This is a genomic window from Caballeronia sp. S22 (assembly GCF_964261745.1).
GTDB lineage: Bacteria > Pseudomonadota > Gammaproteobacteria > Burkholderiales > Burkholderiaceae > Caballeronia > Caballeronia jiangsuensis.
Map to the genome: position 1 here is coordinate 228,153 of NZ_OZ180037.1, position 114,268 is coordinate 342,420.

Here is a 114,268-nt window from a genome sequence, read left to right on the forward strand (position 1 = left end):
ATCCGAAGCACGCCGCGGCGATGAAGCCGAGCGCCCAGTTGCCGCCGCCGAGCCGTATCACGGTCAGCGCGGTCAGATACTGCGCGACCGACGCCCCCACCGCGAACGAAATGTCGATGCCGCCCGCGATCAGCACGACCAGCAATCCCACCGCGAAGATGATGTTGACCGAGCTCTGGTTGAGCAGATCGAACAGGTTCGACAGCGTGAGGAACGTCGATGTCGTGAGGCTCAGCCCGATCATCATCACGGCGATCACGAGGATCAGCAGCGCCTCTATCGAACCGATCCCGAATTTGCGCAGATCAGGCATGGACGTCTCGCTCGATGTGTTCCATGGTCGTCGCGCCCGGCACGTATTCCCCGACGATGCGGCCGTCGCGCATGTGCAAAATGCGATCCGAGTTGAAGTAGACCTCGGGAATTTCGTCGGAGATGAGCAGGATCGCCATGCCGAGCGCCGCCAGCTTGTGGATGATCGCGAAGATGCCCGCGCGCGCGCCCACGTCCACGCCGACAGTCGGTGAATCCAGGATCAGCAGCTTCGGGTTCGTCGCCAGCCATTTGGCGAGCACGATGCGTTGCTGGTTGCCGCCCGATAGCGTCGAGACCGCATCGTCCGGCTCGCCGGTCTTCACCGCGAGTTGCGCGATCCAGTCCGCGATCAGGTCGTTGCGCTTGCGCGAAGAAATAAGATGCGTCGCGTCCAGAAGATGGTCGAGCACCGCGGCGACCGTGTTGTCGCTGATCGATTGCGGCTGCACCAGTCCGAGCGAAAGTCGGTCCTCGGACACATACGCGATGCCTTTGCGGATCGCATCGCGATTCGAGCGCAGCGCGATCTCTCTGCCTTCGATATGCATCGATCCGGCGCGCGGCCGCGTCATGCCGAACAACGACAATGCAAGCTCCGTGCGTCCCGCGCCCAGTCGTCCCGTCATGCCGAGAATTTCGCCTCGGCGGATTTCGAAGGAGATATCGGCGTATTCGCGGCCACGCGACAATGCCCGCACGTCCAGCACGACTGGCGCCGCGGAAAGGTCCGTCTTGCGCACTTCGTAATCGAAGGTGCGGCCCGTCATCAGTTCCGTGAGACGCGTCTGCGTCATCCCTTCGGTCGGGAACGTGCCGACGTACTGACCATCGCGCAGCACGGTCACGCGCGTGCAGACTTCGAGCACTTCCGCGAGCCGGTGACTCACGAACACCACCGCGATGCCGTCCGCCGACAGGCGGCGCACGATCGCGAGCAGCGCCTCGGTCTCGGCGTGGCTCAGGGATGCCGTCGGCTCATCCATGAACACGAGGCGCGCATCGCGCACGAGCGCCCGCGCGATGGCGACGATCTGGCGCTGCGCGATCGACAGCGAACGCACCGACCGGTTCAGATCGATGCCGACGCCGAGCCGCGCGAGAATCCTGCGCGCCGCCTCTTTCATCTTCCCGTAATTGACGAAGCGCGGACGGCCTCCGAGGTTCTGCTCGAACGCGATATTCTCCGCGACGGTCATCTCCGGAAAGAGCGCGAGATCCTGCCAGATGACCTGAATGCCGAGCTCGCGCGCCCGCGCCGGATCGAGACCTTCGATCGACTCGCCGTCCATCAGCATCACCGCGCCCGGCTCCGGCTGATACACGCCGTTGATGATCTTGATGATGGTGCTCTTGCCGCAGCCGTTCTCGCCCGCGAGACACAACACTTCGCCGGGCATGACGTCGAACTTCACGGCCTTCAGCGCCTTCACGCCGCCGAACACCTTGGAAATGTTGTCGAGCGCAAGCAAAGGCGTGCGGTCAGGTTCGGCGGCGGCGGCTTCGCGCATCATGCAACGCTCAGAGGCCCGACTTCGCGAGTTCGTCGACGGTCTTCTCGTTGAGATCGACCAGCTGATCGACGATCAGGTTGTGGCCATCGGGATGCACGACGCCGAGACCCGGAATGTTCGTGCCGTCCTTGATCGGCTGACCTTTCGCGACCATCGTGCCGAGCGTCACGAAGACTTCGCCGGCCTGCGCCGGATTCCACATGTAGCCGCCGGTCAGCACGCCGTCGTGAACGAGACGGCGGCCCTGCCCCGGCGAGAACGGACCGAGCACGAGCACCTTGCCCTTCATCTGCTTTTCCTGGACCGCGCGCGCGGCGCCGATCGGCCCCTGGCTGCCGAACGCGAGAATCGCCCTCAGATTCGGATGCGCGCGCATCAGATCGAGCGCGGTCTTGCGCGATGCATCGACATCTTCCGCGACGCCGTACCGGTCGCCGACGAGCGTCATGCCCGGATAGTTGGCCTTGATGTACGCGATGGCCGCATCGGCCCATGCGTTATGCAACGGCACCGTCAGCGAGCCGACGAACACCGCGTATTCGCCCTTGCCGCCGAGCGCTTCGCCCAGACGCTTCGCGTATGCCTCGCCGAAGCCCTTGACCGACGCGAGCTCGAAGTCCCAGTCGGCGTTCTTCTGCTTGGGCGATTCGTGCGTGATGACCTTGATGCCCGCCGCGCGGGCGCGCTGCAACACGGGTTCGAGCACTTCGGCATCGTTGGGCACGACGCCGATCACATCGACCTTCTGCGCGATGAGATCTTCGATCGCACGCACCTGCAGCGCCGGATCGGCGCTCGTCGGGCCCACCATGAACGCCTTCACGCCGAGTTGCTCGGCGCGCTTCTTGATGCCGGCGTCCATCGCGTTGAACCACGGAATGCCGCCGATCTTCACAACGACACCGATGACCGGCTTGTCGGGCGACGCCGAGGCCATGCCGATTGCCAACGCGAATGCGGCCACGCCTGCACACAACGAGCGAATCATATTCTTGGACATGTCTCCTCCGGAGGACATCCGCACACATCGAGGAGACGCCCAGTTGAGTGATCGGAATTCCAGATGCGCCGGTGTCTGGACGAATGACGCTAAATCCATTCAGCAACCCGGTTCGGCGTATGCTGAATCTATTCAGCAACAGGGTCGACTCGGACAAACCCTAGTTCGGTTCCGTCTTTCGGACAGGCTACCGTCTGGGAAAACACACGCGGTTGGAGCGAAGCCCGATGGTCAGCAATACCCCCGGAAAGAAGTCGACGATCTACGACATCGCGAAGGCGACGGGATCGTCGACGGCCACAGTGAGCATGGTGCTGAACGGCACCTGGACGCGTTATCGCATCAAGGAGGAGACGGCGAACCGGATTCTGGAGAGCGCGCGCACGCTCGGCTACAACGTCAACATGAAGGCGCGCGGGCTGCGGCTGTCGCGATCGGGGCTCGCGGGCATGGTGCTGCCGCACTACCGCAACCGCTTTTTCGCGGGCCTCGCGCAGACTTTCGAGGATCAGGCGCGCAGCCGCGGCCTGTGTCCGATCGTCGTCGGCACGCAGCGCGATCCGGCTGTCGAAGTGAGCGTCACCGAGACGCTGCTGTCACAGCGGGTCGAATTGCTGTTCATCGCCGGCGTGCGCAATCCGGCGCCGCTCAACGCGCTGTGCTCGGCGGCTGGCGTGCCGTCGATCAACGTCGATCTGCCCGGCGACGGCGCGCCGTCGGTCGTGTCGGACAATCGCAGCGGCGCGCGCGCGATCACCGATGTGCTGATCGACAAGCTCATCGCGCGCGGCGAATCTCCGGACGAACTGATTCTGCTCGGCGGCGTGGCAGGCGAATACGCGACCGAGACGCGCATCGCGGGCTTTCGCGATGCGTTCGAAGCACGGCGCATCGCGCCCGCGTCCGATACCGTGGAATGCTGCGGCTACAACGCCGCGTCCGCGAGACGCGCGCTCGCGGTCCGCCACGAGAAGCTCGGGCGGCTGCCATCGGGCTTGCTGATGAACTCGATCACCGCCTTCGAAGGTCTCGTGCAGTTCACATCGACGTTATCACCCGATGCGTGGAAATCGGCGGTCGTCGGCTGCTTCGACTGGGACCCGTTCGCCGCGCATCTGTCCTTCGACGTGACGATGCTGCGTCAGGACGTGCAGACGATCATCTCCGAAGCCTTCGCACTCGCCGATCACTACGATCCCGCCGATCGCTCCGTCGTGCTCGTGCCGACGGGCTTCGGCAAGATGTTCGAGGAAGCCGATCAGACGAAGGAATTCGATCGTTGAGCCTTTAGCCGCCCGCCGCCGCGCGCTCGATCGCGGCGATGTCGATCTTCCTCATCGTCATCATCGCGTCCATCGCGCGTCTCGCGGCTTCGCGATCCGGGCCGCTGAAAATCTCGAGCATCCGTTTCGGCGTGATCTGCCATGAAAAACCCCAGCGATCCTTGCACCAGCCGCACCGACTTTCCTCGCCGCCATTGCCGACGATCGCGTTCCAGTAGCGATCGGTCTCTTCCGCGCTGCCGGTATGCACCATGAAGCTCACCGCTTCGTTCGGCTTGAAGTTCGGGCCGCCGTTCAGTCCGAGGAAGCGCTGGCCGAGCACGGTGAACTCGACGGTCAGTTCCGGCCCCTGCCCCACGCCCGGCTTCGCGGACGCATGGCCCGCGCCGACGCGGCTATCGGGAAAGGTGGCGGCGTAAAACTCCGCCGCTTCACGGGCATTACCGTCGAACCACAGGCAATTGACGAGTTCGGCCATTGCGCGCTCCTTCGGACAGTGAACAGTGCGCCGACGATATCACGCCGGCGTATTCACCCTCACCTGCGACGATGCGCCGACGTGCACGCGCTTCGAAGGTAGGCGCTGCGACACCGTTTCCGCAACGATCTCAGCCGTCGCGGCCGACAACGTCCAGCCGAGATGCCCGTGCCCGGTGTTGTAGAACACGCCCGGACGCTTGCCCTGCCCGACCTTCGGCAGCATGCTCGGCAACATCGGGCGCAGGCCGCTCCACGGAATCACGCGCGCGGTCGATACATCGGGGAAATGACGCCGCGTCCATTCGACGAGCGGCGCGATGCGATCCGCGCGGATATCGCGATTGAAGCCGTTCAGTTCCGCCGTGCCCGCCACGCGGAAACGGTCCGCGCCGAGCCGGCTCGTGACGATTTTCGCGCGGTCGTCGAGCAGGCTGACCCACGGCGCGTGATCACGGCTGCGCGCGTCGTCGAGGCAGACGGTGATCGAATAGCCCTTGACCGGATAGACGTTGAGATGATCGCCCGCCATCGATGCGAACGCCCGGCTGCCGACGCCCGCGCAGATCACGATGCCGTCGAACTGGAGCGCCTGCGTCTCGCCCGCGTGCTCGACGTTGAGCGCGAGCCGCCCCGCCTGTTCGTCGATCGATGTCACCGACGTGTCGTAGCGGAACTCGACGCCGCGCCGCGCGCATGCATCGGCGAGTCCGCGCGTGAACTTGTGGATGTCGCCGGTGGAATCGGACGGCGTGAAGAAGCCGCCATGAAACGCACCGCGCAAGGTCGGCTCGATCGATGCGATCTCTTCCGGCGTGACCGCGTGACGGTCGAGGCCCGCGCCGGTCAGGATCTCGTTGACCTTCGATGCGGCGTCGAACTCCTTGCGGCTCGCGTAGAAATGCAGGATGCCGCGCCGTTCGAGATCGACGTCGATTTTCTCGTCGCGCGCGATGCGAAACAGATGCTCGCGCGCCGCGATCGCAAGGCGCACGGTTTCGGCCGTATTCGCACGATAGTTCGGAATCTGCCGCAGGAACTCGCCCATCCAGCTGTACTTGTGCCAGCCGGGCCGCGGATTCATGAGGAGAGGCGCGTCGCGCGTGAACATCCACTTCAGGCCTTTCAGCACGGTGGCGCGGCTGTTCCACACTTCGGCGTTGCTCGCCGACAGTTGCCCGCCATTGGCGAAGGACGTTTCCATCGCCGCATAGCGATGACGCTCGATGACGGTGACGTGAAAACCACGCTGCGCAAGGGCGTAAGCGGTCGTGACGCCGGTGATCCCGGCGCCGATGATGGCGATTCGTGACATGACATGATCCAGATTGATTGAGCATCGCCGGCCTTGGCCACATGCCGCAGCCGGCACCGATGCCCCATCTGTCCATGTACCTGAGAGTTTCGCCCGCGTGCCACCCGACGTTCACGCCGGCAGCCTGGGCTCCCCTTCGGTGGGCGCGCAAAGGCGCCGCTCTCCAGATGTTCCAGCGCGCACGGTCCTTTTGCCTGAGAGTTTCCGGGGCGGTTGCTCCGTCGGCGTCGTCGCGAGGACGAACTCTTCCGTGACGCTTTGTCGAACGCTTGCACAATACCGGTACGAAATGCGCATGGCAAGCCCCCGTCAGCACGTTGACAGATCGCCGCCCTCGCCCTCAGACTCCGGTCGTCCGTTATTCGCTGCTCAAAAGATGCCGTCTTCCCAGTTGTCCGTCTATTTTTTCGCCCAGGCCGCGGTGATCGTGCTCGCGAGCCAGCTCGTCGGCAGGCTCGCGCAGCGCGTCGGTCAGCCACAAGTCGTCGGCGAGATGATCGCGGGCGTGCTGCTCGGCCCTTCGCTCTTCGGGATGCTGCTGCCGCACTGGCAGCAGGCGCTCTTTCCCAAGGCGACCATGGGCACGCTCTACGTCGCCGCGCAGCTCGGCGTCGGGCTCTACATGTTTCTCGTCGGCACGGAGTTTCGCGCGGACCACTTCCGCGCCCGCGCTAAAAGCGCGATGAGCGTGTCGATCGCGGGCATCGTCGCGCCGTTCGCGCTCGCGTTCGCGCTGACGCCGTGGCTGCACACGATCCCCGGTCTTTTCGCGGAAAAGGTGCGGCTCTACGAGGCGTCGCTCTTTCTCGGCGCGGCGATCGCGATCACCGCGTTTCCGATGCTCGCGCGCATCATCCACGAGCGCGGGCTGACCGGCACGTCGCTCGGCACGCTCGCGCTGACGGCAGGCGCATTCGACGACGCCGCCGCGTGGTGCATCCTCGCGATCGTGCTCGCGAGCTTCGGCGGCTCGTGGATGGGCGCGTATGCAGCGATCGGCGGCGGCGCGGCTTTCGCGCTCTTCATGATCTTCGCCGGCGGCAAGTTGCTGCGCCGGCTCGCGGCCGGATTGAATCCGCACGCGCCGTTGCCCACGAGCGTGCTCGCCACCGTGCTGGCGCTGTTCTCGCTCTGCGCATTCGCAATGGACGCCATCGGCATTCATGCAGTCTTTGGCGGCTTTCTGCTCGGCGTCGCGCTGCCGCGCGGCCCGCTGACGGAAAAGTTGCGCGACATGCTGCAGCCCTTCGTCGTCGTGTTTCTGCTGCCGATGTTCTTCACCTACTCGGGCCTCAACACGCGGCTCGACATGCTGATGGACCCGGCCATCATGCTCGCGGCCGTGGCGATTCTGCTGGCGTCGTTCGGCGGCAAGGGCATCGCATGCTGGGCGGCCGCGCGCGCGAACGGCGAGCCTTCCGGCGACGCGATGGCCATCGGCGCGCTGATGAACGCGCGCGGGCTGATGGAGCTGATCATCATCAACATCGGACTTGCGGCGGGCGTGATCCTGCCCGGACTGTTTTCGATCCTCGTGCTGATGGCCGTGCTCAGCACGCTGATGGCCACGCCGCTCTTCAACTGGATCGTGCGCCGCGATGCGGCGCTGCGCTCGGCCATCGCGCGTTAGCGGATGAGAGCGCGGGCTTAGAATAGCGGGACCCACACGTATCTCGTCTAGCCCATCATGCGCTCCTGGCGACTCGACCGCGTCTCCTCGAACGGGCAGATGGATCTCAGCCGCGCGACGGAGCTCGTGTCGTCGATCGGCAGCGAGGATTCCAACGCGCTCGCCGCCGAAGTGCTGAAGCTGCTCGGCGACGTCGCCGCGATTTCGCAATGCACGATCTTCGCGTATGAATTCGGCAACCGGCCGCGCACGGTGTCGGTGGCGGATCATCGCGGCGGACGTTTCCTGCGAGATGTCGCCGACACTTACGCGCGCCATTTCTACGCGCTCGACGGCAATCAGAAGATCGTTTCGTCGGCGCGCAACGAGAAGCCCGGCTCCATGCTCGTGCTGCATCGGCAGACGAGCGAGGATATCGCCAACGAGGCGTATCGCGCGGCGTGCTATCACCAGCCGAACGTGTCGGACCGCGTGTCGCTGCTCGTGCAGCCGGGCGCGGATCTGTGGCTCTCCGTGAACCTGTATCGCGACACGCGCTTCGGCAATTACCATCCGCGCGAGATCGCGTTGATCGAAGCGATGGCGCCGCTCATCGCGCACGCGGCGAAGCATCATTACGCGATCTGTGGGCAGCGCGACATGCCGATCTCGCATCTCATGCTCGCGCGCGTGCGCGGCCTGTGCCCCGAACTTTCCAAGCGCGAACTCGACGTGCTGACCGGTGTGCTCGAAGGCCGCACCGCGCAGGAAATCGGCGATGCGATGGGCATCAAGGCGACGAGCGTCGTCACGTATCAGAAGCGCGCATACCGCAGGCTCGGCATTTCGAGCCAGCGGCAACTGTTCGCGCTGTGCATCGGGCCGGGCAAGGTCTGACAATTGTTCGAACGTATCCGTGTTTTCCCCGATCCGCTGACGGCCTCGCGCTGTACCCAAATTGAGGACAGGCGGCCCGATCCCGCGCTTCATACTCCGACGCATCAGATGTCCGACAGAGCGACACGACCGGAGACGACAGCATGGAATCCACCCGCGCAAGCGGCGCATTGAACGCGACGCCCATACCCCGCACGCACGAACAACCGGTGATCGCGAAAGTCTCGCGGCATCTGCTGTGGTTCCTCTTCGTGCTGTTCTTCTTTTCGTTTCTGGACCGCATCAACATCGGCTTCGCGGGCCTGACGATGATGAAGGACCTCGGCCTCACGAGCACGCAATTCGGGCTCGCGACGACGCTCTTCTATGTCGCCTACATCGCGTTCGGCATTCCGAGCAATATCGTGCTCGCGCGCATCGGCGCGCGCCGCTGGATCGGCACGATCATGATCGCTTGGGGCCTCGCTTCGACGGCCACGATGTTCGCGACGAGCCCCACGTCGCTCTATGTATTGCGCGTGCTGGTCGGCGTGACGGAGGCGGGCTTTCTGCCCGGCATCCTGCTCTACCTCACATACTGGTTTCCCGGCGCATACCGTGCGCGCGCCAATGCGCTGTTCATGATCGCGATGCCCGTGACCGCGGCGGTCGGCTCGGCGCTTTCCGGCTTCATTCTCGGGCTCGACGGCACGCTCGGCCTGAAGGGCTGGCAATGGCTCTTCCTGCTCGAAGGCTTGCCGTCGGCGCTGCTCGGCCTCGTCGTGTATCGCTATCTCGATGACAGTCCCGCCACCGCGCGCTGGCTCGATGCCGACGAAAAGCGCGCGCTCGCCGCCACGCTCGCATCCGAACATTCCGGCGACGCGACCACGCCAACGCAGGATGCACGAGGCGCGGGCATCGTCGCGGAACTGCTTTCGCCGACCGTGGTGAAGTTCGCGATCGCATACTTCTGTCTCGTGAACACGCTCGCGATGGTCGCCGTATGGACGCCGCTCATCGTCAAGAGCTTCAGCGCCGATGCGAGCAATCGCACGATCGGTCTGCTCGCGGCCATTCCGCAGATCTGCACGATCGTCGCGATGATCGTGTGGGGCCGCCGTTCGGATCGCAAGCAGGAGCGCAAATGGCACCTCATGCTGCCAATGCTCTTCTCCGCCGCGGGCTGGCTCTGCACCGCATGTTCGACGAACCCCGCGCTGCGCATGCTCGGCGTGTGCCTCGCGTCGGCGGGCTCGTATACAGCGATGTCGATCTTCTGGACCACGCCCGATCACGCGTTGAGCTTTAAAGCGCGCGCCATCGGCATCGCGGTCATCAATGCGACCGGCAACATCAGTTCGGCGCTCAATCCGCTGATCGTCGGCTGGCTGAAGGACGCGACGCACAGCTTCACGTCGGGGCTGATCTATTCGGCGGTATTGCTGGCGCTCGGCGCGCTCGTCGTGATGATGTTGCCGATCACGCAAAACAAAGCGCAAGCCGTCTAAGGCATCACGCAAGGAGCACTGGATGAACAAGCCATTCAAGCCGTATCCGTTCACGGCGAAAAAGTACGCGGCGCGCGTTCCGGCGCTGGAAAAAGGCATCGATGTGAAACGTCATGACGTGACGATCGTCGGCGGCGGCCCGGTCGGGCTCGCGATTGCGCTCGGCCTCGCGAATCATGGCGTGCGCTCGGTGCTGATCGAAGCGGACGATTCCGTGTGTCACGGCAGCCGCGCAATCTGCATTTCGCGGCGCAGCCTGGAGATCATCGAACGCCTGGGTGCGCTCGACGGTTTTCTGAAAACAGGCCTGCCGTGGACGGGTGGCCGAAGCTTCTATCGCGACACGGAAGTGCTGCATTTCAAGATGCCGCAGGACGAAAACCAGAAGCTGCCGCCGATGGTCAATCTCGCGCAATATCACATCGAACAGTTTCTGCTCGACGCCGCCGAGAAGCGCGTCGAGTTCATCGATATTCGCTGGCAGACACGCGTGAAATCGATCGACGCGCGCGACGATGGCGCGACGCTGCAACTCACGACACCCGATGGCGATTACGCGCTGGAAACCGGCTGGGTCGTCGCGAGCGACGGCGGTCGCAGCACGATACGCGAAGCGCTCGGTCTTCAACTCAAGGGCACGAGTTATGAAGGCCGTTATGTGATCGTCGATATCGAACTCGAAAGCGAGCGGCCGACGGAGCGGCTCGCGTACTTCGATCCATCGTCGAATCCGGGCTCGACCGTGCTCGTGCACAAACAGCCCGACAACGTGTGGCGCATCGACTATCAACTGCGCGATGGCGAAGATGCCGACGAAGCCGTGAAGCCCGATAACGTCATCCCGCGCGTGCAAAGCCTGCTCGACATGATGGGTGAAACGGGCGCATGGTCGCCGATCTGGATCACGATCTACAAGGCCAATGCGCTGACGCTGGAACGCTATCGCCATCAGCGCGTGATGTTCGCGGGCGACGCTGCGCATCTCGTGCCGATCTTCGGCGTGCGCGGCGCGAACTCGGGTATCGACGACGCCGACAACATCGCGTGGAAGCTCGCGCTCGTCGTGAAGGGACTCGCGTCCGATACGCTGCTCGACAGCTATTCGGACGAGCGCGTCGCCGCCACGCACGAGAATCTGAGCTACGGCACGAAGAGCACGGAGTTCATGGCGCCGCCTTCGTTCGCATTCGATCTGATGCGCACGGCGGTGCTGAGTCTCGCGGCCAGGCATCCCGAAGTGCGCTCGCTGATCAATCCGCGGCAGACCTCCGCGATCACGTATGCGGCCTCGCCACTGAACGTCGCCGATCGCGATGTGTTCGCATCGGGGCCCGTTCCCGGCGCGGTGCTGGCGGAGTATCCGGTGACGATCGTGGAGGCCGGGCATGGACGCGAAGCGCATCTGACCGATCTCGCCGGCCCGAGCTTCACCGCGCTGTGCTTTACCGATGATGGCGCTTTGCCCGCCGCATTCGCGACGCTCGCGCACGCGTTGCGCGCGAGCGGATTGCCGTTCAGGGCAGTGCCGTTGAGCGCGCATCTTCATCCGCGAACGCAAGGCGTGCATGCATGGGATCACACGGGCCGCATCTTCGAGCGTTACGACGCGCAGTCCGGCACCGTGTATTTGCTGCGGCCCGATGGCCACGTGCTCGGCCGCTGGCGCGATGCGCAACCGCCCGATATCGAAGCGGCGATCGCACGCGCGCTGTCCGCATCAACCGATTGAACGAGGGAGAAGATCATGAACGATGCAGAACTCGACGCCGTCTACACGCGCCTGTGCAAAACGATGACGCAACTCGGCGAAACGAAGGCATCGCTTTTTCTCGCGCGCTTTGCCTTGCTTGCAATCGGCGAGATGAACGATCCGGACGCGTCGCTCAAGTTGATCGTAGAAGCGAGCGACGGGATCGCAGATTGATTCGCGAAGAAAAAGCGTCGTGCCGACCAGCCTCGACACGACGCTCGTACGAGATGGCCGTCAACGTCGCATGAGGCCCATCACCAGCGTCACGAGGAAGATGACGAGGAATATGAAGAATAGAATCTTCGCGATGCTCGCAGCGCCCGCCGCGATGCCGCCGAACCCGAGGGCGGCGGCGATGATCGCGATAATGAAAAAGACCAACGCGTAATACAACATGATGTTATGTCCCTCCGGTTCAGATCCGCCGCGCGCCCCATGTCGCGGACAGTGGACTAGCTTAAGCAAGCAGTATTCCTTACCGGATGGAGCATAGCTTTTTCCCGTGATATCCTTGCTCCGTCCTGCATACACCATCAAACCTGCATCACGCCGCGAGCACGGAGCATCCACTTTTTACACGGTCGTCAAGAAGACTCGTCACCTGCCGTTAATTAAAAAAAGGACGTGAAAGCTGAAACGACGTGTTTGACGCTCGTTCGCGCGCTGTTCCGCGTTATCGAATGGTCATGCATTTTGGGCACCATTCCAGCGGAGCACCTCCCGATAAAAGGGCCATGCTCGCATGGTTGACGATCTGCGGTTCAAGGTCGATCGCTTCGCCATCTTGAGGATCAAGACATCGCGCGGGCATCCCACCACCGGAGCACGAACAGAGACACGTTCGGATGCCATTTCTTCCGACGATGGATTGACGGGCGCCGCCCTCGCGGTCCCACTGGGAAAGAATTGATGAAACCGGCAAGGAATTCGCTGCGGTCACGTGTTGGCCGATATATCGCGTATGGTGTGATCGCAGCCACGCTCGTGGCGGGCGTGGGCTTCCTGCATTGGCGCCATGAGTTGCGCGCTGCGCAATCGCAGTCCACGGCGCTCGCAGGTGTCGCCAGTCAGATGCGCCATGACGCATCGGCGTGGACGCATCGGGAAAAGGACGCATCGGAAATGCTGACCGATATCCGCGACAAAAATGTCGCGACGATCGGCGTCAGTCCGGATGCGATTCTCGTGTCCACGATGAAGGGCGAGAAGTACTACGTCGCCGACCATAACGGCGCGTTCTCCAATGCGCTGCTGCTCGGCGATATGAAGCCTGGCGCGAGCTCGCCTTATCAACTCGTCTGGCTGCCCGACGCCGACGTGCGAACGGGCGTGGCGCGCTGGAGCGAAATGTTCGATCGTTCGCGCGACATCCTGAGCCTTCTGCTGCCGCTCTTGATGCTCGGCGGCATTCTCTGGTTCATGCGTCGCGAGATGCGGGGCGGCGCGCAGTTGCTCGGCGAGTCGCCGACGCTGCGTTTCGACGACGTCATCGGCGCGGGCGAAGCGAAAGCCGCGCTCACGGATGTGCGCGCATGGTTGACCGAGCCCGCACAATTTACCGGCATGGGCGTGCGCGCACCGTGCGGCATTCTGATGACGGGCGGCCCAGGCGTCGGCAAGACGCGCCTCGCGCAGGCGCTAGCGGGCGAATGCGGCGCGAACTTCATCGCGATCACGGGCAGCTATTTCAGCGCGAAGTATTACGGCGTCGGCATCCAGAAGGTGAAGCATCTGTTCGAGCTCGCGCGCAAGAATGCGCCGACCGTGATCTTCATCGATGAGGCCGATGGCCTCGGCAAGCGCACCGATACCGGCGGCGGCCCCGTCGAAGCGGAGAGCAACCGCATCATCAATCAACTGCTCGCGGAGATGGACGGCTTCGCATCGAACGAAGGCGTGATCATCGTCGCTGCTACGAATCATCCGGACAATCTCGACGAAGCAATGCGGCGCCCTGGCCGTTTCGACCGCACGGTGCAAGTGCGTCTGCCGAGTCTCGACGATCGCGCCGAGATCCTGCGTTTCTATGCGGCCAATCTGAAGAAGAAAAACGAAGACATCGACTTCGATCAGCTCGCGCGTCTCACTACGGGTCTGTCGCCGGCCACGCTGTCGATGATCGTCAATCAGGCGGGCCTCGTCGCGCGCAAGGCGGGCGAACGTGAAGTGTCCGCGAAGCATTTCCTCGAAGCGATCAAGATCGCGCGTATCGGCGATGTCAACGGCGCGGAGCGCGCCCTGTCCGACGACGAACGCACGCGCATCGCGGTGCATGAAGCGGGTCACGGACTCGTCGCGGCGCTGCTCGACACGGGCGTGCTCGAAGAAGTGACGATCCTGCCGCGCGGCGGCGCGTTGGGCGTAGCGCTCATCACGAAGATGCAGGACAAGCATCTGTATCGCGAGACCGAACTGCGCAACGAGATTCAGGTGCTGCTCGGCGGGCGCAATGCGGAACTGCTGATGTTCGACGAAGCATCGAGCGGCGCGGCGTCGGATCTTCAGGAAGCTTCGCGCATCAGCCTCGACATGGTGTCGAAATTCGGCTTCAACGAGGACGGCAATCTCTTTAGTCTCGCCGCCCTGCCGCAGCAGTATGCGGGCTTGCAACTGAAGAATTCGATCGGACACGCGAACGCGTTGCTGCACGATCTGAGCGACGAATGCTTCGCGCTACTGCAGGCGAACGAGCCGGTGTTGCGTGCGATCGCCGATCAGTTGCTCGAATCTGAGACCGTGCCGGGCGAGACCGTGTATCGGCTGATTCGCGAGCACGCGGCGGCAGTGGAGAATGCGCAAGCGGCGGTCAACGAAGTGTTGGCCGCCTGAGCGCTTCTGCTATCGCGGGAAACGTATCGGGACGCGAAGGCCGCGTTCCGCTGGCTCGAAACCGCGTTCGGTTTCGAGCCGATGTTCATCTTCTTCGATGCCAATGGCAATCACAACGCATCGCCGTTTTTCCGCTTCGACCGGTATTCCGTCGGCGACATCAGAAACTGCTTTCTGAATACCTTCGAAAATCTTTCCCCATTGGTCAATCCCGTTCTGCGCGCGATCTTGTCGATCGGCAAATCGCTTTTGACAAGCAGTTCACAACTCAGATCGAGGCGCGCACGCAGAAGATATTGCGACGGCGTGAGCCCCATCTCACGTTTGAACAGACGCAGGAAGTTGCGCTCACTCATCGCGACGGTGCGAGCCGCATCGCCGACCGAGATGGGACGTCCGCAATTGCGTTCGAGCCAGCGTGCGGATTCCTGCGCCTTTTCGGCCAACGTGGTCGTGCCGATCGTGCTCAGCATGATCGGCAGATGCTGATCGTTCGACGAAGAGAGACGGTCAGCCACCGCGGTCGCGATGTCGTAGCCGAGATCGCGCTTCACGAGCGCGAGCGAATTGATCAGCGCGTCGTTGCGTTCTGTCGAGGCCGCACTCTTCGACGTCCCGGTATGCCATACGCCACGGCCTACCGATGCCCAGTCGCGCCGTGAAATACCCGCGGCCGCAAGCATCACGTCGCCATTGCCGAGCGAACTGACCACGCCGCTTTGAGAACACGCGATCCTCAATGAATCGATGAGGCTTTCATCCGCGGCCGCACGCGTCACGCCGGTTCCGCCCGCGACATACAGCGCATCGAAGCCCTGGAACCGCTGGCCGCCCAATCGTTCCGTCCATACGCATACCGACGACGAACAGGCAACCGCGCCACCGCGCGCGGAGACCAGACGGACGCTATAGGTCACGCCATTGCTGAGGCCGGACGACTGCGTTTCGTTGGCGATATGAAGTGCCTCGGCGAGCGTTCCTGCACCGAGAAGAGAGAATCCGTCGTAAAGCAAAATTCCTATGAGCTTTGTCACTCTCTCTTCAGATGAGTGATAAAGACTGCTGATCTCTGCATCGCCGAAGGCCGTAACGTGAGACATGGCGTTAGCTCCCTATGTTTCGGTTGCAGATATATGGGGTAGTTTGCGTATGATTCCGGCAGGTTAGTCTTCTATTCGGTACATCCTTTCCGCCGTGGCGGGCAAGAGCATGATCTTGGCCGAGAATGCCGCATCGATCCGACAAGCGCCCACGGCCTTCGACTTCGCCCACGTTTCTTCGCGAAATCAGCGATAGCATTCGGACTACCAATCTATTTGGAAGCTTACGAAACGCATGTCCTTCGAATGACGCAACGAGGGCAAGCGCAAACGTTTTCTTTTTATATTTCCCGGGATCGAAAGATTCAGTCCGAATGAAAGTTATCTCATTCGAATTGCAGTTCGATGTATTGGTTTGTCCACGTCGAAAACGGCGCTTTCCAAAAGCTATCGGCCACCCGGCCAACACCTTGCCGAATTCCGTCACGCGTACAGCCGTGAACCGCGCGGTGGCTACCCTCTGTCGTGAATGAGTACATCTCGAGGACTTGTTTTCGTTTCGGAGCCGCCTCTCATGAGCTTCAGTCAGCGCTACTCGCAATACTATGATCTTTTCTATCATGAGAAAAACTACAAGGCAGAAGCCGAGTTCGTAGCCAACCTTCTAGGACGATATGGAATAGTCGGCGGCAATCTGATGGACCTCGGTTGTCGAACCGGCCGCCATGCGGCGGAACTGGCAACCACAGGATTCAGCGTGGCCGGCATCGACACCAGTGCGGACATGCTCGCCCGCGCGGATGCAAGGCGCATCACACTGCCGGGCTCGGTCGCCAGGCGGCTGAAGTTCCAGCAAGGTGATGCACGCACCGTCCGAACTGACGAGCTCTATGACGCCGTAGTCTCGCTGTTTCATGTCGCGAGCTATCAGACGACCAACGCCGACTTCATGGCCATGTGCCACACGGCGGCGACGCATCTGCCGCGCTCCGGGCTGTTCCTGTTCGATTGCTGGTACGGCCCGGCGGTGCTTGCCGATCCGCCAAAAGTGCGCATCAAGCGCGCATGCAGCGAAGATACCGGGCTGATACGAATCGCCGAGCCGATGATGCGTCCGCACGATAATACGGTAGCCGTCAAATACACGATCCTCATGACGGATTGGAAAACGCAAAGCGTCGAGACAGTTCTCGAGACTCACGTCATGCGCTATATGTTCAGGCCCGAAGTCGAGCTCATGCTGGATCTCAGTGGCTTCGAGATACTCGATAGCGTGAGATGGATGGGCGGCGAACTCGGCGCCGCGGATCTGTCAGCGACGTTCGTCGCGAGAAAAAGATGATGCGCGCGTGTCGCACGCCTGCCCGCGCAATGCGGCCGGATCAATAAGCGTTGATGCTGCGCAGCCCCTTGAACACCGTCGCGGCGATGATGCGCATATCCAGTGAGAAAGACCAGTTCCCCAGATAGTACAAATCATGCGCCACGCGCGCTTCCATTTTCTCTATCCGGTCCGTCTCCCCACGAAAGCCATTGACCTGCGCCCAGCCGGTGATTCCCGGCTTGATCCGATATCGATGGATATAACCTTGCACGACTTTCTGATACAGATCGTCATGTTCGAGCGCATGCGGACGCGGTCCCACAACGGACATGTCCCCGCGCAATACATTGAAGAATTGCGGCAGTTCGTCGAGGCTCGTGCGACGCAGAAACGCGCCGACGCGCGTCACTCGTGGATCGTTACGCGTAGCTTGCCGGAGGACGCCGGCCTTCTCGGCATGCAGGCGCATCGAGCGGAACTTGTAGATGGTGAACTCCCGTCCATCCGCGCCCTTGCGGCGCTGCCTGAAAAATACGGGTCCTGGCGAACTCACCTTGACCGCAATGGCGATGACGATCAAAAGCGGTGCAATTGCGATAAGCGCCGCGAGCGCGAATAGCCGATCGAAAACGTCTTTCTGCAGCAAAGCTCTCTGTGAAATCGGAGAAGCCATGAGATTGATCGCGGCCACACCCAGCAAGTCCGTCACGCCGCTTTCGAAGAGCGCGAGACTGCGCACGTCGGGAATGAACCGCACATTGACGAGATCGTCGCGGAATTCATTTACGAAGCGCAGGATGGTTCGATCTTGCGATAGCGGCAGCGCAAGCCACACTTCGTCCACCCGCTCCTCGCGGACATGCCTGACGAATGCATCGAAATCATCGAATACGGGCACGCTCGAAGTTATCGGCAATTCGGCGGAAGCGTTGAATACGGCGATCGTGCGAAATCCCGAATGACTCGCGCGCTCGATTCTTCTCATGATCGATTCGCAATGCCGCCCACAGCCGACGACAGCCACCCGATGAAAGTTCATCCCAGCATGACGCATGCGCGCAAGCACCGCATGCGTGGCAAGACGTCCCATGATCATCAGCGCACCCGACATCGCGGTCCAGTATGCAAACCAGAGCCGGGAGACATCGTCGATTCGATGCAACGAGAACATCAGAACGAGTACGCATGCCTGCACGACGAGCCACGCGAGCGAAACATGACTCGCCAGCACGAGCTTGCTGCGCCCGCGCCACGACTCGTACACGCCGAAACCCGGGAACAGCACGAGCGAAAACGCCGCTGCAAAGGCGACGAAAGGCATGTAGTAGCCCGGCTCGGCAATACTGTCGAACCGGATTCGCGATGCTACGGTGGCGCCGCCCACCACCATGACGACATCGAAAAGCCGCGCCAGCAATCCCTGAAAATCGCGCATGTCATACCTCGGTTTCGAGAGCGCTGTCGATAAGATCAGATGCGGCCGTAGCAATCGTCCAGACGCACGATGTCGTCTTCGCCGAGATAAGAGCCCGATTGAACTTCGATGATTTCGAGCTGCACCTTGCCCGGGTTTTCCAGACGATGCCGCACGCCAAGCGGAATATACGTCGATTCGTTTTCCGAGAGCAGAAACTGGTCATCGCCTCGCGTGACGAGCGCCGTGCCGCGCACGACGACCCAATGCTCTGCACGATGATGATGCATCTGCAGCGACAGCCGAGCGCCCGGCGCCACCACGATATGCTTGACCTGAAAACGCTCGCCGCGTTCAATCGAATCGTAAAAGCCCCAGGGACGACGCACCTTGCGGTGCATTTCCGCCTCGGGCGCATGCTGCTCGCGGATGCGCGCGACGAGGCGCTTGATATCCTGCGCATGCGATCGGTCGGCGACGAGCACGGCATCATCGGTATCGATTACGACGACGTTGGCGGTCCCGACGCACGCGACCAGACGGCCACCCTCGGATCGCGCATAGCTCGAAGTCGCGCCTTCGAAGACCACACGTCCGCTCGAAACGTTACCGAGTCCGTCCTTCTCCATCGCTTCCCACACCGCGTCCCACGAGCCGAGATCCGACCAGCCCGCCGTCAGCGGCACGACCACGCCCTTGCAAGGTGAGATGGCTTCGCCGATATGCTCCATCACCGCGTAATCGATCGAGTCGGAAGGAACGCGCCCGAACTGATCCGGACACGGACGAATGAAGCGGCCGTCGACCTTGCCGTCCTTGAGCGCGGCGATGCATGTCGCGTGCATCTCGCCGTTGAGGTGATGAAGCGCATCGAGCCACACGCTCGCCCGAACGACGAAGATACCACTGTTCCACCAATAACTTTGCGCGGCCACGTATTGCGCGGCGAGTTCGGCCGCCGGCTTTTCGACGAAGCGGTCGATAAGATGCGCACCGTTATCGAGCGGTTCACCCAGGCGTATATAACCGAAGCCGGTATCGGGCCGTGTCGGCGGAATGCCCAAGGTCACGATCATGCCGCGTTCCGCATGGTCCGCGGCGATGGCGATTGCGCCATGCAACGCAGGGATGTCCGAAATGGAATGATCCGACGGCATCGCCACGAGAATCGCGTCCTCGCCGCGATCGATGGCTGCAAGCGCCGCGAGCGTAAGCGCGGGCGCCGTATCGCGGCGTGCGGGTTCGACGATGATCTTCGCATCCACACCGCAGAGCCGCACCTGCTCTTCCGTGGTGAAGCGATGCTCTTCGCCGCATACGATGATCGGTTGCGCATCGACGTCGAAATCGCCCGCGAACCCGTCCATTCTTATGACGGTCGCCTGCAGCAGCGAGTCCCGTCCGACCACGCCGATCAGCTGCTTCGGAAACTGCTCGCGCGACATCGGCCACAGACGTGTGCCCGATCCGCCCGCAAGTATGACCGGGACGATGCGACGGCAGGAACGGATGCCCGGCGTCTGCTCGCGCGCCATTGTCACCACGCCTTCAGAACTCGTTGCGCTTTCCATGGCTGCACTCCGTGAGTGGTCACGATGAACCTTTGAGGGGAACGCTGCGCCCGACTGTCTCGCCTAAAGAAATGTAGCCAGCATATTTCGAACCGCGGCCACCGACTGATCCTGCTGCGCTTCGGTAAGCGCAAGGCCGCTCGGCAGATAGAATCCGCGCCGGCTCATGCGTTCGGCGACCGGATAACGCTCTCCCTCGAAGAGACCCTGTTTGAGGAAGACCGGTTGCTCGTGCATGGGCCAGAAAAAAGGCCTCGCGCTCACGCCTGCTTCGGCCAACATGGCGCGCGCTTCGTCCGCGTCGATGGGCACACTTTCATCCAGCACCAGACCGAATACCCAATAGATGTTATCGGCATATGCGCACGCCACCGGTGCAAGTTCGATTCCCCGGACACCGCGCAAAAGCGATTCATAGCGACGCCCCAGCTCCCGCTTTCTCGCGATGTGCGCATCGAGCTTTTCGAACTGCGCAAGCCCTACCGCCGCCTGAAGGTTACTCATTCGATAATTCCAGCCGAGCTCTTCATGCACGAAACGCCTTTCGGGCTTGAAGCACAGATTTCGCAGGCTTCGTGCCCGCGCGGCCAGCGCGTCGTCGTCGCAGAGAATCATGCCGCCTTCGCCCGTCGCGATATGCTTGTTCGCATAGAAGCTAAAGCAGGAAATCTCACCGAAGCTACCGCACTGCCGCCCTTCGTAGGTCTGACCAATGGCCTGCGCCGCATCTTCGATGACCGTGAGACCGTGCTTCCGCGCGAGATCCAGCACAGGCGTCATGTCCACGGGCAAACCGAAAGTGTGCACGGGCATGATCGCACGCGTGCGGCTCGTGATGGCCTCTTCGATCTTCGCGACGTCCATGTTCCATGTATCCGCGCGCGAATCGACCAGTCGCAACTTCGCGCCCGTACGAACGATCGCGGATGCGCAGGAAATGATCGTATGTGTCGGGATGATTACTTCGTCGTCGGGACCAAGCCCGAGCGCCGCAGCGGCGACGTCCAGCGCCGCGCTTCCGTTTGCCACTGCGATCGCATGCTTGCGGCCCACATATTGCGCCATTGCCTGTTCGAAGCGCTCGACGAATGCGCCATCCGACGATATCCAGCCAGTCTCGATGCACTGGTTCAGGTAGATCTTTTCATTTCCATCGAGCAGGGGTTCATTGACGGGAATCATCGGGGTCCTCTTTCGGTTTCGAGTTCCTTGAAGCGCACTTTCTCCTGCTCACCAATATACGGTCCTTGCTTCACTTCGATGAAAGATGCGTCATCGAGTACTTCGAAGCCGTGTCCGCCCGCCGCCAGCAGGATGACATCGCCGGGCAGCAACACGCGGCTCGTCACGGGTTCCCGATCCGCGGTATAGAGCCTGACCAGCATACGGCCACGCTTCATAAAGAGGACTTCTTGCGTCCACTCGATCCGACGCGGAACACATGTATGCACATGCGCGTCGATCAATTTTCCTGCTGGATGTTCCATGTAGGCGAGCTGCTGAGGAAACTCTCTTGGCGTCAGAAAGTTGACCCCTTCTTTCGAGTACGAGTCGCGGACGATGATGGCCAGCGTGACGCCCGCAACCGAGATGACTTCGAGATTCGGATTCTGAACGACCGCAGTGTTTCCTTCTGCCGATAAAGATTCCATGTTTATCCCCGACGAGAGCCTGCCGCATCCTTCCGGCACTGCAAACGTTCCGGAAGCCCGCTCGAGGCAAATCACGAGCCCGTGAACGGCCTCCGCACGCCCACGAAGCTTAGGACCGGCACACGGATGAGCGGACCTGAATGGCCGAATTAACCATGACGTTGGCCGAAGCGGATCTCGCGATACGCGATCGTTCGCGCATGCTCTTATCGGCCATGTTGTCGACCGAGAGAAAGCGCAGCTAGCGACAATATCTTGGCACCGTCCGCCACAACCCAAACCTTGTTTATATGCATGGCTAACCTGACAATCGCACGTCAAGCTCGCACGTCAAGCCTCTCGGAATCCAGTGTCTGCGGGAAATCACGTTCCGATCAACGCACCTCAATGGACGATTGAGCATCAACATGAACAAAGGTTCTCGGATCTATGTCGCCGGACATCAAGGCATGGTCGGCTCAGCCCTTCTACGGTGTCTCGCCAGTCGCGGGTATCGCGATGTGATCACGCGATCACGACAGCAACTGGACTTGCTGGATCAGCGTGCCGTGACGGAATTCTTCGCCAGGGAGAACATCGACGTCGTGCTCCTCGCCGCGGCCAAGGTGGGCGGAATACATGCGAACTCGTCCCAGCCCGCCTCGTTTCTCTACGAGAATCTCGTCATTGAAACCAATGTTATCCATGCAGCATTTGCGCATGGCACGCCCGAGCTGGTCTTCTTCGGTTCGTCCTGCATCTATCCGAAGTACTGCCCACAGCCTATCCGCGAAGACTATCTGCTCACGAGCGGCTTCGAGCAGACCAATGAGGCCTACGCCATCGCCAAAATCGCCGGGCTCAAGCTCTGTGAAGCCTATAGCCGGCAGCACGGAATGCGCTACATATCGGTTATGCCCACGAATCTCTATGGCCCGAACGATAACTACGATCTGCAGAACGGGCATGTTCTGGCAGCGCTCATACGCAAGACACATGAGGCGAAGCTCAACGAGATGGACTCGCTCTCCGTGTGGGGCTCCGGATCGCCCAGACGGGAATTCCTGCACGTCGACGATCTCGCCTCCGCCGTGCTCGCCCTGCTGGACAGCGCGCACGCCGAGGGTGTGTTCAATATCGGGTATGGCAGAGACATCGCGATTGCGGACCTCGCGCGCCTGATTTGCGATGTCGTCGGCTTTTCCGGATCGCTGAAGTTCGACTTGTCGAAGCCGGATGGAACGCCGAGAAAACTGCTCGACGTGTCGAAGCTGGTCGCACTGGGCTGGTCGCCCACGATAACGCTGAGGGACGGCATTGCGGCGACGTACGCCGACTTTACCGCGAACGTGCAGAGAAACGGATACGCCAACGCCTAGCCCGCACGCGCCACTCACAACGATTCGGAGAACCCCATGGCAAGCTTGCCGCTGAACGCAGATTCGACCTTCGACGACGGGCAAATCCAGGACGCCGCGCACAATGCGCCGGCTCATGCCGACCTGTCCGCCCGTGAGACAGAACAAGCGCTCTTTACCCCCGAGTTCCTCTCCGTCGATGTCGGGCACGTGGTCGACGAGCTGAATCAGAAAGGATACTTCGCGTTTCCTTCGGCGCTATCGCCCGAGGCCATAGAGACCATAGAACGCGATGCGACCGAAACGAAGCATAAATTGAACGTCAATAAGGTCAGCGGCGTGTTCTCGGAACGGCAATACTATCTGACGAACCTGCTCGCGATTTCCAGGACTTTCTACGAGTTCTCGACCTCACCGTTCGTCTTCGGGGTGTGCGAAGGATATCTCGGCGATCAGTTTCGCCTCAAGGCGTTGCGATACTACGAAACCTATGGCGGCCACCATATGCAGTGGCATACCGACAACAAGACCGACCGGGAGTTCGCCCATATCCCCGGCATCATCTTTATCTTCTATGTTTCGGATGTCGAAGACGGCGAGTTTCAGTATGTCGAAGGCTCGCATTTGTGGTCCGGAGAAAAAGCGTACAGCGACTATACGGACGAGTTCATTGCCGATAACTTTTCGTCCTCCGTCAAATCCTTCAAGATGCCGCGTGGATCGCTCGTCATTTACAACACATATGGCATTCACCGGGCGAGACCGGTAGTGGACAGAAACTTCGTCAGGAAGAGCGTCTTCTTTCAGGTTGACAGTGAAATCAATAAATCCGAGCCCATCATCGTCAATACCGAATTCATTTCGAGACTCGATGATCGAATCTCGACATTCCTCGGTTTCGGTCGTCCCTCGAACTATGAGGTCTTTCCCAATACGTCGCTCAATTCGCTTCCGCTCGACGGGACCATGATGTCCGTCATGGGAAAGTACATGTTGTACCGGATGGCGCGCACGGCGTTCGCGAGCATTCCCCAGGCTCTCAAGCCCACGCTAAGGAAGATGATCGGGCGATGACTTTCGGCAATCGACGATGCACCGATAGCGCCTACCGCGTTGCGCGTTCGGCCAGGATCGAAGACAGCGTGCGTCTGAAGGCGCCTTGTGTCAGCAGGCCCGAAGTCGCGGCTATTGCCTGCTCGATCTTCGTTCGCTTGCGCAGATAGATCTCCTCGGCGCTTCCGAGCGCATCGACGATCGACGCCGCTTCCGGCTTCGCAAAGCATATGGCTTCGTGAATCTCCTTCACGCTGATAGCCGGAAGGTCGGTGGATATGACCAGTCTTCCAGACGCGACATACTCGATAACCTTGAACGGAAAGACGCCATTGCTCATCTTTTCGATCGAAGCGTGCAGATTGACCAGCACATCACAGTCCGAAATCAGTGAGAGCAAAGTCGTTTCATCGACACGGCCGTGAAAGTGCACCGAATGATTCTCGGCCGAAAGCGCCGCGAACTCCGATGCAAGCGGACCCGATCCGCACACATGGAAGGTGAAGCGCCCGTTCGATAAACGGATCAGATCGAGAACGACATCGGCGCCTTTCTCGGCACTCAACCCGCCAAAATATCCGATGACGGTCCGCTCACCCTTCGCGCGCGAGAACGGCAGTCGCCGCCCGCATGTTTCGAGCAGGCCGTCGGACACCACGCCCGGACACAACACGACGGGGCAGCCGCTACGTCGATGCTCACGTATCGATAGATATTCATTCACCGCGAGGCATAGCGTCGGGGCCGGCAGAAGGAAACGCCATGCAATGAAGTCGAGCATGGGCTTGGGATGCCAGCGTCGTCGCGAGAAGAGCCAGTCTTCGAACTCGAGAACGAGACGCGCTCCTGAGCGTCTCGTCAGCACGCGAGCCAGCATCGATTCGAATGCGTACGGGTTATAGATCCATACGACATCCGGATTTCCAAACTTCAAGATTTCACGACTCACGGCCGCCACTTCGAATAGATTCAACATCTTCCCGACCGGTCTTGCGGGATATCGGCGCAGCGTAATCTCACGGATATGCGCGTCGCCGACGCGCGCATCGCGAACTTCTCTGGGCAAATACGCTTCTTCTTCGTGCGCAGTATTCACCAACACGACATCGCGCGTCAGTTGTGTGGCCAGAGTGAGAAAGAACTCCAGTTTGCGAGCGGCCCCGAGGTCTCTGTTCGACTCGCGATTGGCTGCGCTATAGGGCGCGATAAACACCAGCATGTCCACTCCGCAGCACGTGTTCGAATAGGTGATTCCGGGCTACGTCGCCCGATGGCAGGCGCTCGCCAAAGTTCACGCGAGGCGCCCGACTCGGGCTAAGCCCTTCCTCACTCGTGATGCTCCAGCGCCCGGTATCCGGCGAGCGTGATCAGCGCGTCGCGTTTCGCTATCTGATAGTCGGAGAGCACCATCTCCTTCACGAGCGCATCGAACGTCACTGTCGGCGACCATCCCAGTTTTGCATGGGCTTTCGACGGGTCTCCCAGCAACGTTTCAACTTCTGTTGGCCTGAAATAGCGAGGATCGACCCGAACGATAACCGTGCCCGGCGGAACGCGGCATTCCTTGCTGGTGACGGCTTCGACGATGCCGACTTCATCGACACCGCTTCCCTCGAAGCGCAGCTTGACGCCGAGTTCCGACGCCGCCTTCTGAACGAATTCCCTCACGCTGTACTGCACGCCCGATGCGATTACGAAGTCCTCCGGCTCCGGTTGCTGAAGCATGAGCCACTGCATCTGAACGTAGTCGCGTGCATGTCCCCAGTCGCGCAACGCGCCGAGATTACCGAGATACAGACAGTCCTGCGATCCGATCGCGATGCGGGCAATGGCTCGCGTGATCTTGCGCGTCACGAAGGTCTCTCCACGAACCGGCGACTCGTGATTGAACAGAATCCCGTTGCACGCGTAAATGCCATAAGCCTCGCGATAGTTCACCGTGATCCAGTACGCATATAACTTTGCCACGGCATAAGGGCTTCGCGGATAAAACGGCGTGGACTCCCGCTGAGGCACTTCCCTGACTAACCCGTATAACTCCGATGTCGACGCCTGATAGAAACGCGTGCGCTTCTCCAAACCCAATATGCGAATTGCTTCCAGTATCCGAAGTGCGCCCAGTCCATCCGCGTTGGCTGTGTATTCGGGCTCCTCGAAGGACACGGCGACGTGGCTCTGCGCGGCCAGATTGTAGATCTCGTCCGGCTGAACACGTTGAATGATGCGCAGAATGCTGGTCGAATCGGTCAGATCGCCGTGGTGCAAATGGAAGCGGCGCTGCGCCACATGATCGTCCTCATACAGATGGTCGATCCGGTCGGTGTTGAAGAGCGATGAACGGCGTTTTACGCCATGCACCTCATAGCCCTTGTCCAGCAGGAATTGTGCGAGATAGGAACCGTCCTGACCGGTGATCCCGGTAACCAGCGCGACCTTGTTCGGCATCGTTTCTTCTCCTCATGTGCGTACGCCACGTTCAAAATTCATTCAGGCGGTCTTGATGCTGGTCTCGCCTCGTCCGCTGCCATATCCGTACGAGGCACCGTATCCCGAGCCGTATGTGGATCTGTCGGCGGGAACATCGGTGAAAAGCACGCCGCTCACGCTGACGCCGCCCTTTTGCAAACGGCTCAACGCCTCGTGAACTTCGGCGACGGAATGTCTCCCGTGCCGCACCACGAAGAGGGTTGTCCCTGCCTGGCGTCCGATCAGCGTGGCGTCGGTGACAGCCAGCACGGGCGGCGTATCGATGACGACGCAGTCGTAACGCATGGATACCGCGTGGATCAATTCGCTTAAGCGTCCGCTCATGAGAATGTCCGCGGGATTGAGCGAGTCGCCGCCGCGCGAGATCAGATCGACGCCGTCCATGACGTCGCGCCGCACCACATCGTCGAATGCGTCTCCGTTCAGCAGCTCGCGCAATCCAGGACCGGCAGACGGCGCGAAAGACGCGTGCATGTTGCCCATGCGCATGTCGGCGTCGATAAGAAGGACTCGCTTTCCGCCGGCCGCCTGAACAGCCGCAAGATTGGCCGATAGAAACGACTTGCCGGCGCCGGGCGTCGAGCTCGTAATCATGATCACGTTGTTGCGCGGCGTCGCGCTGATCGACTGCAACGCCGTACGGAGACTTCGCACGCCTTCCACCGCGACGTCGCATGGTGAGCGCGCCGCCAGCACGTGAACGCCGGGATGTCTGCGGCGTATGTCGTCCTGCAATCTCACCTGCCGCTCGCTATGCGGCACGACCGCGCAGACAGGAATGCCAAGGGCCCGCTCGATCTCGACACTCCGCTCCACGCCGCCGATCATCGCTCTGCGCAGGAAAGCCGCAGCGATTCCGAGGACGATGCCCAGCCCCGCGGACAGCGACAGAAGCACGCGCCAATTTGGTTTTACCGCCTTTTCCGGCGTCATGGCGCGATCGACGATACGCACATTGCCGACGTTACCCGCCTTGATGACGCGAAGCTGTTGCGCGCTATTCAGGAGACTCGTATATAGCTCGGTGTCGACACGCACGTCGCGCATGAGACGAAGCGCCGTCTGCTCGGTGTCCGGCAAGGTCGCGACGCGCCTGCTCAGAGCTTCGCGGTCCTGTTGCAAGCGGGAAATCTTGGCATTGATCCCCGTGAGCGTCGGATAGCCCGGCTGATAGTGCTGGGCGACATCGTCGCGCTGCTGCGTGAGTGAGCGCATAGCCGTATCGAGATCGACCACTTGTTGCAGCAACAGCCGGCTTTCGGTGCTGAGATCGATCGTTCCTTTGCTGTTTCGAAAAGCGTTGTATTGCTCTTCCGCGTGCTGGAGTTCCTCCCGGAGTTTCGGTAACTGACTCTCCAGGAAAAGAAGCGAATGCTCGGCTTCTGAAGACCTTCTCGCGAGGTCCTGCGCGAGGTATTCCTGAGCGACCGTATTGACGATATCGGCCACGCGCAATGGATCTGCGCCCTCGAGCGCAATGCCGATCATGCCCGACTGAGCCTTGCGTTCCGATATCGACAAGGCATTCTGGAGTGCAAGAATAGCCGCCTGTGCCGAGTTCGCCGTCAGGGTGAATTCACATCCGGCGGGCGCGTCGAGGTCGGCGACGAGCACGCGGACTTCTCCATTGCCATAAGGCGTCGTCAATTGCTTTCCCACCGTTCCCTGTCCGAGAACGATTCCATCCGGCGCGATCAGTTCGAACGACTTGTCCTTTCCAGCCTTGACGAGAAACTGCTGGCCGATTGCCGAGCGCGACACGTCGAACGCCGAGACTTCGATTGCCTCGTCACCCCATGCGAAACGCCGCAAACCGAAAGGCAGTTCCGAGCCACTCCATCCTCCACCGCCTAGCCTCGCGATCCAGCGACCGATAAGCGGAAAATAGCGCGGATGCGCAGCAACTTCGAGGTGCAATTGGCGCACCGTCTCGCCTACCACGAGCCGCGAACGAATCAGCTCCATCTCGGTATCAGCGTCCGCCTTCACCTTTGAATCGAATATTGCGGAAAGCCGACCCAGCGCTTCGGTGTCCGAGGAACTCGACGTCTGCGTGCCGATTTGCACGAGCGCATCCGCTCGATACATCGGCTGATTCAACGCTCCGTAGAACGCTCCCAGCGCGAAAGTGCCGAGCGCGACCGCGCATACGAGACGCCGGCTGTCGAAGACGACCCGGAAGTAATCCGATATCGACACGTTGTCCCCGTGCATCGAATCTCCCCGCGTGCTCTGCTTCATCGAGACCATATTTATGCCGATCGGGTTCGTTGCGTCCCGAAAGCAAGGCACGCCCGGGAGACGCGATTGTGTGAAGAACGACGCGTGGATTGTGCGTTCGTCCGGACAGTTACCCTGGTTCTCGTCAACGAAGAAACGAAGCAGCACGGAATCATGGGACGATAGGTCCACGAGGTTCCCCGTCTCCGCCACGATGAGAACTCTACATATATCTCCGCCGCACGTTTCGCTTGCCGACTGAAATCGCCAAGATGTTGTCGGCAACGGCAATAGTGCCGGTAATAACCGGACCGTCGTATGGATGGGTGGCGTGCTTCGGCAAGGCTTTGTCGGCTGGCGCGAACAAGCGTCTTGTACCATCCGACGGATAACTGATATCAGGCTTCACATATTCGCCGCGCGAAACCCATTGAAGAATGTTCATTCAATTCCAAATTCTAATTAGGTACCCGAATGAAAATCCTGATGATTTCGCTGAACTATGCCCCCGAGGTCTCTGGCATCGGGAAGTATTCGTCAGAGCTTGCAGAATGGTTCGCAAAACGGGGCCATACAGTACGCGTGATCACGGCGTCACCATACTATCCAGGCTGGCGGGTACAGGAAGGGTATAGCGCACGCAGGTACTCGACAGAAGCGCTCAACGACGTGTCGGTAATGCGCGTGCCGTTCTGGTGTCCCCGGCGGCCCTCCGGAATAAAACGCCTGATTCACCTGATGAGTTTCGCCATTGCCGCCATACCCCGGGCGCTTGCTCAGATACGCTGGCGTCCCGATCTCGTGTGGTTCGTCGAGCCGCCCTTGTTCGCGAGCCCGCTCGCATTGCTGACCGCGCGCGCAAGCGGCGCGCTTTGCTGGCTTCACATTCAGGACTATGAGATTGATGCGGCATTCAACCTCGGCATGCTCAAAGGTGACGGCTTGCAAAGGCTCTGCCTGAAGGTCGAGCGAGCGCTTCTTACGCGCGTGGACGGCGTTTCAACCCCTTCGGCGGCGATGACGCAACGCGCCGCCTCGAAAGGCGTAGCCGATGACAAGCTGTGTCTCGTGCCAAACTGGGTCGACACCGCGAATATTCGGCCATTGGGGCGAACGAGTGCTTACCGTGGCCGGCTCGGGATCGACGAAGGCGCGATCGTGGTGCTGTATGCCGGGAATCTGGGCGCCAAGCAAGGCCTCGAACTGCTTCCTGACGCCGCGCAATTGCTGCTGCATCGGCGTGACATCGTCTTCGTCATATGCGGCAATGGTCCGGCGCGAGAGCATCTGAAGGCGCAAGCGGCGGGGCTTCCGAATATCAAGCTTATCGGCTTGCAATCGAACAAGCGTTTCAATGAATTGATGGGCCTTGCGGATATCCACGTTCTCCCTCAACGTGCCGACGCGGCCGATCTCGTGATGCCCTCCAAGCTTGGCGCGATGCTCTCGAGCGAACGGCCGGTTGTCGCAACTGCCGCCGAACATACGGAGTTATGGAACATCGTTCATGCGGTGGGCATCGTAACCGAGCCCGGCTCCGCGGCCGCAATGTCGCAGGCGATTGCCCGCCTCGCCGACGATCCTGCATTGCGAGAACGCCTCGGCGCGCTCGGGCGAGGTTATGCGACGACCCATCTTTCGCGAGAAAAGATCCTCACTGCGTTCGAGAGCCGAGTGGTGATCGACCTCCGGAAGAAGCGCGGAATCCCGGATCGCGTCATTACTTGAGTCGGTGCCGCGTGTACGCGGCAATCCGGCATTTCGACTCACACAACGTGCGCAAGAATGCGCCTTCTGAATAGCCCGATGTACACGACATAGTCTGCCACTACGCTGGCAATGATGGTTGCCCAGATCGCCCAATCGACCGTGCCGAACTTCTTGAGCAGGTATATCTTGAGCGGAATGGAGATCAGGCAAAAGACCAATACGGTAAGCAACTGCGGTCGCAGTTCATTCACGCCGTTGAGAAAGATCGCGAAGGAATTGCCCGTTGCTTCGACCACGGCGGACACGGCCACGGCGCACCGGAGTTCAAACGGCACATCGAGTTGATCGCCGGTCCAGACCTTCATAAGCCATGACGACAACGCGAGGATCGTCATGCTCATCAGCAACGCAGTTCCCGTGGTCACGCACATGGACAGCTTCAGCGTATTTCTGATGAATACCTTTTCGCCTCGTGATCGCGCGTCCGCATAGAGACCCCACAGCGGGACCGACAGCATCCCGATCGTCACGGCAATCGCCTGGAATAGCCGTTGGGCGACCGCGAGTCTCGCCACTTCCTTGACACCGAGAACGTTCGATACGATCAACGGGTCGCAGGCGCTGCCGCATATCATTCCGATCTGGAGGATGAAGAATATGCTCCCCGTCTTCATCAGCGCCGTGCTGTCGCGCCAGCCAGGACCGGCCCAGATGCGGCGGCAGAGTGAAAATATCCGCTCGCGATAAAGGCGCACCAGAAGGATCAAGGCGCTCGCGACTTGCACGCCGTACGTGCACAGGACGAGATATGGCATGGGCGCATGCGAGCGCGCACAGAGATAGAGCAGCGGCAACGAGCAAAAATATCCGATCGCCGCAACCGTATGAGGCTCCCACGCCCGCTGCAGACCGAAGAACACCTTTCTCACGCCACCCAGCGGAATGTTCACGCAAAACAGCGTGATGAAGGTAAGCGTGGACAATACAGCTTCCCGCGCGACCTCCGCCGACCCGATCTTGAGCACCCGCTGAAAGTCGATCAACATCACGGCGCCGGTCAATACACCTCCAGCCCCCAGACCGATTATGGTGAGCAGTAATACCCCGCGCGTTACGATCGTCTGCACGGCGTCGTCATCGTCGGCCGCTTTGGCATCGGCAACGAGATTGACAAGTCCGTTCGCGACGCCCAGATCCAGAACCTGCAGCATGACCGCGAGACTCGATATCGTCATCCAGATGCCGAAGCGCTCTTGTCCGAGATAGGGGAGCGTAAAGGATACCGACAGCACCACCACCGCAAAGCCCAGCGCCGCACTTACCGCGTTGCAGCCGACCGAGCGCGCGGCGCGGACATAGCGCTCCCTGTCGCGCCCTTCGGAAGCGCCGACACCAAAAGGCAAACGACGGAAACATAACCGTAGGATGGAAGCCGGTGCGCGCGCGAAAGAACGATCTGAAAGCGCCATGAGGTCGTCTCATCTATGACGCTTCTCTTCCGCTCGACGATAACCCAGGGAAAGAACAGCGACGGTTAAACGGAACATCGGCATCGACAACTTCGGACGGGCGCGCAAGCACGCCAAAGTTCACGCAATCCGGCCGCTCATCAAAGCGATATAGTTTTGGGCGACGCGGGAAACGTGGAAGCGATCTTCGAAGCATTGCTTCGCCGCGACTCTCATCGCAGTCTTGGTGTCTTCCGGCAAACGCGTCCATTGCATAAGGAGGCGGGTGATGCCCTGCTGCGTGTCTTCGTCCGCGAGTCCGGCGCCATCGCCGACGACCTCCTGCCAGATTCCGACCTTATCGGTCAAAAGCACCGGCACTCCGCATGCGAGTGCTTCGACCACTACCACGCCGAAGTTCTCCTGATGCGATGGCAGGATCATGACGTCCGCCGCTTGCAACAGGGACCATTTATCGGTTCCCTTCACCATGTCGAGCCAGGTGATGCGCCCGGAAAGTCCGAGTTGCTCCGCTTCGCGACGCAGTTTCACTGCGAGTCCGTCGTTGTCCGGCCCTGCGATGACGAGCCGATAATCGGCGGCGGCGTCCTTTATTTCGTGAAACGATCGGATCAGCAAGTCGCAACCCTTCTTTTCATGAATCCGCCCGAGAAAAAGAATGAGTTTCTTGTTTCCCGATTCGCCGGGAGAACGCCATCTTTCGATCTCTGTCATCCCGATCGAAGGTGGTGGCGCGGTGCCGATCGTCATCGTCGTTTCCCTGGCTCTGTACAACGGAAAGGCCTTGCGTGCCAGTTCGCGCTCGCTTTCCGTCGTGAATAGAACGCCTTTTGCGCCATTGACCACGTGCCGTTCCACGAACAGCCAATAGATCAGCTTCTTTGCGTACTTGAGCGGCTTACCGACGTTGAACCACGGATCGAGCATGCCATGCGGCATGACGAAATAGGGGATGTTTCCAGGACGCAGCGAAAACACCGCCGCGGCACTATGAAATTGCCAGATTCCGTCTACGACAATCCCATCGTATTGCCTGCCGTGTTGTTTGAGCCATCGAATCAGACGCAGACTCAAGGCGTATTTGCCAGCATAGTGCCCAAGGCGGACCACGCGATCGAATGCGCCATCGTCCGTCTTGTCGGCATGCGCCGAAGAGTCGAGACAAACGATGTCGACCGTGTGTCCGCTAAGGCGCAGTTCTGTCGCGAGCCTCTTGAGGGCCTCGGCTGGGCCGCCATAGCGCGCTTCCAGGGACGGAATGATGTGAAGCGTTTTCAAAGACGTCCTCCGATGATTCGTGATCTGCGCGAGCCACCATAAGAAGAATGGACTGTCATGCTGTCGCATCCGCTTGCCGAGGCCACCAAGAACCGCGTTCGCTCCGGATAGCCATCGTAGTGGCTGGTCCGCCTGAAAAACGCCATTGGCGGAAATCATCAAGCTTTTGGCCGCTGTCCTCGCGCGCGGATCATGGTCGGAGCGCGCACGACTGCCTCAATCGGTCAGCCAACGTCTTGTTGAGATCAGTCAGAACACGGTCCGCCCATACACGACCGGCTACCGTTGAGAGTGCATGAATCAGCGATCCGATCAACGAGCGCCCTACTGCGCCGCACGCATCCTATTCCGAGGGATTGAAGATATGCTGTCCAAGAGAGCTGCATCGAATGCGCTATACGATGGTGATCTGGCAGTTCCCCGCATTACCCTTGCACACGCCGATTATCTCGAACACCCAGACGCCGCAGATCTGCCACCCAGGAAATTTCATGTCCGCCCCATCCGATTGGTTGTTATCTTCGAGCAGGACAATTCGATGGGTGGAGGATTTCAACAGGCGATCAACGCCGCGCTTCTGACCAAACGTCTGCCGCCCGAACTCTGCACCGTGACGCTAGTCACGACACGTCAGTCGACGATCGAAGAATTACATGGTATTGGTATCGACGCTATTTACCTTCCCAGTGGGCGTTTGCAGCGGTTGCTCGCGCGCTTTCATGTGATGTGGCGTCAGTTGAATCCATCCCCATTGCTTAAGCAGAAGAATCACTTTAATTGGCTGGATAGAGCTCTGCGAGACATCGGCACGGACTTGGTCTATTTCACATGTCCGTCTTTCCTGGCACTGGTTACCACGCAGTTCAGTTATCTCTTTACTGTCTGGGATCTGTCGCACAGGGACGAAGTCGACTTCCCCGAGGTGCGGTCAGGTGGCGAGTTCGAGCGTCGCGAGCAGATCTATCAACAGGCGTTGAAGAAGGCGACCGGCATCATCGTGGACTCGGACGCGGGTCACGACAACGTGGTCCGACGATACGGCGTCGATACAGATAGAGTGCATGTGATCCCGTTCTCTCCCGCCGTTGCAACCCAGCTACCCGACCACGAACTCGATCATCCGGATCGCTTCGTCGATATCAAGGCCAAATATGGCCTGAATTGCGACTACATCTACTATCCCGCGCAATTCTGGCCGCATAAGAACCATGTCTATTTGCTAAGGGGATTACGCAGTCTGGAAGATCGTTTCGGCATCAAGATGGGTGCTGTTTTCTCGGGGCGGGACTTCGGAAATCTTGCTTACGTACGCTCCGTCGCGGCCGAGCTCAGGCTGACCGATCGAGTCCGCTTCGCCGGATACGTGCCCGATCACGAGCTGCCCTGCCTCTACCGACAGGCGACCGCGTTGGTGATGCCCACGTATTTCGGACCCACGAACCTGCCGCCGTACGAAGCATTTCAACTAGGGGTTCCGGTGCTGTATTCGGATCTAAAGGATTTGCGCGATCAGGTCGGTGACGCGGGTCTTCTTATCGATCTCTGCAATCCGGACAGTATGGCCGACTCGCTTCGAAAGCTCATGATCGATCCCGGCCTGCGGCAGACTCTCGTCGAACGGGGAAGGCAACGGATAGCTTCGCTCACGGATGACCGGCGCCTTTCAGTGCTTCAGCGCGCGCTGGAGGCTTTCCAGGCTCGACGTATGTGTTGGGAGCCTTGCCCGCCGACTCCTCATAATGAAGACGGGTACTCGCTCCAGGCCAACAGAACCCGCAAAGTCTGAGAACCCGTGTCTTGTGCAATGACTGCAGCAAGGGGAATCCAAATGGCATCAGAACTCGGCTACGAACAAACGTCAGCCCCGGAGGTTCCTTTGGAGGAAGCGAACGATGACTATCCAATGGGCGGCGTGATCGACCTTAGCCGTGCCGGAAAGGGCAACTTCGTGAAGATGCGCTCGCCGCTCGTCGAGGCGCTCTGGTTCATCGTCGAAGCGAGCATCATCAATAACAAGCTCGTTCCTTTCTCCGGCCTGCGCGTTGCGCTGTTACGGCTATTTGGCGCCAGGATCGGCGTGGGCTGCCGCTTCCTGCATCCCGTTCGCGTGAAAGCGCCCTGGAATCTCGTGGTCGGCGATCATTGCTGGTTCGGCTTCGATACGTGGATCTACAATCAGGCGCCTATTCGTATCGGCTCGCACGTTTGCATTTCGCAGAGCACGTTCCTCACGACCGGATCGCATGCCATGGGCACGACGATGAACCTGCGCGTTGCGCCGATCGTCATCGAAGACGGTGTGTGGATCACGGCAAACTGCGTTGTGCAAATGGGCGTGACGATCGGCCGTTCAGCGGTGGTCACGCCGATGTCCGTCGTACATCGTTCACTTGCGCCCGAGGGTGTGTACGGCGGTAACCCGTGCCGCTTCATTCGCAAGCGTTTCGATTGATTGTCGATGGCCGATGCATATCCTGCGCGAAGCATAGCATCGGTTATCTGCAGACAACATCAAAGCCGTTTCCGCGACCGCCCACGGAATTCCGTCGGAGACATCGAGAATTCCTTGCGGAACAGCTTCGAAAGCCTTTCTCCATTGCTGAGCCCTGTTCGACGAGCGATCTTGTCGACCGGAAGATCGCTACTCTCCAGCAATTTGCAGGTGAGTTCGAGCCGTGCGCGCAGCAGGTACTTCGAAGGCGTGAGCCCTATCTCGCGCTTGAACAAGCGCAGGAAGTTTCGCTCGCTCATCGAGAACATTCGCGCGGCATCGACGACGGATATCGGCTTCGAGCAGTTCTGCGCAAGCCAACGCGCCGATGCGCGCGCTTTTTCCGCAAGCGTCTGGTCACACATCTCCTCGAACGAACCCGCTAAAGATATTTCCCCGGCAGAGCCGAGGCGGTCCGCTACGCGCACAGCCAGTTCAGCACCCAGATCCCTTCTGAGTAACGCGAGCGAGGTCATCAGCGCCTGGTCGCGCTCATGCTCCGGAACGCTCGGCGGTGATTCGGGATGTATGCCCGGCTTGATCGATGGCCAGTCGCGCTTCCCCAAACCGGCGGCCGACAAGAGCATCTGGGCGTTGCCGATCGCGGTGATGGTGACACTCTTTGCACTGACCCGTCGCAATAGATCGATGAGGCCGTCATCGGCAGACGCGCGTGCGACACCGCTTCCGCCGGTGACGAAGAGGTTATCGAGGTTATCGAATTCCCTGCCTGCCAACTGTTCTGTCCAGACCGACATCGAAGAAGAGCACGAAACCGTGCCACCACGAACCGATAAGAGGTTGACGCGATAGGTCAATGACCGGCTCTGACCTTCGAATTGCAACTCGTTTGCCACGTGAAGCGCCTCGGCAAGCGTACCGGCGGCAAGCAAAGAGAACCCGTCGTATATGACAATGCCGACATGCTTGACCGCCGCAGAATCCTTTACGGAACGAGTGCGATTGTTATTGCAAGCTATCGCGTCGAACACGTGGGATGAGGTTGACATGACGGAGCCCCTTGGTCGTTGCGTTAGTGTTCTTCGTACTAAATGAGCAGATCGACTACCGGGCTTCATCGAAACGTGCGATTCGACGAGCTCACGAGAGCAGGTTACAGGCAAGAAAAAATTACGTCGAGACTTCGACAAAAATAGCTTTCCATATGAAAAAAATTCAACATCGATCATACGGATGAATGGTTACGGACGTTCGTATAGACATGATGCATGAATCACGTCATATCAATGTTATCGAGCTTCCTTTAATTCATACTTTATGAAGAGATTTTTACGTGCTTTTAAAGGAGCGCGAACTTTGGCAGATGGATTGGGTAGGTCCCGACAAGGTGTTGGCGATTTCCGTCTGACCTTCATCCGCTCTTTCGTAACGGCGTACATTTCCACAACGCGACGTCTGACAGTCCACTTCTCGATTTAGCTCGCGCTCACTGAGTGACATTGCCGACCTATGCGTACTTCGAGCACACATTTCGATGATGTGACGCCACTGCCGACTACCCTACCGGCGGAAGCAAGCTGGATCGTGGTCGCAGCGGGAATGGCGTGCGTGATTTCGATCCAGTTCGGCTACACCGTTCACCTGTCGATAGGAAGCGCTTGCTTCGCCCTCGCCTGCATCTACACGATCAAAAGGCTGACGCCTCTTTGGCTCGGCGTGGGGCTTCTCGGTGTCGTGCTCGTCGTCATTCCACATCTTTTTTCACCGGACGATTTCGCTGTCGATGCGTTGTATCGGTCTCTCCGCGAAGCGGCCTGCTTCTTTGTTCTCGTCGTCCTCAAGACAGTAACGTTGAACTTCAGCTTCGAGAGCCAGGCGAGAATCGCAAGAGCAATCTGGATACTCATGATCGCGCTGCTGGTTATGAGTGCGCTGCAGGCCATCGATCTCAAATACAGTCGAAGCGAACTATTCTTTGTCCCCTACGCTTTTTTTGCTCCGCCAAGCACGCCGGGCGGGTGCTGGACGATCGCGGCCTGCTGGCTTCAATTCGAGCAAGCGCACGGCATCCTTACCGTGATACGGCCATCCGCTACGTATTCGGAGCCTTCGTACCTCGGGTTTATCGTGCTATGCCTCGTTTTCGTGAGCCAGAATGTTCTCAAGGGACGCCACGGCGGCGGGAAGATGGCCTTCATCGCTGCCGCGATGGCGACTGTCTTGCTTGCTCAGACGACGAGCGGAATCATCTCCATCGTCATCATGCTTCTCTTCGCGACCAGACCGTCCCCCGCGAAGACGGCGGGGATCATACTCGCCGCTCTTTTCTTCGCGACTGGCGCCGGCGTCGTGATGAGCGACCGAGTCTCCGACATCATGCGGGGAACGGACATGTCGTTCCTCGCACGATTCACCTACCCCTTCCAGGCGGTGAGTCAGGTTCTGGAAAAAGGTTACGTGCTCGGCGTCCCGTCCGAATCCCTGGCGAAACTGGTATCGAATGAGGTTTTAGCCGCAACGGATTTGAGCGCCGGTGCAAGTGACAATGGGCTCATCAACATGTTTCTCCTATACGGGATATGCGGAGGCATTGCCTTATTGGCGATCCTCTTTCTGCGCTGCAGCTTTCCCGAGATTGTCTTTCTCGTTCTTTCGATGCAATTCAATGGCAGTATCTTTACTTACGATAAGGCGACCCTGATTTCCTTATCCCTGATACTCTTCAAGGCGCGCTTCGACGCAAATAGCGGACGGCGCAGCTTGTCGTTAGAGGATGAGCCTGTGGATCGCCTTCCTTATCTCAGAGCCTTACCGTCCCGGCCCGCGAAGCCGATCAAAGATGTCGCTGCCACACCATGAAACCGACATTCCGGTCATGCGTGAGATGGCTGATTCTTGCACTTTTTCTGTTGAGTGTAAGACACGGCTACGGTACGACGTTGTATGTCGCGGAGCACGGGAACAATAAGTCTTCTGGCCTAAGCACCGCACTTGGTACTTCAAGCGGCCCGCTCGCGGATATCGGAGAAGCGATAAAAAGAGCAAGTCAGTATTACAACTCCAAAGCGCCATCGACTGTGTCCATTGCGGTCATGGACGGCGTATATCGGATTGCAGCGCCCATCCGGATCTCGCAGAACGCCTCGGGACCGCCGCTTCCTCCGTTGCGAATCTATGCCATCAATGCTGGTGCGGTACGAATCAACGGTGGCAAAGAGATCACTCAATCACGCTCTCTGAAGTCGGGCGAGGTAACGGAAGTTCCGGCTGCTGCAAGGTCAACTATTCGTGTCTTCGATTTCTCGGCAAGCCCTTCCGGACTTCACGATCTGGAGGCGCATGGCTGGAACAATCCAGCCACCGTGACGAACACGGACCTCTACTTCAAGGGCACGCGAATGCGCCTGGCGCGCTGGCCGCGGACTGACTATGCCACCATCACTTCCGCGAATGCCGGTGAGCCTGACACGGTCTATGTCACGCCCACACCTCCCGGTCGATTCACGAGTGAGATAACCCTCTTTGCGGCAGGCTACCTTTCCTATGATTGGGCCATGGAGACACTGCCGGTGGTTGCGGCAAACAGCAGCGGGAGCCGTATCGTGCTCGGCGCGGCTCCGTCTCTTCCAGTCCAGATCGGCGGACGATTTTTCCTGGAAAATGTTCCTTCCCAACTGACGGCTCCGGGTGATTGGGTCCTGGATGTCAAGGGCCGGCGTATTCTTTTCTGGCCGCCCTCCAACGATATGTCGGGCACTGAGATATCGAATGCCGAATCATTGATGACACTGGACGGCGCAAGCGACGTTGAACTGAACGGCCTTGATTTCGAATTGTCTCGTGGCCCGGCGATCTTGATCACGAACTCGGATAACATCCGCGTGATCAACTCGACGATTCACAACATCGGTGGACGCGCCATCGACGCCTCAGGAAACCGGATCCAGGTTAAGAATTGCAGCATCCACGATGTGGGCGACGGCGGGGTGTACATAACAGCGGGAGATCGGACGAGTCTCGCACCAGGCGAATCAACCGTCTCCGGTAACGACATCTACAACTACAGCCTTTGGAATTTTACGTATCGCCCCGGAATTCAATTGTCGGGCGTTGGAAACATAGCGACCGGAAACCGCATTCACGATGCACCGCATATGGCCGTCAAACTAGAGGGCAACGACCATACGCTCGCATCCAATGAAATATACAACGTGGTTCAGGACTCGAGCGACGCCGGTGCAGTCTACATGGGCCAAGACTGGACTCAGCGCGGCAATGTTATACGCGATAACCATCTCCATGACATCGGAACACCTTCCCGGGATGTGCGGGGCGTCTATCTCGACGATCAAATCAGCGGAACGTATGTCTTGGCGAACGAGTTCGTTCGCGTTACCCACGCAGTCTTTGTGGGCGGTGGCAGAGACAACGTAGTTTCCGACAATGTATTCATCGACAGCAATCCGGCAATCGAGATAGATGACCGGGGTCTCACCTGGCAGGCAGCTGCGGTCCGTGATCCCGACGGGCCCTTTATGCGCGGGTTGGAGGCCGTCCCGTATACCGGAAGTGTTTATAGCAAGTATCTGCATCTCAAAGACATTCTGATCGACAACGTGGGAGCGCCGAAATACAACGTTTTTCAAAATAACACGATGGTGCGCAGCGGCTGCCCTGAATTCGCCAGCGGCAACACATGCACCAATTGAAGTAACACCGACAAACCAGGGAAAGACGATGAACCGTGCGCAGTCAATCATGGCAGCGATCGCCGCCGGTCTTTTGCTGAACGCTTGCGGCGGCGGATCTTCTTCATCAGACGTTGCACAGGCCGTGAAGGCGCCCACGACGTCTTCACCAAATCTGGTTGCTATCGGCGATAGCCTGACGGAGGGAGTCGGATCGAGTAATGGTGGATATCCTGCTGTGCTTTCTGGAATGTTGAATGACAAGCCCTATGCGAATCTCGGCATTGGAGGTCAGACATCGACACAAATAGCGTCACGGATCGGTGCGCTATCGTCGGCAGTGACGCTGGACGGAAACGCTGTCCCGGCGAGCACCACTGCGGTCAGTGTCTTGAGCTTGTCTATCGATCTGTTATCGACACCCGCCGACGACACCGCGCGCAGCAAGTCCGGAAGCCTCTGTTCGGTTCACGGGGTGCTGCAACGTACGGCCGTCGGTGGTCCACCTTCCACGAGCGAGATCTACACATTCACTCGTGACGCACCCGGCCAGGCAGTCTCGTGTTCTCCCGCTTCCGCGTTCCTCGCCGATTCGGAAGGCTACGACGCATGGACTGCCATCATATGGGTCGGTCGAAACAACTACGACGACGTTGCCACCGTCGTCGCCGATGTCAAAGCTATCGTGCAGTGGCTCAAGCCTTCCAGCGCGCATTTTGCCGTACTGTCGGTCATAAAAGGCGAGTTCAGCTACGAGTATGCCGGCGCCCTTGGCGCGCAACACATCGACCAGATCAATGCCGAGTTGGAAGCGGCATATCCCGACAATTTCGTCGACATCGAGACTGTTCTGGTCAATTCGTACGATCCGAACCTTCCTCAGGATGTCATGGACCATATGAACAATATCCCGCCGACTTCCTTGCGCTCGGATACAGTCCATCTCAACGATGCCGGATACGGCATCGTCGCCGCGCAGTTGAAGTCTTTCATTTCGGCCAGGAACTGGTAGTACCCGGACTATCGCATACACTTCTTGCGGCCGTCATTCATCCGCCAGCGGCGCATTCGAAGTCTCGCGGCTTGCGAGCATCGCAACGAGCGCGACACCCGCTGCCGCCACGAGATACCACGCCGGAGCAAGCCGGTTGCCCGTGACGCCGATGAGCCATGTCGCGACGAGCGGAGCTGTGCCGCCGAAGAGCGCATTCGCCGCATTGAAGCAAAATGCGAAGCCGCTATAGCGCACGCGAGTCGGGAAGATCTCCGACAAAAAGCACGGCAGCGTGCCGTCGTTCATCGTGAGCAGCGCGCCGAACGCAATCTGGATCGCGACAATCATCGCGAAGCTCGCGCCCGCCAAGCCCTTGAAAAGCGGCACCGTCAATACGGCGAACAGAATCGATGCGCCGATAAGCATCGACTTGCGTCCCACGCGATCGGATATCGCGCCCATCACGAAGATCAGGCCGATATACGTCGCAAGAGAAATGGTCGCCGCCATGAACGAGGCCGTCTCGCTCATCCCCATTTCTGTAGAGAGATACGTCGGCATATAGCTCAGCACAAGATAAAACGCCACTGCATTGAGACAGGTCACGCCAAAGGCAATCAGCATCCGTCCACGATGTTTCGACAGCAATTCTGCTATCGGCGTCTGCGCGCCATGATGATTCCGTTCCATAGCCTTGAAGCGCGGCGTGTCTTCCAGCTTGACGCGGATATACCGCCCGATCAGGCCAAATGGCGCGGCCAGCAGAAACGGCAGACGCCAGCCGAAAGAGTGCAATTGTTCGCTCGTGAGGGCGGCATGCATGAGCGCGACGAGAATCGAACCGAACAAAAGACCCGCAGCCGTGCTCGCTGGAACAATGCTCGTATAGAAGCCGCGCCGCTTGTCCGGCGCGTACTCGGCGAGGAATGCGGCCGCGCCCGCATATTCACCCGAAGCAGAGAAGCCCTGCACCACGCGCACCAGAAGCAGCAGGACCGGCGCGAGCATGCCGACCTGCGCATAGGTCGGCAACAGCGCGATCACGAAAGTCGAACACGACATGATGAGAATCGACAAGGACAATGAAGTGCGCCTGCCTATCCTGTCGCCGACGTGGCCCCACACGATGCCGCCGATCGGCCGCACGATGAACGAGATCGCGAACACGCCGTAGGCGGCGAGCAAACCCGTCGCGCCGTCGGTCTTCGGGAAGAACACGACGGCGATGATCGTCGCCAGATAGCCATAAGATGCATAGTCGAACCACTCGACGAAATTGCCGATGAAGCTCGCGCAGGCGGCACGCTTCAATAGCTTCGGATCGACTTGCGTGCTTTCCTTGTCCAACACCCCGGGCAACGCAACCTGCGCGGTTACCGCTCTTTCCGTGTTCATCGAATGTCTCCGGACGTGATGATGCGATTGCTTCGTGCGCTCCGGCGACGACACCGTCGCCGGTTCGTGCAGTGCCCGCTCAGGCAGCGATGATGTTGTGCTCGGGTCCGTAAGGAAAGCCCGTGATGTTGGTCGCGCCCTTCTCGCCGACGACGAGGATGTCGTGTTCGCGATAACCGCCCGCACCGGGCAGGCCTTGCGGCAGCATGATCATGGGCTCCATCGAGACGACCATGTTCGGTTCGAGCACAGTGTCGATGTCCTCGCGCAGTTCGAGCCCCGCTTCGCGCCCGTAGTAATGCGAAAGCACGCCAAACGAGTGACCGTATCCGAACGTGCGGTATTGCAGCACGCCGTATTCGGCGTAAATCTTGTTGAGCTCGTTTGCGATATCGCAGCATCGCGCGCCCGGCTTGATGAGTTCGAGCCCCGCCTCATGGACCTCGACGTTGATCTTCCACAGGCGCAGGTGAGCGTCGGAGCAGTGATCGAAGAACATCGTGCGTTCGAGCGCCGTGTAGTATCCCGCGATCATCGAAAAGCAATTGAGGCTGAGAATGTCGCCTTTTTCGACCTTGCGCGTGGTGACGGGATTGTGCGCGCCGTCGGTGTTGATACCGGATTGAAACCACGTCCAGGTATCCATGAGTTCCGAATCGGGAAAGCGGCAGGCGATCTCGCGCACCATTGCCTGCGTCGATGCGAGCGCCACTTCGTGCTCGGGCACGCCTTCGCGAACGGCCTGTGCGAGCGCCGCGCCGCCGGCATCGCACACATTCGCACCATGCTTGATGACATCGATTTCTTCCGCCGACTTGATCATGCGCATGCGCATCGTCTGCACGCCGATATCGACGAATTCGACCGATGGCAGCGCGGCCTTGAGCTTCGATAACATCTCTACCGGAACCTGATCGAATTCGACACCCACGCGTCCCTTGTTTTCGATTTCTCCTTGCACGGCGCGGAAAAAGTTATCGCGTTGCCAGTCGGTATAGACGACGTTGTAGTCGCCCACGGTGCGGCGCCACGGCTGGCCACCGTCGATGTTCGCTGAAATCGACACGGCCTTCTTCGGCGTCACGACAAGACCGTATTTGCGCCCGAACGAGCAATACAGGAAGTCAGCGTAGTAGTTGATGTTGTGATACGACGTGAACAGGACAGCGTCGATGTGTTCGCGGGCCATCAGTTCGCGCAGCCTGCCGTAGCGATTCGCGTATTCGGCGTCGGAGAACGTGTGCTTCGCTTTATCGCCGTTCTCGATGCGGATGAGGTTCTCCATTTTCATGCACTCAGCTCCTGGGTGAAAAGTCCGTCGGTGTGAGTGAATGGTAGGAGCGTCGTGGTTTCGAATATTTCCCGATTCGACGTCAAAATTCTAATTTTCGACATCGAGGGTTAACCACGAACGGCGCGTGCGCACGCCGCTTTTAGAGGGACTTTTGATACCGTCGGCGATCGGCTATCGGCGAGATGCCGAACTGAGCCTTGTAGCGCGTAGAGAAATGAGTGAGCGACGTGAAGCCGGTGCGCGCGCAAACTTCTTCGAGCGTGCGCGCGGTTCTATAAAGCAATTGACGCGCGCGCAGAAGGCGTATTTCGAGGTAACCCTGTGCCGGTGTCTTGTCGAAGCGCTCCTGGAACCATCGCTCGAGTTGACGTTGGGAGACCTTCACGAATGCCGCGATTTCCGCGATGCTGAGCGTCTCCTCGATATTGCTTTCCATGACCTGCAATGCTTCGTCGAGTTTCGCGTGTGCATCGCCGATGTATTGCCTGAGTGACGTCACCTGCCGTTCTTCATGACCGCGCCTCTCTGCGACGAGCAATTCGAGCACGCGCGCCGCGAGCGCGGGACTGCCCGGTGGCAGCGCGAGCAAATGCACCATCAGATCGAGCGGCGCGACGCCGCCGCTGCACGTGTATCGATCACGATCCACCTCATAGAGCCGATTCGACACGGTGAGCTTCGGAAACTGCTCCAGCAGCGTGTCCTGGTCCTCCCAGTGAATAGTGCAGCGATATCCATTGAGCAGGCCCGCGCGCGCGAGAAAATAGCTGCCCGTATCGAGACCCCCGAGCGCGCTGCCGCGACGCGCCTGCAGGCGTAGCCAGTCCATGATCGCGCCCACGCCCTTGCGTGGAATCGGATTCGGTCCGACGACGAACACCGCGTCGAAGTCGCCCGCCTCCGGCATCGAGACATCGGGGATCACGCGGATGCCGTCGCTCGAACGCACGACGTCACCGTTCGCGCCGATCAGCGTGTACTCGTAGACCACGCGCTCGACGAGCATATTGGCAATGCGCAACGGATCGACAGCCGTGCCGAGCGCAATCAGCGAGAAGTTTTCCAGAAGTAGAAAGCCGATTCGCATGACACGCATGTCGTGCATGCCAGGATGCGCTTGCCTTGTCGTTCTAGCGAAATTGGTCGTGGATGGCATCAGAGGCATTACTTATCGCGTGACTCACTATCGCTCCATTTTATAGAAGGCTATTCGCATGGGATAAGATCAGAGTCTCAAACGCTACCACTCATAGCGGGAAACGAAGCGCAACTTGAAAATGATCTGGCTTGCCAACGCGATTCTCGTGCTGCACGCGCTGATCGTGCTTTTCATCGTCGGCGGATTGATCGCTATCTGGGTGGGCGCTGCGACGAATTGCAAGTGGGTTCGAAACCGCGCGTTTCGAAGGGCGCACATCGCGGCTATCGGTATCGTCTCAACGCTCGCCGTTGTCGGACTTCCCTGCCCGCTCACCGTTCTGGAAGATCAGTTGCGCGCCGGGGAGACGGGCGCGCAAGGCTTCGTGCAGCGCTGGGTCGGCGCCTGCCTGTATTTCGATTTGCCGGTCTGGGTGTTCACGCTCGCCTACGTCGTGTTCTTCCTCGCCGTGGCGATGACGTGGCGCCGCATTCCGCCACGCTCGTGACGAATCGCGATTCAGACCGTCGTGCGCGGAAGATAGCCGTCCGGTTTGCCCTGGAGCTTGCGGCTCACCTTGAGAGCGAGCAATACCGGCTTCGTGATATGCGGACGCAGGATCGCATGCTTGCGCACATACCTGGGAACGTGCCACTCGGAGCGCGTACCCGCGTAGAACAACGCTGCGTGTCCCGCGCGCAATGTACGCGGTTCCTGGCCTTCAGCGGTGATGATGACTTCGCCTTCGATCACATAGATCGTCTCGTCTTCTTCGAAGTACCAGTTGAAGCGGCCGGCGGTGCAGTCCCAGACCCACGAAGTTGTCGTGGTGTCGAGACTTTGAGACCACCTGCCGCTGCGCGCGACTGGACTTCCTTCGAGGATCCATGCCGGGTCGATCGGATCTGGTTCGAGCAATACGTCATCCAGACGCACGGACTCGAAAACGGGCGTTGTCATGAAGGCTCCTTTACGGTTGCTGATGATCGGTCATGAACCAAGCGAGAAGCTGCTGTGCCTTGCGTGTTCACCAGTGCTTTGCATCGCCTGATGTGTCGTCTATGTGCAGACAAATTCGCAAGAAATTCGTTCAGCGATCACATTACATTCTGTAATGTTTATTGATCATACCGCGTCTCGGGCAATCGCAAACGGAAAAGGTGTTCCTTGTATGACAAAAGCGCGCGCGCGTTCTCAGTGATGATCGAAGAGCGCGATCTGATTTGCCTTGACCATCGAACGGACCTTCGACATGAACTTCGTCTTGGGATCCAGCTTGCACGCTTCGGCGACGGTCGCGCCCACCGGCTGAGCCGTATCGATCACTGTGGTCTCCGTTTCCTTCACGCCGAGCTTGTCGACACCGGCTACCCAGTAGACGAGCGCGGGTTGATACGCTTCATCGACCTGCACGAAATCCGCACACGTCATTTTCGCGGGGGCGACTTTTATTTCCTTCGCGCTCGCGGCACCGGCGGCGCAAACACAGATCAGGGCAAGCAGAATTTTGGCAGGCTTCATAAGACATTCCTTGTATGGATGATTGGGGTTTCTTCAAACTGCAAGCACATCTTAGTAATGCAGAGTTAGCCGAGAATTATTCAAGCGGGCTGTGCTGCGCGTACATGGCCAGAGCCCAGCAGCGTCCAGCCGATACCGCGCACATTGCGAATCAGTGCTCGCCCGAAGCGCTTGCGCATCGAGTGGATCAGCACGTCGAGCGCATTGCTTTCCACTTCGTTGCCCCAGCCATAGATGCGTTCTTCGAGTTGCGCGCGGGAAAGAATCGCTTCGGGCCGTTCGAGAAGCGCATGCATCAACGCGAATTCCCGCGCGGACAAGGGCGACGCGACGCCCTCGCGCCATAGCGTGCGGCGGTCGAGATCGAGGCTCAGTTCTTCATCGCCGATGCACGACGTTGCATAACCCGCCTGACGACGCAGAACCGCGCGAATTCGTGCGAGCACCTCGCGCACATCGAAGGGTTTGAGCACGCAATCGTCCGCGCCGACATCCAAACTGCGCACGCGCGTTTCCGGGTCGTTGCACGCGGTGAATGTCAGCATCGGCACCTTGTTGCCCGATTCCCGCGATGCCCTCAGCAACTCGAGACCGCCGCCGCACAACAGGCCGAGGTCGAGCAAGACCACCGCGTAATAGGCTGCGTCGATGGCAAGACGGCCCGCTCGCGCCTCGCGGACCCAGTCGACCCGGTAGCCATCGTCCTTCAAAGCCCGGAACAGGGCCTGCCCCATTTGCAGATCGTCTTCAACCAGTAACACGCGCATGATGTCCCTTCTTGTGGAAATTGTTCGTCGCAGTTCGTTGAAAAATGCAGGCACACCGTCACTGACTTTTATTACGGATTCCGAATCGATATGGATGGTGTTCCGGCGGTTCATTCCGACTGATTCCGGTCAACGATGATCAGTCGAGCAAGTGCAGTTTAGAGTCCAGGCGATCGCATGTCTGTCCTCACGAAACAGGACAACAATCATTCGCCCGCTAGCCGAGCAAGGCAGTCAGTGCAACGAGTTCGCGCTGCGTGCCGATGCCGAGCTTCGCCAGCGCTCGCTGCTTGTAGGTAATGACGCTCGCCGGAGAAAGCGCGAGCATCGCGCCCACGGTTTTCGCTGTCTCGCCCTGCCCCAGAAGTTTCGCGACGGATCGCTCGCGCTCCGACAGCGCCGTGTGCCATTTGATCGAGACTTCGCGCGGCACGTTCGGCGTCGCGCTCAGTCTCGCGTGTGTGGTGGCGAGCGCGGCGAGAAAATCCGCGAAGGCAGCAATGCAGGCTTTGTCGCGGTCGGTGAAACATCCCATCGCCGTAGACCGGTAGACGCTGAGAAACGCCGTGTAACCGGGTCCGGGCGCGATCACCGAGAGCTTGTCCGCGATGCCGGGTTCGATAAAGAACCGCTCGTAGTATTCGGCATTCGATTCGCGATTCAACATCATCGAACGCACCGCGGGAATGACCGGATGTGTCGCGGCCATCGCTTCGGCGCAAGCGAACTCACGCACCAGTGGATCCTCACGATAGCGGCCGCCTACATAAGCTTCGGTCAGGCGCGTGGCGACACCACGGGAGCGCCGGCTGGCAAGCGCCGATATCTCCGCGTGACGCGGCTTGACGTTGACGATCACGCAATGCTCGATCTCGACGATTCCGGCCAGCGCGTTGATCAGGCTATCGCCGAAATCGTCGGTGCCTGCCGCGCGCACACAGTTGGAGAAAGGAAGGACATCTGCAAAGTCTCGCGGATTCATACGGATGCTCATGCCTTGAAAACGATGCTCGGATCGCGCTCAAGAAGCCAGGAGCAAGGTTGCCTTCTGAGCGCTGGAAGGCACCAGGCGCGAACATTTTTGGGCGATGATTCACCGCTGATTTACGTCGTGTCGTTCGCGCGATCGAATGAATATTCAGGTGCAAGCTTCTAAGCCCACTTGAATACCAGTGATTCGAGTGGCGCTATGTTAGGAAGCTCGACGTAGGTCGTCTTGTCGTTTTGGCCCGTGATTCACGACGATTTCGGCACAATTTCTTGATCCGCAACCAAACAATCATGCGTGTCGTGACGCACTGCGAAAAATTCGAACGAACGTTCATTATGGCATGTCGCTTTTGATCGAATACGCGTCGCGCAATATAAAGCAGCGAGCTCTCCGATGCATTGCACATCGCGTCGCGCTGCGTTAGCGAACGACTGCTCTTCAGCGGTGACCATGCCCCTTCACGAAATTCATCAAGGCAGCGAAGGCGGGAGGAATGGATGGATCCGCTGCCTGGAGCCGCAGTGCATCGCCGCCCTCGATGTTGATTCGATACGTGCGGCCGTCCGGCACCGGCTTCGCGGCGCGCGGACCGGGCGCGCTTGCCTCGTCACGCGCGGCGGCGACGAGGCGAGCGAACTCGGCGCTGTCTTCCGGCGACAGATCGTGTTCGTCCAGAACGACCGGCCGTGCAAGTCCCGGAATCGCTGCGAATCCGCCATCGGTCGTCAGTTCCGCATGCATCGAAGGCTCCCGTGACGATTGATGCAAGGCGCAGCCCATGCAGAGCAGCATTGCGCAGATATAGAGTCCCGCAAGCAGACGGACCCGTGCACACGTCACAATACACCGACTTCGGTCCATCCTTTCTTCACCGCCGCCGACTCCGCGCTGCTCGCGCCATAAAGCCTGCTCGCGGTCGACAGCGTCAGCTTAGCGAACGTCTTGAAGGTCGCCGTCGGCTTGAGATGCGAGTCGGTCAGGGTCTCATACCAGATTCGTCCCGCCTTCTCCCACGCATGTCCGCCGATTTCGAGCGCAGCCACACAGAACGCCTTGTTTGGAATGCCCGAATTGATATGCACGCCGCCGTTGTCCTGCGTCGTGCGAACGTAGTGGCTCATGTTATCCGGTTGCGGATCCTTGCCGAGGCGCGGATCGTCGTAGGCAGTGCCGGGATCTTTCATCGAGCGCAGCGCGACGCCTTTTACGCCCTTGGCGAGCAATCCTGCTCCGATGAGCCAGTCTGCCTTGTCGGCCGTCTGTTTGAGCGCATATTGCTTGATAAGCGAACCGAATACATCCGACACCGACTCGTTCAACGCACCCGCCTGCGTCATGTAGTTAAGGCTGGCCGTGTGCTCCGTCACGCCATGCGTCAACTCATGACCGATGACATCCAGCGCAATCGTAAAGCGGTTAAAGAGTTCACCGTCGCCATCGCCGAAGACCATCTGCTGTGAATTCCAGAACGCATTGTCGTAGTCAGTTCCGAAATGAACCGTGCCGATGAGCGGTAAGCCGGCATCGTCGATCGAATTGCGATGGAACACTTCGAGATAAAACTCGAAGGTCGCGCCGAGCCCGTCGTAGGCCTCGTCGACGGCCTCGTCTTTCACGGGCTTGCCGCCTTCGGCGCGAACAACCGTGCCTGGCAGCGTCTCCGTATGGTTCGCCGTGTAGATGGTCCTGTTTGCCGATGGTGCCGCTGCCGTGGGCATCGGCGCGGCGCGGCGCGGTGCGAGCGCCGCCTGTACCGCACGGAAATGCCGCATCGTGTGGTCCTTCGACAAGGTGTCGATGGCAATCTCGCGCTGTTTCGCATCACCATGTTTTGCAATGTTCTCCAGCATATGCGGCGGCAGAATGCAGTAGATCGAATGAGGACGTCCCGGCTTCAGTTGATTGCACATGATCCTGTCCTTGTTAAAAACGAGTTGGATTGGTGACGCGGCTACGACGAAAAATCTAGACGATGACACCGAATAGTCAATGCGGGCGCTTTTACCGAACGCGTTCTCGTGAACCGCTTCATGCGTGTTATTCGAATCTAATATAGGCGTACTAAGGTTTCGATCGAAAGCGATTGAAGTGTCCATCCTCCCGTTCGGGCCATCGAGAACGGCACCTGGCGGCCGAACGCGCTGTGCCCACTAAAGGTTTACCCAAATCATCAATTTGTTGCCCACCGCACCGAACTGAAGAATGGAAAGGATGTTAAATCCTTGCAAAACGTGCAATGAGAAACTCAAGAAAATGCGCGACCTTACTAAAGAGTTAAGCGGTCCAGGGATGCGTGACGTTGCCAGCGTCGCGTTTTACCGAAAGATGCATGCGTGCGTCGGTAATTTCGAAAGCGGAGGCGACGCATGACGCCGATCGTTTTCGGAGGCCGTTTCGGGTGGCTTCATGTCGGTCAGGGAAGCCACGGCGTCGTGCTGTGCAATCCCTTCGGGCACGAAGAGGCTTGGGGACACAAGGCCATGCGCTATCTCGCCGAGGAGCTTTCCCGGCGTGATGTTCCGGTCCTGCGTTTCGACTATCTCGCAACGGGCGATTCAGTCGGCATCGATCACGAAAGCGATCGGCTCGACGACTTTGTCGCGGATATCGGCGCGGCGATCGAACGTTTGCGGCACGACGCCGGCGTGACCAAGATCACGTTATGCGGTTTGCGTCTTGGCGGGACATTGGCGGCGCTGGCTTCGCAACATCCGCTGGTGGATTCGCTCGCGCTGCTCGCACCCGTGATAAACGGGCGTCACTATCTGCGCGAATTGACGGCTTTGCGAAAGACGTGGGTCGAGAATCTTCCCATGGACGTGCGAGCCGGACAGATCGATTCGCCCTTTCATGTGCTCGGGCAGGTCTATAGCGAAGCGTTCCGCAGCCGCCTTGGCGCGCTCGATCTCGGCAAGTCCATAAACCGGCATCGCGCGATGCCCAAGCGCGTGTTCGTGGCCGATCTACGGCCCGGCGCAAGCCAGTCGCTATGCACTGCATTGCGCGATCGAGGCGTCGAAGTGCAAGCGGAAAGCTTCGACGACTACTTCGAATTCATGCAGGAGACAGCATCGTCTACCTTGCCGGAAAAGACGCTCAAGCGGACCGCGCAATGGATAGCGCGAAGCATGGCCGAAGACGAACTCGGCGATGCCATGCCGGACCGCATGAGAAAGGCGTCGCGGCCGAGCATGAGCGACGATGCGATCATCGAAACGCCGGAAGCCATCGAGCGCCCGGTGATCTTCGGCGCGGCCGGACTCTTCGGCATCTTGTGCGAGCCGCGCGACAGGCTCGCGGGTGGACCCGTGATCGTCATCACCAATACGGCAGGGAGCGTGCATCAAGGCGACAGCCGTTTGTCCGTGCGCATCGCGCGGGAAATGGCGCAACGCGGCATTGCATCGTTGCGCTTCGACGCACGCGGCATCGGCGATAGCCCCGCGCGCTCGCCGGATGGAACGCTGGACACGACCGCGTCGATCCATGCGGAAAGCACGATCGAAGATGTCGCGACGGCGGGCGCATGGCTCAAGCGCAAGGGCTACGATAACGTCGTCGCGTTCGGAATCTGCTCGGGCGCGTATAGCGCGTTGCGCGCTTCGCTCGTCGAGCCTGCCATCGCGGCTGTGATCGCCGTGAATCTGCAGCGCTTCTACATCCCCGAGCGGCTGACGCTGCAAGAACTCAGGAACCAGCGGCGCAACACGATGGCGCGTCTCGGGCCGGCCATTCTGAAGCCGAAGAAATGGTGGCTCGTGCTGAGCGGTCAACGCAGGCTCAAGCCGATCGTCAAGGCGTTCGCCTCGAATGCCGCGGCGCGGCTGCAGTCGCAGATGCTCGGTGTGACCCGCAAGAAAGAGGCGCATACCGGCGGCAATCACTCGCTGACCGATCCGCACAGCGTCGTTCACGCGCTCGAACGCAAGGGCGTGCGCACGCTGCTCGTGTACGGCGCGGGTGACGAAGGGCTCGACCAACTCAACGCCCATTTCGGCAGGCACGGGAAAAAGCTCTCGCGAACAACGAGAGTGAAGGCCGCTGTTTGCAGGGATGTCGATCACGCGCTCTATGACACGCGCGCGCTGGCCAGCGTGATTGCATTGTCCGAGACCTTCATTCGCGATCTGCAGCCGGCCAGCGCGCCGGTCATGGAAGCCATTGCGCCGCTCGGCGTATCTCAGCAACTTTGAGTTGATCCCTACGTCGTCTTCGATACGGAACGTGGCCCGCTTTCGCCGGGCGCGGTTCCGTATCGAAGACAAGACGCCTCGGTTCGTGACGATGTTCGTCCGACACCAACATATATCCCCGATCTGTCTTTAGGCCGCCGACACGTTCACACCGAATCTCCGGTGTCGAATCGATGCAAAGTTGCGTCGGTGTCGAAATTTCCCTCGCTTTATCAGCCGGTTAGATTAACCGAACAGATCTTCTAGCCCCTCCTGGCACAGCCCTCGCATATGTAGCTGCGAGCGCAACGATTAATGCTCAACCAACCCACCCAGTCCAGGAGAACCATCATGTTGAAGATCGACAACCTCGCAGTCAGCAAAGAACTCGGCCGCGCTGAAATGGGCGCTATCGTCGGCGGCGCAAGCATCTTCCAGAACAACGGCATCAACGCCAACTCCATCAGCGGCTTCGCTTTCGCCAGCCCGCAAACCAACGTCGCTCCCGTGACGCAAGTCGATGCCTCGCAACACACCGACGTCGACGTGAAGAACATCACCAAGTCGCTTTCCTCAATCGGCAGCCTGCTCGGCGGCGTCGCGGTCTGATAACTCTCTCATCCCAAACCACACACTCATTCGGAGAACCATCATGTTGAAACTCGACAACCTCGCAGTCAGCAAAGAACTCGACCGTGCCGAAATGGGCGCTATCGTCGGCGGCGCAAGCATCTTCCAGAACAACGGCATCAACGCCAACTCGATCAGCGGCTTCGCCTTCGCCAGCCCGCAGACCAACGTCGCTCCCGTGACGCAAGTCGATGCATCGACGCACACGAACGTCGATCTGACCAACGTCACGAAGTCGCTCGACGCGGTCGGCAGCCTGCTCGGCGGCGTGAAGGTCTAAAGCCACTCAATCATTCATTCAAGTTATCAGGAGAGACATCATGTTGAAGATCGACAACCTCGCAGTGAGCAAAGAACTCGGCCGCGCTGAAATGGGCGCTATCGTGGGCGGCGCAAGCATCTTCCAGAACAACGGCGTCAACTACAACTCGGTGAGCGGCTTCGCTTTCGCCAGCCCGCAAACCAACGTCGCTCCGGTGACGCAAGTGGATGCTTCGACGCACACGAACGTCGATCTGACCAACGTCACGAAGTCGCTCGACGCGGTCGGCAGCCTGCTCGGCGGCGTGAAGGTGTAAGCATCGACCCTCGAAGGGAGAAGGAACCACGACGTTTCCTTCTCCCTCTCTTCGCATTTCCGCTTCGTTATCGATTTACAGGCCCTCGCGCGCAACGCGCGGATTCACGCGGCCGTCCTCGCTCCAAATTCTCGTCTCACGGGCAATCGCCTGGAAGCTCGTGCGCGCGCACAGGGTGCTGCGTTTCTGCGTCTACTTGCGCCGGAACATGACCGAATCGATTCTGTATCCGTCGATCGAGTTGTCAGTCCCCCGCCGACACGTTCCGGCCGTGTGTCTTCCGCTATCCGACGATTCGATCATGCCGACACTTCGCCAATCGCTCGCGCATTGCTCATCGAGCATTTATTTGCCTTCATCTTCAACGAGTTGGATTAACCGAACAGATCTTCCATATCTCGCTGGCACGGCCCTCGCATATAGAGATGCGAGCGCAACGATTGGTGCTCTCATCCAACCACACAGTCCCAGGAGACACATCATGCTGAAGATCGACAACCTCGCAGTTAGCAAAGAACTCGGCCGCGCTGAAATGGGCGCCATCGTCGGCGGCGCGAGCATCTTCCAGAACAACGGCGTCAACTACAACTCGGTGAGCGGCTTCGCGTTCGCCAGCCCGCAAACCAATGTCGCCCCGGTGACGCAAGTGGATGCTTCGACGCACACGAACGTCGATCTGACCAACGTCACGAAGTCGCTGTCGTCGGTCGGCAGCCTGCTCGAAGGCGTGAAGGTGTAAGACAGACAGCTTCATTCAAGGGAGAAGGAACGATTTCCTTCTCCCTTTTCTCGTTTCTGCTCCCCTGCGACGCTCTACGCGAGTGTCCGCATCACGTTATAAATAATTCGGGTTCCGAATTATTATCCCGCGCTGTCGATTCCGACGAAAACATCTCTCGCAGCTTGCGCGCTCATCCGGTCGCTCTATGCATCGCGGTTCGGCTTTATAGCGCCTGTTCGCTACACACCGACTGACCGTGCCTAACTGTTTTTCTGCGACAGACAGCTAGTCCCGAACCGTCGAGTCTAAATCACCTCGCAAATCGGATCAGAAATTATTTTTCTATTAAAAATCAACGGATTATCGCGATGTGGCCGACCTTCCAACTCCGCCTGGCACAGCCCTCGCATATGTAGCTGCGAGCGCAACGATTAATGCTCAACCAACCCACCCAGTCCAGGAGAACCATCATGTTGAAGATCGAAAACCTCGCAGTCAGCAAAGAACTCGGCCGTGCTGAAATGGGCGCCATCGTCGGCGGTGCAAGCATCTTCCAAAACAACGGCATCAACGCCAACTCGATCAGCGGCTTCGCCTTCGCCAGCCCGCAAACCAACGTCGCTCCCGTGACGCAAGTCGATGCCTCGCAACACACCGACGTCGACGTGAAGAACATCACCAAGTCGCTTTCCTCGATCGGCAGCCTGCTCGGCGGCGTCGCGGTCTGATAACTCTCGCATCCCAAACCACACACTCATTCGGAGAACCATCATGTTGAAGATCGACAACCTCGCAGTCAGCAAAGAACTCGGCCGCGCTGAAATGGGCGCCATCGTCGGCGGTGCAAGCATCTTCCAGAACAACGGCATCAACGCCAACTCCATCAGCGGCTTCGCTTTCGCCAGCCCGCAAACCAACGTCGCTCCCGTGACGCAAGTCGATGCCTCGCAACACACCGACGTCGACGTGAAGAACATCACCAAGTCGCTCTCGTCGGTCGGCAGCCTGCTCGGCGGCGTCGCGGTCTGATAACTCGTCTCATCCCAAACCACACACTCATCCGGAGAACCATCATGTTGAAACTCGACAACCTCGCAGTCAGCAAAGAACTCGACCGTGCCGAAATGGGCGCTATCGTTGGCGGCGCGAGCATCTTCCAGAACAACGGCATCAACGCCAACTCCATCAGCGGCTTCGCTTTCGCCAGCCCGCAGACCAACGTCGCGCCGGTGACGCAGGTGGATGCTTCGACGCACACGAACGTCGATCTGACCAACGTCACGAAGTCGCTGTCGTCGGTCGGCAGCCTGCTCGAAGGCGTGAAGGTGTAAGACGGACCGCTTCATCCAAGGGAGAAGGAACGATTTCCTTCTCCCTTTTTCTCGTTTCTTCCCCACTGCGACGCTCTACTCGAGTGTCCGCATCGCATTGCAAATAATTCGGATTCCGAATTATCATCCCGCTCCGTCGATTCTTAAGAAAGCGAATTCACGCTTTCATCGGGTCCCTCTACGCGCCGCGGTTTTGCCTTTCCTCCGTGCCTGTTCGCCTAACACCGACAGATCATGTCCTTATGTTTTTCTTCGACCAACATCTGATCCGGCGTCTTCGGCGCGAAGTCGCCTCATAAAGCGAAGATCAAATTATTTTTCTATTAAAAATCAACGCATTAGCGAGATGCGATCGAGCTTCCAACTCTGCCTGGCACAGCCCTCGCATATGTAGCTGCGAGCGCAACGATTAATGCTCAACCAACCCACCCAGTCCAGGAGAACCATCATGTTGAAGATCGAAAACCTCGCAGTCAGCAAAGAACTCGGCCGTGCTGAAATGGTCGCCATCGTCGGCGGCGCAAGCATCTTCCAGAACAACGGCATCAACGCCAACTCGATCAGCGGCTTCGCCTTCGCCAGCCCGCAAACCAACGTCGCTCCCGTGACGCAAGTCGATGCCTCGCAACATACCGACGTCGACGTGAAGAACATCACCAAGTCGCTTTCCTCGGTCGGCAGCCTGCTCGGCGGCGTCGCGGTCTGATAACTCGTCTCATCCCAAACCACACACTCATTCGGAGAACCATCATGTTGAAGATCGACAACCTCGCAGTCAGCAAAGAACTCGGCCGCGCTGAAATGGGCGCCATCGTTGGCGGCGCGAGCATCTTCCAGAACAACGGCATCAACGCCAACTCCATCAGCGGCTTCGCCTTCGCCAGCCCGCAGATCAACGTGGCGCCGGTGACGCAGGTCGACGCGTCGCAATACACCAACGTCGATCTGAAGAACATCACGAAGTCGCTGGACTCGATCGGCAGCCTTCTGCACGGCGTGAAGGTCTGAAGCAGCACCGTCGACAGGAGAAGGAACAAACGTGCTTCCTTCTCCTCTCTTCACGCTTCGGTGCCGGCGCGAAGAGATCATCGGCAAGCAAATGGCCTGAAAGACACCTCCCGCGCAAATCACCTCGGCGCAGAGACCACTTCCAGCGCCACCAGATTCGACACGTAGCGCCCCGCCTTGCTGTCAGTCGGAATCACGAGCCGGGCAAAGCCGGTTCCGGGCAACGCCGCCCCGTTCATCGCATAGGCGACGATATCCGGCTGATTGCCGAAATCCGGCGATAACTCCGCAAGCGAAATCACCACGCGATAACCATCGCTGCCAGTCGCGATGACATAGAAGCCCAGCAGGTCGTTCTTGGCCGTCGCACTGGTCTGAACGCCCGCCGCGTCGATCAGGTTCCACAAACTCACACCCGTATAGGTATTCGCGCCGATGGTCCGCGTGACGGCAGGCAGCGCCTGCAGCGCGGCCATGTCTAAGGTTGCCGGATGCGCCACCGCTCCGCTCAACTGGAATTGCGTGGTGGCTCCGCCGCCGCTCGCCGTGACCTGAGAGACCGCCGTGCCGACTTGCAGCTTCACCAGATTGGAAACGTAGCGTCCGCCCTTGACGTCGCCCGGCGCGGTCACACGCAGCGGACCATCCGTCGATGTGAGCGCGGCGCTGACGCCGTTCACCGTCTCGGCGTAGACCACCTGATTGCCGCGATTGCCGAAGTCCGGGCTCAACTCGCCCATCGCGAACAAAGCGCGGTAGTTGTCGCTGCCGGTCGCCACCACGTATTTCGCGAGCACGTCGTTGTGCACGGCCGGGTTGGTCACGATGCCGACCTGGTTCAGCAAGGTCCACAGACTCGCGCCGGTATAGACGTGGGTTTGCTGACCGGTGCCACTGCCGAACGAAACCGTCTGCACGCTGGCCGGCAGCGCCTGGACCTGTGCAAGCGTGAAATTCGTCGATGCCGTCACGTCGCCCGACACCGACAAAACCGTCTGCGACGACGTGCCGTTGTCGTCGCCGCCACCACACGAGGTCGCCGCAATCGGCAGCAATGCCAGCGAACACAGCAGCGCGGCCAGACGCTTTACGTCACGTGAAAATCCCATCGGTCAGCTCCCTGAAATATCGGACACGTTATATCGGAACGGATACAGCGAGCGACGTTCGCAGAATTTCAGGCAATTGGCAATGCGTGGTAGCGACTAGGGGGCACGTTGCGCCCTGTCATGCGGCCTCCCCCGGTCGCGCGCCGATTTCAGCGCACGGTTATCATCGGCTTCGTCATCCTTCCGAGCGTGAAGCCATGAGTACTCTTCCTTACCGCAGCGCCCTCATCATCGGTGCCGGAAGCGGCATCAGCGGTTCTCTCACCCGGCGTCTGCGCGCCGAGAATATTCCCGTCGTCATCGCGGCGCGCAACGTCGACAAGCTGTCGGCGCTCGTCGATGAAACCGGCGCAATCGCGCTGCTCGTCGATGCATCCGATGCCGACCAGACGGCCGCGCTCTTCGCCGAAACCGATGCGCGCATCGGCGCGCCGGAAATCGTGATCTACAACGCGAGCGGGCGCGTTCGCGGGCCCATCGCGGAACTCGACGCCGCGGCGGTCGAACAGGCTGTCGCCGTCTCGGCGTTCGGCGCGTTCCACGCGGTGCAGCAGGCGGCGCGGCGCATGATCCCGGCGGCCAAAGGCGCGATCCTGCTGACGGGCGCGACCGCGGGCGTCAAGGGATTCGCGCTGTCCGCGCCGTTCGCGATGGGCAAGTTCGCTCTGCGCGGCCTCGCGCAGAGCGCCGCGCGGGAACTGGCGCCGAAGGGGATTCACGTCGCGCACTTCGTCATCGATGGCGGCGTGCGCTCCGATCAACGCGCCGATCCGCCCGACGCGCCGGACAGCACGCTCGACCCCGACGCCATCGCGCAGACCTATATCGATGTGCTGCGCCAGCAACGCAGCGCGTGGGCCTGGGAAATCGAGCTGCGGCCGTGGGTGGAAAAGTTCTGAGCGCCTCAGGTCTCGTCAGCGCCACCCGCCCGTATCTGCTTCACCCCGCGCCCGAGCCGCCGCCGCAACAGCGTGCGCAACGTCGCGCCGTCGACATAGCCGACCTCGGCGGCGATGGCCTCGATATCGAGCCGGCTCGAACGCAGCAGATGCACCGCCCGCTCCACGCGAAGATCCTGGAAATACGACAGCGGCGACTTGCCGAGCACCGCCTCGATGCGCCGCTGCAAGGTGCGCGTGCTCGTCGCGAGCGCGTGGGCGGCGGCGTCGAGCGAAAAGCCCTGCGCGAGCCGCCCGCGCGCCCAGCGCTCGAAGCGCTCGACCAGCGGGTCCGCGCGCGCCAGATGATCCGGAATCATGTAAGGCGCCTGCGACGGACGCGCGTCCACGATCAGGTAACGCGCCACCGTAGCGGCCAGCGCGGGACTCGCCTGATTCATCAGCCAGAGCGCGAGATCGAGATGGCCCATCGCGGCGCCCGCCGTCGCGAATTCGCCCGATGGCACGACCATGCGCCCGCTGTCGAGGCGCACGTCGGGATAGCGCTGTCGGAACAACGGCGCGAGCCACCAGCTCGTGGTGGCCTCGTGACCGTCGAGCAAGCCGGATTCCGCCAGCACGAACGTGCCGATACACGCCGCCGCGATCTTCACGCCGTCCGCGTGATTTTCCGCGAGCAACTGCATGGCATCTTTCACGTCGCGGCGGGCGAGCGCCGGCAGCAATTGGGCGGGCATCTTGGTGGCGGGCGCGGGCACGATCAGCCAGTCGGGGCGCGCCATTGCGCTCGCGGATTTGACCGGCACGCGCATGCCGAGCGCGGTGCGCACGTCGCGCCGCATGCCGATCAGCTCGATCTCGAAGCGCGGGCCGACGCCCGGCTCCAGCATGTCCGCCAGCTCGTTCGCGGTGGTGAAGGCGTCGAGCACGGCGGACAGCGCCGTATCGAATACGCCGTCGAGGGCGAGAACTGTCGTGCGCATGGCGTAAATGATTCTAAAAGTGTCATTTCCGACAATAGCCGTGACGCACCGATCTGTCTAGAGTGACGGTTATCCGATTCATTACACGGAGCAGACATGAGCCTTCCGACGCAAACAGCACTCGACCGCCCGATCTGGACCGCGCTGACGACGAGACAGACGCATCTCGGCCTGGGCGACACGCTCGCGCGGCGTTTTCATCCGGACGTCGCGCCTTTCGCGGCGGTCGCGTCGGAAACGCCGGACGCGTGGCGCGCGCTGCACGCGCTGTTGCAGCCCGGCGAGCAGGTCGCCATTCTGTCGGCGGATACGGTCGCGGCAATCGATACCTTGCAGGCGAAGCGCGTCGGCACGATTCATCAGATGGTCGCGACACAGCGCTTCACGCAAAGCCTCGACGACAGCGACGTGATCGACCTCGGCCCCGCCGATGTCGACGACATGCTCGCGCTCGTACAACGCACCAAACCGGGTCCGTTCGGCAAGCGCACGCGTGAGATGGGTCACTACATCGGGATTCGCGAGCAGGGAGAACTCATCGCGATGGCGGGCGAACGCATGGCCATCGAAGGTCATGTCGAGATCAGCGCGGTTTGTGTCGACGAACGCTGTCGCGGACGCGGTCTCGCCGGCCGGCTGATGAACATCCTGCGCAGGGAAATCGGGCTACGCGGCGAAACGCCGTTCCTCCACGTGTTCAGTCACAACGAGAGCGCCATCGCCCTGTATGAACGGCTCGGCTTCGAATTGCGCCATGCGTTCGCGCTCACGCAGATCAGTCACGCCGAATCCGGAAACAAGTGTTGATGCAGGAAGTCGACGAACACGCGCACCTTCGGCGGCGTCATGCGGCCTGACGGCCAGAGCGCGCGAAAGGGGATGCGGTCCGCCGTGAAATCGCGCAGGACGGCGACGAGCGAGCCATCGGCGAGTTGCGCGCGCACGGCATAGTCGGGCACGCTCGTAAGACCCAGGCCCTGCTCCGCCAGCGCGATAAGCGGCTCGACCGCGCTCGCGATTGCTGTCGACGGAAGTTCCACGTCGAAGGGCGCGCCATCGCGCACGAAGGTCCAGCGCCTGAGACGTCCCGTGCGCGAGAAGCGATGCTGAAGGCACGCGTGCGCGCCGAGCATCTCGGGCGTCGCGGGCACGCCGCGCGCTTCGAGATAATCCGGCGAGCCGACGATCAGATGCGTGTAGTGCCCGAGCGTGCGCATCGTGAGTTGCGAATCGATTGCGTCGCCTGTGCGCAGCACGACATCGAAACCATCGTCGATGACATCGACGAGACGGTCGCTGAAATCGATATCGAGCTGCACTTCGGGATACGCGTGCATGAACGCCGACAGCACCGGCATCAGCAGCGTGCCGACGAGCGGAATGCTCACGCGCAGGCGGCCCATCGGCTTCGCGCGCGATATCGCCAGTTCGGACTCGGCCTCTTCGATCTCGCCGAGAATGCGCTGGCAACGCGCGAGAAATAGTTCGCCCTCGGGCGTGAGACGCACGCTGCGCGTGCTGCGATGAAAGAGCCGCACGCCGACGCGCGTTTCCAGCCGCGCGACAGCCTTGCCGATCGCCGATGCCGAAAGCCCGAGTTGCCGCCCCGCTTCCGCGAAGCTCAGCGTTTCCGCCGCGCGCGTGAAGACGACCATGCCGCTCATGTGGTCCAGCGCGCCGGGCGCGCGCGCGGCGGCCGCGCTGGTCGCGCTTGCGGTCGGCGTCTCGTTCATCGCAAGGCTCTCCGTCATTCTGACGATCCGATCCCCATGAATCGACGCGACGCATACGATGCCTGCGCGCGATCGATCAGTTCGTGCATCCGCACGGCATCGGCGAAAGTGGGGGCGTCATGCGTGCCGTTCGCCACGTCGTGCGCAAAGGCCCAGTACAGCTCGGCCAGTTCCAGCACGGCGGAAGGCAGGCCCGATTCCGGCAACCGATGATAACGCTCCGGCACATCGAGCGGCACGAGCGGCGCCTTGTCGCCATGCGCGCCGACGATGCGGTAATCGTCGCCGACATCGCCGAACGCGGACGTATTCGTGATGCGCAGGTCGCCTTCCGTTCCGGTGATGTCGATCTGCACGCCCGACCCGTTGCGCTTGCCGCCCTCGATATGCACCGACAACACCGCGTTGCCGTTCAGCATGCCCGCGAGCACGAGTTGATCGGGCGCGCTCGTTTGCATCGACTCGCCGCTCTCCTTGATCGTGACGAGCGGAAACTGATTCGGCGTGAGCGCCGCGATCGACACGGGCCAATCCGTCGCGTGGAGCAGCATGTCGAGAAAATGGCCGCCGTAAATCGACACGATCGACGAAAAGTTCTCCGGCGGCACGGTCCATTCGAGCGTGCGCGAGCGCATCGCCTGGAAGTAATTCACGCTCACATGCATGCGCACGGAGCGCAGTTCGCCGACATAGCCTTGCCCGATCAGATCGCGCACGTAACGATTGTGCGACGCGAGCCGCCGCTGCAAGCCGACGACATGCCGCACGCCGCGCGCTTCGGCCAGCGCGAGCAGTTCCTGCGATTGCGCGAGCGTGGTCGTCAGCGGCCATTCGCAGTAGACGTCCTTGCCGGCGGCAATCACGCGCTTCACCGTGTCCGCATGCTGCGGCGCCGTGTTGAGCACGACTACGAGATCGATATCGTCGCTTTCGACGAGTTCATCGATCGATGCCGCCACGCGCCCTATCCGGTATTCGCGCGCCGCCTCTTCCGCAGCCTCGCGCCGATGGCTGTACACGGCCTGCAGCGTGTATTGCGGCAGCAGATCGAGCACCCGCAGATGCCCATGCCGCGCCCAGTTGCCGACGCCGATCACGCCTACGCGCAACGGAGCGATGTGTGTTGTTTCCATGATGTTTCCAATGTCCGAAAGGTGGCGTGGATTATCGGAACGGCAGTCGGGCGGATAAATGCCGCAACAGCGACATGACTGTTCTGCTCACCCAAACAATCGCCGCTTCGCCGCCACGGCTGGGCGAGGCGCGATTGCGGACACACGTGTCCGGGGTGCCTGAACTCGCGGGCGGTTTTTCTCGGGGCGCGCCGCGTCTACAGTCCGGGTCAAGCGTCGCCGGTCGTCGGCGTCACGCAACAGCTACCCGGAATTGTGGAGAAACGAAATGTCCAGACTGTTTTCGCACGTCAAAGTCGGCTCGTATGAATTCGGCCATCGCGTCGTCCTCGCCCCGCTCACCCGCATGCGTGCCGAATCGGGCGCGCGTCCCGGCCCGCTGATGGCCGAATACTACGCACAGCGCACTTCGCCCGGCGCGCTCCTGATTGGCGAAGCGACCATCGCCGCGCCGGAAGGCAACGGCTATCTCGGCGCGCCCGGCCTGTACGACGACAGCCAGATCGCCGGATGGAAAGCCGTCACCGATGCCGTGCACGCAAAGGGCGGCCGCATCTTTCTTCAGCTTTATCACGCAGGGCGTCAGTCGAACGCGCAGTTGCAGCCCGATGGCGGCCGCCCGGTCGGGCCGTCGGAAGTGCCGCACGGCGGCGTCGCGTACACCGAGGCCGGCTGGGTGCCGAACACGCCGAATCGCGCGCTCGAAACTTCGGAGATCGCGGGCATCGTCGAAAGTTTTCGCGCGGCGGCGGCACGCGGCGTCGCAGCGGGCTTCGATGGCGTCGAACTGCATGCGGCCAACGGCTATCTCTTCGACCAGTTCCTTCAGGACGGCAGCAACCGTCGCACCGACGCATACGGCGGCACGATCGAAAATCGCGCGCGCCTGCTGCTCGATACGGCGCGCGCCGTGATCGGCGTCTGGGGCGCGGACAAGGTCGCGGTGCGACTCGGGCCGAGCGGCTCGTGGGGCGATATGTCCGACAGCGATCCGCAGGCGCTCTTCGCCTACGTCGCGACGGAGCTCGACAAGCTCGGCATCGCGTATCTGCATCTGATCGAGCCGCGCATCGCGGGCAATGTCGAGGATGAGACGCGCGATCAGACGCCGCTCGCGGCGAAGTCGCTGCGCGCGCATTTCCGTGGCCCGATCATCGTGGCGGGCGGCTTCGACGGCGTCAGCGCCGAATCGATCCTCCAGTCCGGCGACGCCGATCTGGTCGCGTTCGGCCGCCACTTCATCGCCAATCCCGATCTGCCGGAGCGCCTGCGCAAGCACCTGCCGCTCAATCCCTACGATCGCGCGACCTTCTTCGGCGGCACGGATGTGGGCTACACCGACTATCCGTTCCTCGACGAGCAAGCCATCGCCGCGTGATATCGCCGGAGTTCCCAACATGACTACGTCTTCGTCCAGCGCCAGCCGGCGCTGGCTCGCGGTGCTTTCCATCGCGCTCGGCTCGTTCGCTTTCGTGACGACCGAATACATGCCCGTCGGCGTGCTGCCGGCGATCGCTTCGGACCTCGGCGTCACGCCCGGCACGGCTGGCCTGATGACCACGACGCCGGGCATCATCGCCGCGATCTCGGCGCCCGTTCTGCTGCTCGTCGCGGGACGCCTGAACCGGCGGCTGATCCTGCTTCTGCTGTCGATCGCGCTCGTCGCATCGAACGTCGTCTCGGCGTTCGCGACCGACTTCACGACGATGCTCGCCGGCCGCGCCCTGCTCGGCATCAGTCTCGGCGGATTCTGGACCGTCGCGCTCGGCGTCTCGGGACAGATCGTCGCGGAAGAAGACAGCGCCCGCGCGAGCGCGACCATCTTCATGGGCATCACGCTCGCGACGGTCATCGGCGTGCCGCTCGGGACGTTTATCGCGGGGTTGTTTTCGTGGCGCGTGTCGTTCTTCGCGACGGCCGCGCTCGCGCTCGCCGCGCTGCTCCTTCAGGCGATGCTGCTGCCCGACCTGCCGCCGCGCGCCGCCGCACGCATCGGCGATTTCGGCCGCATGCTCGCGCGCACGACCGTGTTGCGCAGCCTGCTGCTCGTTGCGTTGCTGTTCGGCGCGCACTTTTGCGCCTACACGTATATCGCGCCGTTTCTCGAAGTCGACGCCGTGCTCGGCGCGGCCTGGGTCACCGCGCTGCTGCTCGGTTTCGGCATCGTCGGTTTCCTGTCGAACTTCGTCGCGTCGGCGTTCGTGAAGTCGCATCCGCGTCTCGCGCTCGCCGCGACGACCGCGCTCGTCATCGCTTCGCTGCTCGCGCTGCCGGCCTTCGCGCACGTTGCGGGCGCGGTCGTGGCGGGCGTGCTCGCGTGGGGCATCGCGTATGGCGCGATTCCGCTGTGCCTGAGCGTGTGGATGCAACTGACAGCGCCGAAGCAGCCGGAAGCGGCATCAGCGCTCTTCGTCAGCGCGGTGCAGACCGCGATCGCGGCGGGCTCGCTCGCGGGCGGCATCGCGGTCGATCACGCGGGCGCGACCGGCGCGATGCATCTCGGCGTGCTGCTCTCGGCGCTCGGGCTGGCCGTGCTCGCATCGTTCGGCACGAAGCGGCACACGCTCGCCGCCGTGCTCGGCCGATGATCGCTCACACGGCGCGCTCGAGCCAGGCGCGCCAGCCGCCGTATCGCGTGATGTCGACGGCGCCTTCGAGCGCATGCGCCTCGCACACGAAGCCGGTTTCCCAGCGGCCGTCCGCGAGTTCGACCTTGCCGAGCGCGAGCGGCGCGGGAATGCCCGCGAGGAAGGAGCCGACCTCCGCGCTCGGCAACGTCCACACTTCGACCGCGATCGCCGCGCCGTTCGCTTCGTCGCGTGTCATGCCGGGCCGCTGAACCGCACCGCCCGCGAGCGCGTACAGACGGTAACGCGGCGCGCTCGACGTCGCTTCGACGAGGCGCGCGCCGCGTGCGGTCAGTTGCCCGTTCAGCGGCAAGCCCGCGAGATGCGCGCCGCACACGACGAGCTTCATCGTGTCGTCACGCGCGGCCTGTGCGGGCGCATCGGTGTCCTGGCGCGCGCCGCCGACGAGCGGCACGTCGAGCTTGCGATGCAATGCATCGGCGACACTCAGCAGATATTGATCGGTGAAGGCGCGGCCAAAAAGCGTCACGCCCCACGGCAGGCCATTGCGCATGAAACCCGCGGGCGTCGCGATGGCGGCGTAATCGAGCAGATTCATGAAGTTCGTGTAATGCCCGAGCAGCGAGTTCGCACCGATCGGATCGCGCTCCAGTTCGGCGAGCGTGACCGCGCGCGGAATCGATGGCGTCAGCACGCAATCGAGATCCGCGAGCACGGCGTCGCAACGCTGCTTCAGTGCCTGAAGCTTGTATTGCGCGCGAAACGCATCGACGGCGGTGGCGCCCGGCGCCTTCGCGAGCACGTCGCGAATCACGGGCAGCACGGCATCCGGCTGCGACTCCATCAGCGCGCCGGCGACGCTATAGCGCTCCGCGACCCACGGCCCTTCGTAGAGCAGGCGCGCGGCTTCGAGGAAAGGCGCGAAGTCGATGTCGATCGCCTCGCCGCCGAGCGCTTCGAGCGCCGCGCGCGCGTTGGCGAAGAGCGCGGGACTTTCATCGCAACCCGCGAATTCAATCTGACGCGGCACGCCGAAGCGAAAGCGCGCGACCTTGCCGAACGCCGCCGCATCGTTCCATTGCGGATTCGCGCGGCTGTACGCATCGGCGGGATCGTGGGCGGCCGTGAGCGCGAGCAGCGTGCTCGCCTCGCTCGCGGTCGCGGTGAAATACGTCACGCAGTCGAGCGTGCGACACGCGGGCACGACGCCCGCCGTCGACAGCAGGCCCTTCGTCCCCTTCGTGCCGACGAGATTGTTCAGCGCGGCGGGCACGCGGCCCGATCCGGCGGTATCGGTGCCGAGCGCGAAGCTCGCGACGCCCAGCGCGACAGCCAGCGACGACCCCGCGCTCGATCCGCCCGACGGATAGTCCGCCAGCACGCTGTTGCGGCACTTGCCGTAGGGCGAGCGCGTGCCGTTCAGGCCGGTCGCGAACTGGTCGAGATTGGTCTTGCCGATGGGCACCGCGCCGAGCGCGATCAGCTGCGCGACGAGCGTCGCCGACTGCTCCGGCGTGTACGCGAACGCGGGGCACGCGGCCGTCGTCGGCACGAGCGCGAGATCGATGTTGTCCTTGATCGCGAACGGCACGCCGTAGAGCGGCAGCGAATCGATATCGCGTGCATCGAGCGCCGCGAGATACGGCTCGATTTCGTCATCGTTCAGCAGATGAATGAAGAGCCGATAGTCGGGGTTCAACTGAGCCGCACGCGCGCGCAACGCGCCGATCAGCGCGCGCGGCGTCGTGCGGCCTTCGCGATATGCGGCGCGCAGTGCGGGAAGACGCAGGTCGAATGAATCCATGTGCGATGTTTCCTTTGATATGAAGTGCCTCAAGCGTCAAGCGCGCTGTTCGATCACGGCGACGCGCTGCCCCGCGCGAACGGACGAACCCGGCGCGACATGAATCTCGCCGATGATGCCCGCGCACGGCGCGATCACCGATATCTCCATCTTCATCGATTCGATGACGACGAGCACGTCGCCCGCTTCGACGCTCGCGCCGGCCTCGACGCGCACCTGCCACAGATTGCCCGCGATCTCGCTATCGACGGCGATCTGGCCATCGGCGAGCGGCGCGATCTCCGCGTCGACGGCGACGGGTGCATCGAGCGCCGTTTCGTCGCTGCCCGCTTCGTGCCAGCGTTGCCGCTCCGCCTGAAACGCCGCTTGCTGATGCGCGCGAAACTGCGCGATGCCGTCTGCTTCGCGATCGAGAAAGGCCTGATAGTCGGCGAGAGACAGCTCTGTCTCCTCGATCTTCAACGGATAGCGTCCGAGCGGAAACGTCTCGCGTATGCGCAGCAGTTCGTCGCTGGAGACTTCGTAGAAGCGGATCTGATCGAAGAAGCGCAACAGATACGGACGTCCCGCGAAATCCGCGACTTCGCGATAGCGGTTCCACATCTGCAACGTGCGTCCGACGAACTGATACCCGCCCGGCCCTTCCATGCCGTACACGCACAGATACGCGCCGCCGATGCCGACCGAGTTTTCCGCCGTCCACGTGCGCGCCGGGTTGTATTTCGTCGTCACGAGCCGGTGACGCGGATCGAGCGGCGTCGCGACCGGCGCGCCGAGATAGACATCGCCCAGGCCCATCACGAGATAGCGCGCATCGAAGACGACGCGCTTCACGTCATCGATCGAATCCAGCCCGTTGATGCGGCGGATGAACTCCAGGTTGCTCGGGCACCACGGCGCGTCCTTGCGCACGGTGGTCATGTACTTGTCGATGGCGAGCTGGCACGCGGGATCGTCCCACGACAGCGGCAGATGCACGACGCGCGACGGCACGCGCAGGTCCTTTTGCAGCAGCACGCTGCGCCATGCCGACGCGACGTGTTCCAGCAGCGTGTCGAGCGGCAATCGTTCCGGCTGATAGTGAACTTGCAGCGAGCGGATACCCGGCGTCAGATCGACGACGCCCGGCAACCGCGATGCTTCGAGCGATTGCATCAACGCATGGCCGCGAAAGCGCAGCACGAGATCGAGCTCGGGCGGCCCGAGTTCGAGCAGCAGATGCGTGTCGCCGGATAGGCGCGCGACGAGCCGTTCATCGTCTTCACCGATGTCGAGCACGATCGGCGATTGCAATGTCGCTTGCGGCACAGGGTCCGTGCGTGCGGTCGCGATATCCACGGGAACGAAGCGCACCTTGTCGCCCGCCTTCAACTGGCCGATCTGCCACAGGTCCGCCTCGATCACCGTGACCGGACAGACGAAACCACCGAGGCTCGGGCCATCGGGGCCGAGAATCACGGGCATGTCGCCGGTGAAATCGATCGCGCCGACGGCATACGGATTGTCGTGAATGTTCGACGGATGCAGCCCCGCTTCGCCGCCATCGGCACGCGCCCATTCGGGCTTCGGACCGATGAGACGCACACCTGTGCGGCTCGAATTGAAATGGACTTCCCAGTCGGTGTCGAGGAAGCGGTCGATATAGGACGCCGTGAAGTACTCCGGCGCGCCGTGCGGACCGTAGATCACGCGCAGCACGCGCACATCGTCGAGACGATGCACGAGTGAATCGGACAACGTCGCGCCTGCTTCGCGGTTCGTGAGCCCATGAACATGCAGCACGTCGCCCGCACGCAATGCACGCCCGCCATGCCCGCCGAACTGGCCGAGCGTGAACGTGCTGCGGCTGCCGAGATAGCGCGCGACATCGAGCCCGCCGCGCACGCACAGATACGCACGCGCGCCCGCGCCGCGGATCGTGCCGAGCGCGAGCGTCGAGCCGGCCGTGACGAGAAATGTCGTGTTCATCGGCTGCGCGGTGTCGTCGAGCATGACGGGCAAAGTTGCGCCCGTCACCGCCACGATCGCATCCGTGTTGAAGCGCAGCGTCGGACCGCTCATCGTGATTTCGAGCGCGGCGGCATCGTCGTCGTTGGCGAGCAGGCGATTACCGAGGCACAGCGCGCGATCGTCCATCGGACCGGAAGGCGGCACGCCCACCGCCCAATAACCCGGCCTTCCCGGATAGTCCTGTACGGTCGTTTGCGTGCCGCCGCTCAGCACTTCGAATGTCGATGCGCGATAGCGCAAGCCTTCGAGACAACGCGTCCACGGATGGCCGCTTGCGAACGGCGTATCCGCGAGAATCTGCCGCAGATAGCCGCGATTCGTTTCGACGCCGTAGATGCGCGTCGCGTCGAGCGCGGCATCGAGCGCGTGACGCGCGGCATCGCGCGTAGGTTGCCATGCGATCAGCTTCGCGAGCATCGGATCGAACCACGGCGGCACCTCGCAACCCGCTTCGATCCATGTGTCGATGCGAAGCGCGCTGCCATCGGATGATGGAAACAACACATCGGTGAGCAGCCCCGGACAGGGCTTGAAATCGCGGCCCGGATCTTCGGCATAGAGACGCGCCTGGATCGCATGGCCGCGCGGTTCGAGATCGCGAGCGAGCGTGTCGAGCGAGGGCAACGTGCCCGCTGCAAGCTCGATCATCCAGCGCACCAGATCGACGCCCCACACCTGCTCCGTCACGCCATGCTCCACCTGCAGGCGCGTGTTCACTTCGAGGAAATAGAAGCGCGCCGCCTCGCTGTCGTAGACGAATTCGACCGTGCCCGCCGATCGATACGACACTGCACGCGCAAGCCGGATCGCGGCGTCGCAGAGCGCGGCTGCCATGCCTTCGGGGAGATTCGGCGCGGGCGTTTCTTCGAGCACTTTCTGGTTGCGCCGCTGCACCGAGCAGTCGCGCACGCCGAGCGCGATGGCGTCGCCCTTGCCGTCGCCGAACACTTGCACTTCGAGATGCCGCGCGCGTTCGATGTACTTCTCCAGGAACACGCCCGCATCGCTGAAATTGTTCTGACCCAGTCGCTTGACGATATCGAATTGCGCGGCGAGCTCGTCGGCGCTACGGCACACGCGCATGCCGATGCCGCCGCCGCCCGCCGTGCTCTTCAGCATCACCGGATAACCGATGCGTTGCGCCGCTTCGAGCGCGGCGTCGATATCGTCGAGGAGGCCGGTGCCTTCGAGCATCGGAACGCCTTCTTCAGCGGCGATCGCGCGCGCGGTGTGCTTGAGGCCGAAGGCGCGCAACTGCGCGGGCGTCGGTCCGATGAACGCGACACCGGCAGCTTCGCACGCTTCTGCAAACGACGCGTTCTCCGACAGAAAGCCGTAGCCCGGATGGATCGCCTGCACGCCTTCTTCGCGCGCGATAGCGAGAATCTTCGCGATGTCGAGATAGGTGATGCTCGCGGCGCCATCGCCGAGACTATGTGCGGTATCGGCAAGACTGACATGACGGCTCGCGCGATCCGCTTCGCTATAGACGGCGACACCAGTTACATTCAGCTCGCGCAGCGTGCGCAAAATGCGGCACGCGATCGCGCCGCGATTCGCGATGAGGACTTTGTCGAACATGAGTGGATGTTCAATGCGTGGGCGGGCCGTCCCGCCACGTGAGCATGCATGCCGGGGTCGTCCCCGGCAGGTTGGCGTTCATCAGTGCCTGGCGCGGCCTTCGAACTGAAGCAGACGCTGCGCGCGCGCTTTCATCACCGTGTAGAGCCAGCGACGCAAGGTGCTCAGTTCCATATCGTCAGCTCCGCCGGCGTCGGGTTATACGCGTTGCACGGGTTGTTCAGTTGCGGACAGTTCGAGATCAGCACGATCACGTCCATCTCGGCGCGCAACTCGACGTACTTGCCCGCGCCCGAAATGCCATCCTCGAACGTGAGGCCGCCTTCGGCCGTCACCGGCACGTTCATGAAGAAGTTGATGTTCGCGGCGATGTCGCGCTTCGAGAGCCTGCCATCGTGCGCGCAGGCCCGCAGATAGTTATCTCTGCAACTGTGCATGTAGCGCTTCTCCAGCGCATAGCGCACCGTGTTGCTTTCCTGCGCGCACGCGCCGCCGAGCGTGTCGTGCCGGCCGCATGTGTCCGCGATGATCGTCAGCATCGGATTGCCGAGATTCGAATAGAGCACGGTTCCCGTCGTCAGATAGAGGCTTTGCTGACGGCGTAATGTGCGTTGCGCGTCGTAGCGCTCGCGCGGATCGGCGGCGCTGTAGAAGAGCGTGTCGATCGCCTGATTGCCTTCGACGTCGCGGATGCGCAGCGTCTGCCCCGCCTTCAGTTCCTTGAGCCACGGCTCGCCCGCGGGCAGGGTCTCGCGAAAGATCGCGTTGACTGGATCGAGCGTGCTGGCCGTGAGATTGGATGTCGTCATGCGCGTCTCTCGCTCAGAGAAAGAATCGTTCGGTGTTGATGAAGCCGCGCGCGTTTTCATCGCACGATGCGCGGCAGATTTCCGCGACTTGTGCATCCGCATTGCTCAGCGCAAGCTTCACGGGCTTCGGCGCGTATTCGGGATTCGGGTCGAGCGGATGCTGGATCGCCGTCAGCACGACGAGCGTGTTCATCGGCGCATACAGTTCGATATAGTCGCCCGCCTGCGAATTGCCCTGCACGAAGTGCAACGCGCCCGCATCGGTCACGTCGACGCGGCTGAAAAGATTCAGCGTCATCAACAAGTCCGCGATGCCGAGGCCCCATTTGCCCAGTTCGACGAGCAGGTTATCCGTGCCGTTGCGATAGAACGCGTTGCGCAGTTCCTGATAGCGGCCTTCGCCGTATTTCTCGAACACTTCCGCCGCATTCGATACGCCGGCCAGGCTGTCGTGCCATCCGCACGTATCCGCGACAATCGCGGCGAGCACGCGCCCCATGTCCGAATAGAGGCAATGCCCTTTGGTCAGCTTCGCGGTGTGCTGGCATTTGAGCGTATCGGGAAGATTCAGACGCTCGCTCTTTTCGGCGGCATTGAAAAGCAGCATCGCGACGTTCGCGCCGCCGCGCACATCGGTGATGCGCAGCAACTGGCCGCGCTTCACGATCAGCGACGCGTGGCCGCCACCGGGAATCGTTTCTTCGAGCAGGATTTCGTTCATGTGTTATGTCCTTTCGATCATGCGGGCACGGCGAGCAGCGGCGGAACTTCCATCGCCGGATGCGCTTCGCGCACGCCGTTGCGTTCGAGCGGAATGTCGTAAGTGATGCGCGCGCCGTATGCCTGCGGCGCCTGCGGGTCGATGCGCACCTTGTCGAACACCAGCACGCGACTGCCGAGCGTGAAGCCTTCCTTCAGGTCGTGCGTGACCATGAAGACGGTCAGCTTCGCTTCGCGCCAGAGGCCCGTCAGCAGTTCGTGCATGTCGCGGCGGATGCCCGGATCGAGCGCGCCGAAGGGTTCGTCGAGCAGCAGCACGCGCGGCTTCATCACGAGCGCCTGCGCAAGCGCGAGGCGTTGCTGCATGCCGCCCGAGAGTTGATGCGGATATTTGTCGAGCGAATCGGCAAGACCGACGCGCGCGAGCATCGCGACGGCTTCGTCGCGTGCGAGACGGCGGCGCGCGCCGAACAGACGTCCCGTGAAACGCGCATGCGGCAGTTCGAGCCCGAGCATCACGTTGCGCAACACGGTCAGATGCGGGAACACCGAATAGCGTTGATACACGACGCCGCGATGCGGGTCCGGCTCGCTCGGCAAGGGCTCGCCATCGAGCAGAATCTCGCCGCGCGTCGGACGTTCCTGGCCTAGCAGCATGCGCAGAAACGTCGACTTGCCGCAGCCCGACGCACCGACCATCGAGCAGAACTCACCTTCCGCGATGCGCAGATTGAGCCGCTCCAGCACGACCTGATCGTCGTATTGCTTCCACAGGTTGCGGATCTCGATCATGCGCGGCCTCCGCGACCTTCCTGATACCAGGGGAACGCCCATTGCGTGAGACGGCGCAGCGCTTCGTCGATGAGCCATGCGAGCAGCGTGATCCACGCGACATACGGCAGGATCACGTCCATCGCGAGATAGCGGCGCACGAGGAAGATGCGATAGCCGAGGCCATCCGTCGATGCAATCGCTTCCGCCGCGATCAGGAAGAGCCACGCGGAACACAGCGCGAGCCGCAGCGCGATCAACAGGCGCGGCAGTAGTTGCGGCACGATCACGCGCAAGATCAACGTCCAGCTCGATGCGCCGAGCGTCTGCGCCTTGATCCACAACTCCTCGGGAATATCGCGCGTGCGCTGTTGCAGATCGCGGATCATCATCGGCGTGATGCCGATCACGATCAGCACGACCTTCGACAGCTCATCGAGGCCGAACACGATGAACAAAATCGGCAGGACGGCGAGCGGCGGGATCATCGATATCACCGTGATGAACGGCGAAAGCGTCGCGCCAACAAGCGGAATGCTGCCCGTCACGATGCCGAACACGAGCGCGATGGCCGCACTCGCGACGAGCCCGATGCCGAGCCGCTTCATGCTCGATACCGTGTCGCTCAGCATCAGATGCTCGCCCGTGCGCTTGTCCTCCGTGAACGCGTACTCGTTGAGCGCGGCCTTCATCTGCGTCGCGGACGGCAACAGCTTGTCGTCGGGGTTCGCTTGCAGGCGAAGCGACGAGCCGGTGAAGTACACCGCGACGAGCACGATGAACGGCAGCAGCAACAGCATCAGACTGCCGGTGCGGCCGGGGTGTCGGTTGATGAGCCGCATGGGCCTCTCCTCTTCAGAACGCCGCGCCGCTCACAGCTTGCCTTGCGCGGCCATGCGCACGTAGGTCGGATCGAAACGCAGCTTCAGATTGCTCTTGCTGCCGACGACCACGTTGTTCTCGAACGCCATGCCGACCGCGCCCGCGTTCGGCGCGCCCTTGCCGAGCAGACCGTGATCGAACGAGAACTGCGCGACGCGCGTCATGATCTTCGGCATGTTCGGGCTCGTCGCGAAGTCGAGCGCCTGTTGCGGCGTGTAGAACAGCGCGGTGGTCGAGAGCTGCGACTTGTAGCCGGCGAGATCGGTGCCCGATGCCTTGGCCATCGATGTAAGCGCGGCTTCGCTATCCGGCGACGTTCCGTGCATCGTCTGCATGATCTCGAACCATGCGCCCGTGAGCGCCTTGCCGAGCGCGGGGTTGTCGTGCAGCGTCTTCGTGTTGACGACCATCATGTCCATGATCTCGCCGGGAATACGGCTCGAATCGAACACTTCGGTGACGTTGGGCTTCGCCTTGAGATCGGCGAGCATCGGGTTCCATGTGACCGCGTTGTGCACGTCGGCGGTTGCGAATGCGCCGGAGATATCGGCATCGGACGTGTTGACGGTCTTGATGTCGCGCTCGCTCATCCCTGCCGATTCGAGCGCGCGCGCGAGCAGATAGTGCGACACCGAAAGCTCGACGAGATTGACCGGCTGGCCTTTGAGATCGGCGACCTTCTTGCCCGCACCCTTGATGAGCACGCCGTCGTTGCCATTGGAGTAATCGCTGACGATCAGCGCGGTGCTGTCCACGCCGCCCGTCGCCGGGATGGTCAGCGCGTCCATGTTGGTCATCGCGCAGCCGTCGAACTTGCCGGCGGTGTATTGATTGATCGATTCGATGTAGTCGTTGAGCTGCACGACATCGACATTGATGCCGTACTTCTTCGCCCACTTGGACATGATGCCCTGAGTCTTCGCGTAGCCCCACGGCATCCAGCCGGCGTAGATGGTCCAGCAGACCTTGAAGTCCTTGCGGGCCTGAGCGAATGAGGGCGTGGAGAAACAGACGGAGAGAGCGACGGCGGCAGCGGCGAGAAAACGGACGCGCATGAGGTTGACCTCGCATTGAACGGTTATCGACGGCAGGAGCGGCGCGACGCATCGCGTTCTCTCCCGGGCTTTTGTCCCGCCGTGTAACCTCGTTCGAGGTCGACAACTCTCGGACCAGCATCGCGCATCGACATCGATGCGGACCGGAACCCTAGTCATCCATTGCCAGATTGTGACTGCCACTCCTGAAGCTCGTTATGCGATAAGCGTGCCAGAACTGAAAGTACGTGGCTTCCGCGTATATGGCGCGGATTCGTGCACAGATACGAAGCGCATCCGCGATGTGCCCGACGCACGGGCGCACCAAACGGGTGCCCGCATTCCAGCGTAATGTCGGAATTCTTCTATCCGGATGCGCCGGCTTTCGATGGAATACGGGACAGTCGGAGTTCCCGCAGCAACCCGTTCTCTTCTCACATGGGTAACCATCATGTTCAGTCGCGCAGCCAGCACCGTTGAAAACGTCGATCCGGAACTCTGGGCCGCCATTAACGATGAAAACCGTCGCCAGGAAGATCACATCGAACTGATCGCGTCGGAAAACTACACGAGCCCGGCTGTGATGGCCGCACAGGGCTCGCAACTCACGAACAAATACGCCGAGGGTTATCCGGGCAAGCGCTATTACGGCGGCTGCGAATATGTCGATGTGGTCGAGCAGCTCGCGATCGATCGCGTGAAGCAGCTCTTCGGCGCCGAAGCGGCGAACGTGCAGCCGAACTCCGGCTCGCAAGCCAATCAGGGCGTGTTCTTCGCGATGCTCAAACCCGGCGACACGATCATGGGCCTGAGTCTCGCGCACGGCGGCCACCTCACGCACGGCTCGCCGGTCAATATGTCGGGCAAGTGGTTCAACGTGGTGAGCTACGGACTGAACGAAGCCGAGGACATCGATTACGAAGCGGCCGAGCAGCTCGCGAACGAGCACAAGCCGAAGCTGATCGTCGCGGGGGCGTCGGCGTTTGCGTTGAAGATCGACTTCGAGCGTCTGTCGAAGATCGCGAAGAACGTCGGCGCGTATCTGATGGTCGATATGGCGCACTATGCCGGCCTGATCGCGGCGGGTGTGTATCCGAATCCGGTGCCGCACGCGGACTTCGTTACCACGACCACGCACAAGAGCCTGCGCGGACCGCGCGGTGGTGTGATCCTGATGAAGGCCGAGTATGAGAAGCAGATCAATTCTGCGATTTTCCCGGGCATTCAGGGCGGGCCGCTGATGCACGTGATTGCCGCGAAGGCCGTCGCGTTCAAGGAAGCGCTGTCGCCGGAGTTCAAGGAGTATCAGCAACGCGTCGTCGATAATGCGCGGGTGCTGGCCGAGACGCTCGTGAAGCGCGGTCTGCGCATCGTGTCGGGTCGCACCGAGAGCCACGTGATGCTCGTCGATTTGCGCGCCAAGAAGATCACTGGGAAGGCTGCTGAAGCTGCGCTCGGCGCCGCGCATATCACGGTCAATAAGAACGCCATTCCGAACGATCCGGAAAAGCCGTTCGTCACGAGCGGCGTGCGACTCGGCTCGCCGGCGATGACCACGCGTGGATTTGGTACGAAGGAAGCGGAGATCGTTGGGAATCTCATCGCCGATGTGCTGGAAAGCCCGGAAGATGCGGGTAATCTCGAACGCGTGCGCGCGCAGGTCGCTGAGTTGACGAAGCGGTTTCCTGTGTACGGGTGAGGTTGGGGGTCGGGGTCTTGGCGGGAGCTTGTGGCTCGCTGCAGGCTTTTGCCGGATCCCGTTTTCGCGGTGGTCTATTAGCACTGCCCCTCCCCGGGGCGGGGGTCACTTTCTTTGCTGCTGCAAAGAAAGTGACTGCCGCCCCGCACAGGGGCAGTGCTAATAGACCACTAAGAAACCGGGATCCGGCAACAACGAACCTTGACAACGACATCTAGTTTACTGGACACTACATCCACTATGCTAGACACGACGCCTGAAGAAACCACCGCCAGCAGCGACATCAACCAACGCATCGCCGATCGCATCCGCGAGCTGCGCGCCGCCCGCGCCTACACCCTCGACGCACTCGCGGCCCGCTGCCGCGTAAGCCGCTCGATGATTTCGATGATCGAACGCGGCGCCGCCAGCCCGACGGCGGTGGTACTCGACAAGCTCGCCTCCGGCCTCGGCGTATCCCTCGCCAGCTTCTTCGGCGGCGAACAGGAAGGCACGCCAGCGGAACCACTCGCCCGCCGCCGCCAGCAACTGAAATGGCGCGATCCCGAATCCGGCTACACGCGCCGAAACCTTTCTCCACCCGGCTGGCCGTCCCCATTCCAACTCGTCGAAGTGGATTTCCCACCTGGCGCGCGCGTCGCCTACGAACGGAGCGGACGCGAATCGACGATGCATCAGCAAGTCTGGGTGATGAGCGGACGCATCGACATCGTGATCGGCGACGAGCTTCACGCGCTCCAGCAAGGCGACTGCCTCGCGATGCGGCTGGACCGGCCGCTGATCTTCAGCAACCCCGCTTCGAAAGCAGCGCGCTACATCCTCGCCATCGGCGACGCGCCCGCGACCTGATTCATCCTCAGCCTGAACGGATACCGAATGAACACCACCGCCCCGCACGACGACGTGCGCCTGATCGACTGCAACGAAGCCGAGCACGCGCTCGCCATTCTCGAGATCCTGAACGAAGCCATCGTCAATTCGACCGCGCTGTACGACTACAAGCCGCGCCCCGTCGAGGCCATGACGACGTGGTTCGCGGCGAAACGCGCGGGCGGCTTCCCCGTCGTGGGCGCATTCGATGCATCGGGCAAGCTGATGGGCTTCGCGAGTTGGGGCACGTTCCGCGCGTTTCCCGCGTTCAAATACACGGTGGAGCACAGCGTCTACGTGCATCGCGATTGCCGTGGACTCGGGCTCGGCGAGCGGCTGTTGCGCGAACTGATCCATCGCGCGAGGCAAGCTCAGGTGCACGTGCTCGTCGGTTGCGTGGACGCGTCGAATGAAGGGAGTATCCGCCTCCATACGCGCCTGGGCTTCACGCATTCCGGAACCGTCAGGGAAGCTGGATTCAAGTTCGGCCGCTGGCTGGATGCGGCGTTCTATCAGCTCAATCTGGAGACGCCCGCGCAACCCGTGGACGGCTGAACGGACCAGCCAGCGTCCCGGAACTACGCATAATTTGAAGTAATGGAAAACGGAAAATAAAGCGCGTTGACGGTGTTTTTGCGCGCTCCAATACTGCGCTCATTGCAAACGCACTTTGAGCGCCATGAACTCCGTAGACAGAAACTTCGCCCCTGCTCTCGACCTCACCGACCGCCTCGCCGATGCCATCACCTGGGAACACGGCGGCCGGCTCTGGCCGAGCGGCGAGCAGCAGACGCTGATATGCTGCCGCGTCATCGATGAAACGCACGACGTCAGAAGCTTCGAATTCCGCACGGAAGACGGATTGCCCGTGCGGTTCGAGCCGGGTCAGTTCATGACGATATCGGCGAACGTGCGGGGACGACCGGTCGAGCGTTGCTACACGATTTCATCCGCGCCGACGCGTCCGTTTCTGCTGTCCATCACGGTCAAGCGCGTTCCGGGCGGGACCGTGTCGAACTGGCTGCACGACAACATGAAGCCCGGCAGCACCTTACGCGCGTACGGTCCTTCCGGCGCCTTCACGCCGACGGCCGCGCCCGCGACGAAATCCCTCTACCTGTCCGCGGGCTCCGGCGTCACGCCGCTGATGTCGATGACGCGTGCGAGCATCGATCTCGGTCTGGACCGCGACATCGTCTTCATCCATAGCGCGCGCACGCCCGCCGATATCGTGTTCCGCGATGAACTCGCGCGGCTCGCGAAGCTTTCGCCACGACTGCGCGTGTTTTTCGTGTGCGAAGGCATCGGCGACGAAGCGGACTGGAATGGTCCGACAGGCCGCCTCAGTCTTCAGTTGCTGTCGCAGTGGGCGCCGGACTATCTGGAACGCGAAGTCTTCACCTGCGGCCCGGCCGGATATATGAACGCGGTGCGCGCGCTGCTTCGGGAAGGCGGCCACAACCCGGCGCGCTATCACCAGGAAAGCTTCGATATCGGCGCGGGTGTCGCGGCGGAGCCTGAAGCCGCGCCCGCCGCGACGGACACGTTCACGGTCAGGCTCTCGCGCTCGTCGAAGTCGTTCACGATGAACGCGTCGCAGACGGTGCTGTCGGCGGCGAAGAAGGCGGGCATCGCCGTCGCGTCGTCGTGCAGTCAGGGCGTGTGCGGTACGTGCAAGACCCGCGTGCTGGAAGGCACCGTCGACATGAAACACAACGGCGGCATCCGCGACAGGGAAGTCCAGAAGGGCTTCCGTCTGTTGTGCTGCAGCCGTCCGACTTCGGACCTCGTGCTGGAACTGTGAGGAGACAGGCAGCGTGATCGAATCCGAAGACAAGGCGCAAACCCTGCGCGACGTGCGGACATACCGTCTCGCGCGCGTGCTGGAGCAGTTGAAGCAGCATCGATGCCCCGCGATCCTGCTGTACGACCCCGTCAACATCCGCTACGCGACGGACACGTCGAACATGCAGATATGGACGGCGCGCAATCCGTCGCGCTACATCATGGTGTTCGCCGATGGCCGTATCGTCGCGTGGGAGTTCCATAGTTGCGAACACGTGTGGGACGCGCTGGACCTGAGCGTCGAACTGCGCGGCGCGGTGAGCTGGATCTACTTCAACGCGGGCCACGAAGCCGAAAGCCGCGCCGAACGCTGGGCGAACGAAATCATCGACGTGTTCCGCGCCCACGCGCGCGGCGAATGCCGGCTCGCGGTCGATCGGCTCGATCCCATCGGCACTGCGCTTCTCGTCAAAGGCGGCCTCACGTTGCTGGACGGACAAGCGATGATGGAAGACGCCCGCGCGATCAAGTCGGCGGGCGAGCTCGTGCTGATCGGCGAATCGCTGCGTGCCTGCGAGAAGGGTATCGAGCGCATGCGTCGCGAGCTGCGGCCCGGCATGACCGAGCAGGAGCTATGGGCGCATCTTCACTTCGAGAACATCCGTCACGGCGGCGAGTGGATCGAGACGCGGCTGCTCGCTTCCGGCGATCGCACCAACCCGTGGATGCACGAATGCTCGTCGCGCGTGCTGCAAAACGGCGAGCTGCTCGCGTTCGACACCGACATGGTCGGTCCGCACGGCTACTGCTCGGATGTTTCGCGCACGTGGATCGTGGGCGACGCGCGGCCATCGGACGAGCAGCGCAGGTTGTACGAACTCGCCTGGTCGCAAGTCCACTTCAACATGGATCTCTTGCGTCCCGGCATGACGTTTCGCGAATTCAGCGAGAAAGCGTGGAAGATTCCCGAGTTGTATCTGAAGAACCGGTATAGCTGCGTGGCGCATGGCATCGGCATGGTCGATGAATATCCGTCGATCGCGCATCGGGTGGACTGGGACAGCGCAGGTTATGACGGCCGTTTCGAAACCGGAATGACGCTCTGCGTGGAGAGTTACATCGGCGCGGAAGGCGGCACTCAGGACGTCAAGCTGGAACAGCAAGTCGTGCTCACGCAGCACGGCTGTGTGCCGCTCACGACATGCAGCTTTGAAACGGACTGGTTGTGACGGAGAATCGAAGCACTTGGTTACGAGGGATCCTCTTATGAATCGTCGTCCGGATAACGTGACGGCTTTCATCGCCATTGCGGAGAAGCTGTTCCAGTCGGAGACACTGCCGGAAGGCGGACGCCACGTCGCCGCGCGCGTGTTCGAGCGGCTGCAGACGCCATCCGACGACGGCGTGCGGCACCACACGCGCTATCCCGCGTGCGAGTGGCTCGACGCCACGCTTGCGCCTTTCATCGACGACGACACCGCCTTTGGCGCCGCCGCCCGCGCGATCAAATCGCTCGAACCCGATCTCGGATGGTCGCGCCGCTCATCGGGCGTGAATGGCAGCGACGATTACATCGACGCGCACGTGCACGGCATGATCTGCGGGCCCGGTGGCGCGGAAAGCCGCTATGACGTGCAACTGGGCTTCTCGCTGATGTTGCCGCACACGCGCTATCCCGACCACAGCCATCCGCCCGAGGAAGCCTATGTGCTTTTCACGCCCGGTGAATTCCGGCAGGACGGTGGCGAATGGATGAATCCGGGTATCGGCGGGGGCATTCACAACGTTCGCAACAATCCGCATGCGATGCGATCGGGTTCCGTGCCGTTTCTCGCCGTTTGGTCGCTGCTGACGAGGGAAGAAGACTAGGCGTCTCGACTTAGGCGGCGTGACGTCCAACGAAGACACGTCCGAAGTGTGCCCCTTCCTCAAACTTAAGCCTCGCTGGCGATCCGCTTTAAGACCTATCGTATTTTCAGTTCACAACATATCCACGAGCATGACCCGGTGCGGCGAAATGCGGCGCGCCGGGTTGTCCCTTCTACTGAACGGATCGTTGATATGTCGATAAAGCGGCAAATAGATACCACGCCCGCGGATGAACCCTCATTCTCATGGGACCCGCGCCAAACACCGAAGACGGCAGGCTTATTCGATGCACGTCCGCCCGGCCTGTCGATGAATGCAAGGCCCATCTACGACGGGGACCTCAATTGCATCATCGGCTACCAAGAAGAACTCTCTGGCATATCGCGGCTCTATTCAATCGACGGAGCGGTGACGTTGAGCGAGAAGCCTTTGGAAAGCCCGTTAATCGATCCGTTCGATCTATTGTTGATCGTCGGTAGTTTTTGGCGAGCGGGACTTCGAAGCTTCACGAGTTCCGGAATAAGAGGCGTAGGCGTCTCTATCACTCAAACCACACTTTTCGGTCTGCGTTCGCGATATCACGCATTGATGCAGCGAGAATTAAGATTTGCTGCCAGGCCCCTGATGCATATGCAGAATCCGGACCGATACGTACCGGTCCACATCCTTCGTCTTGCTATAAGATACGGAAAGCGTGCCCCGGACCCCAGAGCTGGAGAGGGTTTGTACATGTACACATATCCTATTCTACGCAACGGGAGAAGTTATATGCTCGAGATCCTTGTCCGAGAAAAAGACCAGACGATATTGCATTTCGTCTATGAGTCCATCAAGCAATGAAGCCCTCGATTGTTATCGACGTGGCGCACGCGGACCTTCCCTGCGTCACTACGCATTGGGACGACGAAGGATCGACCCTATCTTGCGAAGTTGACTATTCCGTCGCGCATGGTGCGAAAGCCGAACCAGACACATTGAGCGACAGATTGAATCGCGATTTAAATATCGTCGCGCGAAACTACGTCTTGACGGGCGGGACGTTCTCCTTGGTGCTCGACTCGCAAAAGCGAATCAAGGATTGGGACATTTTCACCATGCCCGCGCAATGGATCGATTGCGCATTCCCGTTCATCGAAGCGGCACCAGGCATACCGCATCTGCACGCTTCATTCGATGAGAACAGGCACGCTGAAACATTGGGCGTGCCTGAAATCTTCTACGAACCTAATCGCGGTACGCTCTATCTTTCGTGGGCAGAAGCCATAACCTGGCATGCGATCGGCGCAGCGCTTGCACTCGGCGTATCGAGCGATAGCCGCATGGCACAGCTTCGTCTGGATGGCGTGTTCATCTCGAAACGCGATCAGAAGAAGTCCGGGTCCTGAATCGCCTGCCGTATCGACCTCTCAATACGAATCCCATGCCGCTTCATCTTCGCGTACAGCGCGGGCTTCGACACCTGCAACAGCTTCGCGCAGTTCGTCACATTGAAGCCGCACGCTTCGAGCGCGGCCTGTATCGCGATGCGCTCCGCTTCCTTCAGCGAGACCGGCGCGCCAAGATGCGCCGCCGACGCGCCGCCCGTCTGCGCGACAGACGCACCGCCAAGCAACGACGACACATCCGCGATACGCTCGCCCTCGTTGAAATTGACGATCTTCTCGACGAGATTCTCGATCTCGCGCACATTGCCCGGCCAGTCGTGGGCTTCGAGTTGCAGCAACGCCGCTTCCGCGATCTCGGGCGTCGGCTTGTGCATGCGCGTGCAGTATCGATCGAGAAAAAATGCCGCCATCGCTCGGATATCCTCGCGACGCTCGCGAAGCGGCGGGATCGTGATTTCGATCACATTGCAGCGGTAGTACAAGTCTTCGCGGAAGGTCTTCGCGAGCACCATCGACGCGAGATCGCGATTGCTCGCGCAGATGATGCGCACATCGACGGGAATGCCGCGCGTATCGCCGATGCGCGTGACTTCGCGCTCCTGCAGCACGCGCAGCAGCTTCGCCTGCACGTCGATGGGCAGCTCCGATATCTCGTCGAGAAACACCGTGCCGCCATCGGCGGATTCGAACTTGCCGGGACGGCCATCGCGCGCCGCGCCGGTGAAGCTGCCGGGCGCATGGCCGAACAGCTCGCTTTCGATCAGCGCATGGGGTAACGCCGCGCAGTTGATCGCGATGAACGGCTGCGCGGCGCGCGCGCTCGCGTTGTGGATCGCCTGCGCGAAGACTTCCTTGCCGACGCCGCTCTCGCCCGACAACAACACGTTCGATGCGCCGCGCGCCGCCTTCTTCGCGGCATCGACGGCGCGCTTCAGACCCGCGCTCGATCCGATCACGCTGCCGAACGTGAAGCGCGCGTGATTGCCCGCGTAGCGCCCCGCCATCTTGCGCACGCGCCGCATCTCGCGAAACGTGTTGACGACCGACACCACTTCGCCGCAACGGTTCTTGATCGGAATGGCGGTGTCGAGCAGATGCAGATGCCGCGCCGGCGAATCGATGATCAGCTCGCGATCGACATAGCCCACGCCCGTGCGATAAATCGGTCCGACGATCGGCTCGAAGTCGATCACCTCGTTGAGCGTCTTGCCGATGCTCGTCTTCGGATCGATGCCGAGGATGCGGCCCGCGACCGAATTGACGTGCCTCAGCACCTGGCCCCGTCCGATGACCATCAGACCATCGCCGATATGATCGATGATCGCGCGCTGTTCTTCGACGAGCGTGTCGTAGGCGGCGAGATCGAAGGCGCTGTGCAAAAGGACGTCGAGCGTCGCGCCGAGCAATGCGATCCACGGCGCGGGCGTGGGATCGTCGGATGAAGGCGAACGCAGCGCGACGAGAAAGACACGCCGCCCGTGCGCATCAACGCGCAGCGCGAACGCCTGCGCCACCGATGCGGCCGCGCCTTGCAGCGACAGCGTCACGCAGCGTCCATCCGATGTCGCCGTCGCCGCTTCCGCGAGCGCTGCCAGCCGGTCGGACGGACACTGCGCGAAGAACGCATCGAGTGTGGCATCGGCGATATGCGCCGCGCCTTCGAGCACATGGCCGCCGCGATCCAGCGTGCAGATGCATGCTTTCGCTTCACGCGCCGCGAGACGGCGGGCTTCACGCCAACGGGGAGACGCGAGCGCACTCTCCAGCGTGGCGATGTCGGGATCGAGCGCGACGGTGGCCATGTCTCCCTGCGAACGGTCGGGCAACGGGTTCGAATATATCAGGACAAAATGCCGCCGCCCGGCGTCGCGTGGCGCATCAGTCCTTCTGCGCGATCGCGGTCAGCGCGCCGCCGTTCAGCCGGTACACCGTGACCGGCGCATCGATCCAGTCGCCGTTCGCATCGAACTTCACGGGGCCGAGGATGCTCGCGAACGACTGATCGCGCAAGGTCTTCACGAACACCTCAGGTTTCGCCGATCCCGCCTTCTGCATCGCGTCGGCGACCACGAGCGTCGCTGCATAGAACGCGGGCGCGTAAGTATCGACATCGGCGCTGAACGCGCTCTTGAACTTCGCGCGGAAGGTCTTGCCGTCGGGCAGCGTGTCGAGCGGCGCACCGCCTTGCGCGCAGAACATGCGCTTGTCCGCGACGCCCGCCGAGAGCTTGTCGAACTCGGGCGAACAGATGCCGTCGCCGCCGACGAGCGTCGCGTTCACGCCGAGTTCGCCCATCTGCCGCGCGAGCGTCGCGGCCTGCGCGTAGTAGCCGCCGTAGAACACGACCTGCGGATTGCGCGACTTGATCTGCGTGAGGATCGCCTTGAAGTCGGTCGACTTGTCGGTGCTGTATTCGCGCGCGACGATCTGCAAGCCCTCCTTCTGCGCGGTCTTGATGAACACATCGGCGACGCCCGTGCCGTATGCGGTCCGGTCATCGATCACGGCGGCGCGCTGCGCGCCCAGCACTTTCGATGCATAGACCGCCATGCGCCCGCCCATCACGTTGTCGTTGGTGGCGAGGCGAAACACGTAGGGATAGCCGAGATGCGTGAGATCCGGATTCGACGATGCGCCCGTCATCATCACGACGTGCGCATCGTTGTAGATGCGCGCCGCCGGAATGCTCACGCCCGAGTTGTAATGGCCGATCACCGCCGACACGCCATCGTCGACGAGCTTCTGCGCGACGTTCACGCCGACTTTCGGATCGCCCTGATCGTCCATCGAGATCAGCTCGAATTTCACGGGCTTGCCGGCGATCGTGAAGCCTTTCGCGTTCAGCTCGTCGATGGCGAGGCGCACGCCGCGCTCGTCGTCCTTGCCGCTTTGCGCCGCGCTGCCCGTGAGCGGCCCCGCCACGCCGATCTTGACCACCTGCTGCGCCTGTGCAACGTTGCATAGCATCGCAGCGGACGCGACGCACGCCATCGTCATCTTCATCGGTTTCATATCGTTTCCCCAGTCGCTGTGAATGACAGACTATCCAGAACGTCCCGTACCGGCGACAACGTGTCGAACTCGAAATCCGGGCGCGGCTGCCACGTGCCGAGCGTATCGCCGCCGCGATTGATCCATGCGACCGCCATGCCGAGCGGCTTCGCGCCATCGATATCGGCCCAGCTCGCGAGCGAGCAATGCAGCACGTCCTGCGCGGGCAGCGCGAGGCGGTCGAGCGCGAGCGAGAAGATCGCCTGCGACGGCTTGTACGCCTGCGCCATCTCCGCCGTCGTCACGTGCTCGAAGTAGCGCGTGAGTTGCGTGCGTCGCCACAGGTCGCTGTCCATGTTGGTGATCGGCATGAGCGGATAGCGCGACGCGGCCCAGTCGAGAAACGGCGCCGCGTCCTCGTGCGCGGGCGATGCCTCGACAAGATGCGTGAGGAACACGTCGGTCAGCGCATCCATCGTGTGGCCGCGGCGCGCACCGGGCCAGCGCGCATCGAGCACGGCCGCGAGCGCCTGCTGCGCGACATCGCGATAACGCGCGTACGCCTGGCCGCGATAGAGCCGCACATTGCGGATGTCCCAGTCGAGATAGATGTCGAACGGCGCGTCACCGGTTTCGACGGACAGCCGCCGCAGCACTTCCGCCATGCCGAGCGTGCCGCCGCGATCGACATCGACGAGCGTGCCGAAGTAATCGAAAGTCAGGGCTTTCGGGTTCATCGTGCATTCTCCTTGCGCGTCGCGAAGGCCTTCACGCGCTCGGCGGCGTCGGGGTCCGCGAAGGCGTCGATGGTCGCCGCGAATTCGAGTTCGAGACTGCGCGAAAGCGTGTCCGACAGTTCCGCGGTGACGAGCCGCTTGAGGCGCGCGATCGACGTGTGCGATTTTCCCGCGATGCGCGCCGCGAGCGCCATCGCCGTGTCGAGCATCGCGCCGCGCGGCACGACACGATTGACGAGGCCCATCGACAGCAACGACTGCGCGCTTTGCCGTTCGCCGAGCAGCCACAGCTCCATCGCGCGTTGATGACCGATCGCCTGCGGCAGCAGATGCGTGACGCCGCCGGTGACGAACTGCCCCCACTCCATCTCCGGAAAGAACGCGACGAGATCGTCGGACGCTACGACCATGTCGCAATTGAGCATCCATTCGAAACCGCCGCCGACGGCGAAGCCATGCACCGCGCCGACGACCGGTTTCGCGTTGAACATCAGATCGCGCGTGATGCGCTGAATCCGTTCGATGTGGCTGCGGATGCTTTCGTCGCTCGCGCTCTGCTCGCCGAATTCCTTCAGGTCGTCGCCCGCGCAGAACGCGCGGCCTTCGCCCGTCAGCACGATCACGCGGCAGGCGGCGTCATCGTTCGCGCGTTGCAGTGCGTCGTGCAGGTCGTCGAGCAGCGGCCCGCCGATCGCGTTCATGCGCTCGGGACGATCGAGCGTCACGATGCAAACGGGTCCATCCATGCGTGTCTTCACGTAGCTCATGCGGGCTCCTTGTCGATCCAGCGTGTCTTGCCTTCGGTGCGCGGAAAATGTTCGAACGGGACCATGGTGACGCTTGCACTCGCGCCGATGCGTTCGCGCACGGCCGCTTCGATGCGCGTCGCGGCATCGTCCCAGCGTTGCACGGGCAAGCCGTTCGCGGCCTCGACCGTCATCGCGATGCGGTCATACGGGCCCGGCCCTTTCAGCACGATGCGGAACATGCCCGACGCCCATTGCGGCAGCGACTCGACCGCGAGCCGCACCGCGCCCGGAAACACGTTCACGCCGCGCACGTTGAACATGTCGTCGGTGCGGCCCGTCACGCGGAAACGCCACGCGCTGCGGCCGTCCGGGCCGGGATCGGTGGCGGTCACCGTGACGACATCGCGGGTGCGATAGCGCACGAGCGGCTGACATTGCTTGCGCACGTGCGTGCAGACGAGTTCGCCCGTCGTGCCCGCTTCGATCGGCAAACGGGCAAGCGTCTGCGGATCGATGATCTCGGCGAACACGACATCGCTCGCGTGATAGAGCAGATCGTTGGTCCAGCCGGTCTGTCCGCCGAGAATGCTCAGCACTTCCGAGAGACCGAAGTTCGCGTTGCGCACCTTGAAGCCCCACTTCTCTTCCATCGCCGCGCGCAGCTCGGGATTGTCGAGGCCCGCTTCGCCGCCGAACAGGCCGAGCTTCAGCCCGAGGTCGCGCGGCGCGGGGCCGCCGGTCTCGCGCAACACCTGTTCGATCAGCGCGGGATAGGACGGCGTGCAGGAGATCGCGTTGATGCCGAGATTGAGGATCGAATCGATCAAAAGCCGCGTATTGCCGACGCCGAACGGCACGACCGTCGCGCCGGTGGCTTCGAGAATCGTGTGATCGGTGAAGCCGCCGGTCCACATGCAGTAGTTGAGGCAATGGACGACGCGATCGTCCGGGCGCAGGCCCGCGGCCCACATCGAGCGCGCGCCGACGCGGGCGATATCCGCGGCATCGCGCGCGCTGTTCGCGAGAATCAGCGGCCGGCCGGTCGTGCCCGACGTGCGATGCAGCCGCGCGATGCCGCCTTCCGCGCAGGCGGCGTAATCGCCGTAGGGCGACGCGCTTTCCTGGCTCACGCGCAGTTCGTCCTTCTCGGTGAAGGGCATCTCCTGAAGCGTGTCGAGCGTGACGTCGTCGCGGCCGATCCAGTGCGCGAGCCGCGTCCGGTAGAACGCCGACATCGCGCGCAGATACGGCCAGTGCGACGCCCAGAGCGCGTCCTGATGACGGCGCACGTCGGCGGGCGGAAGCGTTTCGAACGCTTCGTCGAAGTAGACGCCGTGCGTCGGGGAATGATCAGCCATGTGTTTTTCTCTCGTCATGTGGATGCGTCATTCGGTGCGGCGTTTCGCGGCGCGCGCTTCGATCGCGGATCGCTCGACGATGGCGCGCGCGTGGCTCGCCGTGCCGACCGGGCCGCCGGCATCGGAAGCGACGATGTCGAACCAGTACAGCGCGCCTTCGAGGTCGCGGAAAGTCGCGGTCGCGGAGACTTCGGCGCCCAGCGGCGTCGGCGCGAGATGATTGAGATGCGTCGTCACGCCGACAGACAGTTGCCCATCGCCGACGGCATCGCGCAGCGTTTCGGCGCATGCGCGCTCGATCAGCGACAGCAGCGCGGGCGTGGACAGCACGTCGGGATAGCGCTCGCCCGCGCCTTGCGCGTGGGCCGATGCGAGATCGGCGGATGTGACCGTGTGGGTAAGCGTGGCGGCTCGGCCTCGTTCGATCATGTGCGGCTCCGGGTTGTCTGGAGCGCAATCAATGCAAGGCGCGGGCCATATGCGTCAAAGCCCCGGCTGGCGGGGCTTTGCGGGTTTTGCGGATGCCGTGGACCGGCGTAGTGGAAAGATTCTTAACGTTGCGATTCGAAACGGTCGTCGGGTTGTTTTACGGTGATGCGCTTCACTTCCCCGGCGTCAACACCACCCTGAACCGCGCCTTGCCGCTCATCATCCGCGCGTACGCTTCGGCCGCGCGAGAGAGCGGAAATTTTTCGATCATCGGCTTCACGCCCGACAGCGCGCTGAACGCGAGCGTTTCCTGCGAATCCGCCGCCGTGCCGGACGGCCAGCCCTGCACCGAGTTGCGGCCCATGATGAACTGGGTGATCGGCACCTCGACCGGCTCCTCCGATATCCCGACCATGATCAGCTTGCCGTTGAGCCCCAGACCGCCGATGGCCGCGTTCATCGCCTTGCCGCTCGTGGCCGTCGCCAGAATGACGCGCGCGCCGCCGAGCGCCTTGAGCGCGTCGGCTACGTTCTGCGATTCGCTGTCGATGTAGTGATGCGCGCCGAGCTGCTTCGCGAGCGGCTCCTTGTCCTTGCCTCGCGCGATCGCCGCCGTCACGAAGCCCATCTTGCGCGCGAACTGCACGCCCAGATGACCGAGCCCGCCGATGCCGAGAATCGCGACGACATCGCCCGCGCGCGCCCCGCTGTTGCGCAGCGCATTGAAGGTGGTGATGCCCGCGCAGAGGAGCGGCGCGGCATCGACATCGGAGAGATCGTCGGGCATGCGCGCGAGCGCTTCCTGCGGCGCGACCATGTAGTCCGCGTAGCCGCCGTCGTAGCTGATGCCCGGCACCAGCGCGCGCTGGCAAAGCACGAAGTCGCCGTGACGGCAATGCTCGCAATGTCCGCAATGCCCGCCGTGCCAGCCCACGCCGATGCGCTGCCCCTTCTCCCATCCTTCGACGCCCGCGCCGAGCTTCTCGATCACGCCCGCGATCTCATGGCCCGGCACGCGCGGAAACTGAAGGCCGGGCCACAGACCCTCGACGGTGAGGGAATCGCTGTGGCAGATCCCGCAGGCCTGCACCTTGATCAACACGTGTCCGTCGGGCGGCTCCGGCACGTCGCGCTCGACGACTTCCAGCGGACCGTTCGCTTTCGCTACCTGCACTGCCTGCATCGTTGGCATCGCTTGCTCCTTGTCATGGGAGAAACACGCGCGGCGCGGCTGGCACGCCGCAATCGGATGACACGGCCCGGCAAAATCGCAATCCCGACCGCATCGTCGAGGAACGTCGGAGATTGCGATTGTGACAGGTCTCGCGCCGATGCATGCGCCGCGCGGCCAGACCAACGAACGCACGCGATGCCGCGAAGGCATCGCGCATTGCCTTACGCCGAACGCAGCGAACGGAAGCTCGCTCGAACCTCGTCCGAGAATGCCTGTGGCTGTTCCCACGCCGCGAAGTGCCCGCCTTTCGGCAGACGGTTGTAGTGAATCAGCTTCGGATAGGCCTTCTCGATCCAGCTTTTCGGCGCGGCATAGATCTCGTCCGGGAACACGCTCACCGCGACCGGAATCGCGATGTGCTTCGGCGCGAAGAAATTGAGCTTGTTCTCCCAGTAGAGCCGCGCCGAGGAAATTCCCGTGTTCGTGAACCAGTAGAGCGAGATGTTATCGATGATGTCGTCGCGCGAGAGTCCTTCGGTCTGCCCATCGAACACGCGTGCAATAAGCGCCTGGCTCGCCGCGTCGTGATCGATCATCCATGCGGCGAGGCCGATCGGCGAATCCTCGATGGCGTACAGCGTCTGCGGCCGATTCGCCATTTCCTGCGCGTAACCGAGGCCGTGCTTGTAGAAGAAGTCGAGTTGCTCGAATGCATGGGCCTCGTCCGCCGAAAGACCCGCGGGCGCCGGATCGCCGAACTTGAGCGCATGCGCGATATCGTCGGGAACCGTGGCCGGCATGTTGGTATGAATGCCGACGAGTTCCGGCGGCGCGATGAGCGCCATCTGCTCGGTCACCGCATTGCCCCAGTCGCCGCCCTGCGCGACATAGCGCGTATAGCCGAGACGCTTCATCAACGCGATCCACGCGCGTGCGATGCGCTGCGGGTCCCAGCCGGTCGTCGCCGGCTTGCCGGAGAAACCGTAGCCGGGCAGCGACGGGATCACCACATCGAACGCGTCGGATGCCTGGCCGCCGTGTGCCGTCGGATTGGTCAGCGGATCGATGATCTTCAGTTGCTCGATGATCGATCCGGGCCAGCCATGCGTGACGATAACCGGCAACGCGTTCGCATGTTTCGAGCGAACGTGGATGAAGTGGATGTCGAGACCGTCGATCTCGGTGACGAAATTCGGCACCGCGTTCAGCCGCGCTTCGACCTTGCGCCAGTCGTAATCCGTCGCCCAGTGGCGCGCGAGCTTTTGCATCGTCGCGAGTTGCACGCCTTGCGATGCATCGGTGACGGTTTCGCGCTCGGGCCAGCGCGTGGACTTGACGCGCCGCTTCAGATCGGCGATTTGCGCATCCGGAACATGCACGCGAAGCGGGCGAATGGCGGTCTTGTCGCCGCCCTTCACCTGCACGATTTCCGCGCTGCCCGGAGCCGGTTCGGCGAAGGCGAGGCTACTCAATGCGCCCGCGGCGAGCGTCGCCGCCGCAATGCCGATGAAGTGACGGCGCGACGGCGTTTCGAGAGAAATATCGTTCGACATACAAACCTCCTGGATACTTGAGCGAGGAGGGGCGATGCATGCCGACAAGCCTTATCGTCACCGCCTCGATGCGCCGCGAAGGGTTTTCGCAGCAGGTGACGCGATTATGTGCATATGCACATGACGCGTAAACGCAGGCGGACGTACAACACTTTTGTCAGGCGGGAAAAAGTCCCGCCCGGCATGGCTTCATTTGTTACCGCGACGCACCGGATGCCACCTGCGCGCCGTTCTGCCGACGCCGATAAACCGTATCGCGCGACGCAAGCCAGTAATAAACCGGCGACGTCAGCAGCAATCCGACGACCCATGACAGATCCGCGCCGTCAAGATACTTCGGCACCGGGCCCGCGTACATCGGCGTATTCATGAACGGAATCTGCACGGCGATGCCGATCGCGTAAGCAATCAGCGCCTGCGGATTGAAGCGTCCATAGATGCCGCCGTCCACCTGAAAGATCGACTGGATATCGTACTTGCCTTTGTGGATCACATAGAAGTCGATGAGATTGATCGCGGTCCACGGCACCAGCACGACGAGCAGCGCGAGCACGAGATCGACGAGATTCGCGACGAAGTTCGTCGATGCGCCAATCGCGAAGTAGCAGCACGCGACCAGAATCACGACCGACAACACCGCGCGCGCCTTCGCCGTCGGAATCCAGCGATACGCGAAGGTTTGCAGCGACGTGATCGACGCGAGCACCGCGCCGTAGAGATTCAGCGCGTTGTGACTGATCACGCTCAACAGGAACAACACGAGCATCGGCAGGCCGAGCGGTCCGGTGGCGAGCTTCACGGCGTCCATCGCATCGGCGCCGGGCGGCACCGCCAGCACCGCGACCGCGCCGAACACGAACGCGAGCGTCGAGCCGATCGTGCAGCCGAGATACGTCGCCCAGAACGTCGATGCGACGCGCACGTTCGCCGGGAGGTAGCGCGAATAATCGGAGACGTAGGGCGCGAACGCGATCTGCCACAGCGCCGAGAGGGAAACGGTCGCGAGCCAGCCGGCGAAGTCGAAGCCGCCGCGCGTGAGGAAATCGTTCGTCGAGATATGCGTGAGGATGTAGCCGAATCCGACGCAAATACCGATGCCGAGCACCCATGTCCCGATGCGGTTCAGGATATGAATGAACTTGTATCCGATGATGCCGATCAATCCCGATCCCACCGCGCCGATCACGATGCCGACAGGCACCGACACCGACGACTCGATCCCATGCAGCGATTTTCCCGCCAGCACGATATTCGACGCGAAGAAACCCACGTACATCACACCTGCTATGACGGTCACGAGCAGCGCGCCCCACGAGCCGAACTGCGCGCGGCTCTGGATCATCTGCGGGATGCCCATCTGCGGCCCCTGCGCCGAATGCAGCGCCATCAGCACGCCGCCGACCGCCTGACCGACAATGATCGCGACGATGCCCCACAACAGGTTCAGATGAAAGATCTGCACGCCGAGCGCGCCGGTCACGATCGGCAGGGGCGCGATGTTTCCGCCGAACCATAGCGTGAAGAGATCGCGCACCTTGCCGTGACGATCCTCGGGCGGCACGTAGCCGATGGTGTGCTTCTCGATCAGCGGAGCAGCATTGCGTTGCGCGTTAGTCAAAGTCGTCTCCTTAATGCGCGCGGCAAAGCGATGCCCTGACGCTCAGGGCGTCGGGGTCGCTTCAGGCGCTTGAGTAATCAGGCTATGGTCGAGAGATGGTCCGCGAGCCGTATCAGCATCGCGTCGCAATCGCGGAGTTGTTCGACGGTCACGAACTCGTCGGGCTTGTGTCCCTGATCCATGCTGCCGGGACCGCATACGACCGTCGGAATGCCGGCATGATCGAAGAGTCCGCCTTCCGTGCCGAACGCCACCGTGCCGAAATCCGATGAACCGCTGAGCAGCGCGAGCAGACGCGCGGCTTCGCTGTCGGGCGGCGTCGCGAGTCCGGGATAGGCGGACAGCGCTTCGAGGGTGATGTCGGTGTCGGACTTCACGGTGCGCATCTTCGGCAGCAGTTCGGCTCGCGCGTATGTCTGCAAATCGTCGGCAACCGTGCTGGCGTCGAAGCCCGGCAGCGCGCGCACTTCGAAGTCGAATTCGCATTCCGCCGGCACGATATTGAGCGCGCGGCCGCCCTTGATCGTTCCGGTCTGCACGGTGGAATACGGAGGATCGAAACGCGCGTCGTGATGCTCGGGTTGCGCGAGCTTCTCGCCGATCTCTTCCAGACGATTGATGAGGCGTGCCGCGTATTGAATGGCATTGACGCCATACGGAGCGTATGCGGAATGACACGGCGCGCCCTTCACCTGACAGCGCATCGCGAGCTTGCCCTTGTGCCCGAGCACCGGTTTCAACGACGTCGGCTCGCCGATCAGACACAGCACGGGCTTGTGCGCGCGTTGCGCCAGTTGCGCGAGCATCGGCCGCACGCCGAGGCATCCGACTTCCTCGTCGTAGGAAAAGGCGAGATGCACCGGCAACCTGAGTTCGCGCTTCAGCAGCATGGGCACCGCGGCCAGCACCGACGCGAGAAAGCCCTTCATATCCGCTGCGCCGCGGCCATACAGGCGACCGTCCTTCTCGGTGAGGCGGAATGCATCGACGGTCCACGGCTGGCCATCGACCGGCACGACATCCGTATGTCCCGACAGCACGATGCCGCCGCGATCGCGCGGTCCGATCGTCGCGAACAGATTCGCCTTGGTGCGCTCCGCGTTGTAGAACAGCTCGCTCTCGACGTCATGCTGCGCGAGGTAGTCACGAATAAATTCGATCAACTCAAGATTCGAATCGCGGCTGACGGTCGCGAAGCCGATCAGCCGTTCGAGCAGATCGCGGCTCGTCATCTCATTCATCGCCCGGCACTCCGTAGCTCGGCGCGGCGGTCGGATTCAATGCACGGGTCACGTAGTCCTGCATCTGCGGCTTGTATGCCTGCCAGAGACCATCGAGCTTGCCGATGGGATCTTCATCCGCCCAGTCCACGCGCAGATCGACGAGCGGCCAGCTTTGCTCGCCCGCGATCTTCAGCGCCGCCGAATGCACGGGGCCCGCTTCTCCGCCCGCTGCGATCGCCGCATGCATCGCGGCGAGAAGCCGGTCCGCGAGATGGCCGGATGCGTTCTCGAACGCGGGAATCATCGCTTCGATCACGTGAACGCCCGCGAGCATGTTGCCCGCCGCGACGCATTGCCTGCCCGCGACCGCGTGAAACGTGCCGAGCGCCTGCTTGCCGCTGAAGAACGCGGTGCGGCCCTGCGCATCGACCACGGTCACTTGCCGATACTCGCTCCATTCGTTCGCGGCCAGCGCGCGATCCAGCGCCGCCGAGGGATCGAGCTTCGCGCTTTCCATGTGGTCGAGAATCTGCGAACCGAGCGCGGGCAGTGTGATGTTCTGCGTCGCGACCGCACCGACGCCCGCGCGCACCCACGGACAACGCGCGCCCACCGCGATGCTCGATGAACTGATCGCGATGCCGAGCTGCCCTGTCTCTTCACATCGTCCGACGATAGAAAAAGTCATGTGCCCTCCTTTTACGTCGCTCAGACCTGAGGCGTCCATCCATCGGGAATGACGGCGATCACGTCGATCTCCATCAGCCATTCGGGCTGACCGAGCGCCACGACGGTGAGGCCCGTCGAAATCGGAAACACGCCTTTCAGCCACTTGCCGACTTCGCGATACACCGGCTCGCGATAACGCACATCGGTGAGATAGGTCGTCGTCTTGACGATGTGCGAGAGATCGCTGCCCGCCTCTTCGAGCAATTGCTTGACGTTTTTCATCGCCTGTTCGGCCTGCGCGCGCGGGTCGCCGAGACCGATCAGATTGCCGTCGAAATCCGTGCCGATCTGACCGCGCACATAAACGGTATTGCCCGCGCGCACGGCCTGGCAAAGATCGTTATCGAGCGTCTGATTCGGATACGTATCCTTGGTGTTGAACATGCGGATACGGGTATGCGTGGGTTGGCTCATCGAATGCACCTTGATACGGGATTGTTTGAAATCAGTTGACGCCCATCTCGCTGACCTTGTGCACGCGCGATTCGCCCGGTGCGGCCTCGACGCTTTCGACACGCGTCTCGTCTTCGTGACGTTGCGGCGCGTCGTAATACGCGAGGTATTTGCGCTGCGTGACGATGTGATCGGCGATATGTTTCGCGTCGTGCCACACGCCCCAGATGAACGCGGAGCCACGGCGCGACAGCCACGGCAAGCCGAGGAAATAGATGCCCGGCTCTTTCGCGACGCCGCGCTGATGTTTCGGCTTGCCTTTGTCGTCGAATGCATCGACTTGCAGCCAGGTGAAATCGACGGCATAACCTGTCGCCCAGATGATGGACGTCACGCCCTCTTTCGCAAGATCGAGTTCGAAGAGCGGATGCGTCATGCATTCCGGATCGGAGGGAATGTTGCGGGCTTCGGGCTCTTCGGGAAGATCGAGTCCGTTGCGTCGTGCATAGGCGTCGGCGGCATCGAGCAGCGACAGATAGTTCTCGTCGCCACGGCGGATGTTGTCAGCGAGATCGGCTTCGAACGTGACGCGGGTATCGTCGAATGATTTCGTCAGGCCGACGAGCGTGATGCCCTGATGCGCGAGACGCCTGAAGTCCACCGTATGACCGCCGCGCGCGCCGCTCACCGCGATCGTCACGTGCTCGCGGCCGGGCTTCATCACTTCCGCGTCCCACTCGCCGAGCACGCCGAGCCACCAGCAGAAGTCGCGTCCGCGATAGCCGCGCGGCGGACGATCGTGCGCGCCGACCGACAGATACACGCGGCGGCCCGCGCGCTGCAGTTCATCGGCGATCTGAACGCCCGACGATCCCGCGCCCACGACCAGCACGCCGCCTTCGGGCAATTGCTGCGGATTGCGATAGTCGGCGGAATGGATCTGCGTGAGCGCTGCACTCGTCGGCGCGATCGGCGGAATCACGGGGCGCTGAAACGGCCCTGTCGCCACGACGACGCGATTCGCTTCGATCGTTCCTTCAGAGGTATCGACGGTAAAGCCCGGCCGCCCTGCATTGCGCACGACCTTTTTCACTTCGACGCCCGTGCGAATGGGCGCATCGAACTTCTTCGCATAGTCGACAAAGTATTCCGCGACCTGCTCTTTCGATGCGAACGCGTTGGGATCGAAATTCGCGAATTCAAGATTAGGGAAACGATCGTGCCATGCGGGACCATTGGCGACGAGCGAATCCCATCGGCCCGTGCGCCAGCGCTCCGCGATGCGATCGCGTTCCAGCACGAGATGCGGCACGCCGAGCTTGCTCAGATGTTCGCTCATCGCGACGCCCGCTTGTCCTGCGCCGACCACGAGCGTGTCGATTGATTTCCTTTCCACTGTCATGGCTATGTCCTTCCGAAAGGCCGTTGTATCCGTGATGTCTTGGTGAAAATCTACGCGCCCCGTCCAAATCTGAAAAATATATTTAAAAAATGCATAGCATCGGATTTGGCTATGCAGTGAATTTTGAGCGCTTCACAATGCGGCACATCGAAGCATGATCTCTGGAGCATCGTCGATGGAAATCCATCCCCTGCGCTACTCGCTGCGGCAGTTGCGCTATTTCGTCGTCACGGCGGAAGCGTTGTCGTTCACCGCGGCGGCGAAACGACTGCATATCTCGCAGCCGTCGATATCGACCGCGCTCGCCGATCTCGAAGAATCGTTCGGCGTGCAACTATTCATCCGACGTCACGCAAGCGGCCTGTCGCTTACGCAGGCGGGCCGCGATCTGCTCGGCCAAGCGCGCAATCTGCTGAAGATCGCGGAAGAACTGCAAATGGCCGCGAAGGAAATGGATGGCGGCATGACCGGCTCCATCGCGCTCGGCTGCCTCGTTTCGCTCGCGCCGCCGTTGATGCCGGGTCTCATCAGCCACTTCACGGCCGGGCATGCGGGCATTTCGTTTCGCACGGTCGAAGCACATCAGGATGGTTTGCTGCGCGGCCTGCATGACGGTTCGCTCGATATCGCGCTGACCTATAGCCTGGACCTGACCGAAGACATCGCCTTCACGCCGCTGATTTCCTTGCCGCCATATGCGATCCTGCCGAAGACGCATCGCCTGGCCCGGGCGCGCAAGGTATCGCTCGCCGACTTGCTGCCGGAGCCATACGTGATGCTGGATCTGCCGCATAGCCGCGAGTATTTCGCCGCGCTCTTCGATGCGGTCGGCAGCCGCCCTGTGCCCGCCTTTCGTTCATCGCAGCCGGAGGTCGTGCGCGGCATGGTGGCGAACGGTCTCGGCTACAGCATCCTCAATTTTCCGCTCAAATCGAATCGCACGGTGGACGGCGAAGACTTCGTGATTAAGCGCTTCAAGGACAACGTCAACGCGACCACGCTGGGCATCGCGCAATCGCGCACGATGCGCCCGAGGCAGGTCGTGCATCGCTTCTCGTCCTTTTGCGAGACTTATATCCGGCGGCTGCATATCGATACATGATGCGCGCATCGAATGGAGAAGTTATCCGCGCTGCATAGGCAAAAGCTTTGTTTTGTATCCGAAAACAATATTTTGGCTGGCAATTTGGCTTGATAGATTGATGTCCATGCCGAGCGCAACGCCTTCAAACCTCGCGTTGGCGCGCTTCCACGGGAAGGCACATGGAGAGCCTCATGACAAGGACGATCGCGGTGCAAACGCTCATCGACCAGTTGCGGTCGAATTGCGAACGACCATTCAGCGATGCGCGCGCCATGCCGCCCGGTGTCTATACATCGCCTGAGTTTCTGTCGCTCGAAGAGAGTGAAATCTTCGCGCACGAATGGCAGTGTGTCGGCCGCGCCAGCGCGTTGAAAGAGCCCGGCGACTATTTGACGGCGCAGATCGGCGAACAACCGATCGCCGTGTTGCGCGACGAGCAGATGCAACTCAAGGCGATGTCGAACGTGTGCCTGCATCGCATGTCGGTGCTGCTCGAAGGGCGCGGCAACAAGCGCCGTATCGTGTGTCCGTATCACGCATGGAGCTATGGGCTCGACGGCGAATTGAAGGGCGCGCCGCTCATGGACAGGCAAGAAGGCTTCTGCAAGGAAAGCTATACATTGCCCGCTATTCGCTGCGAAGAATGGCAAGGCTGGATCTATGTGACGCTCGATGAAAACGCGCCGCCCGTTCAAAAGCAACTGGCCGAATTGAGCGAACTCGTCGGTGCTTACGGCATGACGGACTACATCGAAACTTTCTATGAAGAGCACGTGTGGGACACGAACTGGAAAATCCTCGCGGAAAATTTCATGGAAAGCTATCACTTGCCGATGCTGCATCGCGCAACCGTAGGGCCGCATTCCAGGCTCGAAGAAATGGAATGTCCGCCAGGCTATCCCGCGTTCAACTATCACTGGATCACGAAAGAAGCGAGCTTACCGATCGGCAATGCGCATCCGGACAACACGCGCTTATCGGGTCACTGGCGCAAGACGACCGCGCTGCTCGCGATCTATCCGACGCATCTCGTGACGCTCACGCCCGGCTACTTCTGGTATCTCGTGCTGCAACCGCGCGGCGTCGGGCAGGTGCATATCCGCTTCGGCGGCGGGCTTGCGCCTGAATTCATCGCCGATCCGGAAGCGAACGCGCACATGACGACATTGAAGAAGCTGCTCGACGAAGTGAACGCGGAAGACAGGCGCGGCGTGCAGGCAGTGTTTCGCGGCGTACATGCGCCGCTCGCAAAGCCCGGCAACCTGAGTCATCTCGAACGGCCCAATTACGACTTCGCGCGCTATATCGCGTCGAAGCTCGCACAGCACTGAAAGACAGGACGCGATCACGATGTCAGACCCTTCCTTCATCTCCTTCTCGGGCGTGAGCAAATCGTACGACGGCGCGCACTATGTCGTGGAGGACCTGAACCTCGACGTGCGCAAGGGAGAGTTTCTTTCGCTGCTCGGACCGTCGGGATCGGGCAAGACGACCACGCTCATGATGCTCGCGGGCTTCGAAACGCCGACGCAAGGCGAGATTCGCCTCGATGGCCGGCGTCTCGACGACAAGCCGCCGCATCAGCGCGACATCGGCATGGTGTTTCAGAACTACGCGCTCTTTCCGCATCTGACGATTGCGGAGAACGTCGCGTTTCCGCTTTCCGTGCGGCACGTGAGCCGCGCGGAGCAGAAGACGCGCGTCAAACGCGCGCTGGAGATGATCGAGTTGCCGCATCTCGCGAACCGGCGTCCCTCGCAGCTTTCCGGCGGCCAGCAACAGCGCGTCGCGCTTGCGCGCGCACTCGTGTTCGAGCCGAGCGTCGTGCTGATGGACGAGCCGCTCGGCGCGCTGGATAAACGCCTGCGCGAAACGATGCAATACGAAATCATGCGGCTGCATCGCGAACTCTCGCTGACGATCGTCTACGTGACGCACGATCAGGCCGAAGCGCTGACGATGTCCGACCGCGTCGCCGTCTTTTCCGATGGCCGCATCCAGCAGGCCGCCACGCCGAGCGAGCTTTACGAGAACGCGCAGAACGCATTCGTCGCGAACTTCGTCGGCGAGAACAACGGGCTCACGGGGCGGGTCACGAGTGTGAACGACGAATGGGCGACGCTCGCGCTGTCGGACGGCAGCGTCATTCGCGGACGCTGCGAACACGGCCTGCGCGCCGGCGACGAAGCGATGCTCGCGCTGCGTCCCGAGCGCGCGCATATTCCGGGCGCGGAAGGCGTGCAGCCCGACGAGCACAGCAACGTCGTGCGCGCCTGCGTCGAGGAACTCGTGTATTGCGGCGATCATCATCGCGTGCATCTGAAGCTGGGCTCGCGCGATTCTCTCGTCGTGAAAGTGCCCAACACTCAGCGTCATGCGTTGCCCGCAGCCGGCAGCACGATCGAAATTGCATGGCGTCACGACGACTGCAAGATTCTCGCGATGATGGCGCCAAAGAGCGCCCCCGCGATTGCCCCAACCACACCGCCGTCACCTTCCCTCATCTCGACCGCACCCGCAGGAGCCAACTGACATGCGCACTCACATCAAAGCACAATGCGCCGCACTCGCAGTATTTGCGTTTGCAACCATCCCGACACACGCGGCGGAGACGCTTTCCGTCGTGACTTTCGGCGGCGCGTACGAAGCCGCTGCGAAGAAGGCCTGGTTCGAACCGTTCACACAGGCTACGGGCGTGAACTTTTCGACCGAATCGTACGACGGCGGCCTGGCCAAGCTCTCCGCGATGGAGCAGGCGAAGAACACGACGTGGGATCTGATCGATCTCGAAACCAACGACGCGATCACCGCATGCGATGAAGGCCTGCTGCAGAAGTTCGACAAGAAGTCGATCGGCAAGACGAGCGATTTCATCCCCGGCTCGATCAGCGATTGCGCGGTCGCGAGCATGGTGTGGTCCACCGTCTATGCCTACGACGCGAGCAAGCTGAAGACCGCGCCGAGCACCGTCAACGACTTCTTCGACCTGCAGAAATACCCTGGCAAGCGCGGCTTGCGCAAGTCGCCGAAGGTGTCGATGGAATGGGCGTTGATCGCCGATGGCGTCGATCCGAAAGACGTGTACAAGGTGCTCGGCACGCCCGCGGGCGTCGATCGCGCCTTCAAGAAGCTCGACACGATCAAGAAGAACATCGTGTGGTGGGAGTCGGGCGCGCAGGCGCCGCAACTGCTCGCCGATGGCGCGGTCGTGATGGTGCAAGCCTATAACGGTCGCATCGACGATGCCGCGAAGAAGGACAACAAGCCGTTCAAGGCGGTCTGGGACGCGCAGGTCTACGACTTCGAATGGTGGGCGATTCCGACGGGCGCGAAGCACGCCGATACGGCCGCGAAGTTCATCGTGTCGCAAGCGCAGCCGAAAGCATCGGCTGATCTGTCGAAGTACATCGCTTATGCGCCGCCGCGCAAGGATGCGGTTGCGCTCGTCGACAAGCAGCGTCTCGCCGACATGCCGACCGCGCCGGATAACTTCAAGCGCGCCGTGCAGATCAACGCGAACTTTTGGGCCGATAACGCCGACCAGATCAACAAGCGCTTTCAGGTGTGGCTGACGCAGTAACGCCGTTCAAGGACCAGAGGGACCTCATGCCTGCATCGATCCACGCGCCCGCCTCCGGTTCTCCGACGAGAGCCGACGGCCGCGCCTCGTTTCAAAGAGCGCGCCGTCGCGCATCGGTGCAGGCGTTGTTGCTTGCATTGCCGCTGATCGTTTTTCTGCTGTCGACGTTCATCGCACCGATCGCGCTCTTGCTCGCGCGCAGTGTCGAGAACAGGGAAGTGCCGGGCAGCATGCCCGCGCTCGCTCGCGCGCTCGATGCGTGGGACGGGCGCGGCGTGCCCGATGAACATGTGTTCGCACTGCTCGCCGCCGGGCTCAAGGATGCGCAGCAGAGCGGACAGCTCGGCACCGTTGCGCGCAGGCTCAACTTCGCGCAGCCCGAATTTCGCAGCCTGTTGATGCGCACCGCGCGCAGCGTCCGCGACGACACGCCGCCCGCGTGGAAGCCGGCGTTGATCGAGATGGACGAACGCTGGAATTCCCCTGAAATATGGCGTCTTTTGAAGCGTGCGGCCACATCGCCGACGCCCGACTATCTGCTCGCCGCCGTCGATGCGCAAGTGACGCCGCAAGGCAACCTCGCCTTCGTGCCGGATAACTCGTCGGTGTATCGGCAGGCGTTTCTTCGCACGATATCCATCAGCGCGTCCGTCACGCTCCTGTGCCTCGTGCTCGGCTATCCGGTCGCGTGGCTGCTCGCCAATCTTCCGGCGCAAAGCAGCAACCGCCTGATGCTCTTCGTGATCGTGCCGTTCTGGACGTCGCTGCTCGTGCGCACGACGGCGTGGTATGTGCTGCTGCAACCGGGCGGCGTCATCAACGGTCTGTTGGCGGGTCTCGGCCTCGCGACGCATCCGGTGCCGCTCATCTTCAATCGCACGGGCGTGTTGATCGGCATGACGCATGTGCTTCTGCCGTACATGATTCTCGCGATCTATTCGGTGATGAAAGGCGTATCGCCCGTGTACGTGCGCGCGGCGCAATCGCTCGGCGCGCATCCGTTCACCGCGTTCGTGCGCGTCTATATTCCGCAAACGCTGCCGGGCGTCGGCGCGGGCTGCTTCCTTGTCTTCGTGCTCGCGCTCGGTTACTACATCACGCCCGCGCTGCTCGGCGGCGCTGGCGATGAAATGATCAGTCAGCTCATCGCGCTGCAAACGAACACGCAGCTCAACTGGGGACTCGCGGGCGCGCTTTCCGCGTATCTCGTGATCTTCACGGCGATCTTCTATTTTCTGTTCAACCGCATCGTCGGCATCGACCGGTTGCGCTTCGGTTGAGGAGTCTTTCTTCCATGACAGAGCAACGCAACAAGGTACTGACGGAACGCATCGCATCGCGCTGGGTGCGCGTGCATACCGCGATCGTGCTGTTCTTTCTCGTCGCGCCGATTCTCGCGATCATCCCGCTTTCGTTCAACTCGGGATCGTATTTTTCGTATCCGTTGCAGGGCTTTTCGCTGCGCTGGTATGAGCAGGCTTTGACTAGTTCGGACTGGCAACGCTCGTTATTGAACAGCATCGGCATCGGCGCGGCATCGACGTTGATCGCCACGTGTCTGGGCACGCTCGCGGCGCTCGGTCTTTCGCGTACGCAGTTTCCGCTGCGCTCGGTGATCATGCCGATCATCATCTCGCCGATGATCGTGCCGATCGTCGTCGTCGCGGCGGGCTTCTATCTGATCTTCGCGCCGCTCGGGCTCGTGAATTCGTATCCCGGCGTGATTTTCGCGCACGCGGCGCTGGGTACGCCGTTTGTCGTGATTACCGTGACGGCTTCGTTGTTGTCGTTCGATCAGAGTCTGTTGCGCGCGGCTTCCGGGCTCGGTGCGAAGCCTTGGACTGCGTTTCGGCGCGTGACTTTGCCGCTCATTACGCCAGCGGTCGCCACGGGCAGTGTGTTCGCTTTCGCGACTTCGTTCGATGAAGTGATCGTGATTCTGTTTATCGGCGGGCCGGATCAGCGGACCGTGCCGCGGCAGATGTGGAGCGGTATCCGCGATTCGATCGATCCGTCGATTCTCGCGGTCGCGACGATGTTGATCGTGTTTGCTGTGGTGCTTTTTGCTAGCATCAATTGGTTGCGAGGGAGGGCGGCTGCGGCCAGTCGTGGGGTTGTTTGATGGGCTTTTTTGCCGCCGGATCCCGGTTTGTTATTGGTCTATTAGCTCTGCCCCTGTGCGGGGCGGCAGTCACTTTCTTTGCTGCTGCAAAGAAAGTAACCAAAGAAACAGCTATCCCCAGCCTAAGCACTTCACACCGGCCGCGGCACAGGCGATTGGCCTAATGGCCCGGCAGTAGCGAGTGCCCCCACAAGCAGATAACAGCTTGGACCGCGCACGGTCTGCCGCACCAAATGTTTAAGCGCGCTGGTTCAGCACCAAATAGCTCCAGCCCGCTTCGCGGCCGATGGGTCAATCGGGTTCGTGCGCGCTTCTACTTCGGTTTCCCTTGCATACCCAACGGCAGCGCGTAGCGCTGTGCCGAAGCTATTTCGTGCTGAACCAGCGCCCTAAGCCTTCTAGCTTGTCAGACCGTGCGCGAGCCAAGCCCGATTGGGCCTTTGAGGGTGACACTTAGGCGAGTGCCACGGGCGGCTGGCAAGCATGGCCAAACTGCGTGTGACCGCGGGCTTAAACGAGCTGCTTTCTTTGGTTACTTTCTTTGCAGCAGCAAAGAAAGTGACTGCCGCCCCGCACAGGGGCAGCGCTAATAGACCGACACGAATACGGGACCCGCGGCGAAAGAGACATCCTTAAACCACCGCTTCAGCCCGCCGCGGCAACATCCGATCAAACTCCCGCTTGACGATGCCATAACACTCGCAAGCACGCTCCTCGAGCCCCGCACGATCCAGAATCTTGATGCAACCACGGCTGTGATGAATAAGCCCTGCATCATGCAGCTTGCCAGCTGCCTCAGTCACGCCTTCACGGCGCACGCCCAACATATCGGCGATCATCTGCTGCGTAACACGCAATTGATCCGACGGCGTGCGATCCGTCTGGATCAGCAGCCAGCGGCACAGTTGCTTCGACAGCGAGTGATGACGATTGCACGCCGCCGTCTGCGCCACTTGCGTGAGCAGGGCTTGCATGTACAGCAACATCACGCGACGCAGGAAGTCCGAGCGGCCGAAGTGCTCACGCAACGCCCCAGCGCTCATGCGATATGCGAAGCCCGCGCATTGCACTTGTACGCGCGTCGGCATGGTGTCGCCGCCCGTCAGCACCGGAACACCCGACATCCCTTCGCGTCCGACCGCCGCGACTTCGACGGAGCCGCCGTCTTCCATCGTATGCAGAAGCGAGATGATCGCCGTGGTCGGGAAATACACGTGGTGAATGCGCTGGCCCGAATCGCACAGCAACTGTTCCGTGCGCAATTGAACGAGTTCGAGATGAGGCGCGATGGCTTGCCATTCCTGTGCCGGAAGCGCGCCCAACAGATGATTGCCGTGCAGGTCTGATTGAAGAGTCAACATTTTATTAGTCTCGTGCGTGTGCGCTTCGCGCTTTTGATTTCTTCTGGCTCGCAACAGGATTCGTGTATGCATCTGTCGGCGTACATCGAACCCTGTTGCGACCAGCCCCGTAGCACGAATTCACCGCTCTTATCTGTTGTTGAAGGATCGCGGTGACCTTCGTGCGTGGTCATACATTAGCGAGAGGTGTGCCAGCGCACGCCAATCCTTATACCAACTGGGGTTTGCGCGAGTCCGCACGTAGCGCGCGGCAACGTGCGCTCAAGTACGAACAAAATTGATTCAATCGTGAAAGGCGTCCTTCATACGGATCGCACAGGAAGCTCAACTGACGCCAAACGTTTTCGTCTGGCTAATACCTTGTCGCACCGGGCTTCAGGTGAAGCGGCTGTCCTCAAAACGCTGCTGATTGCACGCCTCAAAGCCTTGTCGCGGTGGAAACGCGCTCCGCTCGCAAAATGTTGCAAACGTGGTTAACGGCTTTGTGCGCAGCTTTTGAAGGCCTTACGTTGCGTTGGCGCCGAGCCTTATGTGGCGGGCCTCTGCGGGATTCGCCCAAGTATTGGTCCCGGGGCTCGCGTGATCGGGGGCGGATTTGCGGCGACGCGAAAAACGTTGCATTGCTTATACCTAAGGGCATTGGCAACTCCGCAGAGGCTTCAAAAAGCCCAAGCATGAATGTGGCTCATGTTTCCTTGAACAACCTTCGTTTGTGCGCAAGCATCGCTCGCGGCACCATGCGTGGCATACCCACTTTGATCCGCATGGAGCGAAAAAGATGAGCGACGTCATGGAGACTCCCGCAAAGAGCGATTCGGCAATCGACCTCAAAGGCCGCGTGTCGATTTATCAGCCGGAACAGGAAGGCCTGATCTTCCCCGAGGTGCCGACGTTTTCGAGCCACGCCGAACATCGCAAATATCTGAAGGAGCGCCTCGTCGCTGCGTGCCGCGCGTTCGCGTTGCACGGCTTCGATTACGGTTTCGCGGGTCATCTCACCGTGCGCGATCCGGAAAATCCGTCGCTTTACTGGACCAACCCGATGGCCGTTCACTTCGCGCAAGTGAAAGTCTCGAACCTGATCTGCGCCGATCATCAGGGCAACGTGGTCGAGGGCAACTACGCGCTCAATCGCGCGGGCTTCGTGCTGCACGCCGCCGTGCATGAGCAGCATCAGGACATCGTCGCGATGTGCCACGCGCATACCGTCTACGGCACCGCGTTCGCGGCGCTCGGCAAGCCGCTCATCCCGATGTCGCAGGACGCCTGCGCGTTCTTCGAGGACCACGTCGTGATCGGCGACGAAGCGGGCAAGGTCGCGGTCGAAGTGAAGGGCGGCAACAAGGTCGCGAATGCGTTCAAGGGCGTGAAGGCCGCGATTCACCAGAACCACGGGCTGCTGACCGCGAGCCGTCATAGCATCGATTCGGCGGCGTTCTGGTTCATCGCGCTCGAGCGCTGCTGCCAGCAGCAACTGATGGTCGAAGCGACCGGCATCACGCCGAAGCTCGTGCCCGAAGACCGCGCGCGTTACAGCCGCGAGCACGTGGGGAGCGACTACATCGGCTGGCTGCACTTTCAGACCATCTGGAATGATCTGGTTGCGACGCAGCCCGATATGTTCGACTGATCGATCGTTTTTGCCGCAATACCTCGCCTTCGGAGAAAGGCGAGGAGATTCCCTTACAAGATTCGGAGACATCCCCATGACTACGTCGAGACAAGCGTTCCCGGCGTCGCCCGAGTTCGAGCGCGTGGACACTTCGGTGTCCGCGCTCTACGCGAAAGTGACGTGGCGCCTCATCCCGCTGTTGTTCCTCTGTTACGTCGCGGCTTATCTGGACCGCGTGAACGTCGGCTTCGCCAAACTGCAGATGCTGAAGGATCTCGGCTTCAGCGAAACCGTCTACGGTCTGGGCGCGGGCATCTTCTTCATCGGCTACTTCATCTTCGAAGTGCCGAGCAACATCATCCTGCACAAGGTCGGCGCGCGGCTCTGGATCGCACGCGTGATGATCACCTGGGCCATCATCTCCGCCGCGATGATGTTCGTGCAGACGCCCACGACGTTCTATGTGCTGCGCTTCCTGCTCGGTCTCGCCGAAGCGGGCCTGTTTCCGGGCGTGATCCTGTATCTGACGTACTGGTATCCGTCGGCGCGACGCGGCAGGATCATCGCACTCTTCATGACGGGCATTCCGATTTCGGGCGTCATCGGCGGTCCGCTGTCGGGCTGGATTCTTCACGCGATGAGCGGTACGCACGGACTCGCGGGCTGGCAATGGCTCTTCCTGCTCGAAGCGATTCCGTCGCTCGTGCTGGGCTTCGCCATCATCTTCACGCTCGACAAGGGCATCGAGCAGGCGAAGTGGCTCACCGACGACGAGAAGAAGATTCTCGCCGCCAACGTCGCAGCCGATGCGCAGGGCGTCGAATCGCATTCGTTCAAGGACGGCTTTACGAATCCGATGGTCTGGGCGCTGTCCGTGATCTATCTGTTCTTCATCATGGGCCTGTACGGCGTGGGCTTCTGGCTGCCGACGCTCATCAAGGGATCGGGCGTGAAAGACCCGCTGACGATCGGCTTCCTGACGACGCTGCCGTATGCCGCCGCCGCGATTTCGATGATCGTCGTCGGGCGCAGCTCGGATGCGCGGCGCGAGCGGCGCTGGCACGTCGCGGTGCCGGGTCTCATCGGCACGCTGGGCTGGATCGTCGCGGTCATGGCGGGCAGCGGCAACGTCACGCTCGCGATGATCGGCCTCACCATCGCGACGATGGGCGTCATGACCACGCTGTGCCAGTTCTGGTGCCTGCCGACGGCGATGCTCGCCGGCGCGGCCGCGGCGACCGGCGTGGCGGTCGTGAACTCGTTCGGCAATCTCGCGGGCTTCATCAGTCCCTACGTGATCGGCTGGATCATCGACAAGACGCATTCGACGGATCTCGGCGTGTACACGCTCGCGGCCTGTCTCGCGATCGGTGGCTTGCTGGTGTTGTTCATGCCCAGGCGTCTCGTGAACCGCTGATCCGACGACGCTTCGTTCGCAACCGGCGATGCGCTGGAAACCGCATCGCCCTTTTTTGTATGATGGCGGACCAACCATTCCCGACAACCGAAGGACCACCGCCATGACCGCCGCAACGCAATTCGATCAGGTTTCCGTCATCAAACGCGCCAACGTCTACTTCGACGGCAAGTGCGTGTCGCACACCGTGCTCTTCGCCGACGGCACCAGAAAGACGCTCGGCGTGATCCTCCCCGGCACGCTCAACTTCGGCACCGACGCGCCCGAGCTCATGGAAGTGCAGGCCGGCCAATGCCGCATCCGCCTCGACGGCAGCGACGAGTGGAAGACGTATGGCGCGGGCGAATCGTTCTCGGTGCCGGGCAAGAGCCGCTTCGATATCGACGTGGTCGAAACGCTCGACTACATCTGCAGTTATCTCTGAGCGAATTCGCATCGATTGTCCAATTTTTATCGATGTCCACGTTTCGTGTACACTCCATAAAACTGGACAACGAGCCGCACTCATGCCGCCGAACGCCGAGCAACTCGTCGAAGCCGCCGCCGCCGCCTTCAGCGACGCGACCGGCCTCGCCGCGCGCCGCGTCAAACCGCCCGCGCGCGGCGAATACGACGCCGCCATCGAATTCCGCATCGGCGGCGCGCGCGTCAAGCGTCCCGTCGTCGTGCGGGAAAACATCGACCGCTTCAGCGCGCTGTCGGCGTTCGGCGCATCGGCCACGCGCGACGGCGGCGCGAATCCCACACTCGTCACCCTGTACCTGTCGCCGGACATGATCCGCGCGTGCCGCGAACTGGGCATCGATGCGCTCGATCTCGCCGGCAACGCGAGCCTCATCGAAGGCAATAGCGTCGTGATCGTTTCGGGCCGTCCGCGCGCAGCGAAAGGCAAGGCGCATCGTTCCAGAACCTGGACCAAATCGACACTGCGCGTCACGCTGGCGCTGCTCATCACGCCTTCGCTGCTGGAGCGCGGCTATCGCGACATCGCGCAGAACGCGGGCGTCAGTCACGGCACGGTGCAGAACGCCGTGCGCGCGCTCATCGATCATCGCGATGTATTCGAACGGCCCGATGGCCGTGGCCTGCAATTCGCCGACAAGGAACGGCTCATCGACGAATGGGTCACGCTGTATCCGCGGCAATTGCGCGAATCGCTCGTCATCGGGCGATATCGCGCGGAGTCGAACGACTGGTGGCGGGATGCGCCCGACCTGCCCGGTCAGTGCCAGTTCGGCGGCGAGCCGGCCGCAGCGATACTCACGGAGTATCTGAAACCGGCGACGGTCACCGCCTATTGCGCCGAAGCCGCCGTGCCGCGCGAGTGGATCATGCAGGCGCGCTTGCGGCCCGATCCCGCCGGCAACGTCGAATTCCTGCGCGCGCCCGTCGCGCTCGCGCCCATCGACGGATTGCCGCCGAACGTCGTCGCGCCGCTGATCGTGTACGCCGATCTCGTCGCGAGCGGCGACCCGCGCAATCTCGAAACCGCCAGGATGCTGCGTGAACGCTACCTCGCCGCTTGAATTGCTGCCGCATCGCCCGCTCGTCGGCGTCATGTCGACCATGCTGCGCGAAGTCGTCGCCGCATCGGAGGCGACCGGCATCGCGTGGTTCGTCGGCGGCGCGAGCGCGCGCGACATCCTGCTCACGCACGTCCACGATATCGAGGCGACGCGCGCAACCGCCGACATCGACATCGGCATTTCGATTCAAGGCTGGACCGGTCACGACGCGTTGCGGCGCGCGCTGCTCGCGTCGGGCAATTTCACCGCGCCTAAGGGCTCGGCGCATCGCCTGAATTACAGCGCGCCGCAGACCGGCGAGCGCACGTGGCTCGATATCGTGCCGTTCGGCGGCGTGCAGGACGAGCACGGCGAAATCGCGTGGCCGCCGGACGGGTCGGTGCGGATGAACGTCGCGGGTTTCAGGCAGGCGCTCGATACGGCGATCGCCGTGCGCATCGACCGTGATCTCGTCGTGCCGGTCGCATCGCTGCCCGCGCAGGCGATGCTCAAGATCGTCGCGTGGCAGGACCGGCACGCGGCGGATCGCAAGGACGCGATCGATCTGCTCTTTCTGATGGCGCATTACGCGCAGGCCGGCAATCTCGACCGGCTCTATTCCGACGCCTTCGATCTCGTCGAGCGCCACGGCCACGATCCGGATATTGCGGGCGCGGCGCTGCTCGGGCGCGACGCCGCGGCCATCGCGAATGACGGCGACATCCGCGCGCAGATTCTCGCGATCCTGCGCGTGGACGATCCCGCGCCGCCGATCCTCACGCACATGCTCGGCTCACGCATGGCGGTCTTCGAAGCCGATACGTCGGAACGCGTCGCCGCGTTGTTTTACGCATTCCGCGAGGCGTTTTAGCGCTCAGCCGTTGCGGAACAGATAACTGTACGCATTGAGCGCGGGCACGCCGCCGAGATGCGCGTACAGCACCTTCGAGCCTTCGGGGAATTCGCCGTTGCGCACCATCTGGATCATGCCGTCCATCGATTTGCCTTCGTAGACGGGATCGGTCAGCACGCCTTCGAGCCGCGCGCACAGACGAATCGCCTCCAGCGTGCCTTCGTTCGGCAGGCCGTATTCGGGGCCGCCGAAGCGCGTGTCGAGAATCACGTCCTCGCGCGTGATGTCCTGGCCGAGATCGACGAGTTCCGCCGTGTGCTTCGCGATACGCAGAATCTGATCGTGCGTCTGCTGCGGTTTCGCCGATGCATCGATACCGATCACGCGCCGCGCGCGCCCGTCCGCCGCGAAGCCTACGACCATGCCTGCCTGCGTGCTGCCCGTCACCGAGCACACGACGATGTAATCGAAGCTGAAGCCCAGTTCCGCTTCCTGCGCGCGCACTTCCTCCGCGAAACCGACGAAGCCGAGACCGCCCAACGGATGCTCCGAGCAACCCGCCGGCACCGGAAACGGCTTGCCGCCCGCCGCGCGCACGCTGTCCATCGCGTCCTGCCAGCTTTTGCGGATGCCGATATCGAAGCCATCCGCGACGAGCCGCACGTCCGCGCCCATCATCCGCGACATCTGGATATTGCCGACGCGGTCATAGACGGCATCGGAGTAATTGACCCAGTTCTCCTGCACGAGCACGCATTTCATGCCGAGGTGCGCCGCGACCGCCGCGACCTGGCGCGTCTGGTTCGACTGCACGCCGCCGATCGACACGAGCGTGTCGCAGCCTTCGGCGATCGCTTCGGGAATCAGGTATTCGAGCTTGCGCGTCTTGTTGCCGCCGAACGCGAGGCCGCTGTTGCAGTCCTCACGCTTCGCATACAACTCGACCTTGCCGCCGAGATGCGCGGACAGGCGCTTGAGCGGCTGGATGGGCGTCGGTCCGAAGGTCAGCGGATAACGGGGGAAACGTTGCAGGTTCATGATCGGCGTCCTCGTGAGGGTGGAACACCATCGTAGAGATTGTCGCGATCAGCCGGGTTGCGAAAAAAATGTTCTCGGCCTAACGTTTCTGGTGATACTGATGCCGATGCAAATTTTTATTTCGTCCGACACCGAAGACAAGCAATGAAAAAAACCTCATCCGCGCCGAACCCGCATCCGGCGGGCGTGCAGACCGATCGCGTCGATCGCGCGATTTTGCGTCAGTTGCAGCGCGACGCGTCGATCTCGAACGTCGCGCTCGCGGAGAAGGTCAATCTCAGCCCGCCCGCGTGTCTGCGGCGCGTCGAGCGGCTGCGCGAAACGGGACTGATCCGCGCGACCGTCGCGCTGCTCGATCCGAAAGCGCTCGACGCGGGCATGCTCGTGCTGATCGGCGTGATCCTCGACCGCTCGACGCCGGATTCCTTCGCGGATTTCGAAAAGGCCGCGCAGAAAGTGCCCGGCTGCATGGAGTGCCATGTCGTGACGGGCGAGTTCGATTTCTTCATGCTGATCCGCACGCGCGACAGCGAAAGCTTCAACCGGCTCCATGCCGAGAAGCTGCTTTATCTTCCCGGCGTGCGCCAGATCCGCACGTTCGTCGTGCTGCGCGAGGTTCTTTCGACGACCGCGTTTCCGATCGGCGACTCGGCCGGCGCGCGCACGCAGGACATCACCCGAACATAGGGCGACCGCTCGATGCAAAAGGACTCTGTAAAATGCAGCCACATCATGATCTCTGTCTGAGGGCACGCTGCGAAAGCCGAGGTTCATAAGTGACACTACACCGTATTACCGACGTAGCCCGCCTGACAGGAACCAACGTATCCACGCTTCGGTTATGGGAACAGCACGGACTGGTATCGCCGAAACGCTCGGCAGTCGGGCAGCGTGTTTTCGATCAGGCCGATATCGAAAAGATTCGGGCTATACAGCACATGCGGAAAGTCGAAGGACTGAACATGTCCGCGATCCGCAAGGCGCTTGCGGAAAAAGACCTCGACAATGCGCCTGAGTCCCTTGAGCGCGAGCCCGAAACGGAAGGGCTCAACGAAAGCGGACAAAACGGACTGGGCAGCCGCTTCCGGCTGGCCAGACGAAAAGCCGGGTTGTCTTTGCGCGAAGCGGCAGAATCGACCGGGCTCGCCATTTCTTTTATCTCGACCTTCGAACGCACTTCGCAAGGCGCCACCGTCGCGAGCATGCAGGCGCTGGCGCTGTGCTACGGGACGACGGTAACGGATCTGTCTCAACCGTCACGCAGCGAGCCTCACCGCGAGGTCGTCCGAAGCGGGAAAGAGCGCAGTATTGCGGGCTTCGGCAAGAACATCCGCATCCTTCAACTAGCCGAATCGCTCAGCTTGCTCGACTGCCAGAAGTGGGTGCTTCAGCCTGGCGCGGAAAGCAGCGGTTTCTACTCCCACGAAGGCGAAGAGTTTATCCACGTTCTATCCGGTGCATTTCATATCGCAGTGGACGATGTGCAACACGTCCTCGGGCCTGGCGATAGCATCGCTTTTCCGAGCCAGCATCCGCATAGCTGGAAGGCAACGGGTGACGAGCCAACGGTGCTTATCTGGGTCAACACACCCAAGAGTTTTTAGTGGTGTGCGCTTTGCCCTTGCCAATTCCGTAACGCTGCGCGATCAGTCCCATGATCACGATGACGGCCGCGAGACACGACGTGGACAGCACCTCTGCGCGGTAGGTTCCTTCCACTGTCATGGTGACCAGCGCGCCAATCACGAAGGCGATAACAGCCCACGTCAGCCACGGAAACAACCACATCTTCAACTTCAGTTCGACACCTTGCGCCTCCAGTTGCCGACGCATACGCAACTGGCAACAGGCTATCGTCAGATAGACCAGCAACGCGACACAGCCTGTGGTCTGCATCAGGACGTCGTAAAGATCCATCTTGGAACTTGCCATCATATAAACCGCGGTGAAGGCAAAAACGCTCGATATCACGACGGCCACATAAGGCGTACCGGTCCCGTTCGCGGTCCTGGCCATGATCCGGTGTGCATCGCCACGGCCGGCGAGCGAAAAGAGCATGCGCGACGCCGTATAGAGCGACGAATTGAAGCAACTGCAAACCGAAGTCAGCACCACGCAGTTGACGATCAACCGGGCATGGGGAATACCGAGCGCATCCAGTGCGACGGTGTAGCTTCCGCGCGTAGGATCCACCAGCGCAGGATCGTTGTATGGCACGAGGCAGACAACCAGAAAGATCGATCCGACATAGAACAGGATGATGCGCCACACAACCGAGCGAATCGCCTTGAAGATCTCTTTCCCGGGATTGACGGACTCGCTCGCCGCCACCGTCACGACCTCGGCCCCGATCATGGCGAACATCACGCCGAGCAATGCGGTGATGACCGATTTGGGTCCGTTCGGCATGAAACCCGAATCGCTCAGATGGGAGAAGCCGCGCGCATGTCCGAAAGGCCAGAGATGCACGACGGCGAGACTGCCGATCACCAGAAACAAAATGATCGCCGTCACCTTGATCATGCCGAACCAGAATTCGAACTCGCCATAGTTCTTCACGTTCATGAGATTCGTGCCGATAAACGCGAGGGTGAGCATCAGCGCGAAAGCCCAGTCGGGTATCGAAGCGAACCAGGCATGCAGAATCTGGCCAGCGACGTAGGCTTCCCAGCCCATTAACATCGCCCAGAAATACCAGTACAGCCAGCCGATCGTGAACCCCGCCCAACGGCCGATGGCGCGGTCCGCGTAGGTCGAGAACGAACCGGTATCGGGCTGGGCGATCGCCATCTCACCCAACATCCGCATGACGAGAAAGACGAGAATGCCGCCTGCCACGTAAGCGAGAATGACCGATGGTCCCGCGAGCGCGATTTGTTTGCCCGACCCTATGAACAGAGCGGCGCCAATGACTCCCGCGATGGAAATCATGGTCATATGACGTGACTGAAGGCCGCCCTTGAGC

Annotated in this window: 105 protein-coding genes and 3 riboswitches (2 of these 108 only partly in view); of the genes, 51 read left to right on the forward strand and 54 right to left on the reverse strand. The window is 61.5% G+C overall.

The window, feature by feature from the left end; translation table 11 throughout:
• The 3 genes in view from ACEN42_RS24760 to ACEN42_RS24770 are tightly spaced (at most 10 nt apart) and all read right to left on the reverse strand, a layout consistent with a single transcriptional unit that may run on beyond the window.
• Nucleotides 1-313 carry the 5' portion of an ABC transporter permease gene (locus tag ACEN42_RS24760; protein WP_187606843.1) on the reverse strand. The gene continues 701 nt to the left of window position 1, outside the view, so the window shows 313 of its 1,014 coding nt (coding positions 1-313); it begins with the start codon at nt 311-313; the stop codon falls past the left edge of the window.
• Complete coding sequence (locus tag ACEN42_RS24765; protein ID WP_374191217.1) at nt 306-1,823, reverse strand: sugar ABC transporter ATP-binding protein; 1,518 nt, start codon at nt 1,821-1,823, stop codon at nt 306-308. Before ACEN42_RS24765 ends, ACEN42_RS24760 begins: the two co-directional genes overlap by 8 nt.
• Before the next feature lie 10 nt (nt 1,824-1,833).
• On the reverse strand, nt 1,834-2,826 hold the full coding sequence (locus tag ACEN42_RS24770) for a substrate-binding domain-containing protein (protein WP_187606845.1): 993 nt from the start codon (nt 2,824-2,826) through the stop codon (nt 1,834-1,836).
• 227 nt (nt 2,827-3,053) lie between these two features.
• On the opposite strand from ACEN42_RS24770, the gene ACEN42_RS24775 reads away from it, so the two are divergent.
• The gene (locus ACEN42_RS24775) at nt 3,054-4,109 is read left to right on the forward strand and encodes a substrate-binding domain-containing protein (protein WP_371885020.1); all 1,056 of its coding nucleotides are present in this window, start codon (nt 3,054-3,056) and stop codon (nt 4,107-4,109) included.
• A 4-nt stretch (nt 4,110-4,113) separates the two neighbouring features.
• Here the strand turns inward: ACEN42_RS24775 and ACEN42_RS24780 are convergent, their stop codons facing one another.
• Both ACEN42_RS24780 and ACEN42_RS24785 read right to left on the reverse strand, forming a co-directional pair.
• On the reverse strand, nt 4,114-4,587 hold the full coding sequence (locus ACEN42_RS24780) for a VOC family protein (RefSeq protein WP_371885021.1): 474 nt from the start codon (nt 4,585-4,587) through the stop codon (nt 4,114-4,116).
• A gap of 39 nt (nt 4,588-4,626) precedes the next feature.
• The gene (locus ACEN42_RS24785) at nt 4,627-5,901 is read right to left on the reverse strand and encodes a D-amino acid dehydrogenase (protein ID WP_371885022.1); all 1,275 of its coding nucleotides are present in this window, start codon (nt 5,899-5,901) and stop codon (nt 4,627-4,629) included.
• Nucleotides 5,902-5,966: 65 nt separating this feature from the next.
• Nucleotides 5,967-6,071, reverse strand: a riboswitch (glycine riboswitch).
• 2 nt (nt 6,072-6,073) lie between these two features.
• A riboswitch (glycine riboswitch) is annotated at nt 6,074-6,162 on the reverse strand.
• A gap of 115 nt (nt 6,163-6,277) precedes the next feature.
• On the opposite strand from ACEN42_RS24785, the gene ACEN42_RS24790 reads away from it, so the two are divergent.
• The 5 genes from ACEN42_RS24790 to ACEN42_RS24810 all read left to right on the forward strand — a co-directional run bounded on the left by ACEN42_RS24790 (nt 6,278) and on the right by ACEN42_RS24810 (nt 11,821).
• Entirely contained in the window at nt 6,278-7,531 is a 1,254-nt protein-coding gene (locus ACEN42_RS24790) for a cation:proton antiporter (protein ID WP_371885023.1), read from the forward strand.
• Nucleotides 7,532-7,588: 57 nt separating this feature from the next.
• Nucleotides 7,589-8,407 (forward strand): helix-turn-helix transcriptional regulator, encoded by an 819-nt coding sequence (locus tag ACEN42_RS24795; protein ID WP_371885024.1) that lies wholly within the window; start codon nt 7,589-7,591, stop codon nt 8,405-8,407.
• Nucleotides 8,408-8,550: 143 nt separating this feature from the next.
• Entirely contained in the window at nt 8,551-9,897 is a 1,347-nt protein-coding gene (locus ACEN42_RS24800; RefSeq protein WP_371885025.1) for an MFS transporter, read from the forward strand.
• A gap of 22 nt (nt 9,898-9,919) precedes the next feature.
• Nucleotides 9,920-11,626, forward strand: a complete 1,707-nt coding sequence (locus ACEN42_RS24805) for an FAD-dependent oxidoreductase (protein WP_371885026.1) — start codon at nt 9,920-9,922, stop codon at nt 11,624-11,626.
• Between the two features lie 15 nt (nt 11,627-11,641).
• Nucleotides 11,642-11,821: a hypothetical protein gene (locus tag ACEN42_RS24810; protein ID WP_371885027.1), complete on the forward strand. Its 180-nt coding sequence runs from the start codon at nt 11,642-11,644 to the stop codon at nt 11,819-11,821.
• A gap of 60 nt (nt 11,822-11,881) precedes the next feature.
• Here ACEN42_RS24810 and ACEN42_RS24815 read toward each other — a convergent pair whose 3' ends face one another.
• Nucleotides 11,882-12,043 (reverse strand): DUF1328 family protein, encoded by a 162-nt coding sequence (locus tag ACEN42_RS24815; protein WP_035508907.1) that lies wholly within the window; start codon nt 12,041-12,043, stop codon nt 11,882-11,884.
• A 513-nt stretch (nt 12,044-12,556) separates the two neighbouring features.
• Between ACEN42_RS24815 and ACEN42_RS24820 the strand changes: the two genes are divergently transcribed.
• Nucleotides 12,557-14,476, forward strand: coding sequence for an AAA family ATPase (locus ACEN42_RS24820; RefSeq protein ID WP_371885028.1), 1,920 nt, complete (start codon nt 12,557-12,559; stop codon nt 14,474-14,476).
• Nucleotides 14,477-14,586: 110 nt separating this feature from the next.
• Here the strand turns inward: ACEN42_RS24820 and ACEN42_RS24825 are convergent, their stop codons facing one another.
• Entirely contained in the window at nt 14,587-15,510 is a 924-nt protein-coding gene (locus tag ACEN42_RS24825) for a GlxA family transcriptional regulator (protein WP_309243957.1), read from the reverse strand.
• A 580-nt stretch (nt 15,511-16,090) separates the two neighbouring features.
• On the opposite strand from ACEN42_RS24825, the gene ACEN42_RS24830 reads away from it, so the two are divergent.
• Nucleotides 16,091-16,858, forward strand: a complete 768-nt coding sequence (locus ACEN42_RS24830; protein WP_187606856.1) for a class I SAM-dependent methyltransferase — start codon at nt 16,091-16,093, stop codon at nt 16,856-16,858.
• A 40-nt stretch (nt 16,859-16,898) separates the two neighbouring features.
• On the opposite strand, the gene ACEN42_RS24835 is transcribed toward ACEN42_RS24830, so the two are convergent.
• From ACEN42_RS24835 to ACEN42_RS24850, 4 genes are all read right to left on the reverse strand, one after another.
• A complete protein-coding gene (locus ACEN42_RS24835) occupies nt 16,899-18,275 on the reverse strand; it encodes an undecaprenyl-phosphate glucose phosphotransferase (RefSeq protein WP_371885029.1) in 1,377 nt (458 codons plus the stop codon).
• Between the two features lie 35 nt (nt 18,276-18,310).
• Nucleotides 18,311-19,789 (reverse strand): mannose-1-phosphate guanylyltransferase/mannose-6-phosphate isomerase, encoded by a 1,479-nt coding sequence (locus ACEN42_RS24840; protein ID WP_371885066.1) that lies wholly within the window; start codon nt 19,787-19,789, stop codon nt 18,311-18,313.
• A gap of 99 nt (nt 19,790-19,888) precedes the next feature.
• Nucleotides 19,889-21,007: a DegT/DnrJ/EryC1/StrS aminotransferase family protein gene (locus ACEN42_RS24845; protein WP_250486516.1), complete on the reverse strand. Its 1,119-nt coding sequence runs from the start codon at nt 21,005-21,007 to the stop codon at nt 19,889-19,891.
• Entirely contained in the window at nt 21,004-21,477 is a 474-nt protein-coding gene (locus ACEN42_RS24850) for a hypothetical protein (RefSeq protein ID WP_371885030.1), read from the reverse strand. The genes ACEN42_RS24845 and ACEN42_RS24850 overlap by 4 nt, the downstream gene beginning before the upstream one ends.
• Nucleotides 21,478-21,884: 407 nt before the next feature.
• Between ACEN42_RS24850 and ACEN42_RS24855 the strand changes: the two genes are divergently transcribed.
• Nucleotides 21,885-22,835 carry a GDP-L-fucose synthase gene (locus tag ACEN42_RS24855; RefSeq protein WP_187606860.1) on the forward strand — a complete coding sequence of 317 codons (951 nt, stop codon included), beginning with the start codon at nt 21,885-21,887 and terminating at the stop codon, nt 22,833-22,835.
• Nucleotides 22,836-22,871: 36 nt separating this feature from the next.
• Entirely contained in the window at nt 22,872-23,888 is a 1,017-nt protein-coding gene (locus ACEN42_RS24860; RefSeq protein WP_371885031.1) for a phytanoyl-CoA dioxygenase family protein, read from the forward strand.
• A 31-nt stretch (nt 23,889-23,919) separates the two neighbouring features.
• On the opposite strand, the gene ACEN42_RS24865 is transcribed toward ACEN42_RS24860, so the two are convergent.
• The 4 genes from ACEN42_RS24865 to ACEN42_RS24880 all read right to left on the reverse strand — a co-directional run bounded on the left by ACEN42_RS24865 (nt 23,920) and on the right by ACEN42_RS24880 (nt 29,019).
• Complete coding sequence (locus tag ACEN42_RS24865; RefSeq protein ID WP_371885032.1) at nt 23,920-25,086, reverse strand: glycosyltransferase; 1,167 nt, start codon at nt 25,084-25,086, stop codon at nt 23,920-23,922.
• A 107-nt stretch (nt 25,087-25,193) separates the two neighbouring features.
• A complete protein-coding gene (gene gmd, locus ACEN42_RS24870) occupies nt 25,194-26,312 on the reverse strand; it encodes a GDP-mannose 4,6-dehydratase (protein WP_187606862.1) in 1,119 nt (372 codons plus the stop codon).
• 42 nt (nt 26,313-26,354) lie between these two features.
• The gene (locus ACEN42_RS24875; protein WP_371885033.1) at nt 26,355-28,568 is read right to left on the reverse strand and encodes a polysaccharide biosynthesis tyrosine autokinase; all 2,214 of its coding nucleotides are present in this window, start codon (nt 28,566-28,568) and stop codon (nt 26,355-26,357) included.
• A 229-nt stretch (nt 28,569-28,797) separates the two neighbouring features.
• Nucleotides 28,798-29,019: a hypothetical protein gene (locus tag ACEN42_RS24880; protein ID WP_238212324.1), complete on the reverse strand. Its 222-nt coding sequence runs from the start codon at nt 29,017-29,019 to the stop codon at nt 28,798-28,800.
• A gap of 29 nt (nt 29,020-29,048) precedes the next feature.
• On the opposite strand from ACEN42_RS24880, the gene ACEN42_RS24885 reads away from it, so the two are divergent.
• A complete protein-coding gene (locus ACEN42_RS24885) occupies nt 29,049-30,302 on the forward strand; it encodes a glycosyltransferase WbuB (RefSeq protein WP_371885034.1) in 1,254 nt (417 codons plus the stop codon).
• Between the two features lie 38 nt (nt 30,303-30,340).
• Here the strand turns inward: ACEN42_RS24885 and ACEN42_RS24890 are convergent, their stop codons facing one another.
• Both ACEN42_RS24890 and ACEN42_RS24895 read right to left on the reverse strand, forming a co-directional pair.
• A complete protein-coding gene (locus tag ACEN42_RS24890; RefSeq protein ID WP_371885035.1) occupies nt 30,341-31,753 on the reverse strand; it encodes a lipopolysaccharide biosynthesis protein in 1,413 nt (470 codons plus the stop codon).
• A 120-nt stretch (nt 31,754-31,873) separates the two neighbouring features.
• Nucleotides 31,874-33,190 carry a glycosyltransferase gene (locus ACEN42_RS24895; protein ID WP_371885067.1) on the reverse strand — a complete coding sequence of 439 codons (1,317 nt, stop codon included), beginning with the start codon at nt 33,188-33,190 and terminating at the stop codon, nt 31,874-31,876.
• Nucleotides 33,191-33,326: 136 nt separating this feature from the next.
• Here ACEN42_RS24895 and ACEN42_RS24900 point away from each other — a divergent pair, with 136 nt between their 5' ends.
• A complete protein-coding gene (locus ACEN42_RS24900; protein ID WP_371885036.1) occupies nt 33,327-34,817 on the forward strand; it encodes a glycosyltransferase family 4 protein in 1,491 nt (496 codons plus the stop codon).
• A gap of 117 nt (nt 34,818-34,934) precedes the next feature.
• Complete coding sequence (locus ACEN42_RS24905) at nt 34,935-35,483, forward strand: putative colanic acid biosynthesis acetyltransferase (protein ID WP_250486529.1); 549 nt, start codon at nt 34,935-34,937, stop codon at nt 35,481-35,483.
• A 59-nt stretch (nt 35,484-35,542) separates the two neighbouring features.
• On the opposite strand, the gene ACEN42_RS24910 is transcribed toward ACEN42_RS24905, so the two are convergent.
• Nucleotides 35,543-36,532, reverse strand: coding sequence for a GlxA family transcriptional regulator (locus ACEN42_RS24910; protein ID WP_371885037.1), 990 nt, complete (start codon nt 36,530-36,532; stop codon nt 35,543-35,545).
• A gap of 559 nt (nt 36,533-37,091) precedes the next feature.
• Between ACEN42_RS24910 and ACEN42_RS24915 the strand changes: the two genes are divergently transcribed.
• Genes ACEN42_RS24915 through ACEN42_RS24925 form a run of 3 tightly spaced genes read left to right on the forward strand, consistent with a single transcriptional unit; the run spans nt 37,092 to nt 41,183 of the window.
• Complete coding sequence (locus ACEN42_RS24915; RefSeq protein ID WP_371885038.1) at nt 37,092-38,342, forward strand: hypothetical protein; 1,251 nt, start codon at nt 37,092-37,094, stop codon at nt 38,340-38,342.
• Complete coding sequence (locus tag ACEN42_RS24920) at nt 38,339-40,192, forward strand: right-handed parallel beta-helix repeat-containing protein (RefSeq protein WP_371885039.1); 1,854 nt, start codon at nt 38,339-38,341, stop codon at nt 40,190-40,192. Before ACEN42_RS24915 ends, ACEN42_RS24920 begins: the two co-directional genes overlap by 4 nt.
• Nucleotides 40,193-40,241: 49 nt before the next feature.
• Complete coding sequence (locus ACEN42_RS24925) at nt 40,242-41,183, forward strand: hypothetical protein (RefSeq protein ID WP_371885040.1); 942 nt, start codon at nt 40,242-40,244, stop codon at nt 41,181-41,183.
• 33 nt (nt 41,184-41,216) lie between these two features.
• Here the strand turns inward: ACEN42_RS24925 and ACEN42_RS24930 are convergent, their stop codons facing one another.
• The 3 genes from ACEN42_RS24930 to ACEN42_RS24940 all read right to left on the reverse strand — a co-directional run bounded on the left by ACEN42_RS24930 (nt 41,217) and on the right by ACEN42_RS24940 (nt 44,959).
• Nucleotides 41,217-42,560, reverse strand: coding sequence for an MFS transporter (locus tag ACEN42_RS24930; RefSeq protein ID WP_371885041.1), 1,344 nt, complete (start codon nt 42,558-42,560; stop codon nt 41,217-41,219).
• Nucleotides 42,561-42,639: 79 nt separating this feature from the next.
• The gene (locus tag ACEN42_RS24935; protein ID WP_371885042.1) at nt 42,640-43,851 is read right to left on the reverse strand and encodes a M24 family metallopeptidase; all 1,212 of its coding nucleotides are present in this window, start codon (nt 43,849-43,851) and stop codon (nt 42,640-42,642) included.
• 142 nt (nt 43,852-43,993) lie between these two features.
• Complete coding sequence (locus tag ACEN42_RS24940) at nt 43,994-44,959, reverse strand: GlxA family transcriptional regulator (protein WP_371885043.1); 966 nt, start codon at nt 44,957-44,959, stop codon at nt 43,994-43,996.
• Nucleotides 44,960-45,131: 172 nt separating this feature from the next.
• Between ACEN42_RS24940 and ACEN42_RS24945 the strand changes: the two genes are divergently transcribed.
• Nucleotides 45,132-45,500 (forward strand): DUF2784 domain-containing protein, encoded by a 369-nt coding sequence (locus tag ACEN42_RS24945; RefSeq protein WP_371885068.1) that lies wholly within the window; start codon nt 45,132-45,134, stop codon nt 45,498-45,500.
• 11 nt (nt 45,501-45,511) lie between these two features.
• Here ACEN42_RS24945 and ACEN42_RS24950 read toward each other — a convergent pair whose 3' ends face one another.
• The 6 genes from ACEN42_RS24950 to ACEN42_RS24975 all read right to left on the reverse strand — a co-directional run bounded on the left by ACEN42_RS24950 (nt 45,512) and on the right by ACEN42_RS24975 (nt 50,181).
• The gene (locus ACEN42_RS24950; protein WP_238294923.1) at nt 45,512-45,952 is read right to left on the reverse strand and encodes a cupin domain-containing protein; all 441 of its coding nucleotides are present in this window, start codon (nt 45,950-45,952) and stop codon (nt 45,512-45,514) included.
• A 234-nt stretch (nt 45,953-46,186) separates the two neighbouring features.
• Nucleotides 46,187-46,513: an HdeA/HdeB family chaperone gene (locus ACEN42_RS24955; protein ID WP_187606875.1), complete on the reverse strand. Its 327-nt coding sequence runs from the start codon at nt 46,511-46,513 to the stop codon at nt 46,187-46,189.
• An 80-nt stretch (nt 46,514-46,593) separates the two neighbouring features.
• Nucleotides 46,594-47,280: a response regulator gene (locus ACEN42_RS24960; RefSeq protein ID WP_371885069.1), complete on the reverse strand. Its 687-nt coding sequence runs from the start codon at nt 47,278-47,280 to the stop codon at nt 46,594-46,596.
• A 217-nt stretch (nt 47,281-47,497) separates the two neighbouring features.
• Nucleotides 47,498-48,262 (reverse strand): LuxR C-terminal-related transcriptional regulator, encoded by a 765-nt coding sequence (locus tag ACEN42_RS24965; RefSeq protein ID WP_371885044.1) that lies wholly within the window; start codon nt 48,260-48,262, stop codon nt 47,498-47,500.
• Between the two features lie 447 nt (nt 48,263-48,709).
• Nucleotides 48,710-49,012: a protealysin inhibitor emfourin gene (locus tag ACEN42_RS24970; protein WP_238212342.1), complete on the reverse strand. Its 303-nt coding sequence runs from the start codon at nt 49,010-49,012 to the stop codon at nt 48,710-48,712.
• A gap of 95 nt (nt 49,013-49,107) precedes the next feature.
• Nucleotides 49,108-50,181, reverse strand: coding sequence for a M4 family metallopeptidase (locus tag ACEN42_RS24975; RefSeq protein WP_371885070.1), 1,074 nt, complete (start codon nt 50,179-50,181; stop codon nt 49,108-49,110).
• 456 nt (nt 50,182-50,637) lie between these two features.
• On the opposite strand from ACEN42_RS24975, the gene ACEN42_RS24980 reads away from it, so the two are divergent.
• The 10 genes from ACEN42_RS24980 (at nt 50,638) to ACEN42_RS25025 (ending at nt 56,711) form a co-directional block, all read left to right on the forward strand.
• Nucleotides 50,638-52,464 (forward strand): alpha/beta fold hydrolase, encoded by a 1,827-nt coding sequence (locus ACEN42_RS24980; protein ID WP_371885045.1) that lies wholly within the window; start codon nt 50,638-50,640, stop codon nt 52,462-52,464.
• Nucleotides 52,465-52,794: 330 nt separating this feature from the next.
• On the forward strand, nt 52,795-53,052 hold the full coding sequence (locus ACEN42_RS24985) for a hypothetical protein (RefSeq protein WP_035508838.1): 258 nt from the start codon (nt 52,795-52,797) through the stop codon (nt 53,050-53,052).
• Nucleotides 53,053-53,095: 43 nt separating this feature from the next.
• Nucleotides 53,096-53,353: a hypothetical protein gene (locus tag ACEN42_RS24990; RefSeq protein WP_187606881.1), complete on the forward strand. Its 258-nt coding sequence runs from the start codon at nt 53,096-53,098 to the stop codon at nt 53,351-53,353.
• Nucleotides 53,354-53,393: 40 nt separating this feature from the next.
• Entirely contained in the window at nt 53,394-53,651 is a 258-nt protein-coding gene (locus ACEN42_RS24995) for a hypothetical protein (protein WP_187606882.1), read from the forward strand.
• A gap of 481 nt (nt 53,652-54,132) precedes the next feature.
• Nucleotides 54,133-54,390 (forward strand): hypothetical protein, encoded by a 258-nt coding sequence (locus ACEN42_RS25000; RefSeq protein ID WP_035511874.1) that lies wholly within the window; start codon nt 54,133-54,135, stop codon nt 54,388-54,390.
• 452 nt (nt 54,391-54,842) lie between these two features.
• Complete coding sequence (locus ACEN42_RS25005; RefSeq protein ID WP_035511911.1) at nt 54,843-55,100, forward strand: hypothetical protein; 258 nt, start codon at nt 54,843-54,845, stop codon at nt 55,098-55,100.
• Nucleotides 55,101-55,143: 43 nt separating this feature from the next.
• Nucleotides 55,144-55,401, forward strand: a complete 258-nt coding sequence (locus tag ACEN42_RS25010; protein WP_187606884.1) for a hypothetical protein — start codon at nt 55,144-55,146, stop codon at nt 55,399-55,401.
• Between the two features lie 44 nt (nt 55,402-55,445).
• Nucleotides 55,446-55,703: a hypothetical protein gene (locus ACEN42_RS25015; protein WP_238212351.1), complete on the forward strand. Its 258-nt coding sequence runs from the start codon at nt 55,446-55,448 to the stop codon at nt 55,701-55,703.
• A 448-nt stretch (nt 55,704-56,151) separates the two neighbouring features.
• On the forward strand, nt 56,152-56,409 hold the full coding sequence (locus tag ACEN42_RS25020) for a hypothetical protein (RefSeq protein WP_371885046.1): 258 nt from the start codon (nt 56,152-56,154) through the stop codon (nt 56,407-56,409).
• 44 nt (nt 56,410-56,453) lie between these two features.
• Nucleotides 56,454-56,711 (forward strand): hypothetical protein, encoded by a 258-nt coding sequence (locus tag ACEN42_RS25025; RefSeq protein WP_035511437.1) that lies wholly within the window; start codon nt 56,454-56,456, stop codon nt 56,709-56,711.
• Nucleotides 56,712-56,830: 119 nt separating this feature from the next.
• Here the strand turns inward: ACEN42_RS25025 and ACEN42_RS25030 are convergent, their stop codons facing one another.
• On the reverse strand, nt 56,831-57,820 hold the full coding sequence (locus ACEN42_RS25030; protein ID WP_371885047.1) for a molybdopterin-dependent oxidoreductase: 990 nt from the start codon (nt 57,818-57,820) through the stop codon (nt 56,831-56,833).
• Between the two features lie 197 nt (nt 57,821-58,017).
• Here ACEN42_RS25030 and ACEN42_RS25035 point away from each other — a divergent pair, with 197 nt between their 5' ends.
• Entirely contained in the window at nt 58,018-58,719 is a 702-nt protein-coding gene (locus ACEN42_RS25035) for an SDR family NAD(P)-dependent oxidoreductase (protein ID WP_371885048.1), read from the forward strand.
• 5 nt (nt 58,720-58,724) lie between these two features.
• On the opposite strand, the gene ACEN42_RS25040 is transcribed toward ACEN42_RS25035, so the two are convergent.
• The gene (locus ACEN42_RS25040; RefSeq protein ID WP_238212357.1) at nt 58,725-59,702 is read right to left on the reverse strand and encodes a GlxA family transcriptional regulator; all 978 of its coding nucleotides are present in this window, start codon (nt 59,700-59,702) and stop codon (nt 58,725-58,727) included.
• A gap of 96 nt (nt 59,703-59,798) precedes the next feature.
• Between ACEN42_RS25040 and ACEN42_RS25045 the strand changes: the two genes are divergently transcribed.
• Nucleotides 59,799-60,509 (forward strand): GNAT family N-acetyltransferase, encoded by a 711-nt coding sequence (locus ACEN42_RS25045; RefSeq protein ID WP_371885049.1) that lies wholly within the window; start codon nt 59,799-59,801, stop codon nt 60,507-60,509.
• Here the strand turns inward: ACEN42_RS25045 and ACEN42_RS25050 are convergent.
• On the reverse strand, nt 60,482-61,435 hold the full coding sequence (locus ACEN42_RS25050) for a LysR family transcriptional regulator (protein ID WP_187606889.1): 954 nt from the start codon (nt 61,433-61,435) through the stop codon (nt 60,482-60,484). The two genes, ACEN42_RS25045 and ACEN42_RS25050, sit on opposite strands and share 28 nt — an antisense overlap.
• Before the next feature lie 14 nt (nt 61,436-61,449).
• Nucleotides 61,450-62,568, reverse strand: a complete 1,119-nt coding sequence (locus ACEN42_RS25055) for a Gfo/Idh/MocA family protein (protein WP_371885050.1) — start codon at nt 62,566-62,568, stop codon at nt 61,450-61,452.
• Between the two features lie 268 nt (nt 62,569-62,836).
• Here ACEN42_RS25055 and ACEN42_RS25060 point away from each other — a divergent pair, with 268 nt between their 5' ends.
• Both ACEN42_RS25060 and ACEN42_RS25065 read left to right on the forward strand, forming a co-directional pair.
• Nucleotides 62,837-63,946 carry an alkene reductase gene (locus tag ACEN42_RS25060; protein ID WP_371885051.1) on the forward strand — a complete coding sequence of 370 codons (1,110 nt, stop codon included), beginning with the start codon at nt 62,837-62,839 and terminating at the stop codon, nt 63,944-63,946.
• Between the two features lie 19 nt (nt 63,947-63,965).
• Nucleotides 63,966-65,156, forward strand: coding sequence for an MFS transporter (locus tag ACEN42_RS25065; RefSeq protein WP_371885052.1), 1,191 nt, complete (start codon nt 63,966-63,968; stop codon nt 65,154-65,156).
• A 4-nt stretch (nt 65,157-65,160) separates the two neighbouring features.
• On the opposite strand, the gene atzF is transcribed toward ACEN42_RS25065, so the two are convergent.
• The 7 genes from atzF to ACEN42_RS25100 form a co-directional block, all read right to left on the reverse strand.
• Nucleotides 65,161-66,960: an allophanate hydrolase gene (gene atzF / locus ACEN42_RS25070; RefSeq protein ID WP_371885053.1), complete on the reverse strand. Its 1,800-nt coding sequence runs from the start codon at nt 66,958-66,960 to the stop codon at nt 65,161-65,163.
• Nucleotides 66,961-66,996: 36 nt separating this feature from the next.
• The gene (uca, locus tag ACEN42_RS25075; protein WP_371885054.1) at nt 66,997-70,551 is read right to left on the reverse strand and encodes an urea carboxylase; all 3,555 of its coding nucleotides are present in this window, start codon (nt 70,549-70,551) and stop codon (nt 66,997-66,999) included.
• 164 nt (nt 70,552-70,715) lie between these two features.
• Nucleotides 70,716-71,360, reverse strand: coding sequence for an urea amidolyase associated protein UAAP2 (locus tag ACEN42_RS25080; RefSeq protein ID WP_035511453.1), 645 nt, complete (start codon nt 71,358-71,360; stop codon nt 70,716-70,718).
• A 13-nt stretch (nt 71,361-71,373) separates the two neighbouring features.
• Complete coding sequence (locus tag ACEN42_RS25085) at nt 71,374-72,081, reverse strand: urea amidolyase associated protein UAAP1 (protein ID WP_371885055.1); 708 nt, start codon at nt 72,079-72,081, stop codon at nt 71,374-71,376.
• A 17-nt stretch (nt 72,082-72,098) separates the two neighbouring features.
• Nucleotides 72,099-72,872, reverse strand: a complete 774-nt coding sequence (locus ACEN42_RS25090) for an ABC transporter ATP-binding protein (protein WP_238212369.1) — start codon at nt 72,870-72,872, stop codon at nt 72,099-72,101.
• Nucleotides 72,869-73,693, reverse strand: a complete 825-nt coding sequence (locus ACEN42_RS25095; RefSeq protein ID WP_238294909.1) for an ABC transporter permease — start codon at nt 73,691-73,693, stop codon at nt 72,869-72,871. The genes ACEN42_RS25090 and ACEN42_RS25095 overlap by 4 nt, the downstream gene beginning before the upstream one ends.
• A 30-nt stretch (nt 73,694-73,723) precedes the next feature.
• Nucleotides 73,724-74,788 (reverse strand): putative urea ABC transporter substrate-binding protein, encoded by a 1,065-nt coding sequence (locus ACEN42_RS25100; RefSeq protein WP_035511463.1) that lies wholly within the window; start codon nt 74,786-74,788, stop codon nt 73,724-73,726.
• A 58-nt stretch (nt 74,789-74,846) separates the two neighbouring features.
• Nucleotides 74,847-74,954: riboswitch (guanidine-I (ykkC/yxkD leader) on the reverse strand.
• Nucleotides 74,955-75,218: 264 nt separating this feature from the next.
• Here ACEN42_RS25100 and glyA point away from each other — a divergent pair.
• The 7 genes from glyA to ACEN42_RS25135 all read left to right on the forward strand — a co-directional run bounded on the left by glyA (nt 75,219) and on the right by ACEN42_RS25135 (nt 82,375).
• A complete protein-coding gene (gene glyA / locus ACEN42_RS25105) occupies nt 75,219-76,466 on the forward strand; it encodes a serine hydroxymethyltransferase (protein ID WP_187606898.1) in 1,248 nt (415 codons plus the stop codon).
• A 240-nt stretch (nt 76,467-76,706) separates the two neighbouring features.
• Entirely contained in the window at nt 76,707-77,315 is a 609-nt protein-coding gene (locus tag ACEN42_RS25110) for a helix-turn-helix domain-containing protein (RefSeq protein WP_371885056.1), read from the forward strand.
• A 27-nt stretch (nt 77,316-77,342) separates the two neighbouring features.
• Nucleotides 77,343-77,891, forward strand: a complete 549-nt coding sequence (locus ACEN42_RS25115; protein ID WP_371885057.1) for an N-acetyltransferase family protein — start codon at nt 77,343-77,345, stop codon at nt 77,889-77,891.
• Between the two features lie 124 nt (nt 77,892-78,015).
• Nucleotides 78,016-79,140, forward strand: coding sequence for a 2Fe-2S iron-sulfur cluster-binding protein (locus tag ACEN42_RS25120; protein WP_371885058.1), 1,125 nt, complete (start codon nt 78,016-78,018; stop codon nt 79,138-79,140).
• Nucleotides 79,141-79,153: 13 nt separating this feature from the next.
• Complete coding sequence (locus ACEN42_RS25125; RefSeq protein ID WP_371885059.1) at nt 79,154-80,350, forward strand: M24 family metallopeptidase; 1,197 nt, start codon at nt 79,154-79,156, stop codon at nt 80,348-80,350.
• 37 nt (nt 80,351-80,387) lie between these two features.
• Nucleotides 80,388-80,990: a dimethylsulfoniopropionate lyase gene (locus tag ACEN42_RS25130; RefSeq protein WP_371885060.1), complete on the forward strand. Its 603-nt coding sequence runs from the start codon at nt 80,388-80,390 to the stop codon at nt 80,988-80,990.
• A gap of 836 nt (nt 80,991-81,826) precedes the next feature.
• Complete coding sequence (locus ACEN42_RS25135) at nt 81,827-82,375, forward strand: hypothetical protein (RefSeq protein ID WP_371885061.1); 549 nt, start codon at nt 81,827-81,829, stop codon at nt 82,373-82,375.
• Here the strand turns inward: ACEN42_RS25135 and ACEN42_RS25140 are convergent.
• From ACEN42_RS25140 to ACEN42_RS25200, 13 genes are all read right to left on the reverse strand, one after another.
• Nucleotides 82,354-84,177 carry a sigma-54 interaction domain-containing protein gene (locus ACEN42_RS25140; protein WP_371885062.1) on the reverse strand — a complete coding sequence of 608 codons (1,824 nt, stop codon included), beginning with the start codon at nt 84,175-84,177 and terminating at the stop codon, nt 82,354-82,356. The genes ACEN42_RS25135 and ACEN42_RS25140 overlap by 22 nt on opposite strands.
• Before the next feature lie 76 nt (nt 84,178-84,253).
• Nucleotides 84,254-85,387, reverse strand: coding sequence for a branched-chain amino acid ABC transporter substrate-binding protein (locus ACEN42_RS25145; protein WP_371885063.1), 1,134 nt, complete (start codon nt 85,385-85,387; stop codon nt 84,254-84,256).
• Nucleotides 85,384-86,103 (reverse strand): HAD family hydrolase, encoded by a 720-nt coding sequence (locus ACEN42_RS25150; RefSeq protein WP_238294901.1) that lies wholly within the window; start codon nt 86,101-86,103, stop codon nt 85,384-85,386. Before ACEN42_RS25150 ends, ACEN42_RS25145 begins: the two co-directional genes overlap by 4 nt.
• A complete protein-coding gene (locus ACEN42_RS25155) occupies nt 86,100-86,870 on the reverse strand; it encodes an enoyl-CoA hydratase/isomerase family protein (protein ID WP_371885064.1) in 771 nt (256 codons plus the stop codon). The genes ACEN42_RS25150 and ACEN42_RS25155 overlap by 4 nt, the downstream gene beginning before the upstream one ends.
• Entirely contained in the window at nt 86,867-88,210 is a 1,344-nt protein-coding gene (locus ACEN42_RS25160; protein ID WP_371885065.1) for a phenylacetate--CoA ligase family protein, read from the reverse strand. Before ACEN42_RS25160 ends, ACEN42_RS25155 begins: the two co-directional genes overlap by 4 nt.
• Before the next feature lie 27 nt (nt 88,211-88,237).
• Nucleotides 88,238-88,639, reverse strand: coding sequence for a thioesterase family protein (locus ACEN42_RS25165; protein WP_371884703.1), 402 nt, complete (start codon nt 88,637-88,639; stop codon nt 88,238-88,240).
• A gap of 172 nt (nt 88,640-88,811) precedes the next feature.
• Nucleotides 88,812-89,831, reverse strand: a complete 1,020-nt coding sequence (locus ACEN42_RS25170; RefSeq protein WP_371884704.1) for an alcohol dehydrogenase — start codon at nt 89,829-89,831, stop codon at nt 88,812-88,814.
• Nucleotides 89,832-90,034: 203 nt separating this feature from the next.
• Nucleotides 90,035-91,366, reverse strand: a complete 1,332-nt coding sequence (locus ACEN42_RS25175) for an epoxide hydrolase family protein (protein ID WP_371884705.1) — start codon at nt 91,364-91,366, stop codon at nt 90,035-90,037.
• 196 nt (nt 91,367-91,562) lie between these two features.
• Nucleotides 91,563-92,984 carry a cytosine permease gene (locus ACEN42_RS25180; protein WP_371884706.1) on the reverse strand — a complete coding sequence of 474 codons (1,422 nt, stop codon included), beginning with the start codon at nt 92,982-92,984 and terminating at the stop codon, nt 91,563-91,565.
• A gap of 77 nt (nt 92,985-93,061) precedes the next feature.
• Nucleotides 93,062-94,225 (reverse strand): acetylornithine deacetylase, encoded by a 1,164-nt coding sequence (gene argE, locus ACEN42_RS25185; protein ID WP_371884707.1) that lies wholly within the window; start codon nt 94,223-94,225, stop codon nt 93,062-93,064.
• Complete coding sequence (locus tag ACEN42_RS25190; RefSeq protein ID WP_371884708.1) at nt 94,218-94,895, reverse strand: DUF1028 domain-containing protein; 678 nt, start codon at nt 94,893-94,895, stop codon at nt 94,218-94,220. The genes argE and ACEN42_RS25190 overlap by 8 nt, the downstream gene beginning before the upstream one ends.
• 20 nt (nt 94,896-94,915) lie before the next feature.
• Complete coding sequence (locus tag ACEN42_RS25195) at nt 94,916-95,350, reverse strand: RidA family protein (RefSeq protein WP_029672428.1); 435 nt, start codon at nt 95,348-95,350, stop codon at nt 94,916-94,918.
• A gap of 31 nt (nt 95,351-95,381) precedes the next feature.
• Nucleotides 95,382-96,731 carry a flavin-containing monooxygenase gene (locus ACEN42_RS25200; protein ID WP_371884709.1) on the reverse strand — a complete coding sequence of 450 codons (1,350 nt, stop codon included), beginning with the start codon at nt 96,729-96,731 and terminating at the stop codon, nt 95,382-95,384.
• Between the two features lie 175 nt (nt 96,732-96,906).
• Here ACEN42_RS25200 and ACEN42_RS25205 point away from each other — a divergent pair, with 175 nt between their 5' ends.
• The 6 genes from ACEN42_RS25205 to ACEN42_RS25230 all read left to right on the forward strand — a co-directional run bounded on the left by ACEN42_RS25205 (nt 96,907) and on the right by ACEN42_RS25230 (nt 103,517).
• On the forward strand, nt 96,907-97,833 hold the full coding sequence (locus ACEN42_RS25205; RefSeq protein WP_029672430.1) for a LysR family transcriptional regulator: 927 nt from the start codon (nt 96,907-96,909) through the stop codon (nt 97,831-97,833).
• A gap of 173 nt (nt 97,834-98,006) precedes the next feature.
• Nucleotides 98,007-99,146: a Rieske 2Fe-2S domain-containing protein gene (locus tag ACEN42_RS25210; RefSeq protein WP_371884710.1), complete on the forward strand. Its 1,140-nt coding sequence runs from the start codon at nt 98,007-98,009 to the stop codon at nt 99,144-99,146.
• Between the two features lie 19 nt (nt 99,147-99,165).
• Complete coding sequence (locus ACEN42_RS25215) at nt 99,166-100,347, forward strand: ABC transporter ATP-binding protein (protein WP_029672432.1); 1,182 nt, start codon at nt 99,166-99,168, stop codon at nt 100,345-100,347.
• 1 nt (nt 100,348) lies between these two features.
• Nucleotides 100,349-101,395, forward strand: coding sequence for an ABC transporter substrate-binding protein (locus ACEN42_RS25220; protein ID WP_029672433.1), 1,047 nt, complete (start codon nt 100,349-100,351; stop codon nt 101,393-101,395).
• Between the two features lie 26 nt (nt 101,396-101,421).
• Nucleotides 101,422-102,675: an ABC transporter permease gene (locus ACEN42_RS25225; RefSeq protein WP_371884711.1), complete on the forward strand. Its 1,254-nt coding sequence runs from the start codon at nt 101,422-101,424 to the stop codon at nt 102,673-102,675.
• Between the two features lie 14 nt (nt 102,676-102,689).
• Nucleotides 102,690-103,517: an ABC transporter permease gene (locus ACEN42_RS25230; RefSeq protein ID WP_371884712.1), complete on the forward strand. Its 828-nt coding sequence runs from the start codon at nt 102,690-102,692 to the stop codon at nt 103,515-103,517.
• A 632-nt stretch (nt 103,518-104,149) separates the two neighbouring features.
• Here the strand turns inward: ACEN42_RS25230 and ACEN42_RS25235 are convergent.
• Nucleotides 104,150-104,878, reverse strand: a complete 729-nt coding sequence (locus ACEN42_RS25235) for a Crp/Fnr family transcriptional regulator (RefSeq protein WP_029672391.1) — start codon at nt 104,876-104,878, stop codon at nt 104,150-104,152.
• A 778-nt stretch (nt 104,879-105,656) separates the two neighbouring features.
• Here ACEN42_RS25235 and ACEN42_RS25240 point away from each other — a divergent pair.
• From ACEN42_RS25240 to ACEN42_RS25260, 5 genes are all read left to right on the forward strand, one after another.
• On the forward strand, nt 105,657-106,508 hold the full coding sequence (locus ACEN42_RS25240) for a class II aldolase/adducin family protein (RefSeq protein ID WP_371884713.1): 852 nt from the start codon (nt 105,657-105,659) through the stop codon (nt 106,506-106,508).
• Between the two features lie 76 nt (nt 106,509-106,584).
• Nucleotides 106,585-107,907: an MFS transporter gene (locus ACEN42_RS25245; protein ID WP_371884714.1), complete on the forward strand. Its 1,323-nt coding sequence runs from the start codon at nt 106,585-106,587 to the stop codon at nt 107,905-107,907.
• Nucleotides 107,908-108,010: 103 nt separating this feature from the next.
• Entirely contained in the window at nt 108,011-108,331 is a 321-nt protein-coding gene (locus ACEN42_RS25250) for a pyrimidine/purine nucleoside phosphorylase (protein WP_250486458.1), read from the forward strand.
• Between the two features lie 82 nt (nt 108,332-108,413).
• Nucleotides 108,414-109,433, forward strand: coding sequence for a type IV toxin-antitoxin system AbiEi family antitoxin (locus ACEN42_RS25255; RefSeq protein WP_371884715.1), 1,020 nt, complete (start codon nt 108,414-108,416; stop codon nt 109,431-109,433).
• Nucleotides 109,411-110,283, forward strand: coding sequence for a nucleotidyl transferase AbiEii/AbiGii toxin family protein (locus ACEN42_RS25260; RefSeq protein ID WP_238212416.1), 873 nt, complete (start codon nt 109,411-109,413; stop codon nt 110,281-110,283). Before ACEN42_RS25255 ends, ACEN42_RS25260 begins: the two co-directional genes overlap by 23 nt.
• 3 nt (nt 110,284-110,286) lie before the next feature.
• Here ACEN42_RS25260 and ACEN42_RS25265 read toward each other — a convergent pair whose 3' ends face one another.
• Complete coding sequence (locus ACEN42_RS25265) at nt 110,287-111,303, reverse strand: 1-aminocyclopropane-1-carboxylate deaminase (protein WP_238212418.1); 1,017 nt, start codon at nt 111,301-111,303, stop codon at nt 110,287-110,289.
• Between the two features lie 144 nt (nt 111,304-111,447).
• On the opposite strand from ACEN42_RS25265, the gene ACEN42_RS25270 reads away from it, so the two are divergent.
• Nucleotides 111,448-111,990 carry an Lrp/AsnC family transcriptional regulator gene (locus ACEN42_RS25270; protein ID WP_371884716.1) on the forward strand — a complete coding sequence of 181 codons (543 nt, stop codon included), beginning with the start codon at nt 111,448-111,450 and terminating at the stop codon, nt 111,988-111,990.
• An 89-nt stretch (nt 111,991-112,079) separates the two neighbouring features.
• The gene (locus ACEN42_RS25275) at nt 112,080-112,907 is read left to right on the forward strand and encodes a cupin domain-containing protein (RefSeq protein ID WP_371884717.1); all 828 of its coding nucleotides are present in this window, start codon (nt 112,080-112,082) and stop codon (nt 112,905-112,907) included.
• Here ACEN42_RS25275 and ACEN42_RS25280 read toward each other — a convergent pair.
• Nucleotides 112,885-114,268, reverse strand: the 3' portion of a protein-coding gene (locus ACEN42_RS25280) for an amino acid permease (protein WP_374191207.1). The gene runs 23 nt beyond the window's last position; 1,384 of the gene's 1,407 nt are visible here — the last part of the coding sequence; its start codon lies off the right edge, out of view; the stop codon is at nt 112,885-112,887. The two genes, ACEN42_RS25275 and ACEN42_RS25280, sit on opposite strands and share 23 nt — an antisense overlap.

Excerpts from the sequence above, each read along its gene's own strand:
- ACEN42_RS24795 (WP_371885024.1), top strand. The coding sequence starts at position 7,589 with ATGCGCTCCTGGCGACTCGACCGCGTCTCCTCGAACGGGCAGATGGAT.
- glyA (WP_187606898.1), top strand. The coding sequence starts at position 75,219 with ATGTTCAGTCGCGCAGCCAGCACCGTTGAAAACGTCGATCCGGAACTC.
- ACEN42_RS25025 (WP_035511437.1), top strand. The coding sequence starts at position 56,454 with ATGTTGAAGATCGACAACCTCGCAGTCAGCAAAGAACTCGGCCGCGCT.
- ACEN42_RS25090 (WP_238212369.1), bottom strand. The coding sequence starts at position 72,872 with ATGATCGAGATCCGCAACCTGTGGAAGCAATACGACGATCAGGTCGTG.
- ACEN42_RS25160 (WP_371885065.1), bottom strand. The coding sequence starts at position 88,210 with ATGGCTGATCATTCCCCGACGCACGGCGTCTACTTCGACGAAGCGTTC.
- ACEN42_RS24780 (WP_371885021.1), bottom strand. The coding sequence starts at position 4,587 with ATGGCCGAACTCGTCAATTGCCTGTGGTTCGACGGTAATGCCCGTGAA.
- ACEN42_RS25130 (WP_371885060.1), top strand. The coding sequence starts at position 80,388 with ATGAATCGTCGTCCGGATAACGTGACGGCTTTCATCGCCATTGCGGAG.
- ACEN42_RS25055 (WP_371885050.1), bottom strand. The coding sequence starts at position 62,568 with ATGGAAACAACACACATCGCTCCGTTGCGCGTAGGCGTGATCGGCGTC.
- ACEN42_RS25060 (WP_371885051.1), top strand. The coding sequence starts at position 62,837 with ATGTCCAGACTGTTTTCGCACGTCAAAGTCGGCTCGTATGAATTCGGC.
- ACEN42_RS25015 (WP_238212351.1), top strand. The coding sequence starts at position 55,446 with ATGTTGAAACTCGACAACCTCGCAGTCAGCAAAGAACTCGACCGTGCC.
- ACEN42_RS25095 (WP_238294909.1), bottom strand. The coding sequence starts at position 73,693 with ATGCGGCTCATCAACCGACACCCCGGCCGCACCGGCAGTCTGATGCTG.
- ACEN42_RS24840 (WP_371885066.1), bottom strand. The coding sequence starts at position 19,789 with ATGGCGCGCGAGCAGACGCCGGGCATCCGTTCCTGCCGTCGCATCGTC.
- ACEN42_RS24765 (WP_374191217.1), bottom strand. The coding sequence starts at position 1,823 with ATGCGCGAAGCCGCCGCCGCCGAACCTGACCGCACGCCTTTGCTTGCG.
- ACEN42_RS24830 (WP_187606856.1), top strand. The coding sequence starts at position 16,091 with ATGAGCTTCAGTCAGCGCTACTCGCAATACTATGATCTTTTCTATCAT.
- ACEN42_RS24955 (WP_187606875.1), bottom strand. The coding sequence starts at position 46,513 with ATGAAGCCTGCCAAAATTCTGCTTGCCCTGATCTGTGTTTGCGCCGCC.
- ACEN42_RS24985 (WP_035508838.1), top strand. The coding sequence starts at position 52,795 with ATGTTGAAGATCGACAACCTCGCAGTCAGCAAAGAACTCGGCCGCGCT.
- ACEN42_RS25035 (WP_371885048.1), top strand. The coding sequence starts at position 58,018 with ATGAGTACTCTTCCTTACCGCAGCGCCCTCATCATCGGTGCCGGAAGC.
- ACEN42_RS25165 (WP_371884703.1), bottom strand. The coding sequence starts at position 88,639 with ATGATCGAACGAGGCCGAGCCGCCACGCTTACCCACACGGTCACATCC.
- ACEN42_RS24930 (WP_371885041.1), bottom strand. The coding sequence starts at position 42,560 with ATGAACACGGAAAGAGCGGTAACCGCGCAGGTTGCGTTGCCCGGGGTG.
- ACEN42_RS25005 (WP_035511911.1), top strand. The coding sequence starts at position 54,843 with ATGTTGAAGATCGAAAACCTCGCAGTCAGCAAAGAACTCGGCCGTGCT.
- ACEN42_RS24990 (WP_187606881.1), top strand. The coding sequence starts at position 53,096 with ATGTTGAAACTCGACAACCTCGCAGTCAGCAAAGAACTCGACCGTGCC.
- ACEN42_RS24925 (WP_371885040.1), top strand. The coding sequence starts at position 40,242 with ATGGCAGCGATCGCCGCCGGTCTTTTGCTGAACGCTTGCGGCGGCGGA.
- ACEN42_RS25000 (WP_035511874.1), top strand. The coding sequence starts at position 54,133 with ATGCTGAAGATCGACAACCTCGCAGTTAGCAAAGAACTCGGCCGCGCT.
- ACEN42_RS24875 (WP_371885033.1), bottom strand. The coding sequence starts at position 28,568 with ATGCACGGGGACAACGTGTCGATATCGGATTACTTCCGGGTCGTCTTC.
- ACEN42_RS25255 (WP_371884715.1), top strand. The coding sequence starts at position 108,414 with ATGCCGCCGAACGCCGAGCAACTCGTCGAAGCCGCCGCCGCCGCCTTC.
- ACEN42_RS24805 (WP_371885026.1), top strand. The coding sequence starts at position 9,920 with ATGAACAAGCCATTCAAGCCGTATCCGTTCACGGCGAAAAAGTACGCG.
- ACEN42_RS24770 (WP_187606845.1), bottom strand. The coding sequence starts at position 2,826 with ATGTCCAAGAATATGATTCGCTCGTTGTGTGCAGGCGTGGCCGCATTC.
- ACEN42_RS24995 (WP_187606882.1), top strand. The coding sequence starts at position 53,394 with ATGTTGAAGATCGACAACCTCGCAGTGAGCAAAGAACTCGGCCGCGCT.
- ACEN42_RS24775 (WP_371885020.1), top strand. The coding sequence starts at position 3,054 with ATGGTCAGCAATACCCCCGGAAAGAAGTCGACGATCTACGACATCGCG.
- ACEN42_RS25205 (WP_029672430.1), top strand. The coding sequence starts at position 96,907 with ATGGAAATCCATCCCCTGCGCTACTCGCTGCGGCAGTTGCGCTATTTC.
- ACEN42_RS25100 (WP_035511463.1), bottom strand. The coding sequence starts at position 74,788 with ATGCGCGTCCGTTTTCTCGCCGCTGCCGCCGTCGCTCTCTCCGTCTGT.
- ACEN42_RS25210 (WP_371884710.1), top strand. The coding sequence starts at position 98,007 with ATGACAAGGACGATCGCGGTGCAAACGCTCATCGACCAGTTGCGGTCG.
- ACEN42_RS25240 (WP_371884713.1), top strand. The coding sequence starts at position 105,657 with ATGAGCGACGTCATGGAGACTCCCGCAAAGAGCGATTCGGCAATCGAC.
- ACEN42_RS25080 (WP_035511453.1), bottom strand. The coding sequence starts at position 71,360 with ATGACGACATCCAATCTCACGGCCAGCACGCTCGATCCAGTCAACGCG.
- ACEN42_RS24855 (WP_187606860.1), top strand. The coding sequence starts at position 21,885 with ATGAACAAAGGTTCTCGGATCTATGTCGCCGGACATCAAGGCATGGTC.
- ACEN42_RS24810 (WP_371885027.1), top strand. The coding sequence starts at position 11,642 with ATGAACGATGCAGAACTCGACGCCGTCTACACGCGCCTGTGCAAAACG.
- ACEN42_RS24815 (WP_035508907.1), bottom strand. The coding sequence starts at position 12,043 with ATGTTGTATTACGCGTTGGTCTTTTTCATTATCGCGATCATCGCCGCC.
- ACEN42_RS25050 (WP_187606889.1), bottom strand. The coding sequence starts at position 61,435 with ATGAACGAGACGCCGACCGCAAGCGCGACCAGCGCGGCCGCCGCGCGC.
- ACEN42_RS25270 (WP_371884716.1), top strand. The coding sequence starts at position 111,448 with ATGAAAAAAACCTCATCCGCGCCGAACCCGCATCCGGCGGGCGTGCAG.
- ACEN42_RS24835 (WP_371885029.1), bottom strand. The coding sequence starts at position 18,275 with ATGCGCGATTTTCAGGGATTGCTGGCGCGGCTTTTCGATGTCGTCATG.
- ACEN42_RS24940 (WP_371885043.1), bottom strand. The coding sequence starts at position 44,959 with ATGCACGACATGCGTGTCATGCGAATCGGCTTTCTACTTCTGGAAAAC.
- ACEN42_RS25170 (WP_371884704.1), bottom strand. The coding sequence starts at position 89,831 with ATGCCAACGATGCAGGCAGTGCAGGTAGCGAAAGCGAACGGTCCGCTG.
- ACEN42_RS24785 (WP_371885022.1), bottom strand. The coding sequence starts at position 5,901 with ATGTCACGAATCGCCATCATCGGCGCCGGGATCACCGGCGTCACGACC.
- ACEN42_RS24970 (WP_238212342.1), bottom strand. The coding sequence starts at position 49,012 with ATGCATGCGGAACTGACGACCGATGGCGGATTCGCAGCGATTCCGGGA.
- ACEN42_RS25030 (WP_371885047.1), bottom strand. The coding sequence starts at position 57,820 with ATGGGATTTTCACGTGACGTAAAGCGTCTGGCCGCGCTGCTGTGTTCG.
- atzF (WP_371885053.1), bottom strand. The coding sequence starts at position 66,960 with ATGGATTCATTCGACCTGCGTCTTCCCGCACTGCGCGCCGCATATCGC.
- ACEN42_RS24920 (WP_371885039.1), top strand. The coding sequence starts at position 38,339 with ATGAAACCGACATTCCGGTCATGCGTGAGATGGCTGATTCTTGCACTT.
- ACEN42_RS24880 (WP_238212324.1), bottom strand. The coding sequence starts at position 29,019 with ATGAACATTCTTCAATGGGTTTCGCGCGGCGAATATGTGAAGCCTGAT.
- ACEN42_RS25230 (WP_371884712.1), top strand. The coding sequence starts at position 102,690 with ATGACAGAGCAACGCAACAAGGTACTGACGGAACGCATCGCATCGCGC.
- ACEN42_RS25010 (WP_187606884.1), top strand. The coding sequence starts at position 55,144 with ATGTTGAAGATCGACAACCTCGCAGTCAGCAAAGAACTCGGCCGCGCT.
- ACEN42_RS25155 (WP_371885064.1), bottom strand. The coding sequence starts at position 86,870 with ATGAGCTACGTGAAGACACGCATGGATGGACCCGTTTGCATCGTGACG.
- ACEN42_RS24790 (WP_371885023.1), top strand. The coding sequence starts at position 6,278 with ATGCCGTCTTCCCAGTTGTCCGTCTATTTTTTCGCCCAGGCCGCGGTG.
- argE (WP_371884707.1), bottom strand. The coding sequence starts at position 94,225 with ATGAATGAGATGACGAGCCGCGATCTGCTCGAACGGCTGATCGGCTTC.
- uca (WP_371885054.1), bottom strand. The coding sequence starts at position 70,551 with ATGTTCGACAAAGTCCTCATCGCGAATCGCGGCGCGATCGCGTGCCGC.
- ACEN42_RS25065 (WP_371885052.1), top strand. The coding sequence starts at position 63,966 with ATGACTACGTCTTCGTCCAGCGCCAGCCGGCGCTGGCTCGCGGTGCTT.
- ACEN42_RS24900 (WP_371885036.1), top strand. The coding sequence starts at position 33,327 with ATGAATCAGCGATCCGATCAACGAGCGCCCTACTGCGCCGCACGCATC.
- ACEN42_RS24895 (WP_371885067.1), bottom strand. The coding sequence starts at position 33,190 with ATGATTTCCGCCAATGGCGTTTTTCAGGCGGACCAGCCACTACGATGG.
- ACEN42_RS25045 (WP_371885049.1), top strand. The coding sequence starts at position 59,799 with ATGAGCCTTCCGACGCAAACAGCACTCGACCGCCCGATCTGGACCGCG.
- ACEN42_RS25145 (WP_371885063.1), bottom strand. The coding sequence starts at position 85,387 with ATGAAACCGATGAAGATGACGATGGCGTGCGTCGCGTCCGCTGCGATG.
- ACEN42_RS24935 (WP_371885042.1), bottom strand. The coding sequence starts at position 43,851 with ATGAAAATGGAGAACCTCATCCGCATCGAGAACGGCGATAAAGCGAAG.
- ACEN42_RS25120 (WP_371885058.1), top strand. The coding sequence starts at position 78,016 with ATGAACTCCGTAGACAGAAACTTCGCCCCTGCTCTCGACCTCACCGAC.
- ACEN42_RS24975 (WP_371885070.1), bottom strand. The coding sequence starts at position 50,181 with ATGTGCAATCAACTGAAGCCGGGACGTCCTCATTCGATCTACTGCATT.
- ACEN42_RS24910 (WP_371885037.1), bottom strand. The coding sequence starts at position 36,532 with ATGTCAACCTCATCCCACGTGTTCGACGCGATAGCTTGCAATAACAAT.
- ACEN42_RS25220 (WP_029672433.1), top strand. The coding sequence starts at position 100,349 with ATGCGCACTCACATCAAAGCACAATGCGCCGCACTCGCAGTATTTGCG.
- ACEN42_RS24820 (WP_371885028.1), top strand. The coding sequence starts at position 12,557 with ATGAAACCGGCAAGGAATTCGCTGCGGTCACGTGTTGGCCGATATATC.
- ACEN42_RS25085 (WP_371885055.1), bottom strand. The coding sequence starts at position 72,081 with ATGAACGAAATCCTGCTCGAAGAAACGATTCCCGGTGGCGGCCACGCG.
- ACEN42_RS24890 (WP_371885035.1), bottom strand. The coding sequence starts at position 31,753 with ATGGCGCTTTCAGATCGTTCTTTCGCGCGCGCACCGGCTTCCATCCTA.
- ACEN42_RS24960 (WP_371885069.1), bottom strand. The coding sequence starts at position 47,280 with ATGCGCGTGTTACTGGTTGAAGACGATCTGCAAATGGGGCAGGCCCTG.
- ACEN42_RS25200 (WP_371884709.1), bottom strand. The coding sequence starts at position 96,731 with ATGACAGTGGAAAGGAAATCAATCGACACGCTCGTGGTCGGCGCAGGA.
- ACEN42_RS25140 (WP_371885062.1), bottom strand. The coding sequence starts at position 84,177 with ATGGCCACCGTCGCGCTCGATCCCGACATCGCCACGCTGGAGAGTGCG.
- ACEN42_RS24860 (WP_371885031.1), top strand. The coding sequence starts at position 22,872 with ATGGCAAGCTTGCCGCTGAACGCAGATTCGACCTTCGACGACGGGCAA.
- ACEN42_RS25235 (WP_029672391.1), bottom strand. The coding sequence starts at position 104,878 with ATGTTGACTCTTCAATCAGACCTGCACGGCAATCATCTGTTGGGCGCG.
- ACEN42_RS24885 (WP_371885034.1), top strand. The coding sequence starts at position 29,049 with ATGAAAATCCTGATGATTTCGCTGAACTATGCCCCCGAGGTCTCTGGC.
- ACEN42_RS25135 (WP_371885061.1), top strand. The coding sequence starts at position 81,827 with ATGAAGCCCTCGATTGTTATCGACGTGGCGCACGCGGACCTTCCCTGC.
- ACEN42_RS24980 (WP_371885045.1), top strand. The coding sequence starts at position 50,638 with ATGACGCCGATCGTTTTCGGAGGCCGTTTCGGGTGGCTTCATGTCGGT.
- gmd (WP_187606862.1), bottom strand. The coding sequence starts at position 26,312 with ATGCCGAACAAGGTCGCGCTGGTTACCGGGATCACCGGTCAGGACGGT.
- ACEN42_RS24965 (WP_371885044.1), bottom strand. The coding sequence starts at position 48,262 with ATGAATCCGCGAGACTTTGCAGATGTCCTTCCTTTCTCCAACTGTGTG.
- ACEN42_RS25195 (WP_029672428.1), bottom strand. The coding sequence starts at position 95,350 with ATGAGCCAACCCACGCATACCCGTATCCGCATGTTCAACACCAAGGAT.
- ACEN42_RS24950 (WP_238294923.1), bottom strand. The coding sequence starts at position 45,952 with ATGACAACGCCCGTTTTCGAGTCCGTGCGTCTGGATGACGTATTGCTC.
- ACEN42_RS24850 (WP_371885030.1), bottom strand. The coding sequence starts at position 21,477 with ATGGAATCTTTATCGGCAGAAGGAAACACTGCGGTCGTTCAGAATCCG.
- ACEN42_RS25020 (WP_371885046.1), top strand. The coding sequence starts at position 56,152 with ATGTTGAAGATCGAAAACCTCGCAGTCAGCAAAGAACTCGGCCGTGCT.
- ACEN42_RS24800 (WP_371885025.1), top strand. The coding sequence starts at position 8,551 with ATGGAATCCACCCGCGCAAGCGGCGCATTGAACGCGACGCCCATACCC.
- ACEN42_RS25175 (WP_371884705.1), bottom strand. The coding sequence starts at position 91,366 with ATGTCGAACGATATTTCTCTCGAAACGCCGTCGCGCCGTCACTTCATC.
- ACEN42_RS25040 (WP_238212357.1), bottom strand. The coding sequence starts at position 59,702 with ATGCGCACGACAGTTCTCGCCCTCGACGGCGTATTCGATACGGCGCTG.
- ACEN42_RS24905 (WP_250486529.1), top strand. The coding sequence starts at position 34,935 with ATGGGCGGCGTGATCGACCTTAGCCGTGCCGGAAAGGGCAACTTCGTG.
- ACEN42_RS24845 (WP_250486516.1), bottom strand. The coding sequence starts at position 21,007 with ATGATTCCCGTCAATGAACCCCTGCTCGATGGAAATGAAAAGATCTAC.
- ACEN42_RS24945 (WP_371885068.1), top strand. The coding sequence starts at position 45,132 with ATGATCTGGCTTGCCAACGCGATTCTCGTGCTGCACGCGCTGATCGTG.
- ACEN42_RS25250 (WP_250486458.1), top strand. The coding sequence starts at position 108,011 with ATGACCGCCGCAACGCAATTCGATCAGGTTTCCGTCATCAAACGCGCC.
- ACEN42_RS25190 (WP_371884708.1), bottom strand. The coding sequence starts at position 94,895 with ATGACTTTTTCTATCGTCGGACGATGTGAAGAGACAGGGCAGCTCGGC.
- ACEN42_RS25215 (WP_029672432.1), top strand. The coding sequence starts at position 99,166 with ATGTCAGACCCTTCCTTCATCTCCTTCTCGGGCGTGAGCAAATCGTAC.
- ACEN42_RS25150 (WP_238294901.1), bottom strand. The coding sequence starts at position 86,103 with ATGAACCCGAAAGCCCTGACTTTCGATTACTTCGGCACGCTCGTCGAT.
- ACEN42_RS25115 (WP_371885057.1), top strand. The coding sequence starts at position 77,343 with ATGAACACCACCGCCCCGCACGACGACGTGCGCCTGATCGACTGCAAC.
- ACEN42_RS25110 (WP_371885056.1), top strand. The coding sequence starts at position 76,707 with ATGCTAGACACGACGCCTGAAGAAACCACCGCCAGCAGCGACATCAAC.
- ACEN42_RS25245 (WP_371884714.1), top strand. The coding sequence starts at position 106,585 with ATGACTACGTCGAGACAAGCGTTCCCGGCGTCGCCCGAGTTCGAGCGC.
- ACEN42_RS25225 (WP_371884711.1), top strand. The coding sequence starts at position 101,422 with ATGCCTGCATCGATCCACGCGCCCGCCTCCGGTTCTCCGACGAGAGCC.
- ACEN42_RS24865 (WP_371885032.1), bottom strand. The coding sequence starts at position 25,086 with ATGCTGGTGTTTATCGCGCCCTATAGCGCAGCCAATCGCGAGTCGAAC.
- ACEN42_RS25265 (WP_238212418.1), bottom strand. The coding sequence starts at position 111,303 with ATGAACCTGCAACGTTTCCCCCGTTATCCGCTGACCTTCGGACCGACG.